General features: G+C 60.0%; 70 protein-coding genes, 5 tRNA genes and 1 riboswitch. Of the genes, 39 read left to right on the forward strand and 36 right to left on the reverse strand.

Translation table 11 applies throughout. From position 1 onward, the window contains the following. The first annotated feature begins 342 nt into the window (after positions 1–342). The 3 genes from LKD23_RS05925 to LKD23_RS05935 all read left to right on the forward strand — a co-directional run bounded on the left by LKD23_RS05925 (position 343) and on the right by LKD23_RS05935 (position 3,105). Positions 343–1,344 (forward strand): dipeptidase, encoded by a 1,002-nt coding sequence (locus tag LKD23_RS05925; protein ID WP_227620876.1) that lies wholly within the window; start codon positions 343–345, stop codon positions 1,342–1,344. Positions 1,345–1,445: 101 nt separating this feature from the next. Then, entirely contained in the window at positions 1,446–2,294 is an 849-nt protein-coding gene (locus LKD23_RS05930) for a serine hydrolase (protein ID WP_227620877.1), read from the forward strand. A gap of 40 nt (positions 2,295–2,334) precedes the next feature. Further along, complete coding sequence (locus LKD23_RS05935; RefSeq protein ID WP_227620878.1) at positions 2,335–3,105, forward strand: TSUP family transporter; 771 nt, start codon at positions 2,335–2,337, stop codon at positions 3,103–3,105. A 56-nt stretch (positions 3,106–3,161) separates the two neighbouring features. On the opposite strand, the gene LKD23_RS05940 is transcribed toward LKD23_RS05935, so the two are convergent. Next, the gene (locus LKD23_RS05940) at positions 3,162–4,019 is read right to left on the reverse strand and encodes a DegV family protein (RefSeq protein ID WP_227620879.1); all 858 of its coding nucleotides are present in this window, start codon (positions 4,017–4,019) and stop codon (positions 3,162–3,164) included. Positions 4,020–4,215: 196 nt separating this feature from the next. Between LKD23_RS05940 and LKD23_RS05945 the strand changes: the two genes are divergently transcribed. The 5 genes from LKD23_RS05945 (at position 4,216) to LKD23_RS05965 (ending at position 8,020) form a co-directional block, all read left to right on the forward strand. Then, positions 4,216–4,665: a CPBP family intramembrane glutamic endopeptidase gene (locus LKD23_RS05945; protein WP_227620880.1), complete on the forward strand. Its 450-nt coding sequence runs from the start codon at positions 4,216–4,218 to the stop codon at positions 4,663–4,665. Next, on the forward strand, positions 4,662–5,150 hold the full coding sequence (locus tag LKD23_RS05950) for a nucleoside deaminase (protein ID WP_227620881.1): 489 nt from the start codon (positions 4,662–4,664) through the stop codon (positions 5,148–5,150). Before LKD23_RS05945 ends, LKD23_RS05950 begins: the two co-directional genes overlap by 4 nt. 260 nt (positions 5,151–5,410) lie before the next feature. Further along, complete coding sequence (ymfI, locus tag LKD23_RS05955; protein ID WP_349138453.1) at positions 5,411–6,337, forward strand: elongation factor P 5-aminopentanone reductase; 927 nt, start codon at positions 5,411–5,413, stop codon at positions 6,335–6,337. Positions 6,338–6,410: 73 nt separating this feature from the next. After that, positions 6,411–7,796: an RNA polymerase sigma factor gene (locus LKD23_RS05960; RefSeq protein ID WP_227620882.1), complete on the forward strand. Its 1,386-nt coding sequence runs from the start codon at positions 6,411–6,413 to the stop codon at positions 7,794–7,796. A 148-nt stretch (positions 7,797–7,944) separates the two neighbouring features. Then, positions 7,945–8,020, forward strand: a tRNA-Thr gene (locus LKD23_RS05965). A gap of 580 nt (positions 8,021–8,600) precedes the next feature. Here LKD23_RS05965 and LKD23_RS05970 read toward each other — a convergent pair. The 3 genes from LKD23_RS05970 to LKD23_RS05980 all read right to left on the reverse strand — a co-directional run bounded on the left by LKD23_RS05970 (position 8,601) and on the right by LKD23_RS05980 (position 9,004). After that, positions 8,601–8,676, reverse strand: a tRNA-Thr gene (locus tag LKD23_RS05970). A gap of 3 nt (positions 8,677–8,679) precedes the next feature. Beyond that, a tRNA-Asp gene (locus tag LKD23_RS05975) sits at positions 8,680–8,756 on the reverse strand. 172 nt (positions 8,757–8,928) lie between these two features. Further along, positions 8,929–9,004 (reverse strand) — tRNA-Trp (locus tag LKD23_RS05980). 240 nt (positions 9,005–9,244) lie between these two features. Here LKD23_RS05980 and LKD23_RS05985 point away from each other — a divergent pair. From LKD23_RS05985 to LKD23_RS06005, 5 genes are all read left to right on the forward strand, one after another. Then, complete coding sequence (locus tag LKD23_RS05985) at positions 9,245–10,903, forward strand: glutamine--tRNA ligase/YqeY domain fusion protein (RefSeq protein ID WP_227620883.1); 1,659 nt, start codon at positions 9,245–9,247, stop codon at positions 10,901–10,903. A gap of 49 nt (positions 10,904–10,952) precedes the next feature. After that, positions 10,953–11,348 carry an FMN-binding protein gene (locus LKD23_RS05990; protein WP_227620884.1) on the forward strand — a complete coding sequence of 132 codons (396 nt, stop codon included), beginning with the start codon at positions 10,953–10,955 and terminating at the stop codon, positions 11,346–11,348. Positions 11,349–11,647: 299 nt separating this feature from the next. After that, positions 11,648–12,727 (forward strand): leucine-rich repeat protein, encoded by a 1,080-nt coding sequence (locus LKD23_RS05995; RefSeq protein WP_227620885.1) that lies wholly within the window; start codon positions 11,648–11,650, stop codon positions 12,725–12,727. After that, the gene (locus LKD23_RS06000) at positions 12,711–14,153 is read left to right on the forward strand and encodes a vWA domain-containing protein (RefSeq protein ID WP_227620886.1); all 1,443 of its coding nucleotides are present in this window, start codon (positions 12,711–12,713) and stop codon (positions 14,151–14,153) included. Before LKD23_RS05995 ends, LKD23_RS06000 begins: the two co-directional genes overlap by 17 nt. A gap of 17 nt (positions 14,154–14,170) precedes the next feature. Continuing rightward, a complete protein-coding gene (locus tag LKD23_RS06005; protein WP_227620887.1) occupies positions 14,171–15,718 on the forward strand; it encodes an ATP-binding protein in 1,548 nt (515 codons plus the stop codon). 96 nt (positions 15,719–15,814) lie between these two features. On the opposite strand, the gene LKD23_RS06010 is transcribed toward LKD23_RS06005, so the two are convergent. The 6 genes from LKD23_RS06010 to LKD23_RS06035 all read right to left on the reverse strand — a co-directional run bounded on the left by LKD23_RS06010 (position 15,815) and on the right by LKD23_RS06035 (position 20,281). After that, positions 15,815–15,891: transfer RNA gene (locus LKD23_RS06010), tRNA-Met, on the reverse strand. Positions 15,892–16,002: 111 nt separating this feature from the next. Further along, positions 16,003–17,097, reverse strand: a complete 1,095-nt coding sequence (locus LKD23_RS06015) for a DUF4349 domain-containing protein (protein ID WP_227620888.1) — start codon at positions 17,095–17,097, stop codon at positions 16,003–16,005. Then, complete coding sequence (locus LKD23_RS06020; protein WP_227620889.1) at positions 17,084–17,575, reverse strand: RNA polymerase sigma factor; 492 nt, start codon at positions 17,573–17,575, stop codon at positions 17,084–17,086. The genes LKD23_RS06015 and LKD23_RS06020 overlap by 14 nt, the downstream gene beginning before the upstream one ends. Before the next feature lie 238 nt (positions 17,576–17,813). Next, complete coding sequence (locus LKD23_RS06025) at positions 17,814–18,350, reverse strand: hypothetical protein (protein ID WP_227620890.1); 537 nt, start codon at positions 18,348–18,350, stop codon at positions 17,814–17,816. 37 nt (positions 18,351–18,387) lie between these two features. Beyond that, positions 18,388–19,383, reverse strand: a complete 996-nt coding sequence (argF, locus tag LKD23_RS06030) for an ornithine carbamoyltransferase (protein ID WP_227620891.1) — start codon at positions 19,381–19,383, stop codon at positions 18,388–18,390. A 418-nt stretch (positions 19,384–19,801) separates the two neighbouring features. Further along, positions 19,802–20,281, reverse strand: coding sequence for a deoxycytidylate deaminase (locus tag LKD23_RS06035; RefSeq protein WP_227620892.1), 480 nt, complete (start codon positions 20,279–20,281; stop codon positions 19,802–19,804). A gap of 254 nt (positions 20,282–20,535) precedes the next feature. Between LKD23_RS06035 and LKD23_RS06040 the strand changes: the two genes are divergently transcribed. The 3 genes from LKD23_RS06040 (at position 20,536) to lysS (ending at position 24,836) form a co-directional block, all read left to right on the forward strand. After that, positions 20,536–22,617 (forward strand): elongation factor G, encoded by a 2,082-nt coding sequence (locus LKD23_RS06040; protein ID WP_227620893.1) that lies wholly within the window; start codon positions 20,536–20,538, stop codon positions 22,615–22,617. Positions 22,618–22,819: 202 nt separating this feature from the next. Continuing rightward, entirely contained in the window at positions 22,820–23,305 is a 486-nt protein-coding gene (gene greA / locus LKD23_RS06045) for a transcription elongation factor GreA (RefSeq protein ID WP_227620894.1), read from the forward strand. A 19-nt stretch (positions 23,306–23,324) separates the two neighbouring features. Beyond that, the gene (gene lysS / locus LKD23_RS06050) at positions 23,325–24,836 is read left to right on the forward strand and encodes a lysine--tRNA ligase (RefSeq protein WP_227620895.1); all 1,512 of its coding nucleotides are present in this window, start codon (positions 23,325–23,327) and stop codon (positions 24,834–24,836) included. Between the two features lie 338 nt (positions 24,837–25,174). Here lysS and LKD23_RS06055 read toward each other — a convergent pair whose 3' ends face one another. From LKD23_RS06055 to ribD, 6 genes are read right to left on the reverse strand one after another with little or no spacing between them, the layout of a single operon-like run. Further along, on the reverse strand, positions 25,175–25,624 hold the full coding sequence (locus tag LKD23_RS06055) for a low molecular weight protein-tyrosine-phosphatase (RefSeq protein ID WP_227620896.1): 450 nt from the start codon (positions 25,622–25,624) through the stop codon (positions 25,175–25,177). Further along, complete coding sequence (locus LKD23_RS06060; RefSeq protein ID WP_005944121.1) at positions 25,621–26,037, reverse strand: winged helix-turn-helix domain-containing protein; 417 nt, start codon at positions 26,035–26,037, stop codon at positions 25,621–25,623. Before LKD23_RS06060 ends, LKD23_RS06055 begins: the two co-directional genes overlap by 4 nt. Positions 26,038–26,057: 20 nt before the next feature. Next, complete coding sequence (ribH, locus tag LKD23_RS06065) at positions 26,058–26,534, reverse strand: 6,7-dimethyl-8-ribityllumazine synthase (RefSeq protein WP_005920573.1); 477 nt, start codon at positions 26,532–26,534, stop codon at positions 26,058–26,060. A gap of 21 nt (positions 26,535–26,555) precedes the next feature. Then, positions 26,556–27,752 (reverse strand): bifunctional 3,4-dihydroxy-2-butanone-4-phosphate synthase/GTP cyclohydrolase II, encoded by a 1,197-nt coding sequence (locus LKD23_RS06070; RefSeq protein WP_005944126.1) that lies wholly within the window; start codon positions 27,750–27,752, stop codon positions 26,556–26,558. A gap of 12 nt (positions 27,753–27,764) precedes the next feature. Beyond that, positions 27,765–28,406 carry a riboflavin synthase gene (locus LKD23_RS06075; protein WP_227620897.1) on the reverse strand — a complete coding sequence of 214 codons (642 nt, stop codon included), beginning with the start codon at positions 28,404–28,406 and terminating at the stop codon, positions 27,765–27,767. After that, a complete protein-coding gene (gene ribD / locus LKD23_RS06080; protein WP_227620898.1) occupies positions 28,370–29,494 on the reverse strand; it encodes a bifunctional diaminohydroxyphosphoribosylaminopyrimidine deaminase/5-amino-6-(5-phosphoribosylamino)uracil reductase RibD in 1,125 nt (374 codons plus the stop codon). The genes LKD23_RS06075 and ribD overlap by 37 nt, the downstream gene beginning before the upstream one ends. Positions 29,495–29,645: 151 nt before the next feature. Continuing rightward, a riboswitch (FMN riboswitch) is annotated at positions 29,646–29,760 on the reverse strand. A gap of 615 nt (positions 29,761–30,375) precedes the next feature. Between ribD and LKD23_RS06085 the strand changes: the two genes are divergently transcribed. The 7 genes from LKD23_RS06085 (at position 30,376) to LKD23_RS06115 (ending at position 36,639) form a co-directional block, all read left to right on the forward strand. Continuing rightward, positions 30,376–31,695 carry a DNA primase family protein gene (locus tag LKD23_RS06085; protein WP_015565343.1) on the forward strand — a complete coding sequence of 440 codons (1,320 nt, stop codon included), beginning with the start codon at positions 30,376–30,378 and terminating at the stop codon, positions 31,693–31,695. A 395-nt stretch (positions 31,696–32,090) separates the two neighbouring features. Beyond that, a complete protein-coding gene (locus LKD23_RS06090) occupies positions 32,091–33,431 on the forward strand; it encodes a plasmid recombination protein (protein WP_227620899.1) in 1,341 nt (446 codons plus the stop codon). A gap of 65 nt (positions 33,432–33,496) precedes the next feature. Then, positions 33,497–33,796 carry an excisionase gene (locus tag LKD23_RS06095; protein WP_438359806.1) on the forward strand — a complete coding sequence of 100 codons (300 nt, stop codon included), beginning with the start codon at positions 33,497–33,499 and terminating at the stop codon, positions 33,794–33,796. A 107-nt stretch (positions 33,797–33,903) separates the two neighbouring features. Continuing rightward, complete coding sequence (locus tag LKD23_RS06100; RefSeq protein WP_113620830.1) at positions 33,904–35,136, forward strand: site-specific integrase; 1,233 nt, start codon at positions 33,904–33,906, stop codon at positions 35,134–35,136. 221 nt (positions 35,137–35,357) lie between these two features. Further along, positions 35,358–35,624, forward strand: coding sequence for a hypothetical protein (locus LKD23_RS06105; protein ID WP_227620900.1), 267 nt, complete (start codon positions 35,358–35,360; stop codon positions 35,622–35,624). Then, on the forward strand, positions 35,621–35,869 hold the full coding sequence (locus tag LKD23_RS06110) for a DUF6061 family protein (protein ID WP_227620901.1): 249 nt from the start codon (positions 35,621–35,623) through the stop codon (positions 35,867–35,869). The genes LKD23_RS06105 and LKD23_RS06110 overlap by 4 nt, the downstream gene beginning before the upstream one ends. A 170-nt stretch (positions 35,870–36,039) precedes the next feature. Continuing rightward, on the forward strand, positions 36,040–36,639 hold the full coding sequence (locus LKD23_RS06115; protein WP_227620902.1) for a polysaccharide biosynthesis protein: 600 nt from the start codon (positions 36,040–36,042) through the stop codon (positions 36,637–36,639). 97 nt (positions 36,640–36,736) lie between these two features. Here the strand turns inward: LKD23_RS06115 and LKD23_RS06120 are convergent, their stop codons facing one another. Together LKD23_RS06120 and LKD23_RS06125 are read right to left on the reverse strand one after the other, a co-directional pair. Continuing rightward, positions 36,737–37,882, reverse strand: coding sequence for a glycoside hydrolase family 88/105 protein (locus LKD23_RS06120; protein ID WP_227620903.1), 1,146 nt, complete (start codon positions 37,880–37,882; stop codon positions 36,737–36,739). Positions 37,883–37,886: 4 nt separating this feature from the next. Further along, complete coding sequence (locus LKD23_RS06125; protein WP_227620904.1) at positions 37,887–39,443, reverse strand: glycoside hydrolase family 28 protein; 1,557 nt, start codon at positions 39,441–39,443, stop codon at positions 37,887–37,889. A gap of 129 nt (positions 39,444–39,572) precedes the next feature. On the opposite strand from LKD23_RS06125, the gene LKD23_RS06130 reads away from it, so the two are divergent. Beyond that, complete coding sequence (locus LKD23_RS06130) at positions 39,573–40,382, forward strand: AraC family transcriptional regulator (protein ID WP_227620905.1); 810 nt, start codon at positions 39,573–39,575, stop codon at positions 40,380–40,382. A gap of 130 nt (positions 40,383–40,512) precedes the next feature. On the opposite strand, the gene LKD23_RS06135 is transcribed toward LKD23_RS06130, so the two are convergent. The 5 genes from LKD23_RS06135 to LKD23_RS06155 form a co-directional block, all read right to left on the reverse strand. Further along, the gene (locus LKD23_RS06135; protein ID WP_438359807.1) at positions 40,513–41,364 is read right to left on the reverse strand and encodes a carbohydrate ABC transporter permease; all 852 of its coding nucleotides are present in this window, start codon (positions 41,362–41,364) and stop codon (positions 40,513–40,515) included. 17 nt (positions 41,365–41,381) lie between these two features. Continuing rightward, positions 41,382–42,308, reverse strand: a complete 927-nt coding sequence (locus tag LKD23_RS06140; protein WP_227620907.1) for a carbohydrate ABC transporter permease — start codon at positions 42,306–42,308, stop codon at positions 41,382–41,384. A 207-nt stretch (positions 42,309–42,515) separates the two neighbouring features. Beyond that, entirely contained in the window at positions 42,516–43,886 is a 1,371-nt protein-coding gene (locus LKD23_RS06145) for an ABC transporter substrate-binding protein (protein ID WP_227620908.1), read from the reverse strand. 482 nt (positions 43,887–44,368) lie between these two features. Continuing rightward, the gene (locus LKD23_RS06150) at positions 44,369–44,971 is read right to left on the reverse strand and encodes a thymidine kinase (RefSeq protein ID WP_227620909.1); all 603 of its coding nucleotides are present in this window, start codon (positions 44,969–44,971) and stop codon (positions 44,369–44,371) included. A gap of 78 nt (positions 44,972–45,049) precedes the next feature. Further along, positions 45,050–45,691, reverse strand: a complete 642-nt coding sequence (locus tag LKD23_RS06155; RefSeq protein ID WP_227620910.1) for a redox-sensing transcriptional repressor Rex — start codon at positions 45,689–45,691, stop codon at positions 45,050–45,052. A 268-nt stretch (positions 45,692–45,959) separates the two neighbouring features. On the opposite strand from LKD23_RS06155, the gene LKD23_RS06160 reads away from it, so the two are divergent. From LKD23_RS06160 to LKD23_RS06180, 5 genes are all read left to right on the forward strand, one after another. Continuing rightward, positions 45,960–46,646, forward strand: a complete 687-nt coding sequence (locus tag LKD23_RS06160; protein WP_227620911.1) for a ClpP family protease — start codon at positions 45,960–45,962, stop codon at positions 46,644–46,646. A gap of 132 nt (positions 46,647–46,778) precedes the next feature. Next, a complete protein-coding gene (locus tag LKD23_RS06165; RefSeq protein ID WP_227620912.1) occupies positions 46,779–49,646 on the forward strand; it encodes a DNA translocase FtsK in 2,868 nt (955 codons plus the stop codon). Between the two features lie 99 nt (positions 49,647–49,745). After that, positions 49,746–51,800 carry a YgiQ family radical SAM protein gene (locus LKD23_RS06170; protein ID WP_227620913.1) on the forward strand — a complete coding sequence of 685 codons (2,055 nt, stop codon included), beginning with the start codon at positions 49,746–49,748 and terminating at the stop codon, positions 51,798–51,800. Beyond that, positions 51,773–52,915 carry an MBL fold metallo-hydrolase gene (locus LKD23_RS06175; RefSeq protein WP_227620914.1) on the forward strand — a complete coding sequence of 381 codons (1,143 nt, stop codon included), beginning with the start codon at positions 51,773–51,775 and terminating at the stop codon, positions 52,913–52,915. The genes LKD23_RS06170 and LKD23_RS06175 overlap by 28 nt, the downstream gene beginning before the upstream one ends. Positions 52,916–53,107: 192 nt before the next feature. Then, positions 53,108–53,896, forward strand: a complete 789-nt coding sequence (locus tag LKD23_RS06180) for a DUF975 family protein (protein ID WP_227620915.1) — start codon at positions 53,108–53,110, stop codon at positions 53,894–53,896. A 173-nt stretch (positions 53,897–54,069) separates the two neighbouring features. Here the strand turns inward: LKD23_RS06180 and LKD23_RS06185 are convergent, their stop codons facing one another. The 8 genes from LKD23_RS06185 to LKD23_RS06220 form a co-directional block, all read right to left on the reverse strand. Beyond that, a complete protein-coding gene (locus LKD23_RS06185) occupies positions 54,070–56,388 on the reverse strand; it encodes a glycosyl hydrolase family 28 protein (RefSeq protein WP_227620916.1) in 2,319 nt (772 codons plus the stop codon). A 303-nt stretch (positions 56,389–56,691) separates the two neighbouring features. After that, entirely contained in the window at positions 56,692–57,687 is a 996-nt protein-coding gene (locus tag LKD23_RS06190; protein WP_227620917.1) for a TPM domain-containing protein, read from the reverse strand. After that, the gene (locus tag LKD23_RS06195) at positions 57,684–58,439 is read right to left on the reverse strand and encodes a LemA family protein (protein ID WP_227620918.1); all 756 of its coding nucleotides are present in this window, start codon (positions 58,437–58,439) and stop codon (positions 57,684–57,686) included. Before LKD23_RS06195 ends, LKD23_RS06190 begins: the two co-directional genes overlap by 4 nt. Position 58,440: 1 nt before the next feature. Then, positions 58,441–59,592 (reverse strand): toxic anion resistance protein, encoded by a 1,152-nt coding sequence (locus tag LKD23_RS06200; RefSeq protein WP_227620919.1) that lies wholly within the window; start codon positions 59,590–59,592, stop codon positions 58,441–58,443. Positions 59,593–59,892: 300 nt separating this feature from the next. Further along, complete coding sequence (locus tag LKD23_RS06205; protein WP_227620920.1) at positions 59,893–60,519, reverse strand: 5-bromo-4-chloroindolyl phosphate hydrolysis family protein; 627 nt, start codon at positions 60,517–60,519, stop codon at positions 59,893–59,895. Positions 60,520–60,612: 93 nt separating this feature from the next. Continuing rightward, positions 60,613–61,110: a DNA-deoxyinosine glycosylase gene (locus LKD23_RS06210; protein ID WP_227620921.1), complete on the reverse strand. Its 498-nt coding sequence runs from the start codon at positions 61,108–61,110 to the stop codon at positions 60,613–60,615. After that, positions 61,107–61,985 carry an HAD family hydrolase gene (locus tag LKD23_RS06215; protein ID WP_227620922.1) on the reverse strand — a complete coding sequence of 293 codons (879 nt, stop codon included), beginning with the start codon at positions 61,983–61,985 and terminating at the stop codon, positions 61,107–61,109. Before LKD23_RS06215 ends, LKD23_RS06210 begins: the two co-directional genes overlap by 4 nt. Before the next feature lie 339 nt (positions 61,986–62,324). Further along, entirely contained in the window at positions 62,325–63,212 is an 888-nt protein-coding gene (locus tag LKD23_RS06220) for a putative manganese transporter (protein ID WP_227620923.1), read from the reverse strand. Positions 63,213–63,517: 305 nt separating this feature from the next. On the opposite strand from LKD23_RS06220, the gene LKD23_RS12870 reads away from it, so the two are divergent. Continuing rightward, positions 63,518–63,652 carry a hypothetical protein gene (locus LKD23_RS12870; RefSeq protein ID WP_255668139.1) on the forward strand — a complete coding sequence of 45 codons (135 nt, stop codon included), beginning with the start codon at positions 63,518–63,520 and terminating at the stop codon, positions 63,650–63,652. Positions 63,653–63,788: 136 nt separating this feature from the next. Next, positions 63,789–65,078, forward strand: coding sequence for an O-acetylhomoserine aminocarboxypropyltransferase/cysteine synthase family protein (locus LKD23_RS06225; protein ID WP_227620924.1), 1,290 nt, complete (start codon positions 63,789–63,791; stop codon positions 65,076–65,078). Positions 65,079–65,312: 234 nt separating this feature from the next. Here the strand turns inward: LKD23_RS06225 and LKD23_RS06230 are convergent, their stop codons facing one another. After that, entirely contained in the window at positions 65,313–66,698 is a 1,386-nt protein-coding gene (locus LKD23_RS06230) for a TrpB-like pyridoxal phosphate-dependent enzyme (RefSeq protein WP_227620925.1), read from the reverse strand. A gap of 738 nt (positions 66,699–67,436) precedes the next feature. Here LKD23_RS06230 and LKD23_RS06235 point away from each other — a divergent pair. The 4 genes from LKD23_RS06235 (at position 67,437) to LKD23_RS06250 (ending at position 71,718) form a co-directional block, all read left to right on the forward strand. Then, the gene (locus LKD23_RS06235) at positions 67,437–68,372 is read left to right on the forward strand and encodes a ribonuclease Z (protein WP_227620926.1); all 936 of its coding nucleotides are present in this window, start codon (positions 67,437–67,439) and stop codon (positions 68,370–68,372) included. Beyond that, positions 68,369–69,598, forward strand: a complete 1,230-nt coding sequence (locus tag LKD23_RS06240; protein WP_227620927.1) for a CCA tRNA nucleotidyltransferase — start codon at positions 68,369–68,371, stop codon at positions 69,596–69,598. Before LKD23_RS06235 ends, LKD23_RS06240 begins: the two co-directional genes overlap by 4 nt. A gap of 67 nt (positions 69,599–69,665) precedes the next feature. Then, positions 69,666–70,778, forward strand: a complete 1,113-nt coding sequence (mnmA, locus tag LKD23_RS06245) for a tRNA 2-thiouridine(34) synthase MnmA (protein ID WP_227620928.1) — start codon at positions 69,666–69,668, stop codon at positions 70,776–70,778. Between the two features lie 169 nt (positions 70,779–70,947). Next, on the forward strand, positions 70,948–71,718 hold the full coding sequence (locus LKD23_RS06250) for a tRNA threonylcarbamoyladenosine dehydratase (RefSeq protein WP_227620929.1): 771 nt from the start codon (positions 70,948–70,950) through the stop codon (positions 71,716–71,718). A 273-nt stretch (positions 71,719–71,991) separates the two neighbouring features. On the opposite strand, the gene LKD23_RS06255 is transcribed toward LKD23_RS06250, so the two are convergent. From LKD23_RS06255 to LKD23_RS06270, 4 genes are all read right to left on the reverse strand, one after another. Next, positions 71,992–73,014 (reverse strand): lysylphosphatidylglycerol synthase domain-containing protein, encoded by a 1,023-nt coding sequence (locus LKD23_RS06255; RefSeq protein ID WP_227620930.1) that lies wholly within the window; start codon positions 73,012–73,014, stop codon positions 71,992–71,994. A 100-nt stretch (positions 73,015–73,114) separates the two neighbouring features. Next, positions 73,115–74,737, reverse strand: a complete 1,623-nt coding sequence (locus LKD23_RS06260; RefSeq protein ID WP_227620931.1) for a glycosyltransferase — start codon at positions 74,735–74,737, stop codon at positions 73,115–73,117. A gap of 13 nt (positions 74,738–74,750) precedes the next feature. Further along, positions 74,751–75,572: a hypothetical protein gene (locus LKD23_RS06265; RefSeq protein ID WP_227620932.1), complete on the reverse strand. Its 822-nt coding sequence runs from the start codon at positions 75,570–75,572 to the stop codon at positions 74,751–74,753. 112 nt (positions 75,573–75,684) lie between these two features. After that, positions 75,685–76,818, reverse strand: a complete 1,134-nt coding sequence (locus tag LKD23_RS06270) for an acyltransferase family protein (RefSeq protein WP_227620933.1) — start codon at positions 76,816–76,818, stop codon at positions 75,685–75,687. A gap of 436 nt (positions 76,819–77,254) precedes the next feature. Here LKD23_RS06270 and LKD23_RS06275 point away from each other — a divergent pair, with 436 nt between their 5' ends. The 4 genes from LKD23_RS06275 to LKD23_RS06290 all read left to right on the forward strand — a co-directional run bounded on the left by LKD23_RS06275 (position 77,255) and on the right by LKD23_RS06290 (position 81,879). Next, entirely contained in the window at positions 77,255–78,736 is a 1,482-nt protein-coding gene (locus tag LKD23_RS06275) for an AMP-binding protein (protein ID WP_227620934.1), read from the forward strand. Positions 78,737–78,871: 135 nt separating this feature from the next. Next, a complete protein-coding gene (locus LKD23_RS06280; protein ID WP_227620935.1) occupies positions 78,872–80,344 on the forward strand; it encodes a class I adenylate-forming enzyme family protein in 1,473 nt (490 codons plus the stop codon). 80 nt (positions 80,345–80,424) lie between these two features. After that, positions 80,425–80,670: an acyl carrier protein gene (locus tag LKD23_RS06285; RefSeq protein ID WP_158402670.1), complete on the forward strand. Its 246-nt coding sequence runs from the start codon at positions 80,425–80,427 to the stop codon at positions 80,668–80,670. A 3-nt stretch (positions 80,671–80,673) separates the two neighbouring features. Further along, complete coding sequence (locus LKD23_RS06290; RefSeq protein ID WP_227620936.1) at positions 80,674–81,879, forward strand: hypothetical protein; 1,206 nt, start codon at positions 80,674–80,676, stop codon at positions 81,877–81,879. Positions 81,880–81,912 lie beyond the last annotated feature (33 nt).

Here is an 81,912-nt window from a genome sequence, read left to right on the forward strand (position 1 = left end):
CGTTTTCGCAGAACTTTATGTTCTGCAAGGGCGTAAAGTCTGCTGCGAAGCAGCAAATGGGAGAAACGAGAAAAAAGCGTTAAGCGCAGCGGCTAGCTTTTTTCCGTTTCGACTTCCACATTGGGCTTGTTAAGGGCGAGCAGCCCTTAACTCGTTGCGGGGAGAGTGGAGTCCAGAGGTAGGGAGGGGGGAATCGAAACACCCCTCCCTGCCTCTGGCCCGCGCGGAGCGCAAGCCACTTGACCAAAAGAGAAAACATCCCCCGCGCCACCAGCGCGAGAACCTGCTTAAAAAACGAGCTTAACGGAAGCATCACCTTCCCTTTAACAAAGGAGAACCAAAATGAAAGTCTTCGATTTACATTGTGACACTTTAAGCGAGCTGCGCTACGCCGAAAAGGCGGGCGCACCCAAGAGCTTTGCGGAGAACGATCTGCACATCGATCTGCAGAAGCTGAAAAAAGGCGACTATATGCTCCAATGCTTTGCCGCCTTCGTCAATCTGGGCGATAAGACCCCCGGTGCCGACCCGCTGGTGACGGCGCTGGAAGAGATCGACGTCTTCAAGCGCATCATGGAAAAATACCCGGAGGAGATCGCGCCGGTGTATCGCCCCTCTGACATCCGCAAAAACGCCGCCGAGGGCAAGATCAGCGGAATGCTCACCATCGAAGAGGGTGGCTGCTGCAAGGGCAGCCTCGGCGTGCTGCGCCGGCTGTACGAGCTGGGCGTCCGGATGATGACCCTGACGTGGAACCACGAGAATGAGCTTGCCAGCCCCAACGTCGTGCCCGGCGGGGGCGGCGACATCTGGCCCTGTGCCCCCAACACCGAGACGGGCCTGAAGGAGAAGGGCTTCGAGTTCCTCGCCGAGATGGAGCGGCTGCATCTCATTGCGGATGTGAGCCACCTGTCCGACAAGGGCTTCTGGGACATTGTCGAGCACTCCACCCGCCCCTTTGCGGCCAGCCACTCCAACTGCCGCGCCCTCGCGCCCCACTGCCGCAATCTCACCGACGAGATGATCCGCGCACTGGCCGATAAGGGCGGCCTTGTGGGCCTCAACTACTGCAGCGGCTTCCTCGACCACCAGCCGGAAGAAAAGCTCTGCCGCAGCACCACGGCCCTGATGGCAAAACACGCGGCCCATTTCAAGCAGGTGGGCGGCATCGGCATCATTGGTCTGGGCAGCGACTTCGACGGCATTGGCGGAAAGCTGGAGATGGACGACTGCTCGAAGCTCCCGCTGCTGGCGGAGGCCCTCCGCCGCGAGGGCTTCACCGAGGACGAGGTGGAGGACATCTTCTACCGCAACGCCCGCCGGTTCTTCGAAGAGAATCTCTGAGAGAGTGGACTTTCCCGCTGTACTGCGGTATACTGAAAAGTACGGCGCGGTTTCGACAGGACGTGACAACGCCGAGTAGAGAAAAATAAGGAGATTCCGATATGGATAAAAACATGACGCTGGAAAAGCGCATTGCGGCGGAGCTTTACTCCTATCAGGGGAAGATGAGCGTCTTTGTGGACGACCTGCACGGCCACACGGTGGAGATCGGGGCCGACGAGGAGTTCGAGACGGCTTCCACCATCAAGGCGTACATCCTCGCGGCCCTGTATCTGCAGGCCAGCCGTGGCAAAGCCAGCCTCGAGGAAAAGATCACCTACAAGCCGGAGCACTTCGTGGATGGTTCGGGGATGCTGCGGGCACTGGGGGTGGGCGCGAGCCTGAAGGTCAAGGACGCCGCTACCATGATGATCATCTGCTCGGACAACATCGCCACCAACATGGTCATCGACTATCTGGGGCTGGATGTCATCAACGCCTGCATCCGGGAGATGGGCTTTGCCCACACCGTCCTGCACAATCCCCTTCACTTTGACCTCTACGCCGACCTCGGCACCACGACGCCCCGGGATTATGCCTCCCTCTTCGCGCAGGTGGCGAAGGGCACGCTCGTCAGCGCCGAGGCCAGCGCCGAGATGCTGGCCATCTTCCGTCAGCAGCACTACAACACCATGCTCACCCACGATTTCCCCCAGTTCTACCTCGACTGTGAGGAGACCGGTGAGCCGGAGCTGATTTGGGTGGCCAGCAAGAGCGGCAGCATGAACGCCTGCCGCAACGACGGCGGCATCGTCCACACCCCCTACGGCGAGTATGTCATCGTCCTGATGAATAAGGACTTCCACGACATCATCGAGTACAACGACCACCCCTCGATGGTCTACGGTGCACGGGTGTCCCGGATGATCCTCGACCAGATCCTGGCCTGCGAGGGTGAGCTTTACAAGTAAAGATCAATCGAAAATAGGAATATTAAAGGAAATTATAACAATGGGTATTCAAATCAGCCTGCCGATGATGGCGTTTCTGGTGCTTATGACCGGCTTTGCGGGCTTTGTCGATTCGGCAGCAGGCGGCGGCGGACTCATCAGCCTGCCGGCCTATCTCTTTGCGGGTCTGCCGCCCCACTATACTTACGCCACCAACAAGTTCAGCGCCGCCTGCGGCACCACCTTCGCCACCGCCAGCTTCTTCCGGAATGGCGCGATGAATGTCAAGGTGGGCGTCCTCGCCGCCGTCGGCAGCTTTGCGGGAAGCGCACTGGGGGCGCACATCGTCCTGATGCTCAGCGATGAGGTGCTGCAGGCGATGATGTTCATCATCCTGCCCATCGCGGCGGTCGTTATCCTGTGGCGGCGCAACCTCCCGGACGAGAACCGGGACGACGGCACCATAGACCTGAAAAAGACCCTGCTGGCGCTGGGCATCGGCCTTGGCATCGGCCTGTACGACGGCATATTTGGCCCGGGCACGGGAACCTTTGCCATCATTGCCTTTACCAGCCTGATGCGCTTCGACCTGCGCACCGCCAACGGCAACGCCAAGGTGCTGAACCTTGCCAGCAACTACGCCAGCCTCTTCACCTATCTGAGCAGCGGTCTGGTGGTCTTTACGGTGGGCATCCCCTGCGCCATCAGCGGCATCGTCGGCAACATCATCGGCTCCCACTTCGCCCTGACCAAGGGCGCAAAGTTCATCCGCCCCATGATGCTCGTGGTGTTGGTGCTCCTGCTGGGCAAGCTGGTCACGGATATGCTGTAAACAAAACAAAAAAGGCTGCTGTGCGGATGCACGGCAGCCTTTTTCTATGGATCTCTTTAGTCGATGATAAGCCCGTTGTCAAAGAAAGCCAGACCAAAGGCACCGGGGCCTGCATGGGTGCCGATGACGCAGCCGATCTGGCGCACCAGCGGCTCGGGAAGGCCGAGATTATCGACCAGATAGGTCTGGATGGGAGCCACCTCGCGGGTGCTGACGGTGTAACCGGCCAGAGAGTCGAAGCGGGGGTTGATGCCGCCCAGCTCTTCGATCTTCTTGAAGAGGGCGACATAAGCGCCGGGCAGGCCGCGGGCCTTGCCCGCCATCGCCACCTTGCCCTCCTTGAGGGTGATGAGGGGCTTGATGCCCAGCATCCCGCCCGCCACGGCTACGGCGGCCGGCAGACGACCGCCCTTGCGCAGGTATTTCAGGTCGTCGATGGCGGCGACGAGGTGCAGATGCTCCTTGGCGTGCTCAAGGGTGGCTGCGATCTGGACGGCGGACTTGCCGATGTCCCGCAGATGGACGGCCAGACGCACCAGCAGGGCTTCGCCGAGGCAGACATTCGTGCTGTCCACGAAGACGACGTTGTCCACGTTGGCAAGGTCTGCGGCCAGCTTGGCGCACTGGTAGGTGCCGGAAAGCTCATGGGACAGGAAGATGCCCACGACCTCGTCCCCGGCTGCTGCGGCCTCGGCGTAGAACTTCTCGAACAGCTCAGGGCTGGGCTGGCTGGTGGTGGGCAGCTTCTTGCAGGCGGCCATGTGTGCGTAATATTCGCTGGGGGTCAGGTCCACGCCGTCCCGGATGACGGTGCCGTCCTCGAGGGTGACGTTGAGGGGGATGACATCCACGCCCAGCGTTGCAGCCTCAGCGGGCAGGATGTCGGATGCAGAATCGGTAAGAATGCGTATCATGTGGTTGGTACCTCCATGGGTGCGGTTCAGTCGTGTTTATCGGAAGACGATAAATTCATAAAAAGTCGTACAAAGTATACCAGAAGGTTGGATAGTATGTCAATCTTTTGAGCAAAATTTCTTCGAATGAGCGAAAAAACTGCTTGCAAAACAGGACGGTAGTATGGTACAATGTCCGCCGACAGGAGGGTGCACCGTGGAAAGACTGAAAAAGAAGACCGAAAGGCCGTCTCTCGCCGCCCAGTGCCGGGTCCTGACGGAGGCGGCGGTGCTTTGGGCGCTGCTGGCAGCGGGGGCGCAGCTGTTCTTCCCGGAGGAACAGAGCGCTCTGCCCGAGGGCGCGGCCCTCGGGTGGGCGGCGCTGCGCATCTGCCTTGTGACCCCGCTGGCGGAGGAGCTGGCCTTCCGGGGCGGTGCACTCTATCTTTTGCAGCCGCTGGGCGGCAGGGCGGCTGTCGTGGTGCAGGCGCTGCTCTTTGCGGGCCTGCACGGCAGCTGGACGGCCCGGGCCTATGCGCTGGGCATGGGCCTTATCTTCGGCTGGGCGGCCCGGAAAGCCCGGAGCGTATGGCCCGGCTGCGCACTTCATATGATAAACAACTGCCTCGTGTTTGCCGCACGGCTGGCGGAAAGGGGAATGGGATGACCGACTTTGAGCTGATGGGGGCCGCGCTGGACGAGGCCCGGAAAGCCGCCGCGCTGGGAGAGGTGCCGGTGGGCGCTGTGGTGGCAAAGGAGGGCGAGATCATCGCCGCCGCCCACAACACCCGGGAGACCGAAAAGAACGCCCTCCACCACGCGGAGCTGCTGGCCATCGACGCAGCCTGCAAAAAGCTGGGCGGCTGGCGGCTGTGGCAGTGCGAATTGTTCGTCACGCTGGAACCCTGCCCCATGTGCAGCGGGGCCATCATCAACAGCCGCATCAAGCGGGTGGTGTACGGTGCAGCCGACGTCAAGGCGGGCTGCTGCGGCTCTGTGACCGACCTCTTCGCCCAGCCCTTCAACCATCACCCCGTCATCGAAAAAGGGCTGCGGGCCGACGAGGCGCAGCAGCTTTTGCAGGCGTTTTTCGTCTCGCTGCGGGCCAAGCGGGCCGCAAAGCCCCGCTGGAAACCGCCCGTGACCCCCTGAATCTGTGAAAAAAGTGGGAACTGCGTGAAAAAATCGCCGGTGCCCACTTTCTTTTTTCGCCCGATTGTGCTATATTATTCAATGGAAACTTGTCGAAACCACACAAACGCCACCGGGCGCGCCGCAGGACCGGACTAGACCGGGAAAAGTGAGCAGAGCGCAGCTCCGGCGGGGTGGGGGGACTGTTTCCTTTCCCGCCGTGACGCCCTGACACGAAGGGGCTTTCATGGCCGAAAATAGTGGACAGGAGGGTCTGACTCTTGTACAACGACGAATTTGAGCTGACGTTCGACTTGGCAGACGCCGGGCCGAAGAAGGAACAGCGCAGGCCGACTCTGCCCGAGCGGGAGGAAGCGGCCGAGGCCGCACCGCTGGCGCAGGAAACGAGGGAAATTCCGGCCAGCGCTGCGCCGGAACCAGAACCGGAGCCTGTGGGACTGCCGCAGCCCACCGCCCCGGCGGCGAATGGCCGCACCGTCCTCATCTCGGGCGGCGACCGGGGCATCGGCGCCGCTGCGGCCCGTGCATTCTACGCGGCAGGCTACCGGGTGGCGGTGTTCTACCACACCAACGCAGAGGCGGCGGCAGCGCTGGAGAAAGAGCTGCCGGGCGTGCTGGCCGTCCAGTGTGACGTAGCCAGCCGGGCCAGCTGTGAGCTGGCCTTCCGCGCCGCCGAGCAGGCGCTGGGCCATCTGGATGTGCTGGTGAGCAACGCGGGCATCGCCCAGCAGAAGCTGTTCACCGACATCACGCCGGAGGAGTGGCAGCGGATGCTGAATGTCAACCTGACCGGTGCGTTCAACCTCTGCCAGCTGGCCCTGCCCGGGATGATCCGCCGCAAGGCGGGCCGTATCCTCACCGTGAGCAGTATGTGGGGCCAGACCGGCGGCAGCTGCGAGGTGCATTATTCCGCCGCCAAGGCGGGCCTCATCGGCCTGACCAAGGCTCTGGCAAAAGAAGAAGGTCCCAGCGGCATCACCGTGAACTGTGTGGCCCCCGGCGTCATCGACACCGATATGATGGCCTCGTTCACTGCTGAGGACAAAGCGGCACTGGCCGAGGAGACCCCGGTGGGGCGCCTCGGCACCGCCGAAGAGGTGGCAAAGCTTCTGCTGTACCTCGCCGGAGAGGACGCCGGCTACATCACCGGACAGGTGTTTGGCGTCAACGGAGGCCTTGTGATCTGATGCAGCAGGGCCGAAACTATGAGACAAGTTCACCTGCGGGGAGGTTTTCCCGTGGTGAGAAGGAGAGAGCGAAATGGGCATGACTTTGAAGGAACTGTTGACGAAAGGCGAGGGCACCCTGTCGGCACAGGAGGCCAAGACGTTGGCCGCACAGTGCAGGATGGATGTGGAAACGCTCTATACGCTCCTTGAAGAGCGCGGCATCAAGATCATCGAGGATGAGGCCGACGCCGATGTGAATCTGGACGTGGACAGCATCATTGCCGAGGTGGAGAACGCCGAGAACAACAGTGACGAGCTGGGTCTGGGCATGGAAGACGAGGAAGAGGCCGCCGAGGAGAACCCCGCCGACCTGAAGGCCGCGATGGATGAGCTGCTGGACGACCCGGTCAAGAACTACCTCAAACAGATCGGCCAGATCCCGCTGCTGAGCGCAGAGCAGGAAGTGGACCTGAGCAAGCGCATCCACTCCGGTGCCGAGGCTGCCCATATCCTGCAGGCGGACCGTCAGAAGTACGGTGCGCCGGAGTACATCAAGAAGAACAGCGCCCGCTTCTCCTTCGAGGAGGACGAGAACAGCCGCAGCTACACCGAGGACATCGACGAAGAGGGCAACGAGAAGTCCAGCGAGGACGCCGAGGAGAAGGCTGCGGAAGAAGAGGCCATGGAGGCTGTGGAGAACGGCCCCCTGACCGAGGAGCGCCGTCAGGAGCTGCTGAAGATCCGCCGTGACGGCCTGAACGCCCGCCGCAGCCTGAGCGAAGCGAACCTCCGTCTGGTGGTCTCCATCGCCAAGAAGCACGTCGGCCACAATCTGGCCTTCCTCGACCTGATCCAGGAGGGCAACATCGGCCTGATCAAGGCGGCGGAGAAGTTCGACTGCGACCGCGGCTTCCGCTTCTCCACCTACGCAACGTGGTGGATCCGTCAGGCAATCACCCGCGCCATCGCCGATCAGGCCCGCACCATCCGCATCCCGGTGCATATGGTGGAGACCATCAACCGGATGCGTCAGGCCACCAACCAGCTGGTCTACCAGAACGGCCACGAGCCGACCCCGGAGGAGCTGGCAAAGGCAATGGACATGAGCGTCGAGCGCGTCCGCGAGATCCAGCGGATGGCGCAGGAGCCTGCCAGCCTTGAAAGCCCCGTGGGCGAGGAGGAGGATTCCTCTCTGGGCGATTTCGTCGCCGACGAGAACGCCGAGGCCCCCGGCAAGGCCGCAGACCGCGCCATGGTGGCCCAGCAGATCAATCAGGCCCTCAAGAGCCTGACCCCTCGTGAAGAGAAGGTCATCCGTCTCCGCTTCGGTCTGGACGATGGCCGTCCCCGCACGCTGGAAGAGGTGGGCCGCGATTTCGGCGTCACCCGTGAGCGTGTCCGCCAGATCGAGGCAAAGGCCATCCGCAAGCTGCACAGCCGCAAGTGCCTTGCTCTGCTGAACGGCCTCATCGAGTGATCGGTTTTCAACCATACGAACGGCTGCCGTGGAAAACGGCAGCCGTTTTTTGATGCCCGGGCGGGAAAATGCGAAAAAAGACAGATTTTTTGCAAAAACCTCTTGCAATGCGGCAGAGTTTATGGTATTATAATTGAGCTGTGATTGTGCTGCTATAGCTCAGTTGGTAGAGCGCATCCTTGGTAAGGATGAGGTCTCCAGTTCGAATCTGGATAGCAGCTCCAGCTCAAGACACCTCAAAGCCGGAAGGTTTTGGGGTGTTTTTATTTTGCGGCCGCGGCTGCAAAGCCTCTCCCCTTGGGAGAGGTGTCTGCGAAGCAGACGGAGAGGGCAAGCCCGGCAGGATAGAGCTGCGATACAGCGATAAGCAGGCTCTTTGTCAGAGCGGAGCTATCGTTGTATATGTGATTCTCCGTCAGCGTCCTTGCCCTCTCAGGCGCTTCGCGCCAGCTCCCCCAAAGGGGGAGCCGCTGGCGTCTGCAAAAATAACAAAAACCGCGCCGCAGGTAATGTTCGAACCTGCGGCGCGGTTTATCGATTGGAGGAAATAGTTCTCGTAGAAAATGGTTTCTTATCGCAATTTTCAAAAATAGTGCCTATCAAAATAGCATATTTGCGATATGCAGTTTGCGGATGTTGCTTGTGCATTAAAAACGCAAACTGCTATAAATCCCGTCGGGATTATAAAGATAGTATACTTCATTTGGCGCAAAAAATCAACCCGGGTAGTAAAAATCAGGGGAACCTGCTCTTTTGCACAAAATAAAACACCCTGAAGTCTTTGGACTCCAAGGTGTTTCAAACTGGAGCTGCTATCCAGATTCGAACTGGAGACCTCATCCTTACCAAGGATGCGCTCTACCAACTGAGCTATAGCAGCAAATGGCGACCCGGATCGGGCTCGAACCGACGACCCCCAGCGTGACAGGCTGGTGCTCTAACCAACTGAGCTACCGGGCCATGATCGCTCAAGTGTGTCTGGCGGTTGACCGCCGGAACGTGTGTTATTATACCTGAGAAACACCCTGTTGTCAAGCGTGAAATTCAGAAAAACCCAAAAAAGTTTCAGAAAGTCCGACATCTGAGCGAAAAAGGCAAAAACAAAACGCACAGAATATTCTCTGTGCGTTTGTGGCAGGGGTAGTAAGTCTCGAACTCACGGCACGCGGTTTTGGAGACCGCTGCTCTACCAACTGAGCTATACCCCTAGATGTGTTCCGCATTCGCTGAATGCTTGATTATTATATAAGATTCTGTGCCGAATGTCAAGCGCGAATTTCAAGTTTTTTGGAAAGATGGGCAGAGAAGGCCCGCTTTTTCGCAAAATGACGCCGAAAACATCCCAAACTTCGGCTTTCCACCTTGAAGCAGAGCAGGAAATAGTGTATCATAAAGGGTATCAAAAGTGTAATTCCGGGCTTGTTATGCCCTGATAGGGGGAACGCCATATGGCAGATAAAAACTTTTTGACCGAGATCATTGACGCCGACCTCGCCGAAGGCAAGGTCAGCGAGATCCATACCCGCTTCCCGCCGGAGCCGAACGGCTACCTGCACATCGGCAGCGCCAAGGCCATCTATATCAACTGGTCCATCGCCAACCAGTACGGCGGCAAGTTCAACCTCCGCCTCGACGACACCAACCCCGCCCGCGAAGGCGAGGAGTACGTCAACAGCATCATCGAGGATCTGCACTGGCTGGGTGCTGACCCCACGGGCGGCATCTTCTACGGCAGCGACTACTTCGACAAGTGCTACGAGTACGCCGAGAAGCTCATCCTTGAGGGCAAGGCTTACGTCGATGATCTGACCCGCGATGAGATGCGCGAGTACCGCGGCAATGACGCGGGCAAGCCCTCCCGCCCCTCTCCGTGGCGCGACCGCAGCCCGGAAGAGAACCTCGACCTGTTCCGCCGGATGCGTGCGGGCGAGTTCAAGGAGGGCGAGAAGACCCTTCGCGCCAAGATCGACCTCGCCAGCCCCAATATGAATCTGCGTGACCCGGCCATCTACCGCATCAAGTATGCCGAGCATCACCGTCAGGGCAATAAGTGGTGCATCTACCCGATGTACGACTTTGCCCACCCCATTCAGGACGCCATCGAGGGCATCACCCACAGTATGTGCAGCCTCGAGTTCGAAAATCACCGCCCCCTGTACAACTGGGTCATCGAGAATATCTTCGGCACCGAGTTCCCCAAGCAGCGCGAGTTTGCCCGCCTGAACATGACCAACACCGTCATGAGCAAGCGCTATCTGCGCGAGCTGGTGGAGATGGGCATCGTAGACGGCTGGGACGACCCCCGTATGCCCACCCTGTGCGGCCTGCGCCGCCGCGGCTATACCGCTTCCTCTATCTTTACCTTTGTGCGGGAGGCCGGCATCTCCAAGTCGGACAACCTCATTGATATGCGCCAGCTGGAGGCCTGCATCCGCAGCGAGCTGGACCTGACCGCCCAGCGCCGCATCGCCGTGCTGGACCCCGTCAAGCTGGTGGTGGACAACTACCCCGCCGACAAGACCGAGTATTTCGACATCGCCAACAACCCCAACCGGGAGGCCAACGACGCCACGACCCGCAAGGTGGCCTTCACCAAGGAGCTGTGGATCGAGAAGGAGGACTTCGCCGAGGTCCCGCCTCCGAAGTTCAAGCGCCTGACCGTCGGCGGCGAGGTCCGCCTGATGGGCGGCTATCTCGTCAAGTGCGAGAGCGTCGAGAAGAACCCCGACGGCAGCATCGCAGTCATCCACTGCACCGCCGACCTCGAGACCGGCAACGGCAACCCCGCCGACGGCCGCAAGGTCAAGGGCACCATCCACTGGGTGAGCGCAGCCCACGCTGTGGACGCCGAAGTACGTCTGTACGACAAGCTGTTCACCGAGGCCAACATGAACGCCATCCCTGAGGGCAGCGACTACAAGGACTATCTGAACCCGGAGAGCGTCGTCGTCCGGAAAGACTGCAAGCTGGAAGAGGCTCTGGCCGACGCAAAGCCCGGCGAGCAGTTCCAGTTCGTGCGCACCGGTTTCTTCACCCCGGACAGCAAGAACCCCGGCGTGTACAACCGTGTCGTGACCCTGCGCGACAGCTTCAAGCCCGCAAAGTAAGTCCGGCGGGCAGGACACCAAACATCGCAAAAGGAGCACTTCACAGACCATGAAAAAACACTTGACCCGCAACATTATCCTCATGCTGGTGCTGGATGTCGTCCTCGGCATCGTGCTGGCCCTCTATATCGCAAGCACCGGCACGGTCCCCGCTGCCGACAATGCCGAGACCTACACCGACGGCACCTATACCGCCAGCGCGCAGGGCTGTCTGAGTGAGGTGGGCGTCACCGTGACCATCACCGGCGGAAAAGTGACCAATGTTGTGATCGATGCTTCCGGCGAGACGCCGGATCTGGGCGGCAAGGCGGCAGAAGCCCTGTCGGCCTCCCTGCTGGCGGCTGGCTCTACGGCGGGCGTGGATGCCGTTTCCGGCAGCACCATGACCAGCGACGCGGTATTTGCGGCAATGAACGATTGCCTTGCACAGGCCGCACAGGGATGAAGCTTTGAATGGAGCTGCTGCACGGCGTGTCTGTGCAGCAGCCTTTTTTATGCAGCCCTCTCAGGCGCTGGCGCGCCAGCTCCCCCAGAGGGCAGCAGCGACGACCGCCGCCAGTGGCGGAAACAGGGAGAAGCTGCTGGGGCAGCGGCCAGCGGGATGCAAGCGAGAGCGGAGCAGCCGCTGGGAGCCGCAACCCGGGTACGAAGTACCCATTGGCAGGCCGGAAAACTCTGAGCTGGCCGCTGAAAGCCCGATGTGGCGAAAAAGAGCGGGCCTTGCGTTAGTGGATAGGAGTTATTATGCTACTAGATATTCTGCCGCTGGCGGGCGGTGCGGCCCGCCTTGTGCGGGTGTACGGCGGCGAGCCGTGCGCTGTGCTGCCCGGGGCTGTGCCCGGGCCGGAGGGGGGTGAGTGGCCCATCACCGAGCTGGGCGACTACTGCTTTTCGGAGAAGCCCCGGGGCCTGCCCGGGCCGGAAAAGACCTGCCGCTATGAGCAGGACGAGGACGGCACGCTCCGCCTGACCCGTGTCTTCGGCCGGGAGGTGGGGGGCCGGGCGCGGTACAGCTTCGACTTCGATGCGCCTGCGGCGTCGGCGCAGGACGACGACCTGCACCCCGTCTGCGGGAACTTCCTCGAAGAAGTCTCCCTGCCCGACAGCCTGCGGGTCGTGGGCAGCTGTGCGTTCTACAACTGCCGGAAGCTCCGCCGCCTGAGCGCCGGGGCGGGGGAGCTGACCATGGGCAGCGACGTTTTCCTCAACTGCTTCGCGCTGGAAGACCTCATCGTCCGGGCAGCACCCGAGCAGCCCACCGGCCTGTTCGCCCTTGTGGGCAGCATCACCGAGGCGGTGCGGGCGCTCTTCTGGCCGGTGGGGGAGGCCTCGCCCCGGGCGGGGCTGTGGTATCCTGCCTACTGGGAGGACATCGAAGAGACCCCTGCTCACATCCTGCTCCACACCTTTTCGGGGCAGGGCTACCACTATCGGCAGTGCTTCCTCGAAAACAGGCTTCTCCCGGCGGAGTACGACGCCATCTTCCCGCAGGGCCACGACGCCGACGACGCGGCGGTGATGGCGATGCTCTGCTTCGACCGCCTCCGCTGGCCGTGGCAGCTGAGCGCCGCCGCGCAGGGGGCCTATCGGGACTTCCTGAAAGCAAACACCGGGCGGGTGCTGACCCGCCTGCTCAAGGCGCAGGACATGGAGGGCATCAAGGCCCTGTTGGCACTGGACGTCATGGACGCCGACGCCTTTGCCGAGGGCGCTGCCCTTGCCGCCAAGGCCGACAACGCCGGTGCGGCTGCCCTGCTGGCCGACGCAGAGCACAAAAAGCGTGCCGCTGCGCCCAAAAAGAAGAGGTATGATTTTGATTTCTGAGAAGGAAAAGTTTTTCGACCCCCGCAAGCCCTTCCAGTCGGCCCGCCCCGAGACGCATGAGGAGTGGCAGGCCCGGATGGGCGGCGAGGTGCTGGCCGTGGTGCGCAGCGGGCTGTATCTGGACTTCCGCTTTCTGGATCAGGCCCTCTCGGCCCTGACGCCCACCGCCGACGAGCGGTGCGGTGTGCTGGCGACTGACGGCACCATCCTCTGCTACCAGCCCAGTGCTCTGCTGCGGCTTTACCAGAAGAACCCGAAGTACCTCAACCGGCTGTATCTCCACACTGTCTTCCACTGCATCTTCCGCCACCTCTGGCTGCGGGGCAGGCGGGACGCGAGGCTGTGGAGCCTCGCCTGCGACATCGCAGTGGAAAACGTCATCGACGGCCTTGGCCGCAGGAGCGTCCAGCGCCCCCTGACGTGGGTGCGCCAGCACGCCTATGAAGAGATCGCCGCGCAGGAGAAGGTGGCCGCTGCGGCCCCCATCTACCGCTGGCTGGTGCGTCAGACGCCCGGCGTGCTGCGGCAGCTGGAAAAAGAGTTCTACGCCGACGACCACCGCCTCTGGCCCAAGGACGCCCCCGACCAGCCCCAGCAGATGCCCACCCCTCTGCCCCAGAAGACGTGGCAGAAGATCGGCGAGCGGATGCAGACCGAACTGGAACTGCGGGACAAAGAGGCTGGTGAGGGTGCAGACGCCCTGCGGGAGCAGGTCAAGGCCGCGAACCGCAGCCGCCGCAGCTACAGCGACTTTCTGCGCCGGTTCTGTGTCACCCGGGAGGAAGTCCACCTCGACCCGGACGAATTCGACCTGAACTTCTACACCTACGGCCTGTCGGTCTATGGCAACCTGCCCCTCATCGAGCCGCTGGAGACCCGGGAGAGCAAGAAGATCGAGGAGCTGGCCCTCGTCATCGACACCAGCTATTCCACGTCGGGTGAGCTGGTGCGGGCTTTTCTGGCCGAGACGTACACCCTGCTGAAGGGCAGGGAGAATTTCTTCCACCGGATGAATCTGCATCTCATCCAAGCGGACAACGCCGTCCGGCAGGACATCCCGGTAAAGAGCGAGGACGACCTCATCCGTGCCATGAACCACTTCGAGCTGCGGGGCGGCGGCGGCACCGACTTCCGGCCCGCCTTCGAGTACGTCAGCCAGCTCTGCGCCGAGAAGAAGTTCTCGAACCTGCGGGGCCTGCTCTACTTTACCGACGGCATGGGCAGCTACCCGGCCCGCCGCCCGGCCTACGACACGGCGTTCCTCTTCTTGGGGGATCGCTTTGACGACGCCAACGTGCCGCCGTGGGCCATGAAGGTGGTTCTGGACGAAGAAGAATTTACCGGTGAGGCCGCCCGCAGCGCCTCGGCGCTCTCCGAAGCGCTGGCGGAGGAGGACGACCTCTACCGCGACCTCAACAATTCGTGATAACGAGGAAAAGCAATATGAACATCAAACGAGCCAAAGAAGAGATCGAGCATACCGTCCGAGCCTATCTCGCCAAGGACGCTCTGGGCGAGTACGCCATCCCCGCCATCCGCCAGCGCCCCATCCTGCTGATGGGGCCTCCGGGCATCGGCAAGACGCAGGTGATGGAGCAGGCGGCGCGGGAGTGCGGCGTGGCGCTGGTGGCCTACACCATCACCCACCACACCCGCCAGAGCGCCGTGGGCCTGCCCTTCATCCGCCAGCGCAACTACGGAGGCCGGGATGTCTCGGTGACGGAATACACCATGAGTGAGATCATCGCCAGCGTCTACGCCAAGATGGAGGCCACGGGCTTGAAAGAAGGCATCCTCTTCATCGACGAGATCAACTGCGTCTCTGAGACGCTGGCCCCCACCATGCTGCAGTTTTTGCAGTGCAAGACCTTCGGCAATCAGGCCGTGCCTGCGGGCTGGGTCATCGTGGCGGCAGGCAATCCGCCGGAATACAACAAATCTGTCCGCGACTTCGACATCGTCACCCTCGACCGCGTCCGCCGGATGGACATCGAGCCGGACCTGCCGGTCTGGAAGGATTACGCTCGCGCAGCCCATCTCCACAGCGCCATCCTGAGCTATCTTGAGCTGCACCCCCAGAACTTCTACCAGATCAACGCCGACGTGGACGGCACCCAGTTCGTCACCGCCCGCGGCTGGGAGGACCTGTCCAACCTGCTCAACACCTACGAGTCGCTGGGCCTGCAGGCCGACGAGGAGCTGATCCGTCAGTATATCCAGCACCAGAAGATCGCAGAGGACTTTGCGGCCTATCTCGACCTCTACTACAAGTACCGCGACGATTACGGCGTGGAGGACATCTTGGCTGGTAAGGCAAAGCCCACCGCCTTTGCGCGGCTGCTGCAGGCTCCCTTCGACGAGAGACTGAGCCTTGTCAGCCTCCTCCTGTCCGGCCTTGAGACGCGCTTTGCCGCCTCCCGGCGGGCTGACGCGGTGGCCGACGGCTGCTACGCCTTCCTGAAAGAGACCAAGAAGGCGTTTGCCGGGATGCCCGCAGAGCTGGCGCAGGAGCCGAACTGCTGGGCGCAGCTCTTCGGCCAGATGACCGCCGACTACGAGGCCGAGACCCAGAAAAAGCGCACCGCCGGTCTGCTGGACAAGCCCGCGCTGGAAGCCCGCCTGCAGACCGCCAAGACCCTGCGCGGCTGGGAGAAAACGCTGCTGCGTGCCGCCGCGCCGGACGCAGACACCGCCTTCAAGGTGCTGCGGGAGCAGTTCGGCACCCTGTCGGAGGCCCGCGACACGGCCCAGCAGAGGGCCAGCGCCGCGCTGGAGGCGGCCTTCGACTTCATGGAGCAGGCCTTTGCCGAGAGTCAGGAGATGGTGGTCTTCGTCACTGAGCTGACCCTGTCGCCCGCCGCCCATGCGTTCATCGCCGAAAACGGCTGTGAGCGGTATTTCCAGTACAACAAGGACCTCCTGCTGGACCACCGCAAGGCGGCTCTGAATCAGGAGCTGGAAGCCGAGCAGCGTCGGCACGGGATGCTGTAACATAATGCAAAAGAGGGACTGCACTTACCATGCAGTCCCTCTTCTCGTATGCGGAAAACAAAAGAAAAAGCATCTTGATGAAATCAAGATGCTTGGTGGTTGCGGGGGCCGGATTTGAACCAACGACCTTCGGGTTATGAGCCCGACGAGCTACCAGACTGCTCCACCCCGCGATATTTACTTTTCGCTGTCAGCCTCTCGCTGACTGCTCAAGTATAATACCACAGGATGGGGCGGATGTCAAGCGTTTTTTCAAAAAGGTTCCGGATTTTTTTCGGCGGAGATCATTTGCGGGTGCGGCGGCGCACCAGATGGACGATGAGAGCGGCTGCGGCCATGAGGGTCAGCAGAGGCCAGACGCCTACGACCCAGACCGTCAGCTGCTGGAGGCCGGAGACGAAGCCCGACCAGCCGTTGCGGAGGGCGCTGGACAGCTGGGAGAGATAGGATTCCTCGGTGGGGGTGTACTCCTTCACCTCAGACAGCGAGAGGTAGACCGTAGAGCACTCCACCTGCTGGCTGTACCAGTTCAGCTGCGACTGCCAGCTTTCCAGCTGATACTGCACGTCGCTGAGGGAGGATTCGATCTCCAGCAGGTCGGAGAGGTTCTCGGCGGTGGCCTGAAGCTCCTGCAGGCGGGTGCGCTGGGCGGTCAGGTTCGAAAGCCGGGCCTCGATGTCCATATACTGGGTGGTGACGTCCTGCACCTGCTCGCTCTTGTCCACGAGGTTGCCCGCCTGCGCGGCGGCTGCGAGGAAACTGGCGTAGTTGTCCTGCGGGACGCGGATGGTGAGGGAGAGGCTGCGGCCCATGCCGGAATAGGAGGACTCATCGCTGGACTCCATATAGCCGCCAGCAGCGCTCACAGCCTCGTTGAGGGCGGTGCGGGCGGCGTCGAAGTCCTTGCTCTCGATGGTAAGGTTGGCCGTGTAGATGAGCTTCGTGCCCTCCTGTGCGGTCTCGGCGCGCAGGGCACTGGTGTCATCTGCGCTGCGGTCGCTCACGGCGCTGCCGGTGTCGGCAGCACCGCTACTCTGGACGGCCATTTTGGAGTCGGAAAGGGCGCTGTTCACGCTGTCCATCGAGTAGGCGGCATAGGAGGCCGTCTCGGGGGCCGGTTCTGCCGTGAGTGCCGCACCACCCGCAGCCATCAGGCGGAAGGGCGAGCCGACCGCTGCATACAGACCGACGCCGCAGAGCAGGCCGCAGGCGGCGATGCTCAGGGTCTTGCGGGAAAAGCGGATGGCCTTTCTGGGCTTCGGGGCGGCTTTGGGGGCGCTGGATGCCGTCTGGCCCCCCTGCATGGCAAGAAGCTTCGCCTTCAGGTCATCCGATGCGTGAAGGTCGTCCACCTCCATTTTGTACTCAAACCACCTCATCTTCGATCTCCTCCTTCAGCATCGTATGTAACTGGGCGCGGGCGCGGCGAAGCCAGCTGAGCACCGTGTTGGTGGGGGCACCCAGCATCCGGCCCACCTCGGCGGCGGTGTATCCCTCGTAGTAGTGGAGGTAGACCGCATTGCGGTAGTTCTCGGGCAGGGCGCGCACGGCGTCCAGCACGCTGCCGTCCTCCATCTGGCCCGGGGCAGGAAGATTCTCGTCCAGCTCAGTGTCCTTCTGGCGGGCGGCGCGGGTCAGGTCGTGGCAGCGGTTGATGGTCACGCGCAGCAGCCACGCTTTCAGGTGCTCTTCGCTCTCGAAGCGGCCATTGTAGCACAGCAGTTTTTCGAAAACATCCTGCACCACATCCTCCGCATCGGCAGTGCAGCTGCAGTTGTGCATGGCGGCGCGGAACACCGTGTCACTGTATCGCTGCACGGCCAGCGCAAAAATCTCATTTTTGGTCAGCTGTCCCATAGTTCTATGCTCCTTTGACGCCCTGTGTACAGCAGGGCACGGTGGAATTGGTGATCGACAGGGGACATTCACCTCATACACGGATGAGCGGCCCCGATTATTGCAGTTTATGGGGCAGGGCGGAAAAATCTTCCGCCGGACGCTCCACAGTTACCCAAAGTATAACATGAATACGCAAAAAACAAAAGAGCCATCTGCCGCCATGTTTTGGCAGATGACCCTGAGTGCAGATTTTGTATTACCGGTAGAGCCGCTGGAAGAGCGCCACCCGCTCGGAAAGATAGGTCTCAGCCCGGGGGTGGTGGAGCCAGCGCTTGCCCGCCTTGTCGCAGACGAGGCGGTGGCCCAATGCGGCGGGGTGGGCGTCGATCTCCTCCACGTCCCGCAGGGTGAGGGTGAGGCTCAGCGCCGCCGGGGCGTCCGGCAGGGGCGGGAGTGGGTCTTCCCAGACGAAGGGCGGCAGCAGCTGGACGGCATAGACCGTCCGGGTGCACTCCTCGGTGAGCAGCAGGGCGGCGGGCGCACCTTCCGGTGTGACGTGGAGGGTGGAGTAGAGCAGCTGGAGCTGTGCCGGGGCCAGCAGCCGGGAAGCGCCCTCGCCCTCCTCAGGCAGGAGGGTGAGAAAATCCGCGGCCTCGTCGGCGTAGATGCGCCGCGCCGGTGCGCGAAACTGTGCGTAGAGCGCGGGCAGGGCAAAGACGCCCTCCCGGTCCAGTGCGCGCTGCAGCAGGCAGTAAAACTCGGTCAGCGGGTGGGAAGGGTCTGGCTGGGGCATCCCGAAATCGGGGCGCGAAACGTGTCCTCCGCCCATATCAGCCCTTGTAGCCCAGCGTAGCCGCCATGACGGCCTTGATGGTGTGCATCCGGTTCTCGGCCTCGTCAAAGACGATGCTCTGGGGGCCTTCGAAGACCTCGTCCGTCACCTCCATCGCGTCGCGGCTGAAGCGCTCGCCCATCTCCTTGCCCACGGTGGTCTTGTGGTCGTGGAAAGCGGGCAGGCAGTGCATAAAGACGGCGTGGGGGCCTGCAATATTCATCAGCTTCTGGTCGATCTGGTAGGCGGAGAGGTCGTTGATCCGCTCGGCCCAGACCTCCACCGGCTCGCCCATCGAGACCCAAACGTCGGTGTAAAGGACGTCCGCGCCCTGTGCGGCCTTGGCGGGGTCTTCCTCAAAAGTGAGGGTGGCCCCGGTCTCGGCGGCGATCTTCTGACACTCGGCCACCAGAGCAGCGTCGGGCTGGTACTTTTTGGGGGCGCAGGCGGTGAAGTAGAGGCCCATCTTGGCGCAGCCCACCATCAGGCTGTTGCCCATGTTGTAGCGGGCGTCGCCGAAGTAGACGAAGTGGATGCCCTTGAGATGGCCGAAGTGCTCCCGGATGGTGAGGAAGTCGGCCAGGATCTGAGTGGGGTGGAACTCGTTGGTCAGGCCGTTCCAGACCGGCACACCGGCGTAGTGGGCGAGGTCTTCCACGATCTGCTGGCCGTAGCCGCGGTATTCGATGCCGTCGAACATCCGGCCCAGCACCCGGGCGGTGTCGGCGATGGACTCTTTCTTGCCGATCTGGCTGCCCGACGGGTCGAGGTAGGTGACTTCCATGCCCAGATCGTGGGCTGCAACTTCGAAGCTGCAGCGGGTGCGGGTGGAGGTCTTCTCAAAGATGAGGGCGATGTTCTTGCCGCGCAGAGCGTCGTGGCGGATGCCGGCCTTTTTCTTGGCCTTCAGGTCGGCGGCGAGGTCCAGCAGGCCTTCGATCTCGTCGGGGGTGTAATCAAGGAGCTTCAAAAAGCTGCGGTTCGTAAGATCCATTGTATATATTCCTCTCTATTCGCAAAATGATGCATATTTATACTTTTGTAAACTCTATTATAATACGGGAAGGAAAAGCAGTCAAGAACGAATGGATGCCTTGACAAATAACGGTGATTCGACTATACTACAAACAGAAGGGGCGCTGACTGCAAAGGGTCAGCTTCCTATCCCTATTAGTCAAAAAGATTGACCGTCAGGCTTGGAACACTGTGGCGGTCAATCTTTTTTGTTATCATCGTTTTTCATCTGAGAGATCTTCTCCATGACATCAATGGTCAGGCGGACTACGTCAACGATCAGCCCCAGAAGACCGAGGATGAATGTAGAGGAAGAATCAGCGACGCGGGACAGGAAAGCATGACCACCAATTTTGCAATCAGCGCCTTACTCTCAGTTTAGCATAATTTTTGACGGATTACAACTCCAGCTCCGCCTTCCGTCCGCTGGGCTGGTAGGGGGTGAGGCGGACACCGGCCTTTTTGAACATGAACCGCGCCGCAACGCTGGAATCGGTGTCGTGGTACTTGTCGCTGTAGTAGACCACCTCCGCGATGCCGGACTGGATGATGGCCTTGGTGCACTCGTTGCAGGGAAAGAGGGTGACGTACACCCGCGCCCCCTTGAGGTTGTTGTGGGCGCTGTTGAGGATGGCGTTCAGCTCGGCATGGCAGACGTACATATACTTGGTGTTCAGCGGGTCGCCCTCCCGCTCCCACGGCATGGCGTCGTCGTCGCAGCCGATGGGCATACCGTTGTAGCCCAGAGAGAGGATCTTGTTTTCCGGGCTGACGATGCAGGCCCCCACCTGACTGCTGGGGTCTTTGGAGCGCATCGCCGTGAGCAGGGCAATGCCCATGAAGTATTCGTCCCAGTTGATATAATCCGTGCGTTTCATCGTGCAGTGCTCCTTCGTTTGCGTGAAAGTTGGTCTCGACGCCCCTATTATAGCGTGCCGCAGGGACTTTTACAATAAAACCCTCTTCCTCAAGGCAAAATGCACAAAACGAGGCCGGGAAGTTTGGCAGGGCGAAAGCCGGAAATTTCAAACGAAATATTTAAAAATCGTTTGAAGTGTGGTATTATCTTTGTAAAATATGCCACAAAAGCGGAGAGAATGCTCCGTGCGGCGGAAATGAGGGAAAAACCGATATGAAATACGCAAGCAACAACATCCGCAATATCTTGATCGCGGGCCATGCCGGCAGCGGCAAAACGACGCTGACCGAGGCATTGGTCTATTTTTCGGGCGCTGCCGAGCGTATGGGCCGGGTCGAGGACGGCACCACGATTTCGGACTTTGACCCCGAGGAAGCAAAGCGGAAGGCCAGTCTGTCGGCATCGGTAGTGCCGGTGGAGTATGAGGGCATCAAGTACAACCTCATCGATGCTCCGGGCCTGTTCGACTTTGAGGCAGGCGAGTACGAGGGCATCCGTGCAGCCGAGAGCGTGCTGGTGTGCGTGTCGGGCCGCAGCGGTGTGACTGTCGGCGCGGAGAAGGCCTTCCAGCTGGCCCGCAAGAACGGCAAGGCTACGATGGTCTTCGTCTCCAAGTGCGATTTGGAGAATGCGAACTACTTCAAAATTCTGGAAGACATGAAGATCAAGTTCGGCACCACCGTCTGCCCCTGCGTCGTCCCGGCCAAGCTGGATGACGGCACCCCCGTGTACATCAACCTGTTCAGCCAGAAGGCGTTCAAGTATGAGGGCGGCAAGCAGGTACAGGTGGAGCTGCCCGACATCGGCCACCGCTTCCAGGGCCTCATCGAGGCCATGAGTGAGGCCATCGCCGAGACCGACGACGAGCTGATGGAGAAGTTCTTCGGCGGTGAGGCGTTCACCACAGAGGAGATCGTCGAGGGAATGCGCAAGGGCGTCAAGGACGGCCTCATCACCCCCGTGTTCTGCGGCAGCGCCGTCAACCAGCAGGCTCTGGATATGCTGCTGTACAATATGCATAAGCTGCTGCCCAGCCCGGAGCACAACAGCGTTCTGGCAGAGGACGCCAACGGCGACCCCGTCGAGCTGAACTGTGCCGAGAGCGCCCCCACCGTTGCATACGTCTTCAAGACTGTGGCAGACCCCTTCGTGGGCAAACTGAGCTATCTGCGCGTCATCAGCGGCAAGATCACCGCAGGCGCGTCTCTCGTCAACGCCCGCACCGGCGAGACCGAGAAGCTGGGCAAGCCTCTCACCGTTCTGGGCAAGAAGCAGACCGAGGCAGAGAGCATCGGTGCCGGTGACGTGGGCGCTGTGGCAAAGCTGATCAGCGCCAAGACCGGCGACACCCTCTGCGACGCCTCCCGTGTGGTCAAGCTGCCGGCGCCCGTCTTCCCCAAACCCAGCCTGTTCATGGCCGTCACTGTGGCCAAGAAGGGCGACGAGGGCAAGATCAGCAGCGCTCTGGCCCGTCTGATGGAGGAAGACCCCACCCTGAGCTACATCAACAACGCGGAGACCCACCAGCAGATCATCGGCGGTCTGGGCGAGCAGCACCTCGATGTGGTCAAGGCCAAGCTGAAGAACAAGTTCGGCGTGGAGATCGGCCTCGAGGCTCCCCGCATCGCCTACCGTGAGTCCATCCGCAAGGCCTGCCAGAAGCAGGGCCGCCATAAGAAGCAGACCGGCGGCCACGGCCAGTTCGGCGATGTCATCATCAACTTCGAGCCTTGCGACAGCGAGCAGGTCGTCTTCGAAGAGAAGGTGTTCGGCGGCAGCGTGCCCAAGAACTTCTTCCCGGCGGTCGAGAAGGGCGTCCGCCTCGCCGCCGAGAAGGGCGTGCTGGCGGGCTACCCCGTGGTGGGCCTGAAAGCCACCCTGCTGGACGGCAGCTACCACCCTGTGGACAGCTCTGAGATGGCCTTCATCATGGCCGCAAAGCTGGCCTACAAGGCCGCGATGCCTGAGGCCGGCCCTGTCATCCTCGAGCCGATCCACACCCTGAAGGCCCACGTCCCCAATGACAACACCGGCGACATCATGGGCGACGTCACCAAGCGCCGCGGCCGTGTGCTGGGTATGGAGCCGGACGAAGATGGTATGCAGACCATCATCGCCGAGGTGCCTCTGGCAGAGCTGGCCAACTTCACCACCTTCATCCGTCAGATCACGCAGGGCCGCGGCTGGTTCACCACCGAGTTCGCCCGCTATGAGATCCTGCCGGAGATGCTGGTGCCCGCTGTGGTCGAGCAGGCCAAGAAGCTGGGCAATCTGGATGAATCCGCAGACGACTAAATAAGACATTTTCCAAGCCCTGTCGGCACTTCCCTCTGTCGGCGGGGCTTTTTTGTGCCCTTTTTGGCCCGCAGAGCGGCAGTTTTTATTGACAAGGCCGCAGCTTGCTATTATAATGAATAGGTCAAAATGGCATTCGTGTGCGGTTTTGTGCGTCAAGACGCCCTGCCGTACCCCAAAAAATAGATAAGGAGATTTCCAAATGGCACAAGAGATCAAGATGTCCGCTGCTGGCCTGAAGGCGATGCAGGAGGAACTGGAATACCTCAAGACGGTCCGCCGCAAGGAGCTGGCAGAAGAGATCAAGGAAGCCCGCAGCCACGGCGACCTGTCCGAGAACAGCGAGTACGATGAGGCAAAGAACACGCAGGGTCTGGTGGAGAACCGCATCACCGAGCTGGAGCAGATGGTCAAGAACGCTGTCGTCATCGACGAGAGCGAGCTGAGCGTCGAGAGCGTCTCCGTCGGCACCCATGTCACCATCCAGATGGAGGGTGAGGACGAGGTCGAGGAGTACGACATCGTGGGCCGCACCGAGGCTGACCCCCTGAACGGCAAGATCAGCGACGAAAGCCCTGTGGGCCATGCTCTGCTGGAGAAGGCTGTCGGCGATGTCGCCGAGGTCCTGCTGCCCACCGGCCACACCGTCAACTACAAGGTGCTGGGCATCACCCATGCTGCAAACTGAGCACGAGCGGGAGGAAATCATGGAAGAACAGAAGAAGAACCCCGCACAGGGCCTGTCTGAGAGCGAGCAGGTGCAGGTGCGCCGCCAGAAGCTGGCAGACCTGCAGGCCGCAGGCAGCGACCCCTTTGCCCTGACCAAGTTCCCGCAGGATGCCTACTCTGCCGACCTGAAGGAAGAGTTCAAGGACCTGCCCAACGAGACCGACAGCGGCAAGAAGGTCGCTCTGGCCGGCCGTCTGATGTCCAAGCGTGTCATGGGCAAGGCAAGCTTTGCCCACCTGCGCGACGATAAGGGCGACATCCAGCTCTACGTCCGCCGCGATGAGCTGGGCGATGAGGCATACGCCGCATTCAAGAAGCTGGATGTGGGCGACATCATCGGCGTCAAGGGCGAGGTGTTCCGCACCAAGACCGGCGAGCTGAGTGCCCGCGCAGAGGAGATCACCCTGCTGGCCAAGAGCCTGCGTCCTCTGCCGGAGAAGTTCCACGGCCTGACCGATACCGAGACCCGTTATCGTCAGCGTTATGTTGACCTGATCGCAAACCCCGAGGTCAAGGACACCTTTGTCAAGCGCAGCCAGATCCTGAAGGAGATCCGCGCTTATCTGGACGAGAAGGGCTTCCTCGAAGTGGACACCCCCATCCTGACCCCGTTTGAGATCGGTGCATCCGCACGTCCCTTCTACACCCACCACAATACCCTGAACATGGACATGGTGCTCCGCATCGAGACTGAGCTGTACCTGAAGCGCCTCATTGTGGGCGGCATGGACCGCGTCTATGAGGTGGGCCGCATCTTCCGCAACGAGGGCATGGACCCCAAGCACAACCCCGAGTTCACCACCATCGAGCTGTATCAGGCCTTCACCGACTTCCACGGCATGATGGACTTGGTCGAAGAGCTGTACAAGCGTCTGGCTCAGAAGATCTGCGGCAGCATGGTCATCCCCTATCAGGGCAAGCAGATCGACATGAGCCACTGGGAGCGCCTGACTATGATCGAGGCGGTCAAGAAGTATTCCGGCGTGGATTTCAACGACTGGAAGACCGATGAGGATGCCATCGCTTCCGCAAAGGAGCACCATGTGGAGCTGCCGGAGGTGCCCACCAAGGGCGCTATTCTGGCCGAGTTCTTCGACGCCTTCGTTGAGGATAAGCTCATCCAGCCCACCTTCATCTACGACTATCCCGTCGAGATCAGTCCGCTGGCCAAGCGCAAGCCGGGCGACCCTGCCTTCACCGAGCGCTTCGAGTACTTCATCGACTGCACCGAGTACGGCAACGCCTTCAGCGAGCTGAACGACCCCATCGACCAGAAGGGCCGCTTCGAGCGTCAGGTCGCCGAGCGCAAGGCCATCGAGCCGGACTGCAAGGCGCAGGTCGATTACGACTACGTCAACGCGCTGGAGTATGGTCTGCCCCCCACGGGCGGCCTTGGCTTCGGCGTGGACCGTCTGGTCATGCTGCTGACCGACAGCGCTTCCATCCGTGATGTGCTGCTGTTCCCCACGATGAAGCCGATTGACCAGTAAAATGCAAAATTAAAACGCAGATACGATGAAATTTTAAGCGAATTTCAAACAACATCTGCGGTACTACACCACAACTACACCAATTTTGGGACGTTTTCCCGAAAAGGAGCCTTACAAAGCGGTGTGGTGTAAGAAGTGAATAGGTGGATTGGTGTAGTAGGTACACCGAACTCCCAACGAAGATACGGCAGCTATGTTGCGAAAAACAACGTAGCTGCCGCTTTTTGTTTCGTATAGAGATTTTATGCTGACAGGCAACTTCTCCTGTGGTTAAATCAATTTGTCGTTGGCAAGTGTCAAACACTCCTGATTTGGCATACGCCAAAATTTACGCCAATTTAGCGCAGTTCCTCAAGCAATGCCGTGCATCCTTCCAGTATATCCTGCCATGTGGCTTCAAAATCTCCCGTGAACCATGGGTCTGCCACTTCACGGGAATGATCCGTATGCGCCATCAGCAGCGAGACTTTATGCTGTGGGTCTCCGCCGACAAGCCGCAGGATGTCGCACAGATTACTTTCGTCCATGCCAATCAGATGGTCATACCGTGCATAATCCAGCCGGGTCATCTGCCGGGCGGTCTTGCCGTTGCAGTCGATGCCATGTTCTGCCAGCTTCTGCCGTGCAGGAGGATAGACCGGATTTCCGATTTCCCATGCACTGGTGGCGGCTGATGCGATTTCAAATTGCTCGGATAGTCCTGCCTTGGACGTAAGGTCTTTCATCACATACTCCGCCATCGGGCTTCGGCAGATATTTCCGAGACAAATAAATAAGATCCTGGTCATGCCGGGTCGTTCTCCTTTTGGCTTACAAAAGCATAGCCGCCGTGGGTAGTGCGGATAAAGCTACCGCAGCCGGCCAGCTTCTTTCGCAGATTGGAAACGGTATTTGCCACGACCTTTAAGGTGTCGTCACAGTTTTGTCCCCACACAGCACGGAAAAGCTCTTCTTTTGAGAAGATTTGTCCTTCGTGGGAGGCAAGCATCAGCAGCAAATCGAACTCCAGTCGTGTAAGGGAGACTTTTCTGCCGTTGCACGACACTTCGTGGGTCATTCCGTCCAGTGTAAGCCCCGGAAGAACCAACTTCTCCCATGAATCAATGGATATTTGCTCTGCCTCGATGTGCTCTCGTTCCAGAAGCATCCGGATCTTCTGCTCTAATTCCGGGTCAGGCTGTCGGGTCTTTATAACGATCATGGCAAACTCCTGCGTGTATTTTACTCTGCGGCGGTATCCATTTCCCGGAGCAGGTTTACCATCTCGATGGCACTGACTGCACAGTCATAGCCTTTATTACCTGCTTTGGTGCCTGCCCGCTCGATGGCCTGTTCGATGTTTTCGGTGGTCAGTACACCAAAGAGGACGGGAACCCCGCTTTCCAGCGAGACCGTGGCAATGCCTTTGGAAACCTCATTGCACACATAGTCGTAATGGCTGGTAGAACCGCGAATCACGGCACCAAGGCAGATCACAGCATCATACTTCCCGCTTTTTGCCATTTTAGAGGCAACCAGTGGGATCTCAAAAGCACCCGGAACCCATGCAACATGAACATCAGCGTCCTGCACATCGTGCCGGAGCAGACCATCCATTGCTCCGCTCAGAAGTTTGGACGTGATAAATTCGTTGAAGCGGGCAGCTACGATACCGACCTTGATGTTCTGAGAAACCAGCTTGCCTTCAAATGTTTTCATTTTTAAATACCTCTTTCGTTGTTAATATTCCAGAAGATGCCCCATCCGTGCCTGCTTCGTTTTCAGGTAAAACAGGTCATACGGGGTCGCCGTCATCTGAATGGGTACGCGCTCGGAGATCTCCAGCCCAAACTCGGAGAGCTGATATACTTTGTCCGGGTTATTGGTAAGCAGGCGCAGGCTTTTTACGCCAAGTTCCCGGAGGATCTGTGCGCCGAGATAATACTCCCGTTCATCTCCATGGAACCCAAGAGCGAGATTGGCTTCCAGCGTATCCATGCCCTGCTCCTGAAGTTCATAGGCACGCAGCTTGTTGATCAGACCGATGCCCCGGCCTTCCTGCCGCATATAGAGCAGGATACCCCGGTCTTCTTTTTCGATCTGCGTCATGGCAGCGGCCAGCTGTTGGCCGCAGTCACAACGCAAAGAGCCAAATGTATCTCCTGTCAGGCATTCCGAGTGGACGCGGCACAGAATATCCTTTCCATCGCCAATGTCACCTTTTACCAGTGCAATGTGATGCTCTCCGTTCAGGCGGCTCACAAAACCATAAGCTCTGAAGGTGCCATACTTGGTGGGCAGGTTCACTGCCGTCACCTGATCGACCAGTTTATCGTGACACTTGCGGTACTCCTGTAAATCACGGATGGTGATGAATTTGATCTGGAAACGCTCTGCCAGCTTTGCCAGTTCAGCGGTGCGCATCATCGTGCCATCCTCCCGCATGATCTCGCAGCACAGGCCGCATTCTTTCAGCCCTGCCAGACGGCACAGGTCAACGGTTGCTTCCGTGTGACCGTTGCGCTCCAACACACCGTTCTTTTTTGCCAGAAGGGGGAACATATGGCCCGGTCTGCGGAAATCTTCTGCTTTTGCGTGATCGTCCACACAAGCCATCGCCGTAATGGAACGCTCTGCGGCAGAAATGCCCGTAGAAGTAGAAACGTGGTCGATGGACACCGTAAATGCCGTTTCATGGTTGTCGGTGTTATACTGCACCATCTGCGGAAATTGCAGCTTCTGGACGAAAGCCTCGGACATCGGCATACAGATCAGACCTTTGCCGTGGGTCGCCATAAAGTTGATGTTTTCGGTGGTGGCAAATTCGGCAGCACAGATGAAGTCCCCCTCGTTTTCACGGTCGGGGTCATCCGTTACCAGAATGATTTTTCCTTGCTTCAGGTCTTGCAAAGCTTCGGGAATGGTATTGAAGTTCATCGTAAACTCTCCTTAAAAGCCGCAGCGCAGCAGCATTTCTTTTGTGAGCGTGTTTTGCTTCGGTGTTTCTGATGGAAGCAGCCTCTCGATATATTTTCCAACAACATCGGTTTCCAAATTGACAAAATCCCCTTTGTGCCGTTGGTTCAGGTTCGTCTGACGGACGGTGTGCGGTATCGTGGACACGGAAAAGCCCGTAGGTTCCACCGCAGCCACGGTCAGGCTGATACCGTCTATTGTGATAGAGCCTTTTTCAACGACATAGCGAAGAATCGCAGGATCTGCATGAATGGTGTACCAGATAGCCGTATCGTCTTTTCGGATATTAGCAATGCGTCCGACACCATCCACATGGCCTGCTACGATGTGTCCGCCAAAACGTCCGTTGGCCGGCATGGCACGTTCCAGATTGACAGCACTTCCAACGGTGAGCTGTGCAAGTGCAGAGCGGTTCAAGGTCTCGTGCATGACATCCGCAGCAAAGCTATCCGGGAAGAGCTGCCTGACGGTCAGGCAGATGCCGTTGACGGAGATGCTGTCGCCGATCCTGGTTTCTTCCAGAACCGTTTTTGCACGAACAGTCAGTACGGCGGAATGCTGTCCCCGATTGATGGATTTTATTGTTCCGACTTCTTCCACGATTCCGGTAAACACGGGTACTCCACCTCACTTTCGATCAGGAAATCTTTGCCAAGCTGTTCCAATCGGCTGTTCTTCAGGCGGAATGCAGCATCCGGAAGCGGGACACCTGCACCCTCAATGGGTACTTTGGCATCCCTTCCTCCGAACAGCTTCGGGGCAATGTAAGCCTGTACCTGCTGCACGATGCCGCTTTCCAGTGCAGACCAGTTCAAGGTTCCGCCGCCTTCCAGCAGAATGCTGTCGATCTGCTCCTGCCCCAGCTGTTCCATCAGTTGCAGAAGATTCACATGACCGCAATGCGCTTCCAGACAAAGGACCCGGCACCCGGCCTGTTGATATGCCGCCTGCTTCTCCGGGTCGCCGCAGCAGGTCGCAAGAATGGTCGGAACCTGTTTGGCGGTCATGACCACCTGTGATTGCAGTGGTGTCCGCAAATGTGTATCACAGATGATCCGGACGGGATCACGGCCACCCTCTATCCGGCAGGTCAGCAGCGGGTCATCTGCTAGGATGGTTCCGACTCCCACCATAATGCCGCGGAATCGGTGTCGCTGCCGTTGAACATGATTCCGGGCAATTTCCCCGGTGATCCATTTGGAAGCGCCTGTGTATGTGGCGATTTTTCCATCCATCGTCATGGCGTATTTCATGGAAACGAAAGGGCGTTTTGTGGTGATATAGTGGAAGAACACCTTGTTCAGCGCATCGCATTCCTCTTGCAGAACATTTTCGGTCACATCTATGCCGTGTGCGCGCAGGATTGCAATTCCTTTTCCAGCCACCAGCGGATTCGGGTCAGCAGAACCCACGACCACCCGGTGAATGCCCGCGTCCAGAATCGCATCCACGCAGGGCGGCTGCTTTCCGTAATGGCAGCACGGCTCCAATGTCACATACAGGGTCGCTCCCTGCGGATCTTCGGTGCAGGATGCCAGCGCATTGCGCTCCGCATGAGCCTGACCGTATCTCTGGTGCCAGCCCTGTCCGATGATCCTGCCCTCTTTTGCGACCACGGCACCCACCATCGGGTTGGGAGATGTCCATCCGCAACCCTTTTTTGCAAGCTGCAAAGCCAGACGCATATACTCTTTGTCGTTCATCGTGTTGCCTCCAAAAGAAAAAGCCCTGAACAAAAACGTTCAGGGCAAGCCGAAAAAACACAAGGGATCCTTGTGCAAAAAAGAAAGCTCCAGAATGCAAACGCATCCCAGAGCAGCCTCCACAAGCGCAGGACCGTACGGGTTCTGCGCTTGGTATCTTCTTTCATCCAGACTGTACTGTCGGCTTCGGAGTTTCACCGAATCATGCCTTACGGCTCGTGGGCTGTACCACCGGTAGGGAATCGCACCCTGCCCTGAAGATTTCTGATTCAATTACAGCGGCATTATAGCACGGCTCCTTTCGGATTGCAAGGGCATTCTGCAAACCGGGACGAAACCGGGATGAAGATGGGTACGAAACTTTTTGACTATTATTGCCTTGTCAAGAGGGTAGGCGTCGTCCAGCCCTCTCTCTTTTTGCCAAAGTTTTCCTCGCCTTTTCTTGCAAGCTGCCGAAAGTGACGCGTTCTCAAAAGTTTTTGTTGACACGGCTCGATTTTTGTGGTAATCTATCCCAACAATTGAATATAACATATTTTTACATATTCGTTCTGGCCCTGCGGGGCTGAACATTTTGGCTTTCAGCCGTTACATAACCGACTAGCATGACCTTCCAGAAAAAGCGAAGGCAGGGCTGGTCTGTTCTGTGACGGCTTTTTTGTTGCCGTTTTGCCCGTTGCACCTTGAAAACCGCATGACCGTCTGCATGGGATACCCGGCGATGCCCCCCCAGTGGGAGAGCCGGAAAACGCCGCCGAGAGGGGGCAGGAAATCCATGAAGGGAGAACGGCAGGACGTTGATTTCCCAGTTGCGGAGTAAAACGATGTGATCATTTTGATCACATCGTTTTTCCGTAACGCCAAGAAAGGACGGAATGCCTATGAGTAATTTTACCCCTGCATGGTTCAAGAAAGGTTTTTTCAACGAATCCCTGTTCTGTGACGATTTTCTGAGCATCCACCAACTGCTTTACTCGAATGGCGCATTTTTCACCCCGGACGGCAGAATGGTGGACCCCATGCCCCTGCGGTGTGAGATCTTCGAGATGATGCGTGAATACGTCGGGGCGAACCTTGCCAAGAAGGTCACCAATGTGGTGGACGTGCTGAAACTGGCGGCACAGGTGGAGGACTTTCCGCCTGTCACCGACCGCATCGCACTGGCAAACGGCACCCTGTATCTGGACGGTACCTTTCAGGAGGGCAAGCCGGAGATCGTGCGCAACCGCCTGCCTGTCAAGTATGACCCGAAAGCCGCCCAGCCCGTCCACTGGCTGCGGTTTCTGTCCGACCTGCTCTACCCGGAGGACATCCCCACCGTGCAGGAGTTCATCGGCTACTGCCTGATTCCCAGCAATAAGGGCCAGCGCATGATGGTCATCAAGGGCAACGGCGGCGAGGGCAAGTCGCAGATCGGTGTGGTGCTGTCCCGGCTGTTCGGCTGCAACATGAAGGATGGCAGCATCGGCAAGATCTCGGAGAACCGCTTCGCCCGTGCTGACCTGGAGCACACCCTGCTCTGCGTGGACGACGATATGCGGATGGAAGCCCTGCGCCAGACCAACTATGTCAAGTCCATCGTGACCGCACAGGGGCAGATGGACTTGGAGCGCAAGGGCAAGCAGAGCTATCAGGGTTGGATGTACGCCCGCCTGCTGGCGTTCAGCAATGGCGATTTGCAGGCATTGTATGACCGCTCGGACGGTTTCTATCGTCGTCAGCTCATCTTGACCACCAAGGATAAGCCCCTGTCTCGTGTGGATGACCCGGACATTGCCGAGAAGATGGCGGCAGAGGTCGAGGGCATCCTGCTGTGGGCATTTGAGGGCTTGCAGCGGCTGGTGAAGAATGGCTTCCAGTTCACCGAGAGTGACCGTGCCAAGCGCAACCGGGAACTGGTGAAGCGGGACAACAACAATGTGTTTGATTTCCTCGAATCCGAGGGCTACATCCGCCTGAAGGCGGATGCCTGCACCAGCTCGAAAGAGCTGTATGAGGTCTACAAGATGTGGTGCGAGGAGAACAGCCTGAATGCGATCAAGGCCAGAGGGTTCAGCGATGCGCTGATCGCCAACCAGCGCAGGTATAATCTGGAATCCACCAACAACATCGTCAATTCGTCCGGGCGGCGTGTCCGGGGCTTTATCGGCATTGAAGCCCTTGTGCAGCCCGACCTTACTCCCAACAGTTGGCGAGTATGACCCCCTATAAAGGAGAATTTGGGTGTTTTGCTGCGTACGTGCGTACGCAGCAGTCGGCTTTCTCTGTACGCACGTACGCAGCGATTGACCGAAAACGCGCCATATAAGGGGCTTTGGTTGGTGGTCAAAACGACCACCAACCAACCCCATAGCGTTAAGTGCCGGAAAGCGGCACTTACCAGCTCCTACCCAATTCCCCAAAATGGGAATCAGGGTGGGATGGCCGTTATCAGACCGTCTATCTGCCTGTTACCATTTTGGGAACAGGCAAAATCAGTTGGTCAATTTGGCCCACTGAAAAAGCCGGACGAGCTGCGGGCAGGGATTCGCAAATCGTTGCTTGTCAGCTTGCCCGGTGCAGGAGTGCAGAGGGTGCAGCCCTTTGCCCCAGTGATATGATGCTGTGCGTCATATGCTACTGGGTATTATCTGGCGCAAAACGGCGGCAGATTCAGCAGCTTCGCTGCTGCGTTCTCCCTGCCAAGATGTTGAAACGGAGGGATGTCTATCTGAAGTTAACACGACACAATGGACGAGCCGGAGCACACGGCACCTATAACCCAAAGCACAATGACCGCAGTTTTAACCTTGCTAACAGTGAGCACATCGACCCGGAACGAGCCAAGGGCAACATCTACTGGGACTGCTTTCACGGTTTCCGTTCGGCTCTCGACCCGCAAGACCCGGATGATTTGGCTGCGACTTTCTCGGATGTGGAACGGCAGTTCTACGAAACCCACTACACGGCCTTTGTTGAAAGCCAGAACGAACGCAACGCCAAGATCCGGCACACGGAGCGCAACCGCTCCATTCCTGACCTGCTGTCCAGCCGCAAGACCTGTCCGGAAGAGACCATCTACCAACTTGGAACGCTGGATGAACACGCTTCGGCAGAGGACTTGCTGAACATCGTCACCGAGTTCATTGACGAGTTCAAGACTAAGTTTGGCGAACACGTTCACGTTCTGGACTGGGCGCTGCATCTGGACGAAAGCACACCCCACATCCACGAGCGTCATGTGTTCGACTGCGGGAACAAGTACGGCGAGGTGGCACCCCAGCAGGAAAAGGCATTGGAAGTGTTGGGCTTCAACCTGCCCGACCCGGACAAGCCCCTCAGCCGCCGCAACAACCGCAAAATCACCTTCGATGCCGCCTGTCGGAAAATGCTGTTCGAGATTGCAAAAAGGCATGGGCTGGAATTAGAGGAAGAAGCGGAGTACGGCAACCGCAAATATCTGGAAAAACAGGATTTCATTCTTGCCAAGCAGAAGGAGCGGCTTGCCGCCCAGCAGAATAAGCTGGACGAACTGACCCTCAAGGTCAACGACATGGAAGCGCTGATCGATGAAGTTTCGGCTGCGGCCTACGACAAGGCGGTGGAGGTCGTGACGGACGTGGTACGCACCGAGACCCGGAAGGAAGATATGCGGATGATCGAGGACACGAAGAAGTGGGTGCTGTCCCCGGAGCGTAAGGCTCCGCAGGCCACGAGAGAATATGCCGCCCACCGGTTGGATACCGTGCTGGACAAGTTCCTCAAGACCATGCAGACCACCGCCACACGTTTGCAGGAGAAGCTCCTGAGACCGGATGTCCGGCAGAAGGGCAAGGAGCAGGTCAAGGAGAAAGCACGAGATTCCGTTCTGCAACTGCTGAACCGCTTGCAGGCAGAACAGGCACAAAACAAACCAGCGGCACAACCCCGCACACAGGAGGGGCACTCGGAAATCTGAACCTCATCGGGAGAGTTCGGAGCAGAAAGCTGGCACTTTCTGCCCCGGCACCCGGTTACAAGGATATGGAGGTGCAAGTGAAAGAAGTTTGCGTTTGCGAAGCAATGAAGTCCCCAGTGGGGACTTTAAGCAACGGAACGGTCTTGCGTCAGCAAGATGGAGGGACTAAGTCCCGACAAGTTCCGATTTGGCAAAAGAGTAATCTGACCTTGGAGGAAGCGGCGGCTTACTCTGGGATCGGTATCAATAAACTGCGGTCAATGACCGATAGCGATGAATGCAAGTTCGTCCTTTGGAACGGAACCAAACGGCTGATCAAACGCCGTAAGCTGGACGAATATCTGGACAAGGCATTCTCGATCTGATGCGGTTCAAAAATTGACCGTTTGATGTTGCAGGGAGTCTTGCGTCATGGTATACTCATGGCGTAAGGCTCCTTTTCAACATTCTGTGAATGAAAAGGAGAGTTTATATGCAAAGACGTAAAGATAATAAAGGCCGTGTTTTGAAGGATGGCGAGGTCTACCGCAAGAGCGATGGGCTGTATATGTACCGTTGGACTGCGAAAAACGGAAAACGCCATACCATCTATGATGCAACCTTGGAGGGGCTGCGCGAAAAGGAAGAGAAGATCCAGCACGACTTGGCAGATGGCCTCCGCATCCCGGAGTGCAGCCTGACCCTGAATGACCTGTTTGAACTGTGGCGTAAGAACAAGGTGGGCTTGAAAGAGCATACCTTCGCCAATTACGTTTATATGTACAATCGGTTCGTCCGGGATGAGATCGGCATGATGAAGCTCAAGGACATTCGCAAGTCGGATATCCGCAGCTACTACAATGGCATCGTCCGCAATGGCAAGATGGCGTTGAACACGCTGGAAACCATCCAGAATGTTCTCCATCAGGTCTTTGCGGTGGCGGTGGACGATGAGTACATCCGTGTGAATCCCACGGATGGTGTCCTGACGGCCATTAAAGCCGCCCACCAGTACGAAACGCCCAAACGACACGCTCTGACCCTGCCCCAGCAGCAGGCGTTTCTGAATTTCATCAAGAAAACGCCGAAGTTCCAGCACTGGCTCCCGATGTTCACCTTCATGCTGGGTACCGGATGCCGCATCTCGGAAACGGTTGGCCTGTGCTGGGGTGACATCGACTTCGAGAGTGGGTTTATCACCATCCAGCACAATCTGGTGTACCATGACCACGAGGTCGGTGGCTGCTATTTCACCATGTCCACCCCCAAGACTGCCGCCGGTAAGCGGGCAATTCCAATCTTGCCCGAAGTGCGGAAAGCGCTGGAGCAGGAACGCACCAACCAGCAGGAGCTGGAACTGGTATGCGAATACGAAATCGACGGAATCTCGGACTTCGTATTCCTGAACCGCTTCGGCCAGCCGCAGAATCCGCAGACGGTCAACCGCGCCATCAAGCGCATCAGTGTGGCCTACAACGAAGCCGAGCTGGAAAAGGCCGAAAAGGAAAAGCGGGAACCGCAGCTGCTGCCGCCTTTCTCCTGCCATAATCTCCGGCACACGTTCTGCACCCGGCTGTGCGAAAATGAGACCAACCTGAAGATCATTCAGGACATCATGGGTCACAAGGACATCAGCACCACGATGGAGATTTACGCGGAAGCCACCAAGGAAGCCAAAGCCCATTCCTTTGCAAATCTGAACGGCAAATTGGGCATTTCGGTCTGAAATCCACTACACCAACTACTACACCACTTTTACACCAAATTGCCGGTAAGTTGTGGAGAGTTGCGTAGGGTGACGTACGGGAGCAGGAAAAAGGAAACCGCATGGATAGGCTTGTAAAGGGAAATAAAGCCATTTGTGAGCCTTCCTTGACCTGTCCCCACGATGAAGCCGATTGAGCAGTAAATTTCCAATTTGAGCGAAACAAAGCCTGAAACTTCTTGATGGTACGAGAAGTTTCAGGCTTTTTCTTTTGGAGAATTTCCGGCGAAAACTACACCATACGCCAATTTTACGCCAAACGATGCAGGATTTTGTGCAGAGCAAAAAGAGCGTTGTTCGCGTTTAGCGTAAAATTGGAGCGTGTGGTGGATGGATGTAGACCTGCAAAGGGCTGCGTCAAGAAGTGGCTTTATGTATTTGCAAACGGACAGCCGGAACTTTCCACCGCAGAAGAAGTAAATGTGAAAAACATGGAGGTTATCTTATGAACAAACTGCTTTCCTGCCGCTACAACATGGATACCAACCGGGTGGAAGCCCGGTTCGCCGATGGCACCACCGTTGCCATTGACTGCATCGCCGTGGAGGACGAATACGGCAACACCCCGGCACAGCGGGCAGAGCTGGACTGGCTGCTGTACAATAAGCCGCTGGAGTATGCACAGCTTGTGCTGGATGGGGAGATTGAGTACTATCTCTCGCTTGGTTGCGACCACGGCAGGCTGGAAGATTGATATACGCTGGCCTTATACAGGAAACCGATCAGCTCTTTGTCCCTGCGGGAACGGGAAGATTTACACTGTATGCGGAAACTCCGCTGAGGGTCCTCCATTTCTTTGGCGCGAAGCAGAAAGAATATAGTAGTTTGCGTTTTTAATGCACAAGCAACATCCGCAAACTGCATATGCGTGTCCTGATCGCAATGATGATCGTTGTTCCTTTTTGTGTTCTGATCAACGACTTTATTGCCATGTGGGTCGGCGCGGAGTATATCCTTCCCGCTTCGGTGGTGGTGCTGCTTGTAATGGATCTGTACATTCATTTTGTGCACAGCGTAAATGTTGATTTTATCAATGCGGCGGGACTGTTCAGAGAAGACAGAGACAACGAGATCATTGCAGCCGTATTGAACATTACATTATCGATACTGGGCGCCAAAACCATAGGACTGGCAGGCGTATTGCTGGGAACGGTCGTGAGCCAGATGTGGTTCTGGTTCGGGAGAAGCTACGTCGTGTTCAAATTGTGCTTGCAGGCGGACAAAGAGAACTATCTGAAGTATTGGCTCAAAAATATCGTTGACGGGGTCGCATTGACGGTTTCGATCGTCTTCTGCGCTTATCTGAACAGCAGGCTGCCGATCGCCAATGGCTACCTTAAATTTGTTTGTTCCGGCATCCTCTGCGAGGCCGTATCCGTCGCCTTGTTTGGGGTCTTTCATTTCGGAGACCCGGAAGTCCGGAAAATGCTGAAATATCTGGTGAACCATATCGGAAAGAGATAAAGGCCCCGTTGTGCTTCTCTTTTCTGCATCAAGAAGCGCCCCGGCTCCCTCGTGCGGTGAGGGAGCCGGGGCGCTTTTTTTCGTGATACGGTCTTTCTTACTTCCGTGCTATCATCTCGGTGTAGGCCAGCACCAGCGGGCCGACGCCCTTGGCATCGTTGCAGACCACAGGCTCACTGAAATAGTAGGCCAGCGAGCCGTCGCGGTGGTCTTTGCCGCCGAGGCCTGCCACGAGGCAGATGCCGCCCAGCTGCAAACTGCCGTCCGGGTTCTTGGAGAGGTACTTGTCGCAGGTGCCGTAGAAGGCCTTCTCGGCCCATGCAGCCATCCGCTTGGGCAGGTAGCCCAGACGCACGCCCTTGAGCACGGCATAAGCGAAGAGAGCTGTGCCGCTGGTCTCGAGGTAGTTGCCCTCGACGCCGGGATGATCCATCACCTGCCAGAACATACCGGTCTCCTCGTCCTGAAACTGGTGAACGTCCTCGATGGTCTGCTTCAGCATGGCCATGATACCGCGGTACTCGTTGTAGAGCTGCTCGTCCATCCGCTCCAGCACATCCACCATCGCCACCATGAACCAGCCCATGGCCCGCAGCCAGAAGTTGGGGCTGCAGCCGGTGACGGGGTCGGCCCAGTACATCGTGCGGCTCTCGTCGTAGCCGTGGTAGTACAGGCCGGTCTTCTCGTCCCGCATATGCTTTTTGATGTTCATGAACTGCTTGTAGCTGTCGATGCAGCCCTGCATCTTGTTGTAGCGGGTCTCATATTCCATGTAGAAGGGCTGGGCCATATAGGTGCCGTCCAGCCAGACCTGCCACGGGTAGATGTCCTTGTGCCAGAAGTTGCCCTCCTTGGTGCGGGGCTGGGTCAGCAGCTGGCTGCGGATGGTGTCGATGGCCTTGCGGTATTTTTCGTCCCCGAAGATGTCGTAGAGGGTGAACAGGTTCTTGCCCTGATTCACGTTGTCGAGGTTGTATTCCTTCGGGTCGTAGGTCTTGATGGAGCCGTCCTCCTGCACGAAGAAGTCGATGAAGTCCTTGGAAAACTTCAGATACTTCTCGTCGCCGGTGGTCTTGTAGAGGCTCAGGCAGGCGGTGATCATGCAGCCGTCGATGTAGTTCCACTTGTTGGGCTTGCCGCTGCGCACCTTCTCGATGTTCCACATGGGGGCCTCAGCGCTGGAATTGGCGATGAGGTAGTCCACATAATCGCCCAGCATGGACAGAATCTCTTCGTGTGTCATGATGTTAGTCCTCCTCAAAATGGCCGACGTTGGCGAAGCGCAGACGCTCGCCCTCGTAGCCCTCGATCTTGACGTTGTGCAGCTGGATGCTCTTCACGTTCTCGGCGTAGATGGCCAGCTTCTTCACATAGGGGCGGTTGTCAGCCATGGCAGCCTGACCTTCCTTGGCGTCTGGGTCGAAGGTGATGGTGACATTCTTCATGGAGACGCCCTCGATGGGCTGCTCGGGCAGGCCGTCGAAGTAGCAGCCCGCGAACTGTGCGTCGGTGGCGACGATGTCCTCCATCGTCAGGGTGCCCAGCTTGGGGGTATACTCGTCCACCGGAAGGGCCTCGCGGCACTGAACGTAGGGGCCATGGCCGTCCGGGTCGCAGAAGTAGAACATATTGATGACGAAGGGGGCCTTGACGCCCCGCATCTCCACATTGCGGAACACCAGACCGTCGATGACGGCGGTGTTGCCGCGGCCCCGGCGGGTCTTGACCCGCAGACCGCGGTCGGTGTGATCCATGAGGCACTGGGTGACGACCATGTCCTTGACGCCGCCGCTCATCTCGCTGCCGATGACGATGCCGCCGTGGCCCTTGTCCAGCAGACAGTTGCGGATGACGGTGTGCTCGCAGCTCTTCTTGAGCTTCATACCGAGGAAGACCTTGCTGGCCTTCATGGCGATGCAGTCGTCGCCGACGTGGATGTTGACGCCGATGATGCGGATGTACTCGCAGCTCTCGGGGTCGATGCCGTCGGTGTTGGGGGCGTTGTAGGGGTTGTTGATGTTGAAGTTCAGCAGGTCAAGATGCTTGACGAAGATGGGGTGGATGGTCCACGAGTAGCTGTTCTGCACCGTGATGCCGTGGAGGCAGACGTTCTCGCTGTCCACCATTGCCACAGCGCGGGGACGCCATGCGATGCGCTTGACCTTGGGATTCACCCACCAGTCGCCGTTCTGGGCGTCGCAGTCCAGCGTGCCTTCGCCGGTGACGACGACGTCATGCACCTGCGTGATGTTCAGCAGGCCCGCGAAGCTGTTCAGAGGGTTGCCCTCCCAGCCGGTAAGGTAATATTCGTCCACCTCGTTTTCGCTGGGGAGGACGCCGGGCAGGATGGGGTAGTGGGTGCGGTCGTTGTCGCCCAGCAGCACAGCGCCCTTTTCAAGGTAGAGGGTGGTGCAGCTCTTCATGAAGAGGCTGGACGTGCGGTAGCGGCCAGCCGGGACGTACACCGTGCCGCCCTTGGGGCAGGTGGAGAGGGCGGCCTGCAGCCGGACAGTATTGTCAGTCTCGCCGTCGGCGACGAGGCCGTAGCGGGACGCATCCACAAAGAAGCTCTCGGCCTCGGTGGTGAGGTCCAGCTTCAGGTGTTCGCCCTCGGCGTCCACCTCCACGGTGTAGGAGGTGGAGGGGGTCAGGGAGAAGAGGGAAAAGACGTTGGTGTTGCAGCTTTCATAAATGGTCTTGCCGTTCAGAGCCACGGTGAAGGGGTGCTCCGGACGGAAGCACTTGCCGTTTTCCAGCTCGAAGACAGCGCTGCGGGTCATGGAACGGATGAGAGACAGGTTCATTTTTACAGCCTCCTGAGTTATTTGCGTCGATTTGCGGCTTGCCCGCAGAGGGCGGGCATGGTACACTGGGGATAGAAGAGATAGAAGCACTGCCCGGAGCGGGCAGGCAAAGCAGAAGGGAGAAGGACAATGCGGGCCGAACGGGAAAAACTCAATGCAAAGATCACGGCGGGGTCACTCCGAATGACCAGCGGGCAGCTCGAACTGCCTGCGGAGTCGTGCCATATCATCCTGTTTTCGGGCGGCAGCTGTACCGTCCGGTGTGGGGACACAGCCCTGCTGGTCAGCCCCGGCTGTGTGCTGCTGCTGGGGCCGGGGGCATGGGTGGTGTCACAGGCCGGTCATGCCCTGCCCGAGATGCTGGGATGCGGGTTTCCGCTGACGGCGCTCCATGAGATGAAGAACGCCACCGGCGAAGATTTTCTCCGCCTCTTTGCGCCGGGCAGCCAGATGGCCCTTTACGGCAGCGTCCAGTGGGCCAGCCGCCTGCGGACGCTGCTGGAGATGATGCGGAGCGCAATGGGGGAGCCGGAGTATCCGGGCGGGCTGTATCTGGCGCTGACGCTCCACTATGTGGAGCAGGAGCACCGGGCACAGAGCGCCGCCGACGCCCGCCCCCGCAACGAGACGGTGGAGCAGATCTGCGCCTATCTCGCGGCCAACTACCAGCAGAAGTTCTCCCTCACCGAGGTGGCGGCGCGGTTCTACATCTCGCCCTACTACCTGAGCCGGTTGTTCCGGCGGGTGACGGGGCAGTCCATCGTGGACTATATCAACGCCCGCCGCATCGAGGCGGCCCAGAAGCTTCTGGAAACGACAGAGCTGAGCATCGGCAGCGTGGCGGAGCAGACCGGCTTTGCCTCTGCGGCCCACTTCCGCCGCGTTTTCCGGGAGACGATGGGAGTCGGGCCGCTGCAATATCGGAAGAGCAGGAAATAGCGAGCCTCAAAAGCCTCTCCCAAGGGGAGAGCCTTTGACATTAGAAATGCCCCCTGCATCCTCTCTACGGGAAGAGGCACAGGGGGCATTCGTGTTTGTCTGGAGTTATCCGAGCAGCGGGGGCGTCAGCTTAGCCTTTGACCGCGCCAGCGGAGATACCTTCGACGAACTGATCCTGTGCGCAGAAGAACACGATGAGCTGCGGCAGGATGGAGATCAGGGACAGGGCCAGAATACGGTTCCAAGCAAAGCCCGTATCACCGTCCATGGACAGCTTGACGAACAGGGACATGGGGTACTTTGCAGGAGTCTGGACGTAAAGCAGGGGACCCATGAAGTCGTTGCAGCTCCACATGAACTGGAACAGTGCGCAGGACACCAGAGCGGGCATCAGCATCGGGACGATGACCTTGTACAGGGCCTGGAAGGAGGAGCAGCCGTCGATGGCGGCAGCCTCGTCCAGATCGCGGGGGACGTTGCGCATGAACTGCACCAGCTGGTAGACGAAGTAGGTCTCCGTTGCGAATGCGCAGTGGACCCAGATGGCCAGATAGAACGGGCTGTTGACCCAGCCGAACTTGGTGTACAGCAGGAACTGAGGCACGTTCAGGACGACCTGAGGCAGGAACAGGGTGGCCAGCATGATGCTGAACAGGATCTTCCGGCCCGGGAAATCGAAGCGGCCGAAGCCGTAGGCTGCGATGCAGGCAGAGACCACGGTGCAGACGACCTTGGGCAGGACGTAGCTGTAAGTGTTCAGCATGGCCTGCAGGATGTTGATGGAACCGCCGAAGTTGTTCAGCGCGTTCTTGTAGCCCTCCAGAGTGGGGTTCTTGATCCACAGGCCGATGCCTGCAAAGATCTCGCTGTTGTCCTTAAAGGTGGCGCTGATCATCCACAGCAGGGGATAGATCATGATGAGGCCCACCAGGATCAGGACAAAGTACTTGAAAAACGTCGCAATGGCGTTAGAAGCTTTCATTCCCATACTGTCACACCTTACCTTTCATCCGAGTAGTAGACCCACTTCTTCTGGCTGGTGAAGGCGATGATCGTCAGGATGCAGACGATAACGAACATGATCCATGCCAGTGCGGAAGCCATGCCCATCTGGTTGGACTTGAATGCGTAGTTGTAGACCAGAATGGAGATGAGGGTGGTGGAACCGCGGGGACCGCCGTTGGTGATGATGAACGGGCCATTGAACTCCTGGAAAGCCTGGCAGATCTGAGTGACCAGATTGTAGAAGATAATGGGAGTGATCATCGGAACGGTGATGGAGAAGAACTGACGCCACTTGCCTGCGCCGTCGATGGTGGCAGCCTCGTACAGGTCGGCGGGCACGCCCTTCAGGGCGGCGAGGAACAACACCATGGCGGAGCCGAACTGCCAGATACGCAGGAAGCAGATGATCCACAGTGCGTAGCTGGGGTCACTCAGCCAAGAGGGGCCCTGAAAATGACCGAAGGTCAGGATACGGATCAGAGTGTTGACCAGACCGTCATCGCGGAAGACCGCCTTCCACAGCACGGCGATGGCAACAGAGCCGCCGAGGATGGAAGGAATGTAGTAGACGGTGCGGAACAGGTTCACGCAGGCGATCTTGAAGTTCAGGATGTAGGCGATGAACAGTGCGAACACCAGCTTCAGGGGCACCGTGATGAAGCTGTACTTGAAGGTGGTGATGAGCGCCTTGGTGATCTTGGGGGTGGAGAAGGCGTCCACATAGTTCATGATGCCGTACTGATGGATGCCGTTGAAGAAGTCCATATCCGTAAAGCTGTAGTACAGAGACTGGCCGAACGGGATGGCCTTGAAGACGACGAAGCCGATGATCCAAGGGATCAGATAGAACAGGCCCTGCCATTTGTCAATGAACTTCTGGGCCGGGGTACGCCCGATAGAGGGCGCTTTGCTTTCTTTCATCCGGGAATCCTCCTTTTATAAGGATAATCTCTCGTGCACCGCAATCATTTGGACATACTTTTGTCAAAAAAATGTCATCGCTGTCTTGCGAAAAAGGGGCATCCGTCCGTAGGTGGAAAGGATGCCCCCTTGCAAGACCCTTTTATGCGGTGCGGCCCGTACGAACACCGCGCGTGCGCGGGCCGCGAGAGGTCTGTGAGGCGGAAATTAGACGGTATAGCCGACTGCGTCCATGCCGTCCAGCAGGGTATCGACCAGATCAGCGCCGGAGACGTTGTCGTAATCCAGAGAGTCGAAGACCTCCTGATAGACGCCGGTGCCGGTAGCCTTCAGGTCGTTGGACTCGAACAGGGGGTCGAGCTGGTTGGAAACGAAGGCCATGACCTTGCCGTTTGCCTCAGCGACCAGCTCCTTGACAGCGCCGGCAGCCTGAGCAGCAGCCAGACCAGCCTTGGAAGCGGGGATGCCGCACTCAGAACCCATGATGGAAGCGCCCTCTTCCTCGTTCAGCAGGAAGTTGATGAGGGTAGCTGCTTCTGCGGGGTGTGCGCAGGTCTTGGTGATGGCCAGACCCATGGAGACCTTGGAGAAGCCGCCGTTGTAATCGCCGAACTTGATCTCGTCGCCGACGGTGAAGCCAGCCTTGTTCTCTTCGTCCAGAGCGTCAGCGTACTTGGTAGCGGAGGAGTCCCACTCGAAGCAGCCAGCCAGCTTGCCGGTGATCCACTCGTTGGACTGGTGAGCAGCGTTATCGCCGTTGGAGCCGTAGTAGGTGGGCAGGCTCATGATGACGTGGCCATCGACGAGGCTCTTGATGAAGTCGATGCCCTCGGCGATCTGGTCAGCGTCGTAGTTCAGGGTGGAGGTGGTGGGGTCTGCCCAGTCCTTGCCGTACTTGGACTCAAGGTAGAAGACCATCAGGATCATACGGTCGTATGCGCCCAGATGCAGGGGATAGTAGTCATCGCCCAGCTTCTCCTGGAAGGTCTTGCCGGCAGCCATCAGCTCGTCCAGAGTAGTGGGGTAGGAGATGCCGGCCTTGTCGAAGGTGGTCTTGTTCCAGTAGAAGATACGGCCAGTCATGGAGACGGGCACGCACTGCTGAGCATTTGCCACATTGCAGGCAGCCAGCTTGGCCTCATCCCACTGGGTCAGGTCGAGGTAATCCGTGACGCTGTTCAGGTCGATGAAGGTCTGGCCGCTCTTAGAATAGTTGTACAGCCAGTTCCAGTTGATCTGGCAGACATCCTCAGCGACGCCGCCTGCGAACTTGGTGGACATGGTATCCTCCCAGCCGGACCATGCAGCGAAGGTGGGGTTGATGGTGATGGTGCTGTTCTTGGCCATGAAAGCCTTGATGGCCTCCTGATAGGCGTTGTGACGAGACTCGCCGCCCCACCAGCTCATGGTCAGGGTGACGGGGTCAGAAGACAGGCCGGCCACGGATGCTGCGGAAGCAGCAGTAGAAGTGGCGGTAGAGCCAGCGTTGCCAGAGCCGCCGCATGCGGCCAGAAGGCCGGCAGCGCCCACAGCGCCGGAGACCTTCAGAAAGTCACGACGAGAAATTGCCTTGCTCATTTTCGTTCTCCTCCTAATGTAAAAAAACAACTGCTTGCACGGACGCCTCTGCAAAGCATCCGTTGTATACAAATATGATACCAAAGGCAAGAAGAAAAAGAAAGATGCAAATTGTAGGGATAGCGGCGGAAAACGAACAAATATTGCGCTTATTTTTTGCACGGTTTTGACGTCATTGCCATAATGAATAAACTTGAGGCCAAAAACTGTGCAACTTGTATACTTCAACGATTTGCATAGAAAACTGGGATGCAACAGGGAAAGAATGGCCGGATTTGCAAGAATTTTGTAACCAAGTCATATTTTGCCGAATGGACGTTGTATACATCAAAAGCGACGATGACAGAAACTTCCGGCCATGAACTGATATATCAATAGCGCAAAAAACGTGCGAATCGGGCCTTGGCTGATATATCACGGATGAAGAAAAGATACAAAAAATGCCGCCCGGCGTGCGGACGGCATGAAATCAGGGAAAACGATCATCGGCGGGCGGCATAGAAAGCGCGGCGCTCCCGGAAATAGCACTGGGGGCACATGCTGACGTACTGAACGTCGTTCTGAAGGTCGATGGCCACCTGCTCGCCCTCAAAGACGAAGCGGCCGTTGACCTTGCGGCAGTTGCAGGTGGCCTTGCGGCCGCAGGCGCAGATGGTCTTCATCTCCTCGATGGTGTGGGCCAGCTCCAGCAGACGGGTGGAGCCGGGGAAGCCCTTGAGGGAGAAGTCGGAGCGCAGGCCGTAGCAGATGACCGGGATGTTCAGATCCACCGTCACCATGAACAGCTGCTCGGCCTGTGCGGCGGTAAAGAACTGGCTCTCGTCGCAGAGCACACAGGCCAGAGGCTTGCCCTCGCTGCTGGCGGCCCGGACGGCCTCCACGAGGTCCATATCCGGCGGCACCAGCAGGTCGGCGGGGCGGCGGACGCCCAGACGGCTCACGAGGTCGCCGCTGCCCTTGGTGTCCACCTTCGGTTTGAGGATGAACACCCGCATCCCCTGCTCCTCATAGTTGTGGGCCACCTGCATCAGCGCGGTGCTCTTGCCGCTGTTCATTGCGCCGTAACGGAAATAAAGCTTTGCCATGTCGAAAAAATCTCCTCATGAAAGGACCCTCCCAGCCAGAGCCTGACGGAGAGGGTCGGCATTTTGCAGTAAGATGGCTCAGTCCTGATTGCGCAGCCGGTAGCCGAGGCTCATCAGGCTGTCGCCGAGATGGACGTTCTCCACGACGACATCGGGGTAGGACACTGACAGGTCGTAGTGGGAGAAGTTCCAGAAGCCCTGGATCCCCAGCGCCACCAGACGGCCACTGATCTCCTCTGCGCCGCTGCGGGGCAGACAGAGGACGGCCACCTCGGGGTGATGCTCGGCGCAGAACGTCTCCAGCTCATCGATGTGGAGGATCTGGATGCCGTTGATCTCCTTGCCAACCTCGTCGGGGGCGTTGTCGAAGGCGGCGATGAGCTTATAGCCGTTGGTGTCGGTGGTGATAAAGCGGCTCACGGCCTTGCCCAGACGGCCGCAGCCGATGAGGATGGTGGTCAGACGGTCACCGTTGCCGAAGAGCAGGTCCTCAAGGATGTTCAGCAGGTTCTCTACCGAATAGCCGATGCCTTGACGGCCATTCACATCGCCGATGCAGTTGAAGTCCTGCCGCACCTGCGAGGCGGTGGTGCCCATCTGGGCGGCCAGCTCGCGGGACGAGATGCTGGTGATGCCGTCGTTTTTCAGGGTGCGCAGGTAGCGATAGTATTTGGGCAGGCGCTTGATGACGGGCAGGGAAGCTTTGCCGGGAGTATTCATAGGGAGTTCTCCTTTCTTTTTGTCCGCAGGATCGCCGGGGGAGAGGTGCGCAGCGGCAGGGCGCTCCGGCAAGGAATAAATGTGTACTTTTTCGTACAATAATGATACTTATTTGACAATCTTATCTCTAGTATAAAGTATACATCGGGAAGCGAGAATGTCAAATCCTTTGGCGCAATTTTTTGCAAAAGCAAAGAAATCTTTGCCGAAGCATAACCGACAGGAATGCCGGACAAGCTGAAATGAAGCAAAAAGGAGGGCGCAGAGAATGGCACAGGAAGAGAAAAATATCCCCGTGGAGCAGCAGCGATTGGAAAAAGAGCAGATCGAGGACATGGGCAGCATCTACCGCACCCGGGGCGCTCACGCCATCCACTGTCTGACTGTCATCGGGCAGGTGGAGGGCCATGTGGAAGCTCCGCAGGGCCAGAAGACCACCAAGTATGAGCACGTCATCCCCCAGCTGGTGGCTGTGCAGGAAGACCCTGCCATCGAGGGGCTGCTGGTGCTGCTCAACACCGTGGGCGGAGATGTGGAGGCAGGGCTTGCGCTGGCCGAACTCATCGCCAGCATCTCGAAGCCCAGTGCGGCGGTGGTGCTGGGCGGAGGCCACTCCATCGGCATCCCGCTGGCCGTCAGCGCCCAGCGGAGTTTCATCGTGCCCACCGCCACCATGACGGTCCACCCCGTCCGCCACTCGGGGATGATCTTGGGCGTGCCCCAGACCATGCGCTGGTTCGAGCAGATGCAGGAGCGGATCACCGGCTTCGTCGCGGCCCACAGCGGCATCTCGGAAAAGCGGTACACCGAGCTGATGATGCGCACCGGCGAGCTGGTCATGGATGTGGGTACCGTGCTGGACGGCCGGAAAGCCGTGCGGGAAAAGCTCATCGACGAGCTGGGCGGGCTGTCGGATGCGCTGGCGTGGCTCTACCGAGAAATCGAGGGGAAATAAATTGCCATTTGACTTTTCCCGTGGTACAATGAAAGAATCGAATAGTATCGGGATTCTTCCATCGTCACCGACAGAGCCGCCTCGGGCGCGCCCTGCTTCTATATATAGGATAAGGAACGGGTTTTAGGGATCATGGCAAAAAGAAAACGCAGAACTTCCGCGCGGGGCAGCGCCTCGCGCCGCAAAAAACGGTCGCAGGACCGGATGCCAGCGGGGCTTGTCACCCTGTTCGCAGGGCTGGTGCTTATGGCGCTGGCCTTCGTGCCGGGCAGCTCGGCATGGCGCACGATGCACGATGTTCTGTTCGGCCTGTTCGGCTGTGGAAGCTTTGTGGTGGGGGCGGCGCTGTGCTATCTGGCCATCCTCTACACCCGGGGCGAAGATCTCCTGCCCCACATCGCCAAGCTTATGCTGGGCCTCATCTTCGCCAGCGGTACGGTCATCGTCTTTTCGGACATCTCCGCCGACCAGACCGCCGCGCAGATGACCGCCGCCTGCTATCAGAATGGGATGAGTGCATGGCTCTCGGGCGGCGCACTGGGCGCTGTGCTGGGCGGGACGCTCCTGCTGCTCTGCGGCAGGCCTGCCGCCAACTTGGTCATGGCGGCGCTGGCGGCCTGCGCCAGCCTGTACATCTTTGACATCACCCCCGCCGAGTGCTGGCAGTGGCTCTGCAATGTGGGCGGCAGCGTCCACGAAAAGGGCCTCGCGGTCCACGAGCAGAACGCCGCCCGCCGTGCCGAGCGCCTTGCGGCCCGCGCGGCAGAAGAGGCCGAAGCGGAGGAGTACGATGGGTATGACGACGACTTCCCCGAGGACGAGGAGGACTACAGCGAAGAAGAGCCGGAGGCTCCGGCGTTCCACATCCAGCCTCCCGGCTGGCTGGCGGGCGTTTTCCACTGGGGCCATCAGATGATGCAGGGCGGCGGGCCGGCCGCACCTGCGCCTGCCGAACCTGCCCCGTCTCAGCCCGAGCCTGTCCCGGTGCAGGTGGAAAAGCCCCGGCCCCGCGCCCCCTTTGACATCGACCTCGGCCCGGACCATACGACCGTCACCGAGGGCGGCAGCGAACCCATCGAGCCGATCATCCTCGGCCCCGGCGGGACCTTTGGGATGGACCCGCTCCGTCGTGCACCCATCCGCGCCACCGTGACCCCCATCGTGCCGGATGCGGTGGACACCGCCGCCGAAGATTTCTTTGCGGCCCAGCCGGAACCGCCTGCCGCGCCGACCGTGACGCCCGCTGCTCCGGTGGAAGAGACCGAAACTCCGGAACCGCCGCTCTCCTTCGGCATCCCGCTCTATGAGCCGACGCCTGCGCCGGAGGCTGCCCCGCAGCCGGTCAGTGCCGAGAATGCGGCGGCCTTCCGCTCGGAGCCGGATGAGGACGGCTGGATCAGCATCACCAGCGAACCGGTGGAGGAAAAAGACCTCAACACGCTGGTGGCGGCGGCCATGGAAAAGCCCGCTGTCTCGGAGGAACAGGCCGCGAAGGCCCCCGCAGAGGAGGCCGAGACGGAAGAGAGCTTCCAGTATCAGTACCCCTCCATCGAGCTGTTCGAGCGTGCTCCCGACGAGGGCGACCCCGGCGCGGAGGATGAGCTGAAGGCCAACGCCCAGAAGCTGGTGGACACGCTGGAGAGCTTCGGCGTCCGCACCCGTGTGCTGGACATTTCCCGCGGCCCGTCGGTCACACGGTATGAGGTGCAGCCGATGGCGGGCGTCAAGATCAGCCGCATCACCTCGCTGGCGGACGACATCGCCCTGAACCTCGCGGTGGCCGATGTCCGTATGGAGGCCCCCATCCCCGGCAAGCCCGCCGTGGGCATCGAGGTGCCCAACCACAAGAAAACGCCGGTCTACATCCGCAGCGTCTTCGAGAGCCAGAGCTTCCTGCGGATGACCTCGCCGCTGGGCATCGCGCTGGGCAAGGACATCGCCGGTGTGGCGCAGGTGGCCGACCTGTGCAAGATGCCCCATCTGCTCATCGCGGGCAGCACCGGCAGCGGCAAATCGGTCTGTGTCAACAGCATCATCATGAGCCTGCTCTTCCGTTCCAGCCCCGAGGACGTCAAGCTCCTGCTCATCGACCCCAAGGTGGTCGAGCTGGCGGAGTATAACGGCATCCCCCACCTGCTGATGCCCGTCGTCACCGAGCCGCGCAAGGCGGCAGGCGCACTGGGCGGCGCGGTGCAGGAGATGGAGCGCCGCTACCACCTCTTTGCCGAGAACAATGTCCGCGACATCAAATCCTTCAACAAGCTGGCAGCCAACGACCCGAACCTCGAGAAGATGCCCTACATCGCCATCATCATCGACGAGCTGGCCGATCTGATGATGGTGGTCGGCAAGGATGTGGAGGACTCCATCTGCCGCATCGCCCAGAAGGCCCGAGCGGCCGGTATGCACCTCATCGTAGCCACCCAGCGCCCCAGCGTGGACGTCATCACCGGCCTCATCAAAGCCAATATCCCCAGCCGCATCGCCTTCGCCGTGTCCAGTCAGGTGGACAGCCGCACCATCCTCGACGGTGCCGGTGCCGAAAAGCTGCTGGGTATGGGTGATATGCTCTTTATGCCGGTGGGCGCACCCAAGCCCACCCGCATCCAAGGCACTTTTGTGCGGGATGAGGAGATCAGCCGGGTGCTGGACTTCATCAAGAAGAGCGCCACCGTCCAGTACGACGAGGCCATGATCGAGGCGATGGAAAAACACGCCATTCAGGACGGCAAGAAGGGCAGCGGCTCTGCCGACTCCGATGAGGAGGGCGGCAGCGACCCGATGCTCAAGCAGGCTGTGGAGGTGGTCATCGACGCCGGTCAGGCGTCTACGAGCCTTCTGCAGCGCCGCTGCAAGCTGGGCTACGCCCGCGCCGCCCGCATCATGGACGAAATGGAAGAAAAAGGCATCATCGGCCCTTACGAGGGCGCGAAGCCCCGTGCTGTCCTCATCAGCCGCCAGCAGTGGCTGGAGATGCAGATGAATCAGCCGGATGAATGACCGCTCAGTCAAAGCCTTCCAGTTTTGCCAGCTTTCCTGTTAGAAAAGCCGCTGGCGTGCCGGGCAGGTATTGTTTAACAAAAGAGATAAAGGATAACTATGGAACATTACACCGAATTTCTCCCCATCAGCCGGGCCGACATGGAGGCCCGGGGGTGGGAACAGCTGGACTTTGTGGTGGTGGGCGGCGACGCCTATGTGGACCACCCCAGTTTCGGCACCGCCATCATCAGCCGCCTGCTGGAAGCCGAGGGCTACAAGGTGGGCGTGCTGGCCCAGCCCCGCTACAGCGACTGCGAGGACTTCAAGCGGTTCGGCAAGCCGAAGTACGGTTTCTTCATCGGCGGCGGCAACGTAGACAGCATGGTCAGCCATTACTCGGTCGCCAAGATCCCCCGCGCCGAGGACGAGTACTCCCCCGGCGGCAAGGGCGGCGCACGGCCCGACCGCAGCGCCACCGTCTACACCAGACTTGCAAAGCAGGCTTACCCCGATCTGCCCGTCATTCTGGGCGGCCTCGAGGCCTCGCTGCGCCGATTCGCCCATTACGACTACTGGCTGGACACCGTCCTGCCCAGCATCGCCGAGGACTCGGGTGCGGACATCATCAGCTTCGGCATGGGCGAGCACCAGACCGTGGCGATCGCCCGCCGTCTGGCGGCAGGAGAGCCGGTGGAGAGCATCACCGACGTGGATGGTACCTGCTACATGACCGACTTCGACCACCTGCCCGAGCGGTATGTGGAGTGTGCCGGCTTCAAGAAGGTGGCCTCCGATAAGGTGGCCTACGCCAAGGCCTGCCGCATCCAGATGGACAATCAGGATGTCGTCAGCGGCAATATCATCGTCCAGAAGCAGAGCGAAAAGTACCTCGTCCAGAACATCCCCGCCAAGCCCCTCGTCCGCTGGGAGCTGGATAAGGTCTACGCCCTGCCCTACACCCGCCGCTACCACCCCATCTACGAGGCCATGGGCGGCGTGCCCGCCATCCGCGAGGTGCAGTTCTCCATCATCCAGAATCGCGGCTGCTTCGGCGGCTGCAACTTCTGCGCCATCCAGCTGCATCAGGGGCGGCGCGTCACCAGCCGCAGCGCCGACAGCATCGTGGCCGAGGCGGAGCGGATGACCCACGAGCCGGATTTCAAGGGCTACATCCATGACGTCGGCGGCCCGACGGCCAACTTCCGCTTCCCGTCCTGCCGGGAGCAGATGCTGCGCGGTATGTGCAGCGGCGGCAAGCACTGTCTTGCCCCCACCACCTGCTCTCACATGATCGTGGACCACAGCGACTATCTGAAGATCCTCCGCCGCGTCCGGGAGCTGCCCGGCGTCAAGAAGGTCTTTATCCGCAGCGGCATCCGCTTTGACTACCTGATGGCCGACCCCGACGACACCTTCTTCAAGGAGCTGGTGGAGTACCACGTTTCCGGCCAGCTGAAGGTCGCGCCCGAGCACTGCGCCCCCAACACCCTCGCCTACATGGGCAAGCCCCCCATCGAGACCTTCAACAAGTTCAAGGACAAGTTCTACGAGCTGAGCAAGAAGGCGGGCAAAAAGCAGTACCTCGTGCCCTACCTCATGTCCAGCCACCCGGGCAGCACCCTCAAGGATGCCGTCTATCTGGCAGAGTACCTTTATAAGAACCATATGCGCCCCGAGCAGGTGCAGGATTTCTATCCCACCCCCGGCACGGTGAGCACCTGCATGTTCTACACCGGCCTCGACCCCTACACCCTCAAGCCTGTGTTCGTGGAAAAGACCGCCGAGGGCAAGGCCCTGCAGCGTGCCCTGCTCCAGTACTATGAGCCGCGCAACGCGGAAAAGGTCATCAAGGCACTGAAGATGACCCACCGGGAGGATCTGATCCCCCTGCTGGTGCCCGCTGCGGGCCGCATCGCCGTCCAGCGCTCGGCCCGCAGAGCGGAGGCCGCCGACGTGACCATCCACGGCGACGGCACCTATACCGTCCGGCCCAGAGGCAAGGGCAGCAAAAACGCGAAGCCGCAGGGCAGCAGCCCGGCGGGCCGCAATCCGGCGGGCCGCCAGCCCAGCCCCGGCGCACGCTTTGCGCCCCACTCTGCCCCGGCGCACAAACCGAAAAGTAATCAACAGAAAGAGAACGCATCGTGGAAAACTTCAAAAAAGAAAAAGTGACCGCCCGAAAGCTCATGAGCCGGCTTGCGGCGCTGGCCCTTGCAGCGGCCCTTGTGCTGGGCCTTGTGGGCTGTGACACCTCCTCCGCCCTCCCCGGCGGCAGCGCCGACCTCATCCCGAACCCTGCCGCCTCCCAGACCGTCCCGGCCGACGGACAGGACGCCGCCTTCCAAATGCACTTCATCGATGTGGGGCAGGCCCTCAGTGTCTTGGTGGAGTGCGACGGACAGTTCATGCTCTATGACGGCGGCAATGTGGACGACGGCAGTCTGGTCGTCTCCTACTTGCAGAGTCAGGGGGTCGAGCAGCTGGAATACGTCTTCTGCTCCCACGCCCACGAGGACCATGTGGGAGGTCTGGCCGCTGCGCTGGCCTACTTCCCGGCCTACCACGTCTACAGCCCCGTGACTGAGGCCTCCACCAAGTGCTTCAAGGACTTCGTCAAGTACACCCAGCAGCAGAACCTCCAAGTCGAGGTGCCCACGGTGGGCACCCAGTGGGCGCTGGGCAGCGCCACCGTGACCATGCTTGGCCCGGTGGCCCAGTATGAGGAAACCAACGACACCTCCATCGTCCTGCGCATCGACTACGGCGCGACCAGCTTTCTGCTGACAGGCGATATGGAGGCCGACGCCGAGCGCGACCTTGTGGCCAGCGGCGCGAACCTCAAGGTGGACGTCTTGCAGGTGGGCCACCACGGTTCCAGCACCTCTACGAGCTATGTTTTCCTGAACGCCGTCCTGCCCGAGATGGGCATCATCTCCTGCGGGGTCAACAACAAATACGGCCACCCCCACGAGGAGACCCTGAGCATCCTGCGGGATGCTGGCGTGGACGTCTACCGCACCGACCTTCTGGGAACCATCACGGTGTCCAGCGACGGACAGAACTACACGGTGGCCACCGAACACTATGCCACCGACGCCGAGCTGAACCCCACCGACCCAGCGGCGTCCAGCACCGCCCAGCAGGCCTACATCGGCAACGTGAACAGCAAAAAGTTCCACCTGCCCAGCTGCCCGAATCTCCCGGCGGAGAAGAATCAGATCCTCTTCTCCAGCTACGACGAGGCTGTGGCCGCAGGCTACAGCCCCTGCGCTACCTGCATCAAATAAGATGACCGCTCAGTAAAAAAAGGCCAGAGTTATTTTCGCTTGAAGGTGTCATCAGCGAAAGATTCTATCGAACCATCCGCTTTTTCCATTCCTGTCGCAATTTTTTCAACGCTTCAAACGTATCTAAATTAAAGTGGCATATCATCTCCCTTTTCACACATCCTTGCCGTTTTCAGACAGGAGGTTGCTTTTATGAAAGTATCTGCCGACTATCGTATGCTCGCTCTCGATGCCCTGCGCGGAAAATGGAAAACTGCTGTTCTGACAGGCATTGCCGCCAGTGCGCTCGGTGCTACCATTTCGAGCAGTTCCAACAGCATCGCATCCAATTCCAAGCAGGGAACGGACATCCATTTTGAACTGTTCTCCCAGCCCAACGGCGGTCGGCTGCTTGCTGTTCTGCTTGCCGGCATTGGCCTGTGGGCAATCCTCCAACTGATCGTGGGCGGTGCAGTTCAGCTGGGATATGCTCGTTTTAATCTGAACCTTGTGGATGGAAAGGATGCGGCCTTCTCGGATCTGTTCTCGCAGAAAGACCGTCTGTGGGATGGCTTCTGCATGAAGATCCTGCAGGGACTGTACATCGTCCTCTGGTCGCTGCTGTTGGTGATTCCGGGAATCGTGAAAATATACAGCTATGCGATGACACCTTACATCATGGCCGAGCATCCTTCGCTGACCGCAAATGAAGCAATCACAGAATCCCGACGGATCATGGGCGGCAACAAATGGCGGCTGTTTTGTCTGGATCTCAGCTTCATTGGCTGGGAGCTGCTCTGTGCGCTGCCACTGTATGCCGGCTATTTCCTATTTCTAAACAATTTCTCCGGTTCGGAAGCGATGGCAATTTCCATTGTTCTTCTGCTGGCAATCCCATTGAGCATTGGTTTTTTCTTCGTGCGCCCCTATGAGGAAGCTGCATGGGCCACGTTCTACCGCGATATTACCGCAGCACCTACCGAACCGGATGAAGCATATTGATTTTTAGAACACCAATTCATGCTGAGAAAGCAAGAAAAAGGGGCTGTTGCACCGGGTTTTATCCTTGTGCAACAGCCCCTTTTTGTGCGTCGTTTCAGCAGGGATACAAAACTCCCCGCCGGGAGCACGCGGGATGCTTCCGGCGGGGAGGAGTTAGGAGGAGGCTGAAAAAATTATTTGTTGTTGAAATCGGAGATGCGCTCCACGATGCGGATCAGATCTTCCAGAGGGGTCTTTTCCTTGGGCAGGTAGCTGTTGCCGGTCTTGGCGGTGACAAAGCCGAAGTAGGCGCTGGCACCCACGTTGGACTTGTACACGGACTCGATCTGGCTGGCGTCGTCGAACTTCGGCTGAGTGCCCAGCGTCTCGTTGTAAGGCACGCCGCAGGACAGCAGAGCGATGTGGCCCATCTCGTCGCGGTCGATGGTGGCATCGGGCAGGAAAGCGGTGCGCTTTGCACCTTCAGAGCTGGTGACACCGGCGTTGTACAGAGTGCCCTGTGCGATGGCGCTGGTGGGGTCTTTCAGCTCGATCATGCCAGCCTCGACCACAGCGGCGATGACGCCGTAATCCGGGTCGCTTGCGGGAACGTCGGAGATCGTGACCGGTGCAGACGGGGCGGTCAGATTCCACAGCTTGCCCAGCATCTTGGCGCATTCGCGCTTGGTGATGGGGCGGTTCAAGTCAAGTGCGTCGTTCTCGTCGATGTAACCCTTGGAGGCAGCGCGCAGCAGCTCGGCATCATTGGTGGTGCCGGCGATCTCGGCGCTCCGCAGCACTTTGTAGGGGATGCTGGCGTCCTGATTGCCGCTCCGGTCGGTGGAGACGAACTTGATGTACTTTCCGGCCAGATAAGAGGGAACCGCATAGCTGCGGCGGATGCGGAAGAAATGGTAATCGCCGTCGGCGCTGTCCGAGATCAGCCACTTGCTGCTCAGGTCGGTATCTTCGCCGCCCAGCAGGGTGGAGCTGCCCTCAATGCGCTGGCCCGGGACAGGAACGCCGAGGATCTTGGTCTCCACGGGACGGGGGTAGGTCTTGCCGTTGATGGTCACGTTCTCCATGACGGGGTCTTCCCAGTTCAGAGCGCGGATGTCGGTGCCGACGTTGGAGATGTTCACATTGCGGAACACCAGACCAGTGATGGGAACTTCCTCAAAGGCCTCCATGAAGATGCCGTACTCGCCGCCGCTGCTGGTCAGGTTCTCGATGGTGATGTTCTTGAACTGAGGCAGATAATCACCATCACGGCCCACATCGTACAGCATGGTGGCGTGGACGACGGCGTTGCCGACGGATTTGACCTTGGAGTTGCGCAGATAGATGTTCTCCACAGCGCCGCCGCGCTCTGCGTTGGTCTTGAAGCGCAGGGCGTAGTTCAGAGTGGGGCTGTCGAAGGTGTTGTTGTCTGCGAACAGGTTCTTGATGCCGCCGCTCATCTCGCTGCCGCAGGCGATGCCGCCGTGGCCGTCTGCGAAGGTGTTGTTGCGGATGATGAGGTTCTGGGTGGGATGACCGGCCTCGCCCAGCTCACGGCCATCGCGGTTGCGGCCGGCCTTGACGGCGATGCAGTCGTCACCGGTGTTGAAGAAGCAGTTCTCGATCAGGACGTAGTTGCAGTTTTCGGGGTCACAGCCGTCGTTGTTGTAGCCGTGGGTGTCGATGGTGACGCCGCGGGCGGTGAAGTTGGTGCAGAGGACGGGGTTCAGCTCCCACATGGGAGAGTTGGCGATGGTGACGCCCTCGACCAGGACGTTGGTGCACTCGATGGGCTGGTAGAAGTTGGGGCGCAGATAGTGGCCTTCGCCGAAGATACGCTCCTCTGCGGGGGTGCCATTGTCGGTCATCTTGCGCAGCAGCTTGGCATCGGCGCTGCTGGGTCTGGTGATGGTGCCGTCCGGGTTGACGGTACGGGACCAGTTCCACCAGTTGTTCTTGTCAGCCTGACCGTCGAGGGTACCCTTGCCGGTCAGAGCGATGTTCTCCTGCTGATAGGCGTAGATCAGCGGGCTCCAGTTGTACAGCTTGGAGCCTTCGTAGTGGGCGAACACCAGCGGGTAGTTGGCCGGGGTGATGTCCCGGGTGAAGCGCAGGATGGTGTCCTTGCTTTCCAGATGCAGGTTGACATTGCTCTTGAGGGTGATGGCGCCGACGTCATACACACCGGAAGGGATGACGACCGTGCCGCCGCCGTGGGCGCTGGTCTCATCGATGGCGCGCTGGATGGCTGCGGTGTCCAGTTTACCGTCGTTGGGGACGGCACCGTAGTCCAGAACATTGACCGTGTAGGCAGGGAATACGGGGTCAGAAATGTGGGTCAGGATCTCTTCGGCCATGTCCCAAGACAGGTCGTTGGAGTTGGTAGCAGCAGGAGTGACCTTGCGCAGGCAATTCTCGTCTGCGGCTGCTGCATGAGGCAGGCTGGAAAGGAGCAGTGCGGCAGAGGTCGCACCGGCAGAGGTGAGAAACTGACGGCGAGTGATTTTTTTCATGATACAATACTCCTTACACTTCGTGCGGGTTGAAGGACGCATCCCTTCGCAGGCGGTGCGCTCCGTAAGATGGCTAAAGTATAGTAAAGATCTCACAAAATTTCAACGGCAGATGAAAAATGCCCTAGTTTTTTAAAGAAAGTATTGAAATATATCAGTTATCTTGCATAAGATTCCGGAAGACATGGTTTCGGGAGGATGGAAAAGCGGAGGAGGAAAAGGCAAAAAATAACACCAGCGCGGCAGATGTGATACGAGATCGCATCTGCCGCGCTGGTGGCTCGATCCAAAATCAAAAAATGTTCAGCGTCCGCGTCCTGCGCCGCCGCCGTGGCTGCTGCCGCCGCCCATGCCGCCAAAGCTGCCGCCGCTGCGGCCAGCTCCGCCGAAACCGGAGCCGCCGCCCATACCGCCAAAGTCCCCGAAACCGCCTCCACGGGGAGGCCGAGGCCCGCGCGGGCCTCTCGGGCCGCGGGGACCGCCGCCGTAGAAACCGCCGCCGGGGCCGAAGTCATCGTAAGGGCCGCGCGGAGGACGGGGGCCTCTGCGCCGCCGTGCGCCGAACCAGCCGAAGGGACCCCAGTACCAGCCAAAGGAGTGGCCGAGGGGGGTGATGAAGACAAAGAAGAGGGCGATGGTCACGATGATATAAGCCAGCAGCTCAAAAAGCCCTCCGATGATGTTTCCCAAAGAGGCGTGTGCCGGATGGCTGGGGTTCGGGACTGCATTTCCGTCGGGAGAAATGGTGGCACCGTTCAGGCTGACGCCATAGACCTCCGCAATGGTGTTTGCCACATTGGTGGCGCAAGTGAGGACGGCGGCGTCGTACTTCTTGGCGGCGAAGTCGTCCTCCATCGTCTGCACGAGGGTGCTTGCCTGATCGGCCAGCATGGTGCTGCGGAAGCCGTCGCCGTAGGTCAGGTAGTAGTCGCCGTCGGCGTACTGGGCCGACTGCATCACCAGCAGGATGAGCACGCCGTTATTCTTGCTGCCGATGCCCCAAGCGTTGAAGGCCGCTGTGGCGTAGTCCTCGGTGGTGGCGCTGCCGGTGTAATCCACGGTCAGTACGCCGATCTGTGCACCGTCACAGCTGGCCGAGAGCTGTGCGTTGATGGTCTCAAGCTCGGTGGTGGTGCTGTCGCTCAGGACACCGGCGTCGTCCACGACGCACTTGTCCTTCGGCAGGCTGGGCAGCTGGATGGTGGCAGCAGAAGCTGCCGGGGCCAGCGCCGTGAGGCTCACCACGACAACAAGGAACAGGGCCGCCATCCGGCGGGAGAGCGTTTTCATCGTCTTCATGCGAAAAGTTCCACCTCCTGTACGCCGAACAGCCTACCCAGCAGATTGGCCGGGAAGCCGCCGACGTCGCTTTGATAGCTCTGGACTGCGTCGTTATAATGCAGGTTGCTGAGGATGGTCTGGGCGCTGTTGAACTGGCTGTACTGCCCCTGCACCGCGCCCATCTCCATGGGGTCTGCGGCCTGCTCCTGCAGTTTCGCGTAGAGCTGGCCGATGGCCGTGCCCAGCGCCTCGTTCGACTGGTAGAGCATGTGCATCCTGCCGCCGGTATAAACGCTCAGAGAGTCCAGTGCGTGGGTCTTGCCGTCGGACTGCACCGCCCCGAGGCAGGCGGAAAAGGAGTCCAGCGCGGCCTGAGCCGTCTGCACCTCGGCGCTGTCAGCGCCCAGCGTATTGGACGCCGTGGTGATGATATTGGCGGCCGTGTTGAGCCGTGTGGTCAATTCCTCATTCAGGGTATAGCCGCTGTCTGCGGCCACGCCGGTGGAGAACCAGCCCTTGGCCGCAGCGTACTTGGCCCGGACCTTCGCTCCGCCAAAGCCGACAAAGCACCCCAGCATCACCACGATGCTCAGGATGACGGCCACGGCCTGCCTGCCCAGCGCGGCGGGCAGAGCTTTTTCAAGGTTGGCCAGCTTCTGCTGGAAGGGCGTCAGCCGAACTTCCTCCTCGGCAGGCTTTGCGGCACGGTAGCTGGAAGCGTCAAAGCCGCCGGTCGTATTCGGTTGTCTGGAAAAATCTGCGTTTGCCATTTCAGCTCCGGATCTCCATCATCTTCTGTTTCAGCTCATCTTCGATGCGGGTCAGCTCCTGCTCGGCGGCGGCACGCTTTGCGCGGCCCTCGCGCTGGATCTTGTTCAGCTCGTCCAGCGTCTCGATGAGGCTCTTGTTGGTCTGCTGCAGGGTCTCGATGTCCACCACGCCGCGCTGGGACTCCTTGGCCGTCTCGATGGTGCCCATCTTGAGGGCGTCGGCGTTCTTCTTCAGCAGCTCGTTGGTCATGTCGGTGACGGCGCGCTCGGCCTGCATGGCCTGCTGGCTGTGTGCCAGACCCAGCGCCAGCACCATTTGGTTCTTCCACAGGGGGATGGTGTTGACGATGGTGGACTGGATCTTTTCGGCCATCATGGAGTTGTTGTTCTGCAAAAGCCGGATCTGGGGACCCATTTGTAAGCTGATGGTGCGGGTCAGCTCGAGGTCATAGAGCTTTTTCTCGAACCGCTCGCACTGGTCGGCGAGGTCGCGGGCTTTCTGCGCATCCTCGGGCTGGCCGGAGGCCTTGGCCTTATCCATGGCCTGCTGCAGCTCGTTTGCGCGGAAATCGGCCAGCTTTTTCTTGCCGGCGAGGATATACATACTCAGCTCTTTGAAGTAGGCCATGTTCAGATCATACATCTTATCCAGCATGGCGATGTCCTTGAGCAGCTGCACCTGATGCTTCTCGAGGGCAGACTGGATGGTCTCGACATTCGTCTCGGCCTTGTTGTACTTGGTCTTCATGCTGTCGAGCTGACTGCCCTTTTTCTTGAAGAAGCCGAGGATGCCCTTTTCCTCCTCGGCGGCGTCGAAGCTCTTCAGCTCGCCGATGAGGTCGGTGATCATGCCGCCCACCTCGCCGAGGTCTTTGGTGGACACCTTAGAAAGGGCTGCCTCCGAGAAGTCGCCGATCTTCTTCTGGCAGGCAGAGCCGTACTGGAGCACCTGCTGGCTGTTGGTGATGTCGATCTTCTGGGCGAAGGAGTCCACCATCGCCTGTTCCTCGGGGGTCAGCCTGACCTGCTGCTCGGGCGCGGGGGCCTCAACAGGCTCCGGCTGCTTTTCTTCCGCAGGGGCTTCCACCGGGTCGAGGGTCAGGGTGGGGACTGCGGGTGCGTCGAGATCGAAATTGAACGTGTTGTCAGCCATGGGGGATTCCTTCCTTTCCAATAAAACGATGCATTCACAAACAAAGGCCCTGCTCTGTACAACCTCTCAGTCTGCTTCGCAGACAAGGCCGGGTTGCGGCTCCCAGCGTCTGCTGCGCTGTCGCTTGCATCCTGCTGGCCGCGGCCCCAACGGCGACTCCCTGTTTCCGCCGCTGGCGGCGGTCGTCGCCGTTGCCCCTTGTAGGGGAGCCTCTGGCGAAGAGGGAAACTTTCCGGTATGCCAAGGCCTCCCCTCGATAGGGGAGGTGGCATCGCGCAGCGATGACGGAGAGGTTTGGCCTCAACTCAGCCCTTGTCCTTTGAGCATATTCTGCAATACTGTCAGGTCTGCCGAGAGATCCATGCTCTCGGCGGCATACAGCGCATCCAGCTGGTTCTCGAATGCGGTGGCGATGGAGGCCGCGTTGTGCTCCACCTCCGACCGGATGGCGGCGGCGTTTTCGCCCCGCACGCCCTGACGGGCGAGTCTGGCGTACTGCTCGAGGATGTTCACCGCGTCGGGCAGGTAGTAGTTCGCAAAGCGGCGCACCTGCTTGGCCTTGGCGGGGCTGGTCTCCACCGTCTCCACGATGGAGCGGCCCGCCTTTTCCATCCGGGTCATGGCGGCGGAAAGCTCCGGGTCGGGCAGAGCCTCGTTCAGTGCGTGGAGGGCGTCCAGCTTCTGCTGGATGTCGGCCAGCATCTCGTCCACATCGCCGCTGCCGGTGTGGAAGGGCACTTCGTGCTCCACCACCCGGGGCGGGCAGATTTTCTGGGCCGCACCAAAGGCCGCGCCAGCGCAGCCCAGCGCCACCAGCAGTGCCCACAGCTTATAGACCGGCAGCACGGCACACAGCACCGCGAACACCAGCGCCGCCGCATACCACGGCAGGACGCTGGGTTTTGTGGTGCGGATCACTTTGCTCATGGGGGTTCTCCTTTCCCGAAGGGGCCGGCTGCCCCTTGTACTCTTCCATAATAAATCCTTTTCTCCATAAAACGCAAGCGTTTCATGAATAATTTACAGGTTCGAAACGGTTATATAATCTTTGAGGGCCGCGCCCCAGACCTCCCGCAGCTTTTCGGGGCGGCAGGCGGCGTTGGCGGGGCTGGTGCTGGGCAACTTGACCGCCGGGATGCCGGACACCGGCAGCAGATACTTTGTATAGATGCGGTGGGCCGTGGCCCCGTTGCAGAACACCGCCTCGATGGGCGCTTTGGCTAAGAGAGAGGCAATGTCGTTGGGCACGACATCCCGGATGGAGGCATCCGACGCGCCGGTGATGGTGCAGCTTTCCAGCGTGTCCCAGAGGGCGAGGCCGTGGCGGAGGATGAGGCCCTTTTTGGCCTCGATGTCCTCCCGGGCGGGGACAGGCTCGCCGGTGAGGGCGGCCATCATGGGCCAGAAGCGGTTCTGTGGGTGGCCGTAATAGAAGGCCATCTCCCGGCTCTTGGGGCTGGGCCATGTGCCGAGGATGAGGGCGCGGCTGCTCTCGGAATAGACCGGTGCGAAGCTCATCGTTCCATCGTCTCCCACGCAGAGCCGAGGTTGCGGCTGGACGGCTCTGCCCTCGGGCCGTCGAACCACAGCTCTTCGATGAGGGCGGAAAGACCGTCCTCCCGCACATCGCCGATGATGCGGTCGGCGGCGGCTTTGGCGTCGTCGGTGCCGTTGGACATACAGCAGCCGAGGCCGGCGGCCTTCAGCATCTCCACGTCATTGGCGGAGTCGCCCGCCGCCACGGCCTCGGCGAGGGAGAGGCCCATCTTCTCGCAGAGGTCTGCGAGGCCCGCGCCCTTGTCGATCCCACCCCGCACGATGTCATAGAAGTGGGAGCCGTCGGGCAGCTGGCCGCCCGTCTGCATGAAGTGAAGGCCGAGGTGGCCGTACTTTTCGTGGAACCGCTCCAGCGCCCCCTCGGGGAAGAGGCAGAACGCCGCGTGGGGCATATCGATGAGGTGGCGGTCCTGGTCTTCGCCGTCCACGCAGTCCAGACCGACGCTGTTCATCTGGGTGTAACAGCTGCGGAGCGTCTCATACTCGCAGTAAGCATAGTATGCGTCCCGGAAATTGAATTGCAGCGGATAGTTGTAATCCTCGCAGAAATCCACCAGCGCGTACATCTCCTCGTTGGTCATGGGATGCTCGGCGACGATGGTGCCGTTTCGGTCCACGACACAGGCACCGTTGCAGGTGATGGCGTAGTCGAACCGGATGCCGCCCAGCTGGCCTTTCCGGTTGATGGCAGACCATGCCCGGCCGGTGCTCAGCACGAACTTTCCCCCGGAGGCCTGAAGTTTCTTCACGGCCTTGACTACCGCCGGGCGGGGCTGGCTCTCACCGAAGGGGACGAGGGTGTTGTCATAATCGCTTGCGAGGATCTTATACTGCATGGTGTTCTCCTTACTATACTTCTGTATGAGCTGAGTATATCACAAAATGGGGGATTTGTCTCAAGAATATGCCGTTAAAAGCCTCTCCCTTTGGGAGCAACAGCTCTGACCGCCGCCAGTGGCGGAAACAGGAAAGAGCTGTTGGGGCCGCGGCCAGCAAGACGCAAGTGCCTTTCAGAGCACGAAGCGGATGCTGGGTGCCGCAACCCGGGCTGTGGCAATGCGAAGCAAAGACAGAGAGGGCAAGGCTGTGAAGAGAAAGGCTTTTTTTCACGATAAAAGAAAACATCCGCACTCCCCCGTTCAGAGAAGAAATGCGGATGCTGAAAAATAGAAAGCTCAGACGATAAACGCGACCACGATCTGGATGCCCACGCCCACAGCTGCGCCGCAGGCCCACGTCAGACCGGTGATGAAGAGGTTCTGCTTCCACGAGGGGTTCGCCCGCCACAGCACAGCGAGGCCCACGCCTGCGCCGGTGCACAGACCGGCAACGAGGCTCGAGAAGCGGAGCGCACCCTCGACATAGAGCTGGGTCAGGAGGACGCTGGCGGCGCAGTTGGGCACGAGACCCACCAGCGCGGCCATCACCGGCTGGAAAAAGCCCATCCGGCCCAGCACGGCGGCAAAGACGTCCTCGCCCACGCCCTCGACGATGAGGCCGAACACAAGGCTGAAGGCGAAGATAAAGACGAAGATCTCGAGGGTGTGGCGGAGCGCGGCCTTCCAGATGGGCTGGGGCTGGCCCTGCTCATCGCTGTGCTCCTCGTGGCAGTCTACCTCATCGGCGTGGCCGGTGTAGCCGCCCCGCAGGCTGCGGGGCAGGGCCTTGCGGAGGACGAAGTCCAGCATAAAGCCCACAAAGATGGCGTAGACGACCTTAATGACCATCAGCAGAGCCAGCTTGTCCCAGTAGGCGGGCATGGACACCAGCAGGGGGATGGCCTCGTCGCTGGTAGCAAGATAGACGGCCATCAGCGTGCCCAGCGTGATGACGCGGGAGGCGTAGAAGTTGGATGCGATGGCCGAGAAGCCGCACTGGGGCACGCAGCCCAGAACGGCCCCCGGGACAGCGCCCCAGCGTCCGCCGCCGGCCAGCAGAGTCTCGATGCGCTCGCCGTGGCGGGTCTCCACATATTCAATAAAGAGATAGGCTAAAAACAGGAAGGGGAGCATCTTGGCGGTGTCCACCAGAGACTCGGCCAGTACATCCAGAAAAAGTTCCATCGTGATACCTCGTGATTGATGATAAAGTATGGGGAAGGTGTGTTCCGCCGAAAATTTGCTTTAGTTGCCTAAATTGCAACCTGATTGCATTTTAGGCGCAGGAAAGAGTATACACGCATTCTGAGTGAAATGCAAGACCAAAATGCAATCTTTTTGCATTTTTCGAAAAAGAATGACTTTTTAAAACTTTTTGAAAGGAAATCGGATAAAACCTATTGACAATGTGGGTATAGGAGGATATAATGCAAGCAACAAAACTACACGCCTTGTAGGTTGAGTGGAAATTCAGAAAGGAGGGTACTCAAATGACGCTGATCTGGAAAAATCTTCTGCACGCCAACTTCCGCTGTGGGCGAATGTACAGCGCCCGGGCTGAGAAAGAAACTCTGAGCCAAAGCTGTACGGTGCCCTCTATGCCGCGAATGCGCGAGCGAATGTGACGCCCAAGACAGACAAAAGGTTCTGAGTGGAGAACGATTTCTTTGCCCGGCAGACGAAAGGTGAGAACTCCCACGCTGCCGGGTATTTTTATGAGTTAAAATAATACTTTGAGTACAAATAGAGAGGGAAAATACTATGTCTGATTATAAGTTTGAGACTCTGCAGCTCCATGTTGGTCAGGAGCAGGCCGACCCCGCCACCGATTCCCGCGCCGTCCCCATCTACCAGACCACCTCCTACGTCTTCCGCAACAGCCAGCACGCCGCTGACCGCTTCGGTCTGGCCGACGCCGGAAACATCTATGGCCGTCTGACCAACTCCACGCAGGACGTGTTCGAGAAGCGCATCGCGGCGCTCGAGGGCGGCGTCGCTGCTCTGGCCACCGCTTCCGGCGCGGCGGCCATCACCTACACCATCGAGGCGCTGGCGCAGGCCGGCGACCACATCGTGGCCCAGAAGACCATCTATGGCGGCAGCTACAACCTGCTGGAGCACACCCTGACCCAGTTCGGCGTCACCACCACCTTCGTGGATGCACATGACCTGAAAGAGGTCGAGAATGCGATCCAGCCCAACACCAAGGCTGTCTACCTCGAGACTCTGGGCAACCCCAACAGTGACATCCCCGACATCGACGCCATCGCGGCCATCGCCCACAAGCACGGCCTGCCGCTGGTCATTGATAACACCTTCGGCACCCCGTACCTCATCCGTCCCATCGAGCACGGCGCGGACATCGTCGTCCACTCGGCCACCAAGTTCATCGGCGGCCACGGCACCACGCTGGGCGGCATCATCGTGGACAGCGGCAAGTTTGACTGGAAGGCCAGCGGCAAGTACGGCAACATCGCTGCCCCCAACCCCAGCTACCACGGCGTGTCCTTTGCGGACGCCGCCGGCCCTGCCGCCTTTGTCACCTACATCCGCGCCATCCTGCTGCGTGATACCGGCGCTACCATCTCTCCCTTCAACGCTTTCCTGCTGCTGCAGGGCACCGAGACCCTGAGCCTGCGCATCGAGCGCCATGTGGAGAACACCAAGAAGGTCGTGGAATTCCTTGCCAACCATCCGCAGGTCGAGAAGGTCAACCACCCCTCGCTGCCGGAACACCCCGACCACGCCCTGTATGAGAAGTACTTCCCCAACGGCGGCGCTTCCATCTTCACCTTCAACATCAAGGGCGGCCGTGAGGAAGCCTTCAAGTTCATCGACAACCTGAAGATCTTCTCCCTGCTGGCAAACGTGGCCGACGTCAAGAGCCTCGTCATCCACCCGGCCTCCACCACCCATAGCCAGCTGACCGACGCGGAGCTGGCCGAGCAGCAGATCTACCAGAACACCATCCGTCTGTCCATCGGCACCGAGCATATCGACGACATCATCGCTGACCTCGAGGCAGGCTTCGCAGCCGTCCGCGGCGAATAACTCCGGCGTTTCTTCCGTCCCCCGGAAGCAAGCCCCCTGAAAATGCTATTTTCTCCTCCATTCTCCTGAATTGCATAATAGAAGCGGGCAGCCGCCCTGTGTCTTGCAGGGCGGCTGGCCTGCTGTTTGCGGAATGACCGTCTGGCTCAGTGTGCAGTCATTCCGTTTTATATAAAACCACCCCCGCACAGCTTGCGCCGCGCGGGGGTGTGAGGGGAGAGGATGTTTCAGGGATTATTCGTTGCCGGGGAAGTGGGGGATGCCGTCAAAGCCCTTCTGCAGGTCGGCGTCGGTGGGGATGCAGTCGGTCATCTTGCCGTCGTGGAACTTCTCGTAGGCCACCATGTCGAAGTAGCCGGTGCCGGTGAGGCCGAAGACGATAGTTTTTGCCTCGCCCGTCTCCTTGCGCTTGAGAGCTTCGTCAATGGCGACGCGGATGGCGTGGCTGCTCTCCGGGGCGGGCAGGATGCCCTCGATGCGGGCAAACTGCTCTGCTGCCTCAAAGACGCTGGTCTGCTCCACGCTGGTGGCCTCCATCAGGCCGTCGTGGTAGAGCTGGCTGAGGATGCTGCTCATGCCGTGGTAGCGCAGGCCGCCCGCGTGGTTGGGGCTGGGGATGAAGCCGGAGCCGAGGGTGTACATCTTGGCCAGCGGGCAGACCATGCCGGTATCGCAGAAGTCGTAGACAAATTTGCCGCGGGTGAAGCTGGGACAGCTGGCCGGCTCGACGGCGATGAAGCGGTAGTCGGCCTCGCCCCGCAGCTTCTCGCCCATGAAGGGGCTGATGAGGCCGCCGAGGTTGCTGCCGCCGCCGGCGCAGCCGATGATGATGTCAGGCTTGACGCCCAGCTTGTCGAGGGCGGTCTTGGTCTCGAGGCCGATGACGCTCTGGTGGAGCAGTACCTGATTCAGTACACTGCCCAGCACATAGCGGTAGCCGGGGGTGGAGGTGGCGACTTCCACGGCCTCGCTGATGGCACAGCCGAGACTGCCGGTGGTGTCGGGGTGCTCGGCAAGGATCTTGCGGCCCACATTGGTGGTCATGCTGGGGCTGGGAGTGACCGATGCGCCGTAGGTGCGCATGACCTCGCGGCGGAAGGGTTTCTGCTCATAGCTCACCTTGACCATGTAGACCTTGCAGTCCAGCCCGAAGTAGCTGCAGGCCATGGAGAGGGCGGTACCCCACTGGCCCGCGCCCGTTTCGGTGGTCACGCCCTTGAGGCCCTGTTTCTTGGCGTAGTAAGCCTGCGCGATGGCGCTGTTCAGCTTGTGGCTGCCGCTGGTGTTGTTGCCTTCGAATTTATAGTAGATCTTCGCCGGGGTGCCGAGGGCCTCTTCCAGTCGGTAGGCGCGGCACAGAGGACTCGGACGGTACATCCGGTAGTATTCCCGGATCTCGTCCGGGATGGGGATGTAGGCCGTGGTGTCGTCCAGTTCCTGCTGTACCAGCTCATCGCAGAAAACGCCGTCCAGCTCCTTGGCCGTCATGGGCTTGAGGGTGCCGGGGTTCAGCAGGGGAGCGGGCTTGTTTTTCATATCGGCCCGCACATTGTACCATGCGGTGGGCAGCTCCGATTCTTCCAGATAAAACTTGTACGGGATGTTCGCTTCGGTCTTCATAAGGCTTGTCCTTTCCGGGCCGGATGCATATGCCGGCCCTTGCTTGCGGGACAAGAGGGAAAAATAAAAACCGCTCCTGTCCCAAAACACATTGCGTGAATTGGGACAAGAGCGGATAAAATACTCCTGCGGTGCCACCCAATCTTGACAGGAATGACCCTGCCCACTCGTGATATGCCAACACATACCGGCTTTGTTCACGGAGACGCTCTCCGTCGCCCCTACTGCGCATAAAAATGCGGTTCGGTTTGCCCTCAAAAGCCCATTCTCATCCGCGCCCACACTGCCCGGTCTCAGCTGCCCCGGTGCTCTCTGTACTGGTGAGTTTTGCGGTGGTACTTATGCTTTCTCACTGGTTTGGTGGGATTTTATCACCTCACGAAAGTGAAGTCAATACCTTTTCTGAAAAAATTTTGAGAGGCGGAAAGCGAAGTCGTACTACTACCTGAAACCTGCGCGAGGGGGATGAACACCAGCCGCCCCCGGGGGCTGTACACCACTCCGGGAGAGCAGCTGTAGAGCAGAAAGAGGGCCGCCGCGGCTGCTGCCAGAAGGAGCAGAAGCCCCCGATGGTGGAACGATAGAACACGATGCCCGGGCCGCTGACGCCGCATACAAGACCCCTCCCTTTCTCGTTTGGCCCATCCTATGCCCGCTGGAGCGGCGGTGTGCGATTGTGCCGGGACGAAGAGTGTGGTACACTATAGCCATCAAGATTTTTGTGATACGGAGAGACTTATGCTGACCATTACACTGCTGGGCACGGCGGCCACCATGCCCCTGCCCGACCGCGCACTTACGGCGGCGGTGGCCGAATGCGGAGGGCACAGCCTTTTGCTCGACTGCGGCGAGGGCACCCAGACCGCCGCCCGCCGGGCTGGGGTCAACCTGATGAAGCTGGACGCCATCTGCCTGACCCACTACCACGGCGACCACATCTTCGGCCTGCCGGGGCTGCTGCAGACGCTGGGCTGTCAGGGTCGTACCCGCCCGCTGGCGCTGTACGGCCCGAAAGGCCTCGGCGAGGTCTGGGCCGCGCTGCGGGTGCTGACCGGGCCGCTGCCCTATCCGGTCTGCCCCGAGGTGCTGGATGCCCCGGCGGCGCTCCGGGAGCGCTTCGGCGGCTGGCCGCAGGGGGCAAAGCTGACGCCTGTCCCCACCCGCCACCGGGTCACGAGTCAGGGCTACCGCCTCGACCTGCCCCGGGCCGGGCGCTTTTCGCCCGAGAAGGCCCGGGCGCTGGGGGTGCCGGTGCAGCAGTGGAAGGCACTTCAGCAGGGCCAGAGCGTTGCGCTGGCCGACGGCAGCAGAGCAGCGCCGGAATCGGTCCTCGGCCCGGCCCGGCAGGGTCTGAGCTTCCTCTTTTCGGGAGACACGGCTCCCTGCGCCGCACTGGAACAGGCCGCAGCGGGGGTGGACCTTCTGCTCTGCGACGCCACCTACGCCCTGCCCGAGCAGGCCGCACAGGCGAAGCAGTACGGCCACAGCACCTTTGGCCAGAGCGCGGCCCTCGCTGCAAAGGCCGGTGCAAAACGGCTCTGGCTCGTCCACTATTCGCCCATGATCACCGACCCGGAGGAGGAGCTTGCGCAGGCCCAGAGCCTCTTCCCGGCGGCGGAGTGCGGCTTCGACGGCAAGAGCATTGCGCTTCAGTATGAGGAGGAAGGCGAATGAACATCGTTCTGGAACCCGGTGCCGCCGCCCTTCTGGATGCGCTGCACCGGGCAGGCTTTGGGGCCTACGCCGTGGGCGGCTGTGTCCGGGACAGCCTGCTGGGCCTTGCGCCCCACGACTGGGACCTCTGTACTGCTGCCCGCCCCGGGCAGGTGATGGAGCTGTTCGGAGAAGACCGGTGCATCCCCACCGGCTTGCAGCACGGCACCGTCACCGTCAAGCGGGATGGAAAGCTGTATGAGATCACCACCTTTCGCACCGAGGGCCGCTATTCCGATGGCCGCCACCCCGACAGCGTGGCCTTTGTACCTGACCTCCGGGAGGATCTGGCCCGGCGGGACTTTACCATCAACGCGATGGCCTACAGCGCCGAGGAGGGCCTGTGCGACCCCTTCGGCGGGCGGGAAGACCTTGCCCGGGGCGTGGTGCGGGCGGTCGGTGAGCCGCTGCGCCGCTTTGGGGAGGACGCCCTGCGCATCCTGCGGCTCTACCGCTTTGCGGCCCGGTTCGGCTTTGCCATCGACGAAGCCACCGAGGCGGCGGCAAAGCAGCTGGCCGCCCACCTCGACTGTGTATCGACAGAGCGCATCGAGGAGGAACTGAACAAGCTTCTGGCCGCACCACAGCCGGGGGCATACCTTGAGCCGGAGGTGCTGGCCTTCGTCCTGCCCGAGCTGCCGCCGGAGGAACTGACAAAAGCCCGGAGGCGGATCGATGCTCTTCCGGCGGGGACGGAGCAGGTGTCTGCCCGCTGGGCGGCGCTGCTGCTGCCGCTGGGTGAGACGGGGGCGAGGAAAGCGCTCAAACGCCTGAAGTGCTCGAACGCCAGGATAGACGGAGCGGCGGTTCTGGTGCGTGAGTGTGGAGAGAAAACTCCCGACACGCTGGATAAGTGTGATCTGTGCTTGCAAGCCAAATGTCTGCTGGGAAAATATGACCTCCATACTGTGCAGCAGCTGACGGCCCTCTGGACGGCCCTCGCGCCGGAAGAAAAAGCATCGTTCGATGCCCTGCGGGCCGAGGCCGAAGCGCTGACGGCGCAGAGGGCCTGCTGCCGCATCTCCCAGCTGGCCGTGAATGGCCGCGACCTGATGGCGGCGGGCGCTGCGCCCGGGCCGGGCCTGCGGCGGGTGCTGGAAGCGCTGCTGGAGGAGGTCATCACGGGCCGTCTGCCCAACGAGAAGACGGAGCTTCTGGCCTTCGCGGCCGGATTTTCTGCGTCTTGACAAGAGAAAGAAGCTGCGGTAGTATATATCTACTGTTTTAGTGTGTTATAACAAAAAGAGGAACAGAATGACAGAAACACAGAACACTTCCCGCCGCCCCGGTGCCCTCATCGCCATGAGCGGCGGTGTGGATAGCTCGGTGGCGGCATGGCTCATGCAGCGGGACGGCTTCGACTGCACCGGCATCACTATGCGCCTCACCCGCAACGAGGCCGTGGACACCGAGGGGCTGCACACCTGCTGCTCCGAGCGGGACATCGAGGACGCCGCCGAGGTGGCCTATGCGATGGACATCCCCTACGAGGTGCTGGACTTCACCGCCGATTTTCAGGAGAAGATCATCGACAAGTTCATCCGGGTCTACGAGGCCGGCGGCACGCCTAATCCCTGCATCGACTGCAACAAGTATATGAAGTTCGACCACCTGCTCCGCTGGGCCGAGGCCCACGGGCTGGACTATGTGGTCACGGGCCACTACGCCCGGGTGGAGCAGGACGAGGCCACCGGCCGCTGGCTGCTGAAAAAGGGGCTGGACGAGGGCAAGGACCAGAGCTATGTACTTTACAACCTCACGCAGGAGCAGCTGGCTCACGTCCGTCTGCCGCTGGGCGGGCTGCACAAGAGCGAGGTGCGCGCCATCGCCGAGGAGCAGGGATTCGTCAACGCCCGCAAGCACGACAGTCAGGACATCTGCTTCGTGCCCGATGGCGACTACGCCCGCTTTATGGAGGACTTCACCGGCAAACACTATCCGGCGGGCGATTTCCTCGACGTCAGCGGAAAAAAGGTGGGCACCCACAGCGGCGCGGTGCGGTACACCATCGGCCAGCGGAAGGGGCTGGGCCTTGCCATGGGCGCGCCGGTCTACGTCTGCGCCAAGGATATGCAGGCCAACACCGTCACCGTCGGCCCGGAGGCGGAGCTGTTCGATACCATCGTCTACGCCAACGAGGTGAACTGGATCGCCATCCCGGAGCTGACCGGGCCGCTGCGGGTGACGGCCCGCACCCGCTACCATCAGGTCGAGCAGCCCGCCACCGTCTACCCGGCGGGGCCGGACGGCTTCCGGCTGGAATTTGACCAGCCCCAGCGCGCCCCCACCCCCGGGCAGGCCGTCGTGCTGTATCAGGGGGATACCGTCCTCGGCGGAGGGACCATCGTGCGGGTGGCGAAGGGATAAGGAGAGCGGCCTAGCCCTCTCAGGCGCTTCGCGCCAGCTCTCCCAAAGGGAGAGCCTGAAGCCTGACCGTCAGGCCCTGCCTCTCCCTTTGGGAGAGGTGGATTTGCGAAGCAAAGACGGAGAGGGCAAGCCCGTGAATGTTGAAAGTAGAACCTAAAGGAGAACGTATATGCAAGACCAGTATTCCCGCACCCAGATGCTGCTGGGCGCGGAGGCAATGACCAAGCTGCACAATTCCCGCGTGGCCGTGTTCGGCGTGGGCGGCGTGGGCGGCTATACCGTGGAGGCGCTGGCCCGCAGCGGCGTGGGTGCCCTCGACCTCATCGACGATGACAAGGTCTGTCTGACCAACCTGAACCGCCAGATCATCGCCACCCGCAAGACCGTGGGCAAATATAAGGTGGATGTGGCGGAAGAGCGGGTCCACGACATCGACCCCGACATCAAGGTCACGACCTACAAGACCTTCTTCGGCCCCGAGACGCAGGACAGCTTCGACTTTACCCAGTTCGACTACGTTGTGGACGCCATCGACACTGTCACCGGCAAGCTCGCTCTGGTCATGAAGTGCAAGGAGGCCGGTGTGCCCATCATCTGCTCCATGGGTGCAGGCAACAAGATGGACCCCACCCGCTTCGAGGTCACGGACATCTACAAGACCTCCGTCTGTCCGCTGGCCAAGGTCATGCGCACCGAGTGCCGCAAGCGGCGCATCAAGCACCTGAAGGTCGTCTACTCCAAAGAGCCTGCCATGACCCCCATCGAGGACGATTCCATCAGCTGCAAGCAACACTGCATCTGCCCTCCGGGCACCCAGCGCAAGTGTACCATCCGCCGCTCCGTCCCCGGCTCCAACGCCTTTGTGCCGTCGGTCGCGGGCCTCATCATCGGCGGCGAGGTCGTGAAGGACCTCGTGGGCTTCGTCCCCCTGAAGGGCTGATATTTGATAAAATAACAAAACGGCAGGTGCGTCGCACCTGCCGTTTTCTTTGTTATGGGATGATCTTTACTGCTCAGGAGCAGCGAATGCGATGGGGGTAGCGCCTGCGGCTGCGTCCACGCTCTTCAGGGAGATGGGAGTGGTCTCGTAGTGCAGGGTCTCGAAGCTCTGGGTGCTGCCGTCCTCATTTCGCTGAAAAAATCAAGAGATCTATGCGCAGAATGCACAACAAGGTGATAACTGTTACTAAAATGAAATAAAACTTTCACAACGTCAGCTGCGGTTCAGCCTCCGCTGCGCCAGTCCGAAGCCGACGGCGCTGGCGGCGAAGGTGGCGTAATAGCTGGCCAGCCGGTAGAACATCAGCAGGCTCATGGACGCAGCATCGGGGAGGAAGCTGCCGTACACCAGCAGAAAGGCCGTCTCCACCGACCCCATGCCCGCCACGTTGGGCAGAGCGTTGGAGACGAAGAGGGTCAGCGCGGCGAGGAGCTGCACCTGCCAGAAGCGCAGCCCGGCGTCCAGCCCCATGAAGCGCAGCCCCATCCACGGCAGGCAGAAGAGCAGAAAGAGTTTGAGCAGATGGACGCCCAGAATGGCGGCGCAGCGGGCTTTGTCCGCCAGCAGATGGCGGCTCTCGGTGCTCAGGGTGTCCAGCTGCCGGAGCCAGTCGGCCCGGCGCTCGGCCCAGCGGCCTGTGTCGGGCAGGAAATGCAGCAGCCACCGGGCCAGACGCTGCACCACCGGCAGGGCGCAGAGGGCGATCAGCCCCACGATGACCCCTGCCACCACGGCGTAGGCTGCGGGCAGATACCGCAGCACGCCGTCCGAGTGGGCCGCCAGCCAAGGGCGGCCTGCCAAAAGCAGCAGGGTGGTGTAAAGCAGAACGGCCGTTTTGTGAAAGACATATTGCAGGGTCATGAGGCCTACACCCGGGCCGACGTCCAGACCCCGGCGGTGGAGATACCACGTCTGGAAGGGGACAGCCCCCGCGCCGAGGCCCACCACATTGCCGAAGGTGCCCATCCATGCGTTGTCGATGCCGTGGCGCAGAGAGAACCGGGGCAGGCGGCTGCGGACGATGAGCCAGCTGACGACGCCCTCCAGCAGCGGATAGCTCAGGCCCACGGCCAGCGCCAGAACCCCCTGCCAGAAGGTGAGCTGGCCCAGTGCAGCGGAGATCTCGGTCCAGTGCCCCCGGAAAATGAACACCACGATGCCGGTCAGCAGGGCCAGAACACCCAGCGAGAGTAAGGTCTTCCGGCGGGAAGGGGCGGGGGAGGCGGACGAACTCATGGGGGAAACTCCTTTCAACAAAAACGGACTGGGATAAACTCTGGGAAGAGTATACCACAGTCCGGAGGTGCATTTGTGAAGAGATGCCAAATTTTTTGCCTCAATTTTGGCAGAGTGATAAAGAGGATTCGCCGGTAAGCTCCCGGACCGCCTGCTTCAGGCCATCGGCAAAGGCCTGCTTCGAGTAGTGGCGTTCATACAGGTCGCGGCAGGCCTGCCGCATGGCGGCCAGTTTTTCCGGGTGGTCGATGGCCCATGCCAGACGCTCCGCCAGCTTTTCGGGGTCGTCGTCCTCGTAGACGAAGCCGTCCACTCCCTCGGTGATGAGTCCGGCGGTGCCGGTGTGCTCCGACACGATGGCGGGCTTGCCGAAGATGAGGCCTTCGGTGACGAAGGTGGGCATGGGGTCGTCGCGGGAGGCGCAGACGAGGCAGGTGCACTGAGCCATCAGGCTCTTGATCTCGTCCCGGGTCAACCGCTTGACGTAGAAGACGTTGTCGGGGCAGTCCGCCGTCAGGCTGCGCACGGCGTCCATCATCTCCGGCTCGGCGGCTTTGCCCACAAAGAGGAAGGAGGCTTTTTTCATCGTCTCCGGCGGCAGCAGCCGGATGGCCTTGCAGAAGATGTCCTGCCCCTTCCGGTTCTCGAATGAGCCGACGGTGGCGAAAAGGGGACGCCCGCCCGCATAGCTCAGGTCATAGTGGGCGAATTTCTCGGAGGCATAGTCCGGCAGGCCGTAGATGAGGGGCCGGATGTTGAACTCCGGCCGCACCGAGTGCATGGCGTTGGCGGCGTGGCTGCCGACGGAATAGACCCGGATGTTCTCTCCCAGCTCTTTGGGGATCTGGTGGGCGATATGGGGGTAGCCCGCGAAGGCGTCGTGGAGCCACCAGAGCACCGGCACCCGTGCCCCGCTCAAGGCACGGACAGCCCGGGCCTCGACGACAGTGTTGGCGAGGACGAAGTCGGCGCAGAGGGCCAGCCCCCACAGCAGGGGAGACTGGACGCAGCCGCGCCGGGTGATGACGACAGCCCCGGCTTCAAGGAAGAGCGGCATCGAGCCGCTGTCCTCCGGGCCGAGGACGACCACCTCGTAGCCCATGCTGCGCAGCACCGGCACAGCGCTGACCAGCACGATGGGTGCGCCGGTCATGTCCAGCAGGTGGCTCATGATGAATACCCGCTTCCCCTTCATCGACCAGACATCCTCGGCACAGATGTCCCGCTCGTAGTGAGCCAGTGCCAGCGGGAGACAGACGTGGTTCCGGCTGAGCTTTGCCGCCAGCGTCAGCAGCTCGGCGGGGTTCTCGGGGTCACGGGCCTCGGCCAGACAGCGCAGCAGCAGCTCCCGGGAGACGAGGGCGCAGCCCGGGCAGGCCGCAAAGCTGGGGCTGTGGTAGAGGGCAGTGGCACCTGCATAGCCGAAGACGGCGTCACTGGTGACGTAGTCTGCGCCGCTGCGCAGCGCATCCGCAAAGCAGGACAGGGCCGTGGGCATCAGGCTCAGATCTTCTTTCGCCAGCAGCACGCCGCGGGCGCTGCCCAGACTCCCGCTGGAAAGGTCCTCCGCCAGCAGGAACTTGCGGTGGAGCTGGTCGCGCAGGGAGGCTTCCAGCGAGGCCCTCCGCCCCGGCGCGTAGACGGCGAGAAAAACGTCCTGCGTATCAAGATATTCCTGCTTGGCGAGCTGTGCCCGCTGCAGGGTGGTATAACGGCTGTACATCCCGGTCCTCCTCTCAGCTGCCACGATGGAACAGGCTCACCAGACGGCGGAGGGGCAGCGTGAGCTTCCAGCTGCTGGACGAAAGGACGTTTTCCAGCGAGTTTTCGTAGGCCCGGCTCCGGGCGGTCAGCTCGGCGTTGGCCTGATGCAGCTCGGAGATGTTCTTCTGCAGGGCGTCGATGGTCTGCTTCTGGTCGGAAGAGGTCTTTTCCAGCTGGTCCAGATGCTTCTGCTCACAGACGCGGGTCTTCTGGAAATACTGCACGCCCTCCAGCACTGCGGCGAAGAGCGGGTCGCCTGCCAGCGCTTCCAGCGGGAAATAGCCGTAGCTCACGCCCAGCTTCATCCCGGCGGGGAAGCGGTTCATCCCTTCCAGCATGAAGTTGGGGTCGTCGTTCAGGAAAAGGATGCCGTCGCCGTGGAGCGGCACGCCGTTCACCGGGCGGCAGAGGATGCGGTCGTCCGAAAAGACGAAATTGGTGATGCAGCAGGGCAGCTCGCCCGGGTCGAAGCGAAGATTGACGGCGGCCTCCGGCAGCTCGAAGGTGGCCGTCACCATCCCGTTCATCTCGTCGTATTCGTAGTCCGGGGCTTTGACGGTGTCCCTCTGGGAGAAGCCGAAGCCGGCATCGAAGTAGAGCAGCGGCTGCACCAGCGCGGGCGAGTCGGCCTGCATCTCTTTCTGGGGGTGGACCGCGTAGAAGGTCTGCAGCTGCTTTTCCAGCTCAAGGCAGCGCTGGGCCAGCCGCGAGGTGCCCTCATCCGCAAGCCTGAGCTGCTGTTCCAGATCCGCAATGCGGCTGCGCAGAGCCGCTTCAGGAGTTTCGTTCATCATTACCGGAGCCTCCTCAAATTTATCGCAAGGCGTACAACCCTCGCTGCAAGCCCATGCATCGAAGTAATATAGTCTGCCCTGAAAAAGGGCCGGATACCAAAGCGCTGTATCTTTAGTGCTTTGCCGCATAATGGCGGCTCTTGTCCCGCCGCCGGAGCTTGTCCGCAGTCTTGCCGCCCCGGAGCTTCCGGCCCAGCTCTTTCCGCCGCATCAGAAGCTCAGTGATGGCGAAGATGGACGCCAGCGAGAACACGAACTGCAAAAGCATCCCCTGCACCGGACGGTCGGCGTATTTCGCCGCCATCAGATACCACGGGATAGCCGTCAGCTCCACGGTGTGGATGCAGAAGATGAAGAGCGAGCGCCGCCCCACCCACTCGATGGCGTGGGAGATGGGGCCGTCCACCCGGCGCTGCAATTTCAGGAAGAGCCGGATGATGCCGTAGCCCACTGCGCCGTCCAGAAAGATGCTCACAGGCCCCATCGTCCACTCGCCCAGCGAGACGCAGTCGGTGCTCTGGGTCAGCAGGACGCCCGCCACGACGCCCAGCGCCGCCGCGATCAGCCCGGCTCTGGCCCGGCCGGAAAGGGGCGTCTCAAACAGGCGGCGCTTCTTGGCCAGATAGCCGATGTAGAGGTAGGGCAGCGATACCATGCCCTGCGCGATGCAGAAGGGGGCCTCCCACACCAGCGTGATGCCCCAGCCCAGCAGGGTGACGCCGATGACAGCCGGGGTTATGTACCGCTCGGGGAAGATGTCGAGAAGGACATCGAGAAGGATCCACGCCAGCATCAGGGCCACCAGATACCACATCGGCCCGCAGGAGAAGAACTCCTGCCCGAAGTAAGAGGCCGTGTGGGGCAGCCCCAGCAGGAAGCCGCCCAGCACCTTGCCCGACTGGGTGATGGCGTTGGGCCACGAGCCGAAGGCTGCGTGGTGGATGAGGCAGTGGAGCACGGTGGTGGCCGCTGCCGTATAAAGGTAAGGCTTGAGCAGGGTCTTGGCCTGCTGCTCGATGCATTTGTGGATGGAGCGCTTGCGGAAGCCGTAGCCGCTGGCGATGAAGAAGGCGGCCATCAGCGCTTCGCGGTAGGCGAAGAGTGCAAAGGCGAAGGGGGTGACGTCGTCGGTGCCGAGGGGGTAAAGCTCTGCCGTGTGGGCAAAGACGATGGCCAGCATTCCGATGCCTTTCAGCAGGTCGAACATGCCAAGGCTGCTTACGGTGCGGGGCTTGGTGCCTTCCATATAAGGGGTCCTCCTTGTAGTGCGCCGCCTGTCCCGGAGGCCCTGAAAGGCCGTGTTTTGGGCGCGATAGATAAAAATATGAAGCCCGACGGGGAGCTTTTTTGCCAAATGATATAAACAGTATAATGCTTTTTGGGTCTTCTGTCAATTTGCAGGGGACGAAGCTTCCGGGCAAAGTTTCGTCCTGACGAAAAAAGTGTATCACAGCTTTTGTCCCGTCGCAACAAAAGGAAGGATTTACATCCGGTTGCACAAGTTGAGCGCAAGTTTAAATTGCATATTTGTGCAATGAAATCTTGCGTTTGCGGCGCATATGCGGTATACTGTTGCCGAGAGGAATCGAACCAGAACTTTCCTCTGTCTGCCAGAAATGCGGAGATTCTGGAACGAAATGGTGCTGTTTATTTTTCTTGCGAATAAAAAAGGAGTAAGACCAATGGCTGAAGAGATCAAAGTCCCCGCAGGCGTATATGATATGGTGACCCGCTGCATGGAGCAGGAATTCCCCGACAATGTGGCTATCCGCTATGTGGCCGCCGACGGCAAGACCGTCGTGGAAAAGAAGTACCGCGAGTACGCGCAGGACATCCGCCGGATGACTGCCTACCTCAAGGCAGAAGTGCCCGGCATCAAGGGCCAGCGTGTTGCGCTGTTGAGCCGGAACAGCTACGAGTACTGTGTGGCATCCTTCGGCATCATCCTTGCAGGGGGCGTCCTCGTGACCCTCAACCAGAAAAAGATGTGGGAGGAGCTGGAATATGAGCTGGGTCTTGTGGAACCGGCCCTCATCCTGAACGACGGCATCGACTACGGCTGCCGTGCCGAGCTGGAAGCCGCCTATGGTCCGAAGCTCCGTCCGATGGACTGCTATCGGGACACCGCCCCCGGTGAGCTGACCAACTGCATCGGCCACGACGACCTGATGATGCTGATGTTCACCTCCGGCACCACCGGCCGCAGCAAGGGCGTCATGCTCTCGGAGCGGAATATGTGCACCAGCCTCTGCACCTACGGTGCCCGGGCCGAGAACTGGATCACGTCCCGTCTGCCGGAGGGTCAGAAGCTGCCGCTGAGCCACATGACCCTGCTGCCCCTCTTCCACATGGCCTGCTTCGTCTGCGTCATGTCCTACCCGCCCGCCGGCTGGGCACTGAACCTCTGCAGCGACATCCGCGACTTCTACCGCGACCTCGGCCTGATGCACAGCGACATTATGGCCTCGGCCCCCATGCTGGTGGAGACGGTTTACAACGACTTCAAGCGGGGCCGCGTCAGCCGCCTCAACGGCCTGTGGGACCTGTGCTGCTCCTCTGCGGCCCTCGACCCCAAGATGCTGCTGGAGCTGGCCCAGAACGGCTTCGTCGTCAACCAGTGCTACGGCATGACCGAGACCTTCGGCGACGGCATCCTGAACTTCACCCAGACGGCCGACCACATGAGCGCTGTGGGCAAGCCCGACGACCACGTTCAGTATAAGCTGGACGAGACCGGCGAGATCTGCATCCGGGGCGGCTGCGTCATGCTGGGCTACTACAAGGACCCCGAGGCCACGGCAGAGGTCATCGACGCCGACGGCTGGTTCCACACCGGCGACCTTGCCCGGATGGACGAGGAGGGCTACTACTACATCACCGGCCGCAAGAAGAACCTCATCATCCTCGCCAGCGGCGAGAACGTCAGCCCCGAAGAGCTGGAAAAGAAGCTGGCCCTCTGCCCGGCCCTCACCGAGTGCATCGTGAAGGAGAAGGGCCAGAAGATCTGTGCCGTCGTCTTCTGCCCCGAGGACAAGCAGGAGGAGGTCCGGGCCTTCGTCACCGAGGTGAACCGCACCCTGCCGCTCTATAAGCGCATCAGTGCGGTGGAATTCACCGCCGAACCGCTGCCCCGCAACGCTCTGGGCAAGCTGCTGCGCAAGTAAACAATAAAACAGCGAAAAAAGGACACGCCGCGTAGTTGCATTTCTTTGCCGAAACAGGTATTATTACGTTGAGGCAGAAAATGTCAGCTGCCGGCGTTTCGCTGCAATAAAGAAAAACAGCAAGGAGCGACAAAAATGATAAATACTGTATATGAGCTCATCACGGACGTCATGGCGAAGCAGTATCCCGACCGGGTGGCTTTCCGCTATGTGGCCGCCGATGGCAAGACTGTGGTGGAAAAGACCTACGCCCAGTATGTGCAGGACATCCGCAGGGCCGTTACTTATTTTAAGGAGAATATCCCCGACATCAAGGGCAAGCGTGTCGGCATCATGAGCCGCAACTGCTATGAGTACGGTGTCAACAGCTTCGGCGCGATCCTCGCCGGGGCCGTCGTCGTGACCATCAACCAGAAAAAGACCTGGCCCGAGCTGGAATATGAGCTGGGCCTTGTCGAGCCTTCCCTCATCGTCAACGACGGCATCGACTATGGCTGCCGCCCCGACATCGAGGCCGCCTACGGCGATAAACTCCGCCCGATGGACGCCTTCAAGGACAGCGCGCCTGCAGAGCTTGTTGACTGCGTGGGCCATGATGATTTGATGGTGCTGATGTTCACTTCCGGCACCACCGGCCGTAGCAAGGCCGTCATGCTCTCGGAGCGCAACTTTTTTACCACTGTGGAGTGTCAGGTCAAATTCGGCGACGCCATGCTGGACTATAAGCACGAGCATATGCCCGAGGACAAAAACGACGTCCTGAGCAACTTCGCCATCCTGCCCCTGTTCCATCTGGGTACGTTCATCTGCCTCTTCGTTTGGGCCTGCAAAGGCTGGGCGCTGAACCTCTCCGCCGACATCCGCGACTTCTATCGCGACCTCGGCCTGATGCACAGCGATGCCATCGCTGTGGCTCCCATGCTGATGGAGGCCATCTACAAAGACGTCAAGCGGGGCCGCCGCGCCCGCCTGAACGGCATCTGGAACCCCTGCGGCTCCTCTGCCATGTTTGACGGCACCATGCTGGCCGAGCTGGCACAGCAGGGCATGATGATCACTCAGGTGTACGGCATGACCGAGACCTGCGGCGACGGCATCATCAACTACGAGCAGGACGAAAAGCACATCCGCGCCGTGGGCAAGCCCGACGACCACGCCGAGTACAAGCTGGACGAGACGGGCGAAATTTGCATCCGCGGCGGCTGCGTCATGCTGGGTTATTACAAGGACCCCGAGGCCACCGCAGAAGTCCTCGACGCCGACGGCTGGTTCCACACCGGAGACCTGGCCCGTGTGGATGAGGAAGGCTTCTATTACATCACCGGACGCAAGAAGAATATCATCATCCTCGACAACGGTGAGAACGTCAGCCCCGAAGAACTGGAAAATCTGCTGTCCAAGTGCGAGGCCGTCAAGGAATGCATCGTCAGGGAGAAGGGCAAGAAGATCTGTGCCGTCATCTACTGCGGCGAGGCCGACCAGCAGACCGTCCGCGACTTCATCACCGAGACCAACCGCACCCTGCCGCTCTACAAGCGGATGAGCGCCGTGGAGTTCAGCACTGAGCCTCTGCCCCGCACCGGCACCGGCAAGCTGCTGCGCAAGTAAGAATAAACCGGGCAGGCTGCGGAATACTGGAAAAGAGCCGCAGCCGCCTTTAATGGAACTACGAAAGGAAGATTCAAACTATGGAAAGAACCGAGATCGTGTCCCAGATCCTTGCAATTCTGGAAGATGTTGCAGAAATTTCCCCCGATGATGTGAACGAGAACAGCGTCCTCATGGATGACCTCGACCTGTCGTCCATGGAGATCCTGACCGTCGTGGCTGACCTTGAGGAGACCTTCGGCCTGCGTATCCCCGAAAAGGAGCTGCGCAACTTCGTCACCGTCAGCGATTTGGCCGATTATCTGGCCGCGCACGCGGGGGAATAAGGGATGGATGCCGAACAGCGCTCCGTTTTTCAGGGCATCGTCTACTACTACCGCGAAAACATGGTCAACTGCCGCTATCAGGTCACGCTGAAAGACGCTGTGGACGGTGCGCTTTTGCAGCAGGCTCTGGATGCGGCCCGGGCAAAGGCACCCTACTATTTCCAGAAGCCGGTGTGGGAGAAAAAGCTGCTCCACCTTGAACCGTCGGACGCCCCCTGCCCGGTGCGGCAGGGCAGTGCAAAGCCCGAATTTCCGGACGAGAACGGCTTTACTGTTGCGCTGAGCTATGAGGGGAAAGTCGTCTACTTTGACTGGTTCCACTTCATGGCCGATGGCCGGGGCATAGCGCCCTTTATGACCATGGTGCTGCAGTTTTACTGCAACCTGCGGTACGGCACGGCCTTTGAGGGCCGTATCCTCGTGACCGACCCGCCCTACGACATCGAGGACATCTTGGCCAAGTACCCCGAGAGTCAGGTAGCCAACGATATGCAGCGCCCCGTGGTGCAGACCTTTGAAGAGACGCCCACCTGCTGCCGCGTCCGGCTGGAAAAGGCGGGGCTTGTGGACGCCGCCCTCCGCTGCGGCGTCAAGCCCTTCAGCACCCTTACGGCTCTGCTCTGTAAGGCGGTGCGGGCGTATCTGGACAAGGACGAGGTGCTCTACAGCTACTCGACAGACGCCCGCGACGCGCTGGGTGCGCCGAACGCCCTCTATAACTGTGTGGCCTCCTTCCAGCGCAGGCTCCCGCTGACAGCAGATGCCCCGCTGGCCGAGGTGGCTGTGGGCGTAGACGCGGACCTGAAGGCGAACCTCGCCCCGGAGAAGAAGATCTTCCGCATCGCCGAGCAGATGGGCTGGGTCTACCGGGTCTACCAGCAGAAGGCCAGCCTCAGCATCAAGAAGCGCATCTTCCAGATGGGCGAATACATCAGCGGCTTTCCGGCCGACTTCTGGGTGAGCTATCTGGGCGACCCCTTCATACCGCCCAGCCCGGAGCTGACCCGGTACATCGAGGATTTCCAGACGTGGGTGCCCGCGGACGGCGCATCCATCGGGCTGGAAGCCACCAGCCTGCACGGGGTCATCACCCTCTGCATCAAGAACAAGGTGCCCCGCCCCGGCTTTGCCGAGGCCCTGCGCGCCGCTTTCGAGGCCGAGGGCATCCGGGTGCTGGAGGCCGTGGAGCTGGGGGAAGACCTTACATAAGAAACAACCTCTCCGTCACGCCGTAGGCGTGAC

The sequence above is a fragment of the Faecalibacterium butyricigenerans genome, from assembly GCF_020687345.1.
Taxonomy (GTDB): Bacteria; Bacillota; Clostridia; order Oscillospirales; family Ruminococcaceae; genus Faecalibacterium; species Faecalibacterium butyricigenerans.

Excerpts from the sequence above, each read along its gene's own strand:
- LKD23_RS06085 (WP_015565343.1), top strand. The coding sequence starts at position 30,376 with ATGAGTAATTTTACCCCTGCATGGTTCAAGAAAGGTTTTTTCAACGAA.
- LKD23_RS05995 (WP_227620885.1), top strand. The coding sequence starts at position 11,648 with ATGCTACTAGATATTCTGCCGCTGGCGGGCGGTGCGGCCCGCCTTGTG.
- LKD23_RS06265 (WP_227620932.1), bottom strand. The coding sequence starts at position 75,572 with ATGATGAACGAAACTCCTGAAGCGGCTCTGCGCAGCCGCATTGCGGAT.
- LKD23_RS06090 (WP_227620899.1), top strand. The coding sequence starts at position 32,091 with ATGATGCTGTGCGTCATATGCTACTGGGTATTATCTGGCGCAAAACGG.
- LKD23_RS06035 (WP_227620892.1), bottom strand. The coding sequence starts at position 20,281 with ATGAAACGCACGGATTATATCAACTGGGACGAATACTTCATGGGCATT.
- LKD23_RS06165 (WP_227620912.1), top strand. The coding sequence starts at position 46,779 with ATGGCAAAAAGAAAACGCAGAACTTCCGCGCGGGGCAGCGCCTCGCGC.
- LKD23_RS06055 (WP_227620896.1), bottom strand. The coding sequence starts at position 25,624 with ATGACCAGGATCTTATTTATTTGTCTCGGAAATATCTGCCGAAGCCCG.
- LKD23_RS06220 (WP_227620923.1), bottom strand. The coding sequence starts at position 63,212 with ATGGAACTTTTTCTGGATGTACTGGCCGAGTCTCTGGTGGACACCGCC.
- LKD23_RS06215 (WP_227620922.1), bottom strand. The coding sequence starts at position 61,985 with ATGCAGTATAAGATCCTCGCAAGCGATTATGACAACACCCTCGTCCCC.
- LKD23_RS06145 (WP_227620908.1), bottom strand. The coding sequence starts at position 43,886 with ATGAGCAAGGCAATTTCTCGTCGTGACTTTCTGAAGGTCTCCGGCGCT.
- ribD (WP_227620898.1), bottom strand. The coding sequence starts at position 29,494 with ATGAACGACAAAGAGTATATGCGTCTGGCTTTGCAGCTTGCAAAAAAG.
- LKD23_RS06210 (WP_227620921.1), bottom strand. The coding sequence starts at position 61,110 with ATGAGCTTCGCACCGGTCTATTCCGAGAGCAGCCGCGCCCTCATCCTC.
- greA (WP_227620894.1), top strand. The coding sequence starts at position 22,820 with ATGGCACAAGAGATCAAGATGTCCGCTGCTGGCCTGAAGGCGATGCAG.
- LKD23_RS06110 (WP_227620901.1), top strand. The coding sequence starts at position 35,621 with ATGAACAAACTGCTTTCCTGCCGCTACAACATGGATACCAACCGGGTG.
- LKD23_RS06260 (WP_227620931.1), bottom strand. The coding sequence starts at position 74,737 with ATGTACAGCCGTTATACCACCCTGCAGCGGGCACAGCTCGCCAAGCAG.
- LKD23_RS06225 (WP_227620924.1), top strand. The coding sequence starts at position 63,789 with ATGTCTGATTATAAGTTTGAGACTCTGCAGCTCCATGTTGGTCAGGAG.
- LKD23_RS06180 (WP_227620915.1), top strand. The coding sequence starts at position 53,108 with ATGAAAGTATCTGCCGACTATCGTATGCTCGCTCTCGATGCCCTGCGC.
- LKD23_RS06020 (WP_227620889.1), bottom strand. The coding sequence starts at position 17,575 with ATGGGACAGCTGACCAAAAATGAGATTTTTGCGCTGGCCGTGCAGCGA.
- LKD23_RS06275 (WP_227620934.1), top strand. The coding sequence starts at position 77,255 with ATGGCTGAAGAGATCAAAGTCCCCGCAGGCGTATATGATATGGTGACC.
- LKD23_RS06125 (WP_227620904.1), bottom strand. The coding sequence starts at position 39,443 with ATGAACCTGTCTCTCATCCGTTCCATGACCCGCAGCGCTGTCTTCGAG.
- LKD23_RS06150 (WP_227620909.1), bottom strand. The coding sequence starts at position 44,971 with ATGGCAAAGCTTTATTTCCGTTACGGCGCAATGAACAGCGGCAAGAGC.
- LKD23_RS06200 (WP_227620919.1), bottom strand. The coding sequence starts at position 59,592 with ATGGCTGACAACACGTTCAATTTCGATCTCGACGCACCCGCAGTCCCC.
- LKD23_RS06280 (WP_227620935.1), top strand. The coding sequence starts at position 78,872 with ATGATAAATACTGTATATGAGCTCATCACGGACGTCATGGCGAAGCAG.
- LKD23_RS05990 (WP_227620884.1), top strand. The coding sequence starts at position 10,953 with ATGAAAAAACACTTGACCCGCAACATTATCCTCATGCTGGTGCTGGAT.
- LKD23_RS06005 (WP_227620887.1), top strand. The coding sequence starts at position 14,171 with ATGAACATCAAACGAGCCAAAGAAGAGATCGAGCATACCGTCCGAGCC.
- LKD23_RS05940 (WP_227620879.1), bottom strand. The coding sequence starts at position 4,019 with ATGATACGCATTCTTACCGATTCTGCATCCGACATCCTGCCCGCTGAG.
- LKD23_RS05985 (WP_227620883.1), top strand. The coding sequence starts at position 9,245 with ATGGCAGATAAAAACTTTTTGACCGAGATCATTGACGCCGACCTCGCC.
- LKD23_RS06205 (WP_227620920.1), bottom strand. The coding sequence starts at position 60,519 with ATGAGCAAAGTGATCCGCACCACAAAACCCAGCGTCCTGCCGTGGTAT.
- LKD23_RS06015 (WP_227620888.1), bottom strand. The coding sequence starts at position 17,097 with ATGAGGTGGTTTGAGTACAAAATGGAGGTGGACGACCTTCACGCATCG.
- LKD23_RS05935 (WP_227620878.1), top strand. The coding sequence starts at position 2,335 with ATGGGTATTCAAATCAGCCTGCCGATGATGGCGTTTCTGGTGCTTATG.
- LKD23_RS06235 (WP_227620926.1), top strand. The coding sequence starts at position 67,437 with ATGCTGACCATTACACTGCTGGGCACGGCGGCCACCATGCCCCTGCCC.
- LKD23_RS06135 (WP_438359807.1), bottom strand. The coding sequence starts at position 41,364 with ATGAAAGCTTCTAACGCCATTGCGACGTTTTTCAAGTACTTTGTCCTG.
- LKD23_RS06255 (WP_227620930.1), bottom strand. The coding sequence starts at position 73,014 with ATGAGTTCGTCCGCCTCCCCCGCCCCTTCCCGCCGGAAGACCTTACTC.
- LKD23_RS06230 (WP_227620925.1), bottom strand. The coding sequence starts at position 66,698 with ATGAAGACCGAAGCGAACATCCCGTACAAGTTTTATCTGGAAGAATCG.
- ribH (WP_005920573.1), bottom strand. The coding sequence starts at position 26,534 with ATGAAAACATTTGAAGGCAAGCTGGTTTCTCAGAACATCAAGGTCGGT.
- LKD23_RS06160 (WP_227620911.1), top strand. The coding sequence starts at position 45,960 with ATGGCACAGGAAGAGAAAAATATCCCCGTGGAGCAGCAGCGATTGGAA.
- LKD23_RS05960 (WP_227620882.1), top strand. The coding sequence starts at position 6,411 with ATGGGCATGACTTTGAAGGAACTGTTGACGAAAGGCGAGGGCACCCTG.
- LKD23_RS06270 (WP_227620933.1), bottom strand. The coding sequence starts at position 76,818 with ATGGAAGGCACCAAGCCCCGCACCGTAAGCAGCCTTGGCATGTTCGAC.
- LKD23_RS06290 (WP_227620936.1), top strand. The coding sequence starts at position 80,674 with ATGGATGCCGAACAGCGCTCCGTTTTTCAGGGCATCGTCTACTACTAC.
- LKD23_RS12870 (WP_255668139.1), top strand. The coding sequence starts at position 63,518 with ATGACGCTGATCTGGAAAAATCTTCTGCACGCCAACTTCCGCTGTGGG.
- LKD23_RS06100 (WP_113620830.1), top strand. The coding sequence starts at position 33,904 with ATGCAAAGACGTAAAGATAATAAAGGCCGTGTTTTGAAGGATGGCGAG.
- argF (WP_227620891.1), bottom strand. The coding sequence starts at position 19,383 with ATGGATCTTACGAACCGCAGCTTTTTGAAGCTCCTTGATTACACCCCC.
- LKD23_RS06040 (WP_227620893.1), top strand. The coding sequence starts at position 20,536 with ATGAAATACGCAAGCAACAACATCCGCAATATCTTGATCGCGGGCCAT.
- LKD23_RS06185 (WP_227620916.1), bottom strand. The coding sequence starts at position 56,388 with ATGAAAAAAATCACTCGCCGTCAGTTTCTCACCTCTGCCGGTGCGACC.
- LKD23_RS06105 (WP_227620900.1), top strand. The coding sequence starts at position 35,358 with ATGGTACGAGAAGTTTCAGGCTTTTTCTTTTGGAGAATTTCCGGCGAA.
- LKD23_RS06170 (WP_227620913.1), top strand. The coding sequence starts at position 49,746 with ATGGAACATTACACCGAATTTCTCCCCATCAGCCGGGCCGACATGGAG.
- LKD23_RS06120 (WP_227620903.1), bottom strand. The coding sequence starts at position 37,882 with ATGACACACGAAGAGATTCTGTCCATGCTGGGCGATTATGTGGACTAC.
- LKD23_RS06190 (WP_227620917.1), bottom strand. The coding sequence starts at position 57,687 with ATGAAGACGATGAAAACGCTCTCCCGCCGGATGGCGGCCCTGTTCCTT.
- LKD23_RS05950 (WP_227620881.1), top strand. The coding sequence starts at position 4,662 with ATGACCGACTTTGAGCTGATGGGGGCCGCGCTGGACGAGGCCCGGAAA.
- LKD23_RS06140 (WP_227620907.1), bottom strand. The coding sequence starts at position 42,308 with ATGAAAGAAAGCAAAGCGCCCTCTATCGGGCGTACCCCGGCCCAGAAG.
- LKD23_RS06115 (WP_227620902.1), top strand. The coding sequence starts at position 36,040 with ATGCGTGTCCTGATCGCAATGATGATCGTTGTTCCTTTTTGTGTTCTG.
- LKD23_RS06000 (WP_227620886.1), top strand. The coding sequence starts at position 12,711 with ATGATTTTGATTTCTGAGAAGGAAAAGTTTTTCGACCCCCGCAAGCCC.
- LKD23_RS06070 (WP_005944126.1), bottom strand. The coding sequence starts at position 27,752 with ATGAACTTCAATACCATTCCCGAAGCTTTGCAAGACCTGAAGCAAGGA.
- LKD23_RS06095 (WP_438359806.1), top strand. The coding sequence starts at position 33,497 with ATGGAGGTGCAAGTGAAAGAAGTTTGCGTTTGCGAAGCAATGAAGTCC.
- LKD23_RS06195 (WP_227620918.1), bottom strand. The coding sequence starts at position 58,439 with ATGGCAAACGCAGATTTTTCCAGACAACCGAATACGACCGGCGGCTTT.
- LKD23_RS06025 (WP_227620890.1), bottom strand. The coding sequence starts at position 18,350 with ATGCCCCAGCCAGACCCTTCCCACCCGCTGACCGAGTTTTACTGCCTG.
- LKD23_RS05930 (WP_227620877.1), top strand. The coding sequence starts at position 1,446 with ATGGATAAAAACATGACGCTGGAAAAGCGCATTGCGGCGGAGCTTTAC.
- LKD23_RS06285 (WP_158402670.1), top strand. The coding sequence starts at position 80,425 with ATGGAAAGAACCGAGATCGTGTCCCAGATCCTTGCAATTCTGGAAGAT.
- lysS (WP_227620895.1), top strand. The coding sequence starts at position 23,325 with ATGGAAGAACAGAAGAAGAACCCCGCACAGGGCCTGTCTGAGAGCGAG.
- LKD23_RS05925 (WP_227620876.1), top strand. The coding sequence starts at position 343 with ATGAAAGTCTTCGATTTACATTGTGACACTTTAAGCGAGCTGCGCTAC.
- LKD23_RS06240 (WP_227620927.1), top strand. The coding sequence starts at position 68,369 with ATGAACATCGTTCTGGAACCCGGTGCCGCCGCCCTTCTGGATGCGCTG.
- LKD23_RS06250 (WP_227620929.1), top strand. The coding sequence starts at position 70,948 with ATGCAAGACCAGTATTCCCGCACCCAGATGCTGCTGGGCGCGGAGGCA.
- LKD23_RS06155 (WP_227620910.1), bottom strand. The coding sequence starts at position 45,691 with ATGAATACTCCCGGCAAAGCTTCCCTGCCCGTCATCAAGCGCCTGCCC.
- mnmA (WP_227620928.1), top strand. The coding sequence starts at position 69,666 with ATGACAGAAACACAGAACACTTCCCGCCGCCCCGGTGCCCTCATCGCC.
- LKD23_RS06130 (WP_227620905.1), top strand. The coding sequence starts at position 39,573 with ATGCGGGCCGAACGGGAAAAACTCAATGCAAAGATCACGGCGGGGTCA.
- LKD23_RS06060 (WP_005944121.1), bottom strand. The coding sequence starts at position 26,037 with ATGATCGTTATAAAGACCCGACAGCCTGACCCGGAATTAGAGCAGAAG.